The sequence below is a fragment of the Roseibium album genome (genome assembly GCF_965233825.1).
GTDB classification, from domain to species: domain Bacteria; phylum Pseudomonadota; class Alphaproteobacteria; order Rhizobiales; family Stappiaceae; genus Roseibium; species Roseibium album.
Genome location: NZ_OZ247583.1, coordinates 344,895 through 437,500, shown reverse-complemented (window position 1 = coordinate 437,500; position 92,606 = coordinate 344,895). Strand labels below are relative to the sequence as shown.

Annotated in this window: 79 protein-coding genes, 2 tRNA genes and 2 rRNA genes (1 of these 83 only partly in view); 42 read left to right on the top strand and 41 right to left on the bottom strand. The window is 55.7% G+C overall.

Annotation, left to right across the window (positions count from 1 at the left end; translation table 11 throughout):
- Positions 1-181: 181 nt before the first annotated feature.
- The 4 genes from ACO6TI_RS02005 to ACO6TI_RS01990 all read left to right on the top strand — a co-directional run bounded on the left by ACO6TI_RS02005 (position 182) and on the right by ACO6TI_RS01990 (position 4,344).
- Positions 182-257: transfer RNA gene (locus ACO6TI_RS02005), tRNA-Ala, on the top strand.
- Positions 258-815: 558 nt separating this feature from the next.
- Positions 816-3,538: ribosomal RNA gene (locus ACO6TI_RS02000) — 23S ribosomal RNA — on the top strand.
- A 259-nt stretch (positions 3,539-3,797) separates the two neighbouring features.
- Positions 3,798-3,912, top strand: a 5S ribosomal RNA gene (gene rrf / locus ACO6TI_RS01995).
- Positions 3,913-4,267: 355 nt separating this feature from the next.
- Positions 4,268-4,344, top strand: a tRNA-Met gene (locus ACO6TI_RS01990).
- A 359-nt stretch (positions 4,345-4,703) separates the two neighbouring features.
- Here the strand turns inward: ACO6TI_RS01990 and ACO6TI_RS01985 are convergent.
- The gene (locus tag ACO6TI_RS01985; RefSeq protein WP_422384240.1) at positions 4,704-5,894 is read right to left on the bottom strand and encodes a cysteine desulfurase family protein; all 1,191 of its coding nucleotides are present in this window, start codon (positions 5,892-5,894) and stop codon (positions 4,704-4,706) included.
- A gap of 142 nt (positions 5,895-6,036) precedes the next feature.
- On the opposite strand from ACO6TI_RS01985, the gene ACO6TI_RS01980 reads away from it, so the two are divergent.
- From ACO6TI_RS01980 to ACO6TI_RS01955, 6 genes are all read left to right on the top strand, one after another.
- A complete protein-coding gene (locus ACO6TI_RS01980) occupies positions 6,037-6,987 on the top strand; it encodes a DUF4007 family protein (protein ID WP_422384239.1) in 951 nt (316 codons plus the stop codon).
- On the top strand, positions 6,987-10,370 hold the full coding sequence (locus ACO6TI_RS01975; RefSeq protein ID WP_422384238.1) for an ATP-binding protein: 3,384 nt from the start codon (positions 6,987-6,989) through the stop codon (positions 10,368-10,370). The genes ACO6TI_RS01980 and ACO6TI_RS01975 overlap by 1 nt, the downstream gene beginning before the upstream one ends.
- A complete protein-coding gene (locus ACO6TI_RS01970) occupies positions 10,367-11,206 on the top strand; it encodes a phosphoadenosine phosphosulfate reductase family protein (protein WP_422384237.1) in 840 nt (279 codons plus the stop codon). Before ACO6TI_RS01975 ends, ACO6TI_RS01970 begins: the two co-directional genes overlap by 4 nt.
- A gap of 95 nt (positions 11,207-11,301) precedes the next feature.
- A complete protein-coding gene (locus tag ACO6TI_RS01965) occupies positions 11,302-12,930 on the top strand; it encodes a DEAD/DEAH box helicase (protein WP_422384236.1) in 1,629 nt (542 codons plus the stop codon).
- Positions 12,923-14,773 (top strand): ATP-binding protein, encoded by a 1,851-nt coding sequence (locus ACO6TI_RS01960; RefSeq protein ID WP_422384235.1) that lies wholly within the window; start codon positions 12,923-12,925, stop codon positions 14,771-14,773. The genes ACO6TI_RS01965 and ACO6TI_RS01960 overlap by 8 nt, the downstream gene beginning before the upstream one ends.
- 9 nt (positions 14,774-14,782) lie before the next feature.
- The gene (locus tag ACO6TI_RS01955) at positions 14,783-15,697 is read left to right on the top strand and encodes a phospholipase D family protein (protein ID WP_422384234.1); all 915 of its coding nucleotides are present in this window, start codon (positions 14,783-14,785) and stop codon (positions 15,695-15,697) included.
- A 195-nt stretch (positions 15,698-15,892) separates the two neighbouring features.
- Here ACO6TI_RS01955 and ACO6TI_RS01950 read toward each other — a convergent pair.
- A protein-coding gene (locus tag ACO6TI_RS01950; protein ID WP_422383432.1) for an IS3 family transposase occupies positions 15,893-17,019 on the bottom strand; the annotation gives its coding sequence in 2 pieces (ribosomal slippage) (positions 15,893-16,755 and positions 16,755-17,019; 1,128 coding nt in all).
- A 656-nt stretch (positions 17,020-17,675) separates the two neighbouring features.
- Positions 17,676-19,268, bottom strand: a complete 1,593-nt coding sequence (locus tag ACO6TI_RS01945) for an aldehyde dehydrogenase (NADP(+)) (RefSeq protein ID WP_422384233.1) — start codon at positions 19,266-19,268, stop codon at positions 17,676-17,678.
- Positions 19,269-19,400: 132 nt separating this feature from the next.
- Here ACO6TI_RS01945 and ACO6TI_RS01940 point away from each other — a divergent pair, with 132 nt between their 5' ends.
- Positions 19,401-20,285 carry a LysR substrate-binding domain-containing protein gene (locus tag ACO6TI_RS01940; protein ID WP_196999933.1) on the top strand — a complete coding sequence of 295 codons (885 nt, stop codon included), beginning with the start codon at positions 19,401-19,403 and terminating at the stop codon, positions 20,283-20,285.
- A 134-nt stretch (positions 20,286-20,419) separates the two neighbouring features.
- Here the strand turns inward: ACO6TI_RS01940 and ACO6TI_RS01935 are convergent, their stop codons facing one another.
- Entirely contained in the window at positions 20,420-21,169 is a 750-nt protein-coding gene (locus ACO6TI_RS01935) for a sulfite exporter TauE/SafE family protein (protein ID WP_196901239.1), read from the bottom strand.
- 84 nt (positions 21,170-21,253) lie between these two features.
- Between ACO6TI_RS01935 and ACO6TI_RS01930 the strand changes: the two genes are divergently transcribed.
- Complete coding sequence (locus tag ACO6TI_RS01930) at positions 21,254-21,943, top strand: FadR/GntR family transcriptional regulator (RefSeq protein ID WP_422384232.1); 690 nt, start codon at positions 21,254-21,256, stop codon at positions 21,941-21,943.
- 184 nt (positions 21,944-22,127) lie between these two features.
- On the opposite strand, the gene ACO6TI_RS01925 is transcribed toward ACO6TI_RS01930, so the two are convergent.
- From ACO6TI_RS01925 to ACO6TI_RS01875, 11 genes are read right to left on the bottom strand one after another with little or no spacing between them, the layout of a single operon-like run.
- Complete coding sequence (locus tag ACO6TI_RS01925; protein WP_196901237.1) at positions 22,128-22,754, bottom strand: HAD family hydrolase; 627 nt, start codon at positions 22,752-22,754, stop codon at positions 22,128-22,130.
- Positions 22,747-23,763, bottom strand: coding sequence for a LacI family DNA-binding transcriptional regulator (locus ACO6TI_RS01920; RefSeq protein ID WP_196999935.1), 1,017 nt, complete (start codon positions 23,761-23,763; stop codon positions 22,747-22,749). Before ACO6TI_RS01920 ends, ACO6TI_RS01925 begins: the two co-directional genes overlap by 8 nt.
- 21 nt (positions 23,764-23,784) lie before the next feature.
- Entirely contained in the window at positions 23,785-24,948 is a 1,164-nt protein-coding gene (locus ACO6TI_RS01915) for a dihydrodipicolinate synthase family protein (protein ID WP_422384231.1), read from the bottom strand.
- 28 nt (positions 24,949-24,976) lie between these two features.
- Positions 24,977-25,291: a Dabb family protein gene (locus tag ACO6TI_RS01910; protein WP_055114146.1), complete on the bottom strand. Its 315-nt coding sequence runs from the start codon at positions 25,289-25,291 to the stop codon at positions 24,977-24,979.
- Positions 25,288-26,880, bottom strand: coding sequence for a GMC family oxidoreductase (locus ACO6TI_RS01905; RefSeq protein ID WP_422384230.1), 1,593 nt, complete (start codon positions 26,878-26,880; stop codon positions 25,288-25,290). Before ACO6TI_RS01905 ends, ACO6TI_RS01910 begins: the two co-directional genes overlap by 4 nt.
- A 9-nt stretch (positions 26,881-26,889) precedes the next feature.
- Positions 26,890-27,648, bottom strand: coding sequence for a 3-ketoacyl-ACP reductase (locus ACO6TI_RS01900; protein WP_422384229.1), 759 nt, complete (start codon positions 27,646-27,648; stop codon positions 26,890-26,892).
- On the bottom strand, positions 27,645-29,129 hold the full coding sequence (locus tag ACO6TI_RS01895) for a GMC oxidoreductase (protein ID WP_422384228.1): 1,485 nt from the start codon (positions 29,127-29,129) through the stop codon (positions 27,645-27,647). Before ACO6TI_RS01895 ends, ACO6TI_RS01900 begins: the two co-directional genes overlap by 4 nt.
- A gap of 3 nt (positions 29,130-29,132) precedes the next feature.
- Entirely contained in the window at positions 29,133-30,242 is a 1,110-nt protein-coding gene (locus ACO6TI_RS01890) for an ABC transporter ATP-binding protein (protein WP_055114139.1), read from the bottom strand.
- A gap of 4 nt (positions 30,243-30,246) precedes the next feature.
- Positions 30,247-31,119, bottom strand: coding sequence for a carbohydrate ABC transporter permease (locus tag ACO6TI_RS01885; RefSeq protein ID WP_055114138.1), 873 nt, complete (start codon positions 31,117-31,119; stop codon positions 30,247-30,249).
- Entirely contained in the window at positions 31,119-32,024 is a 906-nt protein-coding gene (locus tag ACO6TI_RS01880; protein WP_173937229.1) for a carbohydrate ABC transporter permease, read from the bottom strand. The genes ACO6TI_RS01885 and ACO6TI_RS01880 overlap by 1 nt, the downstream gene beginning before the upstream one ends.
- A gap of 56 nt (positions 32,025-32,080) precedes the next feature.
- Positions 32,081-33,325, bottom strand: coding sequence for an ABC transporter substrate-binding protein (locus ACO6TI_RS01875; protein WP_196916727.1), 1,245 nt, complete (start codon positions 33,323-33,325; stop codon positions 32,081-32,083).
- A 274-nt stretch (positions 33,326-33,599) separates the two neighbouring features.
- Here ACO6TI_RS01875 and ACO6TI_RS01870 point away from each other — a divergent pair, with 274 nt between their 5' ends.
- Positions 33,600-34,649 (top strand): LacI family DNA-binding transcriptional regulator, encoded by a 1,050-nt coding sequence (locus tag ACO6TI_RS01870; protein WP_196916726.1) that lies wholly within the window; start codon positions 33,600-33,602, stop codon positions 34,647-34,649.
- Positions 34,650-34,654: 5 nt separating this feature from the next.
- Here the strand turns inward: ACO6TI_RS01870 and ACO6TI_RS01865 are convergent, their stop codons facing one another.
- The 6 genes from ACO6TI_RS01865 to ACO6TI_RS01840 all read right to left on the bottom strand — a co-directional run bounded on the left by ACO6TI_RS01865 (position 34,655) and on the right by ACO6TI_RS01840 (position 42,631).
- Positions 34,655-36,178 (bottom strand): aldehyde dehydrogenase family protein, encoded by a 1,524-nt coding sequence (locus ACO6TI_RS01865; protein ID WP_422384227.1) that lies wholly within the window; start codon positions 36,176-36,178, stop codon positions 34,655-34,657.
- Between the two features lie 2 nt (positions 36,179-36,180).
- On the bottom strand, positions 36,181-36,948 hold the full coding sequence (locus ACO6TI_RS01860; protein WP_055114131.1) for an enoyl-CoA hydratase/isomerase family protein: 768 nt from the start codon (positions 36,946-36,948) through the stop codon (positions 36,181-36,183).
- A complete protein-coding gene (locus tag ACO6TI_RS01855) occupies positions 36,945-38,519 on the bottom strand; it encodes an acyl CoA:acetate/3-ketoacid CoA transferase (RefSeq protein ID WP_422384226.1) in 1,575 nt (524 codons plus the stop codon). The genes ACO6TI_RS01860 and ACO6TI_RS01855 overlap by 4 nt, the downstream gene beginning before the upstream one ends.
- Positions 38,520-38,522: 3 nt before the next feature.
- On the bottom strand, positions 38,523-39,524 hold the full coding sequence (locus ACO6TI_RS01850) for a Gfo/Idh/MocA family protein (protein WP_422384225.1): 1,002 nt from the start codon (positions 39,522-39,524) through the stop codon (positions 38,523-38,525).
- 368 nt (positions 39,525-39,892) lie between these two features.
- A complete protein-coding gene (locus ACO6TI_RS01845; protein ID WP_422384224.1) occupies positions 39,893-41,227 on the bottom strand; it encodes an MFS transporter in 1,335 nt (444 codons plus the stop codon).
- Positions 41,228-41,368: 141 nt separating this feature from the next.
- Positions 41,369-42,631, bottom strand: a complete 1,263-nt coding sequence (locus tag ACO6TI_RS01840) for a urate hydroxylase PuuD (protein ID WP_409857514.1) — start codon at positions 42,629-42,631, stop codon at positions 41,369-41,371.
- A gap of 104 nt (positions 42,632-42,735) precedes the next feature.
- On the opposite strand from ACO6TI_RS01840, the gene ACO6TI_RS01835 reads away from it, so the two are divergent.
- The gene (locus tag ACO6TI_RS01835; protein ID WP_055114121.1) at positions 42,736-43,653 is read left to right on the top strand and encodes a LysR family transcriptional regulator; all 918 of its coding nucleotides are present in this window, start codon (positions 42,736-42,738) and stop codon (positions 43,651-43,653) included.
- 75 nt (positions 43,654-43,728) lie between these two features.
- On the opposite strand, the gene ACO6TI_RS01830 is transcribed toward ACO6TI_RS01835, so the two are convergent.
- Positions 43,729-44,307, bottom strand: a complete 579-nt coding sequence (locus ACO6TI_RS01830; RefSeq protein ID WP_055114119.1) for a YceI family protein — start codon at positions 44,305-44,307, stop codon at positions 43,729-43,731.
- Positions 44,308-44,456: 149 nt separating this feature from the next.
- Between ACO6TI_RS01830 and ACO6TI_RS01825 the strand changes: the two genes are divergently transcribed.
- Positions 44,457-44,936, top strand: a complete 480-nt coding sequence (locus ACO6TI_RS01825; protein WP_104700792.1) for a MarR family winged helix-turn-helix transcriptional regulator — start codon at positions 44,457-44,459, stop codon at positions 44,934-44,936.
- 60 nt (positions 44,937-44,996) lie between these two features.
- On the opposite strand, the gene uraH is transcribed toward ACO6TI_RS01825, so the two are convergent.
- Positions 44,997-45,350, bottom strand: coding sequence for a hydroxyisourate hydrolase (gene uraH, locus ACO6TI_RS01820; protein WP_422384223.1), 354 nt, complete (start codon positions 45,348-45,350; stop codon positions 44,997-44,999).
- A gap of 191 nt (positions 45,351-45,541) precedes the next feature.
- Here uraH and puuE point away from each other — a divergent pair, with 191 nt between their 5' ends.
- The 3 genes from puuE to ACO6TI_RS01805 all read left to right on the top strand — a co-directional run bounded on the left by puuE (position 45,542) and on the right by ACO6TI_RS01805 (position 48,965).
- Entirely contained in the window at positions 45,542-46,957 is a 1,416-nt protein-coding gene (gene puuE / locus ACO6TI_RS01815) for an allantoinase PuuE (RefSeq protein WP_422384222.1), read from the top strand.
- Positions 46,954-47,451, top strand: a complete 498-nt coding sequence (locus ACO6TI_RS01810; RefSeq protein WP_196878526.1) for an ureidoglycolate lyase — start codon at positions 46,954-46,956, stop codon at positions 47,449-47,451. Before puuE ends, ACO6TI_RS01810 begins: the two co-directional genes overlap by 4 nt.
- Before the next feature lie 77 nt (positions 47,452-47,528).
- Complete coding sequence (locus ACO6TI_RS01805; protein WP_055114107.1) at positions 47,529-48,965, top strand: uracil-xanthine permease family protein; 1,437 nt, start codon at positions 47,529-47,531, stop codon at positions 48,963-48,965.
- Positions 48,966-49,136: 171 nt separating this feature from the next.
- Here the strand turns inward: ACO6TI_RS01805 and ACO6TI_RS01800 are convergent, their stop codons facing one another.
- The 4 genes from ACO6TI_RS01800 to ACO6TI_RS01785 all read right to left on the bottom strand — a co-directional run bounded on the left by ACO6TI_RS01800 (position 49,137) and on the right by ACO6TI_RS01785 (position 53,197).
- On the bottom strand, positions 49,137-50,120 hold the full coding sequence (locus ACO6TI_RS01800; RefSeq protein WP_196901223.1) for a glyceraldehyde 3-phosphate dehydrogenase NAD-binding domain-containing protein: 984 nt from the start codon (positions 50,118-50,120) through the stop codon (positions 49,137-49,139).
- Between the two features lie 127 nt (positions 50,121-50,247).
- Positions 50,248-51,078: a bifunctional allantoicase/(S)-ureidoglycine aminohydrolase gene (locus ACO6TI_RS01795; RefSeq protein WP_055114103.1), complete on the bottom strand. Its 831-nt coding sequence runs from the start codon at positions 51,076-51,078 to the stop codon at positions 50,248-50,250.
- A gap of 143 nt (positions 51,079-51,221) precedes the next feature.
- Positions 51,222-52,160, bottom strand: coding sequence for a LysR substrate-binding domain-containing protein (locus ACO6TI_RS01790; RefSeq protein WP_055114100.1), 939 nt, complete (start codon positions 52,158-52,160; stop codon positions 51,222-51,224).
- A gap of 239 nt (positions 52,161-52,399) precedes the next feature.
- On the bottom strand, positions 52,400-53,197 hold the full coding sequence (locus ACO6TI_RS01785) for a creatininase family protein (protein WP_196896479.1): 798 nt from the start codon (positions 53,195-53,197) through the stop codon (positions 52,400-52,402).
- Between the two features lie 173 nt (positions 53,198-53,370).
- Between ACO6TI_RS01785 and ACO6TI_RS01780 the strand changes: the two genes are divergently transcribed.
- From ACO6TI_RS01780 to ACO6TI_RS01760, 5 genes are all read left to right on the top strand, one after another.
- Positions 53,371-54,339: a putative metalloprotease CJM1_0395 family protein gene (locus ACO6TI_RS01780; RefSeq protein ID WP_422384221.1), complete on the top strand. Its 969-nt coding sequence runs from the start codon at positions 53,371-53,373 to the stop codon at positions 54,337-54,339.
- A gap of 98 nt (positions 54,340-54,437) precedes the next feature.
- Positions 54,438-55,253, top strand: a complete 816-nt coding sequence (locus ACO6TI_RS01775; RefSeq protein ID WP_422384220.1) for an alpha/beta fold hydrolase — start codon at positions 54,438-54,440, stop codon at positions 55,251-55,253.
- 157 nt (positions 55,254-55,410) lie between these two features.
- Positions 55,411-56,553, top strand: coding sequence for an MFS transporter (locus ACO6TI_RS01770; protein WP_055114094.1), 1,143 nt, complete (start codon positions 55,411-55,413; stop codon positions 56,551-56,553).
- 194 nt (positions 56,554-56,747) lie between these two features.
- Positions 56,748-57,287, top strand: coding sequence for a MarR family transcriptional regulator (locus ACO6TI_RS01765; protein ID WP_104700798.1), 540 nt, complete (start codon positions 56,748-56,750; stop codon positions 57,285-57,287).
- 259 nt (positions 57,288-57,546) lie between these two features.
- The gene (locus ACO6TI_RS01760; RefSeq protein WP_158705242.1) at positions 57,547-57,780 is read left to right on the top strand and encodes a hypothetical protein; all 234 of its coding nucleotides are present in this window, start codon (positions 57,547-57,549) and stop codon (positions 57,778-57,780) included.
- 125 nt (positions 57,781-57,905) lie between these two features.
- Here ACO6TI_RS01760 and ACO6TI_RS01755 read toward each other — a convergent pair whose 3' ends face one another.
- Positions 57,906-58,751 (bottom strand): LysR family transcriptional regulator, encoded by an 846-nt coding sequence (locus ACO6TI_RS01755; RefSeq protein ID WP_196878532.1) that lies wholly within the window; start codon positions 58,749-58,751, stop codon positions 57,906-57,908.
- A 95-nt stretch (positions 58,752-58,846) separates the two neighbouring features.
- On the opposite strand from ACO6TI_RS01755, the gene ACO6TI_RS01750 reads away from it, so the two are divergent.
- Both ACO6TI_RS01750 and tmpT read left to right on the top strand, forming a co-directional pair.
- A complete protein-coding gene (locus ACO6TI_RS01750) occupies positions 58,847-59,608 on the top strand; it encodes a sulfite exporter TauE/SafE family protein (RefSeq protein ID WP_422384219.1) in 762 nt (253 codons plus the stop codon).
- A gap of 64 nt (positions 59,609-59,672) precedes the next feature.
- The gene (gene tmpT, locus ACO6TI_RS01745; protein ID WP_422384218.1) at positions 59,673-60,320 is read left to right on the top strand and encodes a thiopurine S-methyltransferase; all 648 of its coding nucleotides are present in this window, start codon (positions 59,673-59,675) and stop codon (positions 60,318-60,320) included.
- A gap of 71 nt (positions 60,321-60,391) precedes the next feature.
- Here the strand turns inward: tmpT and ACO6TI_RS01740 are convergent, their stop codons facing one another.
- Together ACO6TI_RS01740 and ACO6TI_RS01735 are read right to left on the bottom strand one after the other, a co-directional pair.
- A complete protein-coding gene (locus tag ACO6TI_RS01740; protein WP_055114083.1) occupies positions 60,392-61,369 on the bottom strand; it encodes a DUF808 domain-containing protein in 978 nt (325 codons plus the stop codon).
- Between the two features lie 229 nt (positions 61,370-61,598).
- Entirely contained in the window at positions 61,599-62,054 is a 456-nt protein-coding gene (locus ACO6TI_RS01735; protein ID WP_029066635.1) for a methylated-DNA--[protein]-cysteine S-methyltransferase, read from the bottom strand.
- Positions 62,055-62,181: 127 nt separating this feature from the next.
- Between ACO6TI_RS01735 and ACO6TI_RS01730 the strand changes: the two genes are divergently transcribed.
- The 4 genes from ACO6TI_RS01730 (at position 62,182) to ACO6TI_RS01715 (ending at position 65,645) form a co-directional block, all read left to right on the top strand.
- On the top strand, positions 62,182-63,087 hold the full coding sequence (locus tag ACO6TI_RS01730) for a DMT family transporter (protein WP_055114081.1): 906 nt from the start codon (positions 62,182-62,184) through the stop codon (positions 63,085-63,087).
- A gap of 161 nt (positions 63,088-63,248) precedes the next feature.
- Positions 63,249-63,893, top strand: a complete 645-nt coding sequence (locus tag ACO6TI_RS01725; RefSeq protein ID WP_055114078.1) for a L,D-transpeptidase — start codon at positions 63,249-63,251, stop codon at positions 63,891-63,893.
- Between the two features lie 44 nt (positions 63,894-63,937).
- Positions 63,938-64,471 carry an OmpA family protein gene (locus ACO6TI_RS01720; protein WP_208992605.1) on the top strand — a complete coding sequence of 178 codons (534 nt, stop codon included), beginning with the start codon at positions 63,938-63,940 and terminating at the stop codon, positions 64,469-64,471.
- Positions 64,472-64,553: 82 nt separating this feature from the next.
- Positions 64,554-65,645 carry a LacI family DNA-binding transcriptional regulator gene (locus ACO6TI_RS01715; protein ID WP_051645471.1) on the top strand — a complete coding sequence of 364 codons (1,092 nt, stop codon included), beginning with the start codon at positions 64,554-64,556 and terminating at the stop codon, positions 65,643-65,645.
- A gap of 73 nt (positions 65,646-65,718) precedes the next feature.
- Here the strand turns inward: ACO6TI_RS01715 and ACO6TI_RS01710 are convergent, their stop codons facing one another.
- A complete protein-coding gene (locus ACO6TI_RS01710; protein WP_350185870.1) occupies positions 65,719-67,896 on the bottom strand; it encodes a diguanylate cyclase in 2,178 nt (725 codons plus the stop codon).
- A gap of 167 nt (positions 67,897-68,063) precedes the next feature.
- On the bottom strand, positions 68,064-69,233 hold the full coding sequence (locus ACO6TI_RS01705; protein ID WP_196896487.1) for a pyridoxal phosphate-dependent aminotransferase: 1,170 nt from the start codon (positions 69,231-69,233) through the stop codon (positions 68,064-68,066).
- Between the two features lie 235 nt (positions 69,234-69,468).
- Between ACO6TI_RS01705 and ACO6TI_RS01700 the strand changes: the two genes are divergently transcribed.
- The 7 genes from ACO6TI_RS01700 (at position 69,469) to ACO6TI_RS01670 (ending at position 75,273) form a co-directional block, all read left to right on the top strand.
- Positions 69,469-70,533 carry a CobW family GTP-binding protein gene (locus tag ACO6TI_RS01700; RefSeq protein WP_196896488.1) on the top strand — a complete coding sequence of 355 codons (1,065 nt, stop codon included), beginning with the start codon at positions 69,469-69,471 and terminating at the stop codon, positions 70,531-70,533.
- 13 nt (positions 70,534-70,546) lie between these two features.
- Positions 70,547-71,524, top strand: coding sequence for a WD40 repeat domain-containing protein (locus ACO6TI_RS01695; protein WP_422384217.1), 978 nt, complete (start codon positions 70,547-70,549; stop codon positions 71,522-71,524).
- 33 nt (positions 71,525-71,557) lie between these two features.
- Positions 71,558-72,058 (top strand): DUF2937 family protein, encoded by a 501-nt coding sequence (locus ACO6TI_RS01690; protein ID WP_422384216.1) that lies wholly within the window; start codon positions 71,558-71,560, stop codon positions 72,056-72,058.
- A 104-nt stretch (positions 72,059-72,162) separates the two neighbouring features.
- On the top strand, positions 72,163-73,053 hold the full coding sequence (locus ACO6TI_RS01685) for a LysR family transcriptional regulator (protein ID WP_055114068.1): 891 nt from the start codon (positions 72,163-72,165) through the stop codon (positions 73,051-73,053).
- Positions 73,054-73,269: 216 nt separating this feature from the next.
- Entirely contained in the window at positions 73,270-73,812 is a 543-nt protein-coding gene (locus tag ACO6TI_RS01680; RefSeq protein WP_208992940.1) for a TetR/AcrR family transcriptional regulator, read from the top strand.
- Positions 73,813-74,272: 460 nt separating this feature from the next.
- Entirely contained in the window at positions 74,273-74,779 is a 507-nt protein-coding gene (parS, locus tag ACO6TI_RS01675) for a type II toxin-antitoxin system Xre/ParS family antitoxin (RefSeq protein ID WP_055114353.1), read from the top strand.
- Positions 74,776-75,273 (top strand): RES family NAD+ phosphorylase, encoded by a 498-nt coding sequence (locus tag ACO6TI_RS01670; RefSeq protein WP_029066626.1) that lies wholly within the window; start codon positions 74,776-74,778, stop codon positions 75,271-75,273. The genes parS and ACO6TI_RS01670 overlap by 4 nt, the downstream gene beginning before the upstream one ends.
- Positions 75,274-75,498: 225 nt before the next feature.
- On the opposite strand, the gene ACO6TI_RS01665 is transcribed toward ACO6TI_RS01670, so the two are convergent.
- Positions 75,499-76,578, bottom strand: coding sequence for a Glu/Leu/Phe/Val dehydrogenase dimerization domain-containing protein (locus tag ACO6TI_RS01665; protein WP_422384215.1), 1,080 nt, complete (start codon positions 76,576-76,578; stop codon positions 75,499-75,501).
- 323 nt (positions 76,579-76,901) lie between these two features.
- Here ACO6TI_RS01665 and ACO6TI_RS01660 point away from each other — a divergent pair, with 323 nt between their 5' ends.
- Positions 76,902-78,743 (top strand): DUF1007 family protein, encoded by a 1,842-nt coding sequence (locus ACO6TI_RS01660; RefSeq protein WP_422385284.1) that lies wholly within the window; start codon positions 76,902-76,904, stop codon positions 78,741-78,743.
- A gap of 99 nt (positions 78,744-78,842) precedes the next feature.
- Here ACO6TI_RS01660 and ACO6TI_RS01655 read toward each other — a convergent pair whose 3' ends face one another.
- Genes ACO6TI_RS01655 through ACO6TI_RS01645 form a run of 3 tightly spaced genes read right to left on the bottom strand, consistent with a single transcriptional unit; the run spans position 78,843 to position 81,689 of the window.
- Positions 78,843-79,601, bottom strand: a complete 759-nt coding sequence (locus ACO6TI_RS01655; RefSeq protein ID WP_422384214.1) for a gamma-glutamyl-gamma-aminobutyrate hydrolase family protein — start codon at positions 79,599-79,601, stop codon at positions 78,843-78,845.
- Positions 79,602-79,654: 53 nt separating this feature from the next.
- The gene (locus ACO6TI_RS01650; protein WP_104700811.1) at positions 79,655-80,323 is read right to left on the bottom strand and encodes a response regulator; all 669 of its coding nucleotides are present in this window, start codon (positions 80,321-80,323) and stop codon (positions 79,655-79,657) included.
- Between the two features lie 4 nt (positions 80,324-80,327).
- Positions 80,328-81,689 carry a cache domain-containing protein gene (locus ACO6TI_RS01645; protein WP_196999954.1) on the bottom strand — a complete coding sequence of 454 codons (1,362 nt, stop codon included), beginning with the start codon at positions 81,687-81,689 and terminating at the stop codon, positions 80,328-80,330.
- Between the two features lie 187 nt (positions 81,690-81,876).
- On the opposite strand from ACO6TI_RS01645, the gene ACO6TI_RS01640 reads away from it, so the two are divergent.
- From ACO6TI_RS01640 to ACO6TI_RS01620, 5 genes are all read left to right on the top strand, one after another.
- The gene (locus ACO6TI_RS01640) at positions 81,877-82,977 is read left to right on the top strand and encodes a TRAP transporter substrate-binding protein (protein WP_108875831.1); all 1,101 of its coding nucleotides are present in this window, start codon (positions 81,877-81,879) and stop codon (positions 82,975-82,977) included.
- 75 nt (positions 82,978-83,052) lie between these two features.
- Positions 83,053-83,535: a hypothetical protein gene (locus ACO6TI_RS01635; RefSeq protein WP_422384213.1), complete on the top strand. Its 483-nt coding sequence runs from the start codon at positions 83,053-83,055 to the stop codon at positions 83,533-83,535.
- Positions 83,536-83,541: 6 nt separating this feature from the next.
- Entirely contained in the window at positions 83,542-84,090 is a 549-nt protein-coding gene (locus ACO6TI_RS01630) for a TRAP transporter small permease subunit (RefSeq protein WP_422384212.1), read from the top strand.
- Between the two features lie 21 nt (positions 84,091-84,111).
- Complete coding sequence (locus ACO6TI_RS01625; protein ID WP_350185876.1) at positions 84,112-86,778, top strand: TRAP transporter large permease; 2,667 nt, start codon at positions 84,112-84,114, stop codon at positions 86,776-86,778.
- Positions 86,779-86,910: 132 nt separating this feature from the next.
- Positions 86,911-87,309, top strand: a complete 399-nt coding sequence (locus tag ACO6TI_RS01620) for a GFA family protein (RefSeq protein WP_196916699.1) — start codon at positions 86,911-86,913, stop codon at positions 87,307-87,309.
- A gap of 130 nt (positions 87,310-87,439) precedes the next feature.
- Here ACO6TI_RS01620 and ACO6TI_RS01615 read toward each other — a convergent pair whose 3' ends face one another.
- The 5 genes from ACO6TI_RS01615 to ACO6TI_RS01595 all read right to left on the bottom strand — a co-directional run.
- Complete coding sequence (locus ACO6TI_RS01615; RefSeq protein WP_055114349.1) at positions 87,440-88,162, bottom strand: response regulator transcription factor; 723 nt, start codon at positions 88,160-88,162, stop codon at positions 87,440-87,442.
- Positions 88,163-88,181: 19 nt separating this feature from the next.
- Positions 88,182-90,125, bottom strand: a complete 1,944-nt coding sequence (locus ACO6TI_RS01610) for a PAS-domain containing protein (RefSeq protein WP_422384211.1) — start codon at positions 90,123-90,125, stop codon at positions 88,182-88,184.
- Positions 90,126-90,481: 356 nt separating this feature from the next.
- Positions 90,482-91,342 carry a crotonase/enoyl-CoA hydratase family protein gene (locus ACO6TI_RS01605; protein ID WP_209004703.1) on the bottom strand — a complete coding sequence of 287 codons (861 nt, stop codon included), beginning with the start codon at positions 91,340-91,342 and terminating at the stop codon, positions 90,482-90,484.
- Positions 91,339-91,527: an aldehyde dehydrogenase family protein gene (locus ACO6TI_RS01600; protein ID WP_281929380.1), complete on the bottom strand. Its 189-nt coding sequence runs from the start codon at positions 91,525-91,527 to the stop codon at positions 91,339-91,341. Before ACO6TI_RS01600 ends, ACO6TI_RS01605 begins: the two co-directional genes overlap by 4 nt.
- A 259-nt stretch (positions 91,528-91,786) precedes the next feature.
- On the bottom strand, positions 91,787-92,606 hold the 3' portion of the coding sequence (locus ACO6TI_RS01595) for a DMT family transporter (RefSeq protein WP_422384210.1). The gene runs 47 nt beyond the window's last position; only the last 820 of its 867 coding nucleotides appear in the window; its start codon lies beyond the right edge, outside the window; the stop codon is at positions 91,787-91,789.

The window sequence follows — 92,606 nt, the reverse complement described above, 5'->3', positions numbered from 1 at the left end:
AGCCCGCCAGGCGTGGCATACGAGGCGCTTTTGAGTAATCACTTATGAAGGTGACGTTTGAGTTTGTCTGTTTTGCGAGGGACTTGTGGTCCGGAGCGAAGCGCAGGCAAGCGCGACCGCGCGCCGCGACAGCCCGAACGCGTGAGCGTGAGGAACAGCGTTGTCGTGTACGAAACAACATGGGGCCATAGCTCAGTTGGGAGAGCGCGTGCTTTGCAAGCATGAGGTCGTCGGTTCGATCCCGTCTGGCTCCACCATTCACTTCGTTCATGGTGTCGCCAGCCGACATTATGATTTGTTTGTCCTCGATCCTTCGGATCTGCGGGCAAACGGGTAAGGCTCCACCATTATTCTTGCGCTAGCGGCTATCGCCTGCTTGAGCGCGTGTTTGGTTCGCCGGGTTGCTTGCTCAGGGTTTGCCTGGAACGGGAGTTCCGGAGCGCAGCGGAGGCTAGAGCCGCAGGCTCGCTCAGCCGTGATTGCAAGGAAATCAAGCTTGTTTTTGAAGAAGAAACCGTTTTGCGATGATTGTTCTGATCATCGCTTGTTCTTGACATCGTTGAAGAGAAGATTTTTTTGATCTCTGTGTTGGCGCTCAAGTGGCGCGAAGCGCGGTAGCGCGGGAAACCAATGCAGGGCTCCACGATTAAGTGGTTTGTCAGCTTGACCGCATGGCAATCAAAGAAATCTCGTGAAACTGGTCTTAATTAATCAATGATCGGTTTGTTTGAAGCTGGCTTGCGCCTGGGTGTAAAAGGTACCCGGGAGTTTTGCTTGTGGATGGCAGGCCATTGATGAGCATTGATAATGAGAGTGATCAAGTGTCTTAAGGGCATTCGGTGGATGCCTTGGCGACAAGAGGCGATGAAGGACGTGATACGCTGCGATAAGCGTCGGGGAGCTGCGAATAAGCTTTGATCCGGCGATTTCCGAATGGGGAAACCCACTCCGTATGGAGTACCCGCAAGGGAGCAAACCCGGGGAACTGAAACATCTAAGTACCCGGAGGAAAGGACATCAACCGAGACTCCGCTAGTAGTGGCGAGCGAACGCGGACCAGGCCAGTGGCTATAGGATAAGAACCGGAACCGTCTGGAAAGTCGGGCCTTAGTGGGTGACAGCCCCTTACGGGTAGAAATTCTTATAGTCCTTGAGTAGGGCGGGACACGTGAAATCCTGTCTGAACATGGGGGGACCACCCTCCAAGCCTAAGTACTCCTTGTCGACCGATAGCGAACAAGTACCGTGAGGGAAAGGTGAAAAGCACCCCGACGAGGGGAGTGAAACAGATCCTGAAACCGGATGCCTACAAACAGTTGGAGGGCGCAAGCCTGACAGCGTACCTTTTGTATAATGGGTCAGCGACTTAATTTAACGAGCAAGCTTAAGCCGATAGGTGTAGGCGTAGCGAAAGCGAGTCTGAACAGGGCGTTTTAGTTCGTTGGATTAGACCCGAAACCGAGTGATCTAGCCATGGCCAGGTTGAAGGTGCGGTAACACGCACTGGAGGACCGAACCCACGCCTGTTGAAAAAGTCGGGGATGAGCTGTGGCTAGGGGTGAAAGGCCAATCAAACTCGGAAATAGCTGGTTCTCCGCGAAATCTATTTAGGTAGAGCGTCGGATGAATACTCTCGGGGGTAGAGCACTGGATGGGCTATGGGGGCTTACCGCCTTACTGATCCTAACCAAACTCCGAATACCGAGAAGTACTATCCGGCAGACACACAGTGGGTGCTAACGTCCATTGTGGAGAGGGAAACAACCCTGACCGCCAGTTAAGGTCCCTAAGTTATGGCTAAGTGGGAAAGGATGTAGGACTCCCAAAACAACCAGGATGTTGGCTTAGAAGCAGCCATCATTTAAAGAAAGCGTAACAGCTCACTGGTCTAAATAAGGGGTCCCGCGCCGAAAATGTACCGGGGCTCAAGCCATACACCGAAACTGCGGGTGCATCTTATGATGCGCGGTAGCGGAGCGTTCTGTAAGTCTGCGAAGGGATACCTGTGAGGGGTCCTGGAGATATCAGAAGTGCGAATGCTGACATGAGTAACGATAAAGCGGGTGAGAGACCCGCTCGCCGAAAGTCCAAGGGTTCCTGCGCAACGCTAATCGGCGCAGGGTTAGCCGGCCCCTAAGGCGAGGCCGAAAGGCGTAGTCGATGGGAATGCAGTTAATATTCTGCAGCTTGGTGGTAGTGACGGATGCAGTGTGTTGTATCTCCTTATTGGATTGGGGGTGCAGCGAATGTGTTCCAGGAAATAGCTCCACTTTATAAACCGTACCCGAAACCGACACAGGTGGACTGGTAGAGAATACCAAGGCGCTTGAGAGAACTATGCTGAAGGAACTCGGCAAAATGCTCCCGTAAGTTCGCGAGAAGGGAGACCTCGGTCCGGGCAACCGGATTGGGGTGGCACAGACCAGGGGGTGGCGACTGTTTATCAAAAACACAGGGCTCTGCGAAGCCGCAAGGCGACGTATAGGGTCTGACGCCTGCCCGGTGCTGGAAGGTTAAGAGGAGGTGTGCAAGCACCGAATTGAAGCCCCAGTAAACGGCGGCCGTAACTATAACGGTCCTAAGGTAGCGAAATTCCTTGTCGGGTAAGTTCCGACCTGCACGAATGGCGTAACGACTTCCCCGCTGTCTCCAGCATAGACTCAGTGAAATTGAATTCCCCGTGAAGATGCGGGGTTCCTGCGGTCAGACGGAAAGACCCCGTGCACCTTTACTACAGCTTCACACTGGTATTCGTCACGACATGTGTAGGATAGGTGGTAGACGTTGAAGCCTTGGCGCCAGCTGAGGTGGAGTCACCCTTGAAATACCACCCTTGTCGTCATGGATATCTAACCGCGGTACAACAATATCCGGGACCGTGTGTGGCGGGTAGTTTGACTGGGGCGGTCGCCTCCCAAATGGTAACGGAGGCGCGCGAAGGTGGGCTCAGAGCGGTCGGAAATCGCTCGTTGAGTGCAATGGCATAAGCCTGCCTGACTGCGAGACTGACAAGTCGAGCAGAGACGAAAGTCGGCCATAGTGATCCGGTGGTCCCTCGTGGAAGGGCCATCGCTCAACGGATAAAAGGTACGCCGGGGATAACAGGCTGATGATGCCCAAGAGTCCATATCGACGGCATTGTTTGGCACCTCGATGTCGACTCATCACATCCTGGGGCTGGAGCAGGTCCCAAGGGTTTGGCTGTTCGCCAATTAAAGTGGTACGTGAGTTGGGTTCAGAACGTCGCGAGACAGTTCGGTCCCTATCTGCCGTGGGTGTAGGAGAATTGAGAGGATCTGTCCCTAGTACGAGAGGACCGGGATGGACGTACCTCTGGTGGACCTGTTGTGGCGCCAGCCGCATTGCAGGGTAGCTATGTACGGAAGGGATAACCGCTGAAAGCATCTAAGCGGGAAACCCACCTCAAAACCAGTTCTCCCTGAAGAGCCGTGGAAGACCACCACGTCGATAGGAAGCGTGTGGAAGTGTGGCAACGCATGAAGCTTAGCTTTACTAATAGCTCGTTTGGCTTGATCCTCTCATTAGTCAATGCTCATCTTTTAAAAGCGCCAAAGGCGCTTTGAAACGATCATTTTAAGTGCACTACCGCCTAGCGGCTACTTGAGTGCGTTTGAAATGATCAAACCAAGACCAGTTTTACCCCTCGTGGAAACACAGTTCGAAGCGCAAGCTTCGCAAGGCCAAGCGGCCGCCGCCCGGTCAGGGCGCGCTCCCGCAGGCCAGCGCTTGAAAAGCGCGGTGCGGCCGTGAGGGAAAAGCAAACTGCGCTTCGCCGGCCTGGTGGCCTCAGCGGGGAGCCCCCACCCGATCCCATCCCGAACTCGGCCGTGAAACTCCCCAGCGCCAATGGTACTGCATCTTAAGGTGTGGGAGAGTAGGTCGTCGCCAGGCCTGCAAAACGCAGTTTGACATTTTTAGTGCGCTACCGCCTATCGGCTGCTTGAGCGCGCATCTCTTCAACATAGCGCTCACGGCCGCATCGGGCTTCGCCCTGGCCTCCCAAATCCAGGTTTTTTGGGGCGGCCAAAAGTGGCCGGCGCGCACTTGCGCTTGCCTTCGCTGCGCTTCGGAACTCTTGTCCCTTAACAGCGCAGCATCCAAGGCAACAAAATTCCAGGGCATGCCCCAGATGGAGCAGCCCACGCGACGCCCGCAGATCCGAAAGGATCGAGGACGCGCTAAACAAAAATGACCGGGCAAACAAAGCCCTCGCCGGAAACTTCGGTTCCCGAGCACACAAAAATAACGCGGGATGGAGCAGTCCGGTAGCTCGTCAGGCTCATAACCTGAAGGTCGCAGGTTCAAATCCTGCTCCCGCAACCAAATACGCCAAAGGCCGTCCAACAGGGCGGTCTTTGGCGTATCTGGACAGTGGATACAGGCGAGAACCTCTCCGGGCCCCATCAAGGAGGGCAAAGACCGACGCAGAAGGGCAAAAAAACACCAAATCCTGATCCCGCAAACAAATATATCAAGGGCTTAGTCACAAGGCTAAGCCCTTTTTCTTTGCGCTGGCTACAAAATGGCTACACTCACGCCCAACTTTTTTTGATAAAAAACAATTGTTCTCAACAAAAATCATAAAGGCCACTGTAGCCAGGTGTAGCCAGAACCAACTGGTGTGTGGTTCCTGAACTTAAGATCGCTAGCTACAAATTTGCTTGGTTCATCAGAAATGTCAGTCAACCAACGTCGCGAATTGTCTCAAACTGGTCTATGGCATTTGAAATTAGTTCAATCGCAATCTCAACTTCTCCTTCGTTGGAAAACCGTCCAAGGCAAAACCTAACGGACGACGATGCCTCATTTTGTGACAGACCTATACCGCGCAAAACATGTGAAGGCTCAGGTATTCCTGAAGTGCATGCAGATCCTGTCGAAGCTGCTAGTCTAGGCTGGAGAACAGCCAAAATGTCTTCCCCGTTTATACCGGGGAAACAAATATTGGCATTGCCAGAATGACGTATCTGATAATCAGGGCCATTGAGCCTAATTGACGGATAGGCGCTAGTAAGGCCTTCAACAAGCCGGTTCCTCAAATTCGAAATTCTTGTTCGATTGATTTGTTGTAAATCGTCGTCGCCAGCGATCCGCGCGGCATGGCCCATGCCAACACATAGGGCCGTCGAAAGGGTGCCCGGTCTGATACCGTCTTGTTGCCCCCCGCCTTGTATCAGAGGCTTGATAAAGGGCTGTATTTCTCGTGCTATGCGGATAGCGCCAATACCTTGAGGGCCATACATTTTATGCGCCGATAGACTTATGAGATCTGTGTGTTCTGAAAATTTTTGAAGAGAGAAGATGCCGGGTGCTTGTGCCGCATCCCAATGCATCAATACGCCAAAAGAGCGGGCTATATCAGATACTCTATCGATTTCTTGAATTGTACCAATTTCAGAGTTTACTGCGCTGAAAGAACAAATAAGTACATCTTCGTTCAAATTCTGAAATAATTGATCCAATAGAATTCGACCATTATTATCAACAGGCGTAAATACAGTTTCGAATCCTTCGTCTTCGAGGGAGCGGCAGATATTTATGGTAGATTTATGCTCAATTTCTGTCGTTACTATTTTTCGTTTGTTTGACGTATGTCCTCTTGCGAGACCTGCAATTGCGATGTTGTTAGATTCAGTTGCGCCAGAAGTGAAAAATACTTCATCAAGGTCGCAGCCAATCAGCGTTGCAATTGATCCAGCTGCGGTTTCTACAGCCTTGGCAGCGGACCAGCCAATGGCGTGACTTGTTGAATGTGGGTTGCCAAAGTTTTCCTTAAAAAAAGGCAGCATTTCCTCAAAGATCAATGGATCTAATGGAGTGCTTGCATTGTTGTCAAAATAGATTGGTTTGATATTACTCTTATAAGTCAACATGTTATGAGAGACACCTAGTAAGCGTTCATTATTTGGTAGTGCGACATGCCTTCTGGGGGATGCCTCCAGATCCGCGTTGACGATAACATAAATGGTGGCTTAAGATCGACCTGGATGTACCCTCCAGGAAGACAATTTTCTTATGCTCAATCCATTGCAACAGCCTGACTATCACCCTTCCTTCTCAGGTCATGAAACATTTCCGCTCAGATATGGCTGGTTAAAAAAATCTTATGATGAAGTGAAGCGTACACAGTTAAAAATTAAGAATAAATCTATTTTTATTAGCGAAGACTCTATCGCGCGTTTTGGTGTTGGGAAGAATATGGTTACCTCGATGCGTCATTGGTCATCATTTTCGGACGTGATTACTGATCGATCAGATGGGCAGGGTTTTAGTACAACTGAGTTGGGGGACTTGATCTTCTCGGAGGAGGGTTGTGACCCATTTATGGAAACCCCTTCGACTCTTTGGCTCATACATTGGAAACTCGCTGGAAGAGAGGCGAAGACCACTTGGTTTTGGGCGTTTAATATATTTTCAGGGCAGTTTTTCGAACGAGAAACACTCGTAGGTGGTTTAGGCAAGCTTGCCAATCACCAAGGGTGGTCCCGAGTAGCTGCTGCAACATTGAAGCGCGACGTAGAATGCTTTGTAAGAACCTACGTTGCGCGACCTTTAGCTTCTAACGTTGCGCATGATGATGCCCTGGAGTCTCCACTGGCCGAATTAGGGTTGATAAAGGCAGTTGGGAAACGTGATGGGTTTCGGTTTGTTCGCGGACCAAAGCCGACTTTGGGGCAGGGGGTGTTTGCATATGCTCTTCTGGAGTTCTGGGACAAAGTGTCTTCATCGAACTCGTTGTCATTTGAAATGATAGCTCAGGCGCCGGGGTCTCCGGGGCGCGTGTTTTTGCTCGATGAAAATGACGTAGCTGATAGATTGATTGATATTGAAACCGTTACAGGCGGCTTGTTGAAATGGTCGGAAACAGCCGGGTTAAAGCAAGTCCTTCGTCGCCCTGGAGTAGGTTCGGTTGACGCGCTAAAGCTGGTTCAATTTGATTATCGGTCTCAAGTGGAGGCCGCATAATGAGCCTTAAAAACTCCATCAAGGTGGTCCGCCGCTTTCAGCGTTCTATTCGTATTGATGCCGATGTTGGGCAAAGCGATGCGCTCGATGGCTTTATTTGTCCGAAGTCTTCCGCCGATGTGCTTGTCGGCATGGCTCAACATGCGCGTGAAACACTGCATACGGCGTTCACCTGGACAGGGCCTTATGGGAGCGGGAAATCAAGTCTCGTCATCGCTCTTAGCGCGTTGTTGGGGAGAGATGAGACACTTCACAGAAAAGCTGTGCGCGCATTGGGTGCGCATGTAAAGAAAGAAATACTTCGAGCATTCCCAAGGGAGGAAACTGGCTGTGTAACTGTTCCCGTTGTTGGGCGTCGAGACGATCCGGTTGCAGTCATTGGAGAAGCGCTTACTTCTTCAGGATTGATTTCTGGTAGTCATGACGGAGCTTGGACGGAAGCCACTTTACTTGCGGAGCTGAAAGGTGCCTATCAAGACAATCGTATTGTCATTTTCATTGACGAAATGGGGAAATTTTTAGAAGGAGCTGCCTTACGCGGCTCCGATATTTACCTGTTTCAACAACTTGCTGAGCTTGCTTCCCGAAGCGATGGTCGTCTGGTTGTAGTTGGTATTCTGCACCAGGCATTTGACGAGTATGCTCATCGCTTAAGTCGGGAAATGCGCGACGAGTGGTCCAAAATTCAGGGCCGCTATATCGACTTGCCAGTTAATGTCGCAGGTGAGGAGCAGATTGAGCTCCTTTCACGGGCGATAGAAAGTGATCATAACCCGAAAAGCCCAGGAAAACTCGCAACTATTGTTGCGAATGAAATTCGAAAGAACCGCCCGGCGGTATCGTCAGAGCTGGATCAAAACATAGAGCTATGTTGGCCGCTACATCCCGTTGTTGCAAGTATGCTCGGCCCAATTTCACGAAGGCGTTTTGGGCAAAACCAGAGAAGCGTTTTTGGTTTTCTAAACTCTGCTGAACCGTTCGGATTCCAAGAGTTTCTTTCGTCCATCAACTCGGAAGAGTTGTTTGGAGCTGATCGGCTTTGGGACTACTTGAAGGCCAATTTGGAGCCGTCCATCCTAGCCTCTCCTGACGGTCATAGGTGGGCAATAGCGATGGAAGCTATTGAACGCTGCGAAGTCATTGGGGGTGAGCAAATCCACCAACAGCTTCTAAAAACAATAGCACTCATCGACCTGTTCAAGGATCGGTCAGGACTTGTGCCAAGCAAATCCGTTTTGGAGGCGGCCTATCCTGAATACAGCGCTAACCAAATTGAAAGAGCACTTGGGCAACTTAGTCATTGGTCTTTCATTGTTTATCGAAAATTTTCAAGCTCGTACGCGGTTTTCGCCGGCAGCGATTTTGACATCGAAACAGCGGTAAAAAACGCGCTCGAAGATATTCGGGAGATTGATTTTTCCCATTTGCAGCAACTCGCTGGCATTCAACCAATTTTGGCGAAACGTCACTATCATGAAACGGGCACGTTGCGTTGGTTTGATGTTTCGTTCGCTTCCGTCAGTGAGACACCTAATGTCGCAATTGAGTACGCACCAAAGCGTGGCGCAATTGGTTTGTTTCTCCTTGCAATCCCCACCAATGGAGAAACCGAAGAGGTTGCTGGACAGGTTTGCAGAGAAGCAGCGCGAAATGCTGAGACGAGCGATATTGTAGTAGGGCTTTCTCACCGAGGCTGGGTGATAACGGATTTAGCGCGAGAAGTTCTTGCGCTTGAACAGGTGCGAGACGATAGTCCAGAGCTTGCCGGTGATGCCGTTGCTCGAAGGGAAATTCAGGGGCGTATTGCCTCCCTTCAGGGCCAACTCGAGATGGAGCTGCAAGGTGCGCTGGACAATGCAATTTGGTACGTCAAGCACCGCTCTCCCAAGAGGCAGGTGCATTCCCAGCTTAATATTCTTGCTTCAGAACTTGCATCAAAACGGTTTCCCGATGCTCCGATCATTCACAACGAGTTGCTAAACCGAACTAAACCATCCAGTAATGCCATTGCGGCTCAGAATGCATTGCTACGTTTGATGGTAATAAACGAAGGCTCGCCACGCCTTGGTATAGAAGGATACCCAGCAGAAGGTGGATTATTTGCATCCCTGTTGGAGGCATCAAATCTGTATGCTGAAGGACCAAATGGATGGTTTTTCCGACAAGCCGACGAGCTTGATGACGATACAAACAATTTAGGCCCTCTCTGGCACGCAGCAAAGAAGAGCCTTGAAGAAAATCGTGATCGAGCAATGAACCTTTCCGAAATTTATGACATTTGGCGCTCTGAGCCATTTGGTGTGAAAGATGGCCTGCTTCCGGTACTTGCCGTAGCCTTCATATTGTCGTGCCGCAATTCGGTGGCGTTTTATCGCTTGGGGATATTCCAGGCTCGTTTCAGAGATCTTGACACTGAATACCTCGCTCGAGACCCATCGGAAGTTCAATTGCGATGGATGGATCTGACAGAATTCTCACGACGCTTGCTTTCCGGCATGGCAGATGTTGTTCGTGAATTGGATGAAGCTAACCAGCTGACAGATCTGACGCCGATTGACGTTGCAAGAGGCCTTATTTCTATTCACGATGGACTAAAGCCCTGGGTAAAGAGAACAAACAGACTTTCTGCAAATGCCACGCACATTCGCGGGCTATTCAAACACGCAAATGATCCAAACAAGCTGCTGTTTAACGATATCCCATCATCGTTGCGACGACAGGATGGCAGCGTAGATGAAGAATCATTTGAGGCATTAATCGGTGAAATTCGCGGTGGGTTGAAGGAGCTGATTGAGGCGTACCCGGCAATGCTCCGGCGCGTGATGGATTCCCTACTTTCCGAGCTTCTCGTGCCAAATGCATCTCCTCAAGCACTTGCCGAACTTCGATCTCGGGCTGAAAACATTAAGCAACTTTCCGGCGACTTCCAGCTTGATGCATTTATTGGGCGAATTTCAACCTTCCAAGGTTTGCAAAGTGACGTGGAAGGGTTGTTGAGCCTAGCCGCAAACAAGCCTCTTAGAGATTGGGTTGATCCTGATCTTGATCGAGCCTCCGTAGAGCTTGCTGATCTTGCTCAGCGGTTCCTGCGCGCCGAAACATTCGCGCGAGTTAAAGGCAGGGCTGATAAACGTCACGCGATGGCCGTCGTCGTGGGAATTAATGGGCATCCCACACCACTAGTTAGTGAGTTTCATATTTCAGACGAACACAAAAACGCCGTTGATAAGCTGGTCGTTGATATTCAGAAGACGCTTTCGTCGGCCAAAGGCCTGAAACGAGAAGTTCTCTTGGCTGCACTGGCAGAAACAAGTGCGGCACTCATGACACAAGAAGATAAAACGAAGCGCAACAAGCGCAAAGCCGGAAGAGGCACCTCGTGACGCAGAATTTGACTAAACATGTGTTGGGGCTTTCTGGTGGGAAAGATAGCGCCGCATTGGCGGTTTATATGCGGCAGCACCATCCCGAAATTGAAATCGACTATTTTTTTACGGATACAGGCAAAGAACTCCCGGAGGTCTATGAATTTTTGAATCGCTTAGAGGGATTTCTGGGGAAGCCCATAATCTCTCTGAACCCTGATAGGGATTTTGATTTTTGGCTGAAGCAATACAAAAGCTTTCTTCCTTCAGCTCAAACACGTTGGTGCACCCGCCAACTGAAGCTGCGGCCATTTGAACACTGGATTCAAAAGTTTTTGGACGAAGGAATGGAGGCTATTAGCTATGTCGCGATACGAGCTGATGAACAGTATCGTGAAGGCTATTCCTCAAATAAGGACAAATTGAAGATTAGTCTTCCGTTTATGGAAGCAGGCATCGATAAAATCGGGGTGATGGAACTGTTAGACAGTTCCGGGCTGGGACTGCCGAAATACTATAACTGGCGTTCGCGCAGTGGGTGCACATTCTGTTTCTTCCAACAGAAAATCGAATGGGTTCGCTTGATGGAGCACCATCCGCAGGCGTTTGAAGAAGCAAAAGCTTATGAGAAAACCGCAGTCGAATCCGGTTCACCTTTCACATGGAGTCAAGGGGAGAGCCTCGAGGATTTGGCGAAGCCTGAGAGAATTGCCCAAATCAAGGCAAATCATGAAGCTCGTGTTGCGCGCCAAAAAGCCAATGCTCAATCAAATCCGCTGCGCCCAGATGATGAGCCAATCGATATAGATACACTATATGGTCAATCAAAAATTTGTTTAACCTGCCATAAATAGCTCTCAAAACGGCTACGCCTAGCTCAACGCACTCCCCATATTGCAACTAACCATTGAATCTGCCTAGACTTCGTTCCCGTGTAGAATCGCCACGCATGGAAAATGAGTTGGGACCAGGGCAAAATCTAGCCGAGTTAGTAACTCGCATAAATCGCGACGATCTTTCAAAAATCATCGGCGAGGACGTAATTGACACCCTTGAGGTGGTGGCGGAGAAGGAAAATCACTTAGCCGTCATACGCGATCTGACGATTGCGTCTCTTAGAAATACGCCTGAAGAACTGTTTACGCGTGCAGATGTTCGCAAATTGATCTACGAGGCGATGTCGCACGAAAAACTTCGCGAATTAGCCAACAGACTGGAAATTGCCCCCAATACGGTTCAGTCTATCGATCCGACACGGAATAGAAGCATATGGAAAGGCTACCTAGGCTTTTTTGGTCTTGATGCCCGAGAAATTGCCCCCTTCCAATCGGAGTTACCCGTACAAGAAGTTGGCGTCCAGTTTGGTCTGTTTCCTCATCAAAGGAATGCGGCACAACGTGTGTGGCGAAAACTAGATGGCGATCATAGCCGGGTCGTGCTTCACATGCCGACAGGAGCGGGAAAAACGCGAACGGCAATCCACGTTCTATGCAGGTTTTTGACGTCTCGGGAGCCCGGAGTTGTTATTTGGCTTGCGGCGACTAGAGAGCTGTTGGACCAGGCTGCCGATGCATTTACCGTTGCATGGCCTGTTTTGGGAAATCGTGAAGTCTCGTTGGTACGCCTTTGGGGTGACTACAATGGTGACTTCAAAGAACTGAGTGATGGCATTGTCATTGCTGGTCTGCAAAAATTTAATGCCTTCGCCGATAAAAACGCCTTGGATCTTTTGCGACTTGGTTCGAGAACGAAGCTTGTAATTGTTGATGAAGCCCATCAGGCAATTGCGCCGACTTACGCCAGTCTCATCAACAAGCTTGTTGAAACGGGCTCTTTTCATAGCCTTTTAGGGTTGACGGCCACTCCGGGCAGAACGTGGTCGGACATTGCTCAGGATGAAAAGCTGTCGGATTTTTTCGACGGCAACAAGGTGATGCTTGAGGTCGATGGGTGGGACAATCCTGTCGAATACCTAATGGCTGAGGGTTATCTCGCTAAACCGCATTTTACAACGATTACCTACTCGCCTTCGCACGAATTATCTGAGTGCTTAAGTCGGGTGCCAATGGACGCCGAAGAACTCGATGACAGTGCATTAGACCGTCTTGGTGAAGAAGTTCCAAGAAATAAGGCGATAATTGAAGAGGTACAGCGGCTTATTGAAAACGGACATTTTCGAATAATTCTTTTCGCCGCGTCGGTGAGGCATGCCCAAATAATTTCGGCTGCATTATTTGCTCTAGGTATTGATGCGCCTGTCGTCACGGGCACTACGAATATTGGTTATAGACGCAGAATCATCAATAGTTTCAAATCAAATGCGAAGCCTCCAATTGTGCTATGCAACTATGGGGTACTTACAACTGGGTTTGATGCGCCTAACACCAGCGCTGCAATTATCGCTCGGCCGACCAAATCTCTTGTCCTGTATAGCCAAATGGTTGGAAGGGCAACGAGAGGAATAAAGGCCAAAGGCAATGAAACATGCGAAATAAGTACGGTTGTAGACGTTAATTTGCCAGGCTTTGGCGACATGGCCGAAGCGTTTACAAATTGGGAGGATGTTTGGGATGGCTGATGTTGCACCGGTAACGGAAAATGCTCAAGCCGATAGCGATCCGCACGTCATTCCGGCAAAGCTGGCCATTACTGCCATGCGGGACTCTGGTTATAAAAATACCGCATATGCTTTAGCTGAATTGATCGACAATGCCCAGCAAGCCAACGCTACTGCCATCGAAGTCTTGTGCTTGGAGAAACGTGAGCGTGTAAGAGAGCGTGAGCGGTCAAGAATTCATGAAATTGCTGTTTTAGACAACGGCGATGGGATGGATGCTCAGACTTTAAGAATGGCGTTGCAGTTTGGCAATGGAACTAGGCTAAATGACCGGACCGGCATTGGGCGCTTCGGCATGGGGTTGCCAAACGCTTCCATCTCTCAAGCCTGTCGCTTGGATGTTTGGAGTTGGCAAAACGGTCCCGACAATGCGCTTCACACATACATTGATGTGCGTGAGATCGAAGCTGCTAACATGCAATTAGTGCCGGAGCCAACACATAATCCTGTGCCAGATGAATGGCGAGAAATCGCAGAGCAAGTCGGGGCTTCAGGTACGCTCGTTGTTTGGTCCGCAGTTGAGATTGGGCGTCTTACTTGGAAAACGGCCAAGTCAACCTTGGAAAATACTGAGCAACTTGTAGGGCGAATTTATCGTCGGTTTATCGGAGAAGGCAAACTTTCGATCAGACTGTACGCTGCCGAAGGGAATAACACCCTCTATGACAAAAAAGCGGACTTGGTAGACCCTCTTTATTTGCTTCCTTCCGTCACAGTCCCCGAGCCTTTTACAAACAAACCCATGTTTGAAGTTGTCTTTCCAGATGAGCATGAAATTGAATATCAAGGAGAGGTGCACAAGGTCAAAACCTTGTATTCTGTGGCAAAAAAAGAAACCTACAATGCAGCGGGAATTGCTGATCGCGGTAAGACCAAATATGGCGTGCATGCTCGAAAGAATATCGGAATTTCGGTGGTACGCGCTGGCCGTGAACTTATGCTCGATCAGGGCTGGTGCATAGGTTACGACCCTCGTGAACGTTGGTGGGGCGCTGAAGTGGAATTTCCACCTGCGCTTGATGAACTATTTGGAGTTACCAACAACAAGCAGGCAGCTACACACTTTTCCGAGCTAGCCACTTTGGAATGGCAAGACCTCGCACACGAGGGTGAAGAGCTAACAGATGTAATTCGCCGATTAAAGGAAGATGGAGACCCACGAGGCTGGCTTCTTCGATTAGCGGAAGACATCAAAAAAAATCTTAAGCAGCTTCGTGAAGTTTTGAAGAGTCAAGGGAAGGACCGGAGATCCACCAAGAAAGATCGGCACGATAAGCCCGACGATCTAACTGAGGCAGTGAACAAAAGCTGGAAGGATAGGTCAGAGGAGAAACCGATTGACGGGGAAGAGCAAAGCGTTACCCCGGAACAAGAAAAAGAAATTGCTTCAGATCTAGTCGAGAACAAAAACTACTCCGACCAAGAAGCCGAAGATATTGTTAAGCTTATTAAGGAATCTGACCTCAAGATGGTCTTTCTTGAAGCAGATTTCCCTGACCCATATCAGCTGTTTAATGTGGAAGCTAAAGGTAGCGTCACTGAGGTAACGTTTAACTGCAAACATCCAGCGTTTGACGACATATTTGGTACAATAAATGCGGTTGATGAGGATATTGCAGATCTTTCGCAGGAAGAGCTGATAGAGCGGCTTACACGGGCAGTTAACGCATCAAAAATCGTCTTCGCAGCTTGGGCACGTTATGAGCGGGAAGCGAGTGTAGATCGAGCAAAGGCACTTCAGAAAGTGCGCCTTGAATGGGGCCAAATAGCTTCGGCTTTTCTCGCTCCTGAACCTGATTTGTGAGCCTCATAAATGATCCTTCACGGTGAAAGGGTGAAAGAACTAGTTGCGACGGCCCAAAATGAGGTGCTGCTTTGCGCGCCATTTATCAAAGCGCAGGCACTTCAAGTTGTCTTGTCTGCAATCCAATCATCTGTACATGTTCGAGTGGTGACCCGCTGGCGACCTGAGGAGGTGGCAGCGGGAGTTTCCGACCTGGAAGTATTCGAAATAATTGGCGATAGAGCGCATGCAAAGCTTGAGCTACTTGATGATTTACATGCAAAAATTATTCTTGCAGACGAACGCTGCCTGATCGGATCAGCAAATATTACGGCGGCGGCTCTGGGGTGGAGCAAAAAACCAAATGTCGAGTTTCTAACTGAGCTCGGGATTCGCAATAACGACGTTCAGTCGTTGCTTGAACGTCTAAATTCAGCACAGCCTGCGACCTTTCGGCTGAAGTCTGAGATCGCAGAATTAGCCAAGGCTCTTGCAATCCCGAAAGTGCTTGATGAAGGCAAGATATCTGAAGAAGAACTTGAAGCAGCGGCTAACCCATGGCTTCCAAAATGTGCCGCTCCCGAACACCTTTTTGAAGTCTATACAAATGAAAATGCAAATATAGTTGTTGCGGGAACACGTGAGAATGCACTGGAAGATCTGCGTGACATAAGCCCCCCTCCAAATTTGTCTGAGGAAGACTTTAGGACTTTCGTGGCGACATCTATCGCTGAGTTTCCCGCTGTTGTTCGGTTTTTGGAGCGAGTATCAAGCAAACTAACTGATCATGATGCAATCGAAGTTATGCGGGAAATCCGGCCTACTTGGGAGGAGAGGGATCTCAGCAAACAGTGGGAAATTGTGCGTGATTGGATACGCATTTTTTTTGCAGACAAATTTGAAGTCGCGCCTGAAAGTTTCGTGGTGCGAATGAAAAAGAAATAGGAATTTCAAAGCCGTTCATTGATCAATCAGGGAAAGGCACAGGTCGCAAACGTCTAACGACTCCACCAGTTACGCTCTCGTTTAGCGTAACCGCTTTTGTCTAGAACCTTATTCAATCTCTCCGTTGTATTTTTGATTGTATTTTGTGCGCTTGTATCTTGTGATCAGCCCCACTTGAGTGGTCCGTTTTGATTGTTATTGCAAGACTGGGCTTTGGTCCATCCGGACGATGGTTTCTGGTGCCGGTGGTCGGTAGCCCAAGGCGCTATGTGGACGCTTGGTATTGTAATGTTTCCTCCATTGTTCAATCAGGATTTGTGCTTCCTTCAAGCTGTAGAAGATTTCACCATTGAGTAGCTCATCTCGGAGGCGGGCGTTGAAGCTCTCGCAGTATCCGTTTTCCCATGGCGAACCTGGTTCGATGTATGCGGTCTTTGCACCCACAGCGTTGATCCAGTCCCTGACTGCCTGAGCAATGAACTCCGGCCCATTGTCTGATCTGATGTAGGCTGGAACACCTCGAAGGATGAAGAGATCCGTCAGCACGTCAATCACCTCGGTAGAATTCAGCTTTCGCTTCACCCGGATTGCGAGGCACTCTCGGGTAGACTCGTCCAGGATGTTCAGCGTCCGGAATGTCTTTCCATCATTGGTTCGGCAATGCACGAAGTCATAGCTCCAGACATGGTCAGGATACTCTGGTCGCAACCGGACACATGATCCGTCGTTCAGCCAGAGCCGCCCTCTCTTCGGTTGTTTCATTGGCACTTTCAGCCCCTCTCGTCGCCACAGCCGCTCGACGCGCTTGTCATTCACATGCCAACCAGCATCTCTGAGCAGAGCTGCAATGCGCCTGTAACCGTAACGGCCATACTCACGGGCGAGTGCGATCATATCCGCCACAAGACATTCTTCGTCAGCACGCCCTGCTGGACGTTTCCTCTGCGTGGACCGGTGCTGACCCAGAACACGACAGGTTCGGCGCTCTGACACGCCGAGATGCTGACGAATGTGATTGATGCAGGCGCGACGACGGGCGGGGCTCAAAAGTTTCCCTTTGCGGCCTCTGACAAGATCAACTTGTCCAGGGTCAGATCGGATACCGCCTTGCGCAGCCGCTCGTTCTCTTTCTGAAGGCGTTTGAGTTCTTTCAGTTGGTCGGTTCCCATCCCACCATACTGATTTCGCCACCGGTAATACGTCTGCTCGGTGATACGAACCTGCCGGATAGCATCAATACGCGGCATTCCTTGGCCGACAAGGACTTCAACCTGTCGCAACTTCGAGACAATTTCTTCTGGCTTGTGGCGTTTCGTAGCCATTTTGATCCTCCGTTTTCCTAAACATAACGGCGGACCACTTCAAAGGGGGAGGATCACAGGCGCTTTTGCGTTCTTTTCTTTGAATGGTTGCCAATATTTTACCCTTACATTTTTTGCCTAACCTGAAGTCCAAAACTAGCTCTGGCTACAAATTGGCTACAGTTGGCTACAAACATCTCCAATAAGCTACAATCATTCCCAATAGGAAAGTTGCATGTAATGCATTGAATATACTATAATAATGATATGGGGGCTTTTGAAAATTATTGAAGTGCTTCGGGCCCCATCAAGGAGGGCAAAGACCGACGCAGAAGGGCAAAAAAACACCAAATCCTGATCCCGCAAACAAATAAAGCCTGCCGAGAAATCGGACGGGCTTTTTTGTTGCACCCGACAAGGACCCGGACCTTGCAAAACGCGACCAAAAGGCCAGGTTCACGACAAGCGCCTAGACCCAAAGCGCAACGCGAAAGCAAAATCCCGATCCCGCAAACAAACAAAGCCCGCCGAGAAATCGGACGGGCTTTTTTTTGGATCCGACAAAACAAATCCACCCGAGCAGTGACCAGACCCGACGCAGCAGACTAAAAGTCGCAAAGCTAACCACACTCAAATGGGTGGATCTTGCAGTGTCGGGCCGGAAGACCGGTGTCAAATCAGATTGGATCTGACGACCAGTTTCCGTCGACAAGCCTGCGGACACCCAGGGGATTGGCGTTTTTGAGTTCTTCAGGCAGCAATGCATCCGGAGTGTTCTGGTAACAAAGCGGGCGAACGAACCGATCGATGGCGCGCTCGCCGACTGATGTCGACTGCACATTTGTGCTGGAAGGATATGGGCCTCCATGCGACATGCCGGCGCAAACTTCAACACCTGTGCCATAACCGTTGAAGATTAAACGTCCGACCTTTTTCTGCATAACTGCTGCGATTGCAATACTCATTTCACTGTCGGATTCTTCGGCAAATATCGAACCGGTCAGATGACCATGGAAACTGCCGGCAACCTGCAGCATCTCGCTGTCAGTGTCGCAGAGGATCATCAGTGTCGACGGCCCGAAGATTTCTTCCTGCAGATGCGGGTCGCCCAGATATTCCTTTGCAGAGACGGCCATCAGCACAGGTGCAGCATCATTCCCGGATGCATCCATACCTGTAGACAGAACGGACACGCTCTGCTCACTCTCACGGTGGGAATTTCCTTTTCGAAAACTCGCGCATATCGCGGAAGTCAACATCGTTTGCGGAATTTGCTGCGAAACCAGCTCTGAAGCGTTTTTGATGAATGTTTCCGTTGCCGCATTTTTTCGCGCGACAAGGATACCCGGATTTGTGCAAAATTGACCGGCGCCGAGGGTCATCGCACCTACGAACGCCTGGACAATCGATTCGCCATTTGACGCGAGTGCCTCCTCCAATAGGAACACCGGATTGGTAGAACCAAGTTCTCCGAAAAACGGGATCGGGTCGGGGCGCCCTGTTGCAACATCAAACAGTGCTCGGCCACCGGACACGGAGCCTGTAAAGCCTCCGGCCTTGATGCCCGGATGCTGCACGAGCGCTGTGCCTACAGTCCGTCCCGGACCGTGTAACATTGCAAAGGTTCCCGACGGAACACCCGTTTGCCTGATGGCGGCAAGAATGCAGCCTGCGACCAGTTCGGAAGTTCCCGGATGAGCGGAATGCGCCTTGACGATAACCGGACAACCCGCGGCAAGAGCGGAGGCCGTGTCACCACCCGCAGTCGAAAAAGCCAGCGGGAAGTTACTCGCTGCGAATACAACGACCGGACCGAGCGGCACCTGCGTCAGGCGAATGTCCGGTTTCGGCAAGGGCTGGCGTGCAGGATCGGCAGTATCGATCACAACTCGTTTCCAGTCGCCACGTTTCAACAGATTGGCAAACATCCGCAGCTGTCCGGTCGTGCGGCCAAGTTCTCCACGGAGCCGCGCTTCCGGTAAGCCGGTCTCCAGAATACCGCGTTCGACAATAGGGTCGCTGGCATGTTCCATGGCTGTGGCGATTGCCTCAAGAAAGGTGGCGCGTTTGGCGGCAGGCAGTACCGAATAGGACCGGAAAGCCTCCGTGGCCGCGCTCACTGCCAGATCAATGTCCTCTGGAGAGGCATTGGCAAACTCCGTCGGCAGTTGCGTGTTGTCGGCGGGGTTGACTGCCGTGAAAGCTTCATGCGGCAAGGAAGAAGCGAGCCAACTTCCATTGATCAATAGATTTCCAGTCAGACTTGTCATGTTCAATCTCGGTCATGTTTAGAGTTTGGCTCATGAAGCCTAGGCCACGGGACATTGCCTGACAAAAGACGATTTTTGAGATACAGATGAGGATATACTCATCTAACCAGAACCAATTCCATTCACAGCGCCATGGCCTATCCTTCACTCAACAGCTTGCGTACGTTTGAAACGGCAGCGCGTTTACTGAGCTTCAACAAGGCCGCAGACGAGCTGTGCATCAGTCCTTCTGCCGTCAGTCATCAGATCCGCCAGCTTGAGAACACGCTCGGCGTCAAACTGTTTGCGCGGGTCGAGCGCGGTGTCACGTTGACGTCGAGAGGTGAGTTCTACTTCATGAATGTTCAGCAAGGCGTCCGGATTCTGCTTCGTGCGACGGATCTGCTGATGGATCCAAAGCGAAGCCGAACGATCAAGATGTCAGTCGTGCCGTTTTTTGCCACTCGCTGGCTGATGCCGCGGCTTGAGCGATTTCAGTCTCTCTTCGCCGACTGGGAACTGGCGATTCAAACCAGTACCCAGAAATCCGACTTTGAAGCGGAAGATCTGGATTTTGTCATCCGCAGGGGCAAGGGCAGTTGGCCGAACCTGGTGTCGCGTTTGCTCATGAACGAAAATCTGACGCCGTTCTGTGCGCCGCTTCTGGCCGGTTCAATTTTAGACCTGAATGACCTCAAGACTGCGCCACTTCTCTATAACTCGCAGGTTCCGACAGAATGGAGCGAGTTTTTTGCAAGTGTTGACGAGCCGTTCGATGCTCCGGCCGCACGCCTTGAATTTCAGAATACGTCTCAAATTCTCGATGCCTGCATAGCAGGTGCAGGCATTGCCCTGATGGATCCCGCTTTGATCGCAGCGGAGTTGCCCGACGGGCGCATCACCCCGGCTCTCGACATAACCGTTGCCAGTTACCGCCAGTACTATCTGGTGTTTCCGGAAAATCACGCCGACCGTCAAGCCGTCGATATTTTTTTGAAATGGGTCGACGCAGAGCTTCTCGCACAGGCCACTCAATAACGTCACTGCCGTGAGGATATGCCATACCCTGGTGATGAATTCCAAATTCCGCCTCCGGCAGGCCCAAACTTTCAGCTGCGCAAGACTGTTTCGATGTTCAAGGGCAAGCGCACTGACCGGAACGGCGATCTGCTTTAGCGCAGGAAGAATGCCAGGGTCATGATCGTTCCGACTGTGGTCACAAAGTGATGGAGAAGATCGGTTCTGACGATTTTGAGACTGACCCGAGCACCCGCATAGCCGCCGAGAGTTGCGCTCGCAGCCATGATCAAAGCCTGTTCCCAGGCAATCAAACCTGCGGTGATGAATGTGAGGGCGGACACAAGTGACAGTATGACGGACAGGAGGTTTTTCAAGCCGTTCATTCCGTGCAGGTTTTCGTAACCCAGCAGGCCAAAGGTTGCGAGCAGCATGATCCCGAGGCCGCCGTTAAAATATCCGCCATAGATCGATACACAGATGATTGCGAAGATCGAAAAAAATGTTCCCGGATTTCCCATACCACGTATGCGCATCCAACGGAGCAACGCGGGTCCGACTGCAAAGAGTACCGTCGCGATCATCAGGAACCAGGGTACGATCCACAAAAAGGCCTCCCCTGGCGTGACAACCAGCAAAAGCGCTCCAAGGACACTTCCCACTGATGCGACGCCGATGATTACCGTCAGCTTCAGACTGCCTTCAGGGTGCATGTCTCTTCTGAATGCCCATGCACTGCCGAGATACCCCGGCAAGGCACTCAATGTAGCTGTCGCGTTGGCGCTGATCGGCGGAATGCCCGCGTAAAGAAGCGCGGGCAGGCTCAGGAATGTTCCGCCACCTGCGACGGCGTTCAAGAGGCCGGCCGCAAAACCGGCTGTAAACAGGAATGCAATTTCAAACACGTTCAGTCCCCATTCTGCATGAAGCGGAACTTGTCTTGCACATTGACAAAATGGTCTACAAATTGGTTTGAAAAGGAGAGGCCGATGTCCAGAAAATCAAGCGAATCCGTTTTGACCGAACTTCGGCAACTTCTTGCCGACCTCGCTCCCGATGCAGGTGACAGGTTGCCTGCCGAGCGGGTCTTGTCGATGCGCCTCGGCTGCAGCCGTGAAACGCTTCGAAAAGGGCTCTCCGACCTGGAGAAAGAAGGGGAAATCTGGCGCAATGTCGGGCAAGGTACCTTTCGCGGCGCGCGGCCTCGACATCTGCCTGTCCGGGATACATTGCTGCTGGAAGGCGCAACACCACCTGATCTGATGCGTGCCCGAATTCTGCTTGAGCCGCAAGTTGCTGCCGAGGCCGCCCGCCGCGCGGATGCGGCGGATGTTGCCATATTACGCAAACTGGTTGCGGAAGGACGCAAGGCCGCGGACAGAACCGCATGCGAACAAATAGATGATGCGTTTCATCGCACGGTGGCACTGGTGTCGCGAAACCCTATCCTGATCGGATTTCTGACTTATCTTTCCGGCGCGCGCCGCCGGGCTGCCTGGCAAAAGGAATGGGATCGCACTTATCGTCGTCTGGGCGCTGATGAATTCCGAACTGCCCATGGCGACCAGCACGAAAACATCGTGAACTTTGTTGCATCCGCTGACGCAATCTCAGCTTCCAGTGCCATGGCTGATCACCTGGAGACGGTTGAAGCCGCCATGTCTCCAGGCAGATCGTAAGTGTTTCTTTTCAATAGTATTTCGCCCCTGGTGCGATTGGTCGACCGACGAACGACGTGAGATCCATCTTCCGCAAATTGAGTAGCTCTCCAGCCAACGTGAGCGCTTCTCTCCCGGTCATGTCGAATAGTAAACGCGTGTTGACCGGGCAAAAGGCATAATAAGCGACGCGATGTTGCGCCTTTCAGATGAGACCGTTCACGTCAATAACTGACATGCCCGCATTGCCTGCTGCCTGCAGGCCTTGAGGACTGTCTTCAAAGACCAGGCAGAACCGGGATGTCACACCCAGACGTTCAGCTGCCTCCAGAAAAAGGTCCGGTGCGGGTTTGGCGTTGTTGACATCATCGATCGTCACGACGGTATCGAACAGCTGGAGCAAACCAGCAGCATCCAGTGATGCGCGGACGATTTCTCTCGGGCCACCCGAGGCGACCGCCATCGGTTTCAGGCCGTGGAACCTGCGAGCGACCGAAGCTACCTCCTGTATTTCCCGGACGGACGGCATGTCCTGGAGCAGAGCAGTCCGCAGGTCCTGGACCGTTCGCTCGCGGTCGAGTTTTACGTTGTGCTCCTGCTCGTAGGCGTCCATCAACACGTGTTCGGACATACCGGCGCGCAGGTGATACCAGGCGAGCTCCATGTCCAGCCCGGCATTCCGGAAGGCTTTCCGCCAGCCCTTGCCATAGAGATCAGGAGTCTTGACCAGCGTTCCGTCGCAATCGAAAATCAGGGCCCTGGCGCTGTGAAGGAGTGCCTCAAATTTTCCCGTATCGGGTGATGACAACGCGCCCTCAGGACAATCACTCATGATCAGGCCCGACACTCGACTGACGTTCGATCAGATTGACATCGTAGTGCTTGACGTCCGGCGGGCGTATATCGTCCACGATCCAGGTGAGCATGGCCTGTGCAGCACTTTGCCCGAAGAGTTCCGTGTCACACCTTATGGAACTGAGCCGCGGATAAACGAGTGAACTTTCTTCGATATCGTCAAAGCCGACGAGCCGAAAGTCCTCGCCAACCTTCACACCCGCCTCGGCAAAGCCGGAAAGCATGCCGAGTGCAACGAGATCACTGAAGCAGATCGAAGCTTCGATTTCCGGATGTTCAGAAGCTATTGTAAGCGCCATTTCCCGGCCGAATGCCCGGGAAGGCCGGCCATGGAATGTTGTGGTGGAATATCCAAGGGCGGTCATGACCGTACGATAGCCAGACATTCTTTCATTTGTGATCGGCCGGTCTTTCAAACCGCCGACAAAGGCAATTTTCCGGCAACCCAGGTCGATCAGGTGGTGTGTCGCCATCTCGCCGCCTGCAGCATAGTTGTGCGTGGCGAAGGGGAACAGACCCGTTCGATTGTCGACCTGACGGAGCACCTGCATTGTCGGTATGCCGGCGTGCTCTATCCGGTCAAAGGCATTGTCGCCGCCGCCATAGGCAGGTGAAATGACAAAGGCCGATACACCGTGCTCGATCATCGTTCCGATGACTTGTGCCTGATTGCCGGGGTCTTCGTCTGTGTTGGCAATGACTGTCGAATACCCCTTTCGGGCAAATTCCATCTGCGCGCTTGCAGCAAATTCGGTGAAGAAAGGGTTGCGCAAATCGTTGATGATGAGGCCGATCAGTCCGGAGGCGGCACCGCGCAAACCGGCTGCGGAGCGGTTATAGACGTAGCCGAGGTCACTGATGGCCCTGTTTACATCTTCGCGCGTCGACTGCCTGACCGACGGAGAGTTCTGCAGGACAAGCGAGACGGTCGATTTCGATACACCTGCCTTGTCCGCAACATCCAGTATCGTCGGTCTCTTTTTCATTCGCGCCCACCCCGGCCGTGCTCAATCAATGCCGTGCAGCTTCAAAAGCAGTTTCATCCGCTCAACGGCTTTGTCCGGCTTTGACAACAAACGTGCGCGGTCCGCAAGCCTGAAGACTTCCGCATAGTGCGTGATTTCCCGGGAAGACTGAAATCCGCCCGGCATGATGAAGTGGCTTTGCGCGTCATTCAGCCAGGCGAGAAACGCTATCCCGGCCTTGTAGAACTGGGTCGGGGCCTTGAAGATTTCCCGGCTCAACGGAACCGTCGGGCCGAGCAGCGCATGATAGGTTTCACGGTCGTCCTGCGCCAGGGCTTCAAGGGCCTGGCTGGCGGCAGGCGCGATGGCGGCAAAGGCGCCAAGCAAGGCATGGGAGTAGCGTTTGCCGTCGCCTTCGATCAATTCCGCATAGTTGAAATCGTCGCCGGTATAAAGGTGGACGCCTTCCGGTAGACGCCTGCGCAGATTTTCCTCATAGGATTTTTCAAGCAGCGAGATCTTGATGCCGTCGACCTTGTCCCGATGGGCCCCGATGATCGAAAGCACCGTTTCCATGGCGGTGCCGACATCTGCAGATCCCCAATAACCCTTCAGCTTCGGGTCGAACATGTCTCCGAGCCAGTGGAGGATCACGGGCGCTGAAACCTGTTCGAGCAGCCGACCATAGACAACCGCGTAGTCCTCGGCATTTGCACCGATTGCCGGAAACGCCTGAGAGGCCATCAGGATCACCTGTCCGCCCGCCGCCTCGATCGCTTCCATCTGTTCTGAGTAAGCGGAAATGATGTCGTCTGTTGTCTTGTAAGCGTCCCTCGGGTTTTGATCCGTCCCCGCGCCGCACGCAACACGTGGTTTCAGCGGATGCGCCCGGGCGTCGCGCATGGTGCGTTCGATCAATTCCTTCGCCGTCGGCCAGTCGACCCCCATGCCACGTTGCGCGGTGTCCATCGCTTCGGCAAGGCCGAGGCCCTGGTCCCAGAGCCAGTGGCGAAACCGCAAGGAATTATCCCAGTCGACAGCCGGAGGTCCGAGCCAGGGATCCCGCTCTTTCAGGGGTGAAGAGACAACATGCGCTGCTGCAAAGGCGGTTCGGGTCAGAGGTACGCGCGGGGCCCGGGGGATGAGGGCATCCCCGGCGAGGCGGTATTCCTCAAGCCTGTTGTCGCGCGTGGGAAGGGTCAGCATCGGCTACTCCAAGAACATTTGCTGCCAGTCAGGCGGGGACAGGAATATCGAGTACAAGAATGCCATCAATGCCACCAACCGCATTGGCAACAAGCTTGGCACCAAGTGCCTTGTGATCTGGATGTGTCTGGTAGCGTTCAAGAGCGTCCCAGTTTTCGAAATCGACGACAAAGCCGTGCATGTAGCCGCGTTCGATCTTTTCGGGGCTCTCGCTGCGACCGGACACGATGTCGAGGATGCCGGGGACCTGATCCCGGATCCTTCGCAGTTCCTGGAAAAGATCTTCGATGGTTTCTTCGGAAACACCTGTCTGAAATTTGACGAGAACGATATGTCTGATCATTGAAGTTCACCGTGGTCTTGCCGGATCATGTCAGCTCCCTTTTCACCGATCATGATGGCTGCTGCATTGGTATTGGAGGAAACGACTGTCGGCATTACCGATGCGTCGATGACGCGGAGACGGTCGAGGCCTTTGAAACGAAGTCGCGGATCGAGCACCGCCTTGTCATCGGGGCCCATGCGACATGTGCCGGCAGGGTGATGCGAGGTCTTGGAATGCTCGCAGATGAAGTTGAAATAGTCCTCGTCGGTCTTCACGCCCGGACCTGGCAACCGCTCTGCCTTGATGAAGTGCTCGAGTGGTCCCTGTGCGAGGATTTCCTGTGTCAGCTTCAGGCCTCTGATCGACATCTCCCGATCGCGGGGATCCTGCAGGTAGTTCGGATCGATCAACGGGGCATCATTCGGATTGGCACTTTGAAGGCGAACGCTGCCGCGGGAGCGTGGCCTGAGGTAGCACGAATTGAGTGTGACACCGCCGTCCGGCATCGATGCCACGCCAGATTCAATACCTGTACCAAGGCCAAGATGGAACTGAAGATCCGGTGAGCGTGCTTCCGGGTCGGCGTACCAGAAGCCGCCGGTTTCAAACAGGCTGGAGGAGACCGGCCCGCGTCTCGTGAAGAGATATTGCAGCCCCGCCAATGCCGACCAGTGCAGCTTGGCGTATCGATCATATGTGTGCGGACCGCTGACTTCGCAAATACAGTAGAGATCGAGGTGATCCTGAAGATTGGCGCCGACTTCCGGCTGGTCGTACACCAGCTCGATACCGAGATCTTTCAGGTGGTCGGCGGGTCCGATACCGGACAGCTGCAACAATCTTGGCGAGCCGATGGACCCCGACGACAGAATGACTTCGGCGGAAGCGGTCAAGCGTGAACCATCAATCAATTCGACACCGGTCGCAGTTCCGTTTTCCACCACGATGCGGCGCACGGGTGCGCCGGTTTTCACGTGGAGGTTTTTCCGGTGCCGGTTGGGCGCCAGATAGGCCATGGCGGCAGAAGACCGGCGGGCGTTCTTTTGCGTCAGCTGGTAATAGGCAACGCCATCCTGTTTTTCTCCGGTCACATCCTCGTTTCTCGGAATGCCAAGTTCGGCCGCCGCCTTGAAATAGGCGTCGCAGATCGGGAGGGGCGCGCAAGGTTTGGAAACGCCCAGTGGCCCGCCCTGCCCGTGGTACCGGTTGTTGTATGTGTCGTTGTCCTCCGCCTTCCGGTAATAAGGCAGGACATCCTCGTAGCCCCAGCCGTCGCACCCCATCTGACGCCACTCGTCGTAGTCGAGCGCATTGCCGCGCGTATAGATCTGGGCGTTGATGGCGGAACCGCCGCCAATCACCCTTGCCTGGGTATAGTTGAAGACGCGATCCCGCATGTGTTTCTGCGGAACGGTTTGCCAACCCCAGGAGCCGATGCCCTTGGTCATTTTCGCGAAGCCGGCAGGGACATGATAAAATGGATGCCGGTCGTGCCCGCCCGCCTCCAGAAGCAAAACGCTGACATCAGGATTTTCGGTCAATCTGGCCGCGAGCACCGAGCCCGCGCTGCCACCGCCGATAATTATGAAATCGTAGCCTTTTTCCATTTCGGTCTCTCAAAGGCGTGGAATGGAAAGGCCGCCATCGACATTGATGACGGAACCGGTGGCGAAGGCCATCCGGCCTTCTGCGATCGGCACAACAGCCGAAGCAATGTCTGACGGCTGTCCCCAGCGCGCTGACGGTACAAGGCCATCTTCGATCTGCGGCGTGTATTTGTCCTTCACGGCGCTCGTCATGGCGGTTTCGATAATGCCGGGGCGGATTTCAAAGACGCCGATGCCATGCGGCGCCAAACGGGCCGCAAAGAGTTTTGCCATCATCGAGGCCCCGGCCTTCGACAGGCAGTATTCCGCACGTTCGATCGAAACCATGCCCGCACTGACAGAGGTGACGAAGGTCATCGAGCGATAACTGTCACAGGATTGTTTCAGCATGCGCCGGGCGACATTCTGGGCGAGAAAAAACGCGCCGCGGAGATTGACGCCCAAGGTGAAATCAAAATTGTCGGGTTCAAGATCAAGCATGTCACCGCGTGCCTTCGCAGGTACACCGGCGTTCGAGACAAACGTTGTTATGGGCCCCAACCGGTTTTCGACCTGTTCGACAACCGCCGCGTGGCCGTCAATATTCAACAGGTCATGTGAGAAGAACGATGCATCAGGTCCAAGGCGCTCCAGAGCATCGGCAACTTCCGGGTCGCCGGAGCCGCATTGCGCGAGCAGGGCGATCTTGTAGCCTTCACCGGCAAGTGCTTCGGAAATACCGAATCCGATGCCTCGCTGGCCGCCGGTTACGAGTGCCACCTTGTTCATGCCGCAAGTTCCCGTCTGATCGTTTCCGCTGTTCTCAGGGACAGCGCGGCCACGGTAAGTGCCGGGTTGACCGCGGCGGATGTCGGCAATGCAGCCGCGTCCGTGACAAACAGATTTGGGTGATCCCAGGATCGGCAATCGGGATCGAGAACGCTGTTTTGCGGATCGGCGCCCATGCGAACGGTGCCGCATTGATGAGAAGGAACGCGGCCGTCGAACAGACGGGAAAGCACAATTGGAAATCCGGCCTTTCTCAAAGTCGCCTTCATCTTCCCGACGAGCTTCTCGTGCGCCTCCATGTTGGAGCGGCGCCAGATCAGTTGGATCTTGCCGTTTTTCAGAACGACACGACTTTCGGGATCGGGCAGGTCTTCCGATATCAGATAAAGATCAAGCGCATGACCGGAAATCCATCTGGCCGCAAAGTTTGGAAGTTGGGGCACCTGGATCTTCAGAATGTCCGGTGTCACACGCCCCAGCAGCTGGACGTTGCCGAGCGGTTTGCCTGCATCATTGTCTGCAAGATACCAGTCGTTGAGGCCGAATGTCTTCTGATAAACCGAGTCGTTTTTGTAACGGGGGTCGATTGCGATCATCGCCGTCGCGTTGTGGTTCATGAAACACCGGCCAACATAGTCGGAGCTGTTGGCGATTCCGGATCGAAGCAAAAGAGCTGCGGATTGAACCGCGCCGGCGCAAACGGCAACAATCGACGAAGACAGGTTCGTTTCGACGCCTTCCTTCACATAGGTAACGGTGTCGACCTTTCCGGTTGACGGGTCCACCTTCAGTCCGGTGACCTCCGCACCGGTAATCAGATTGACATTTTCGTGGGCGAGTGCAGCCTCCAGCCCGCAGGTCTCCGCATCCATTTTCCCGCATCTTAGATCGGGATAGCCGTCCCAGCCGGTTTTTCCGGCCGAAAGCCATCTGTCGATATCGACGCCAAGAGGAAGACAGAAGGGATTTACGCCTGCCTGTTCAAGTCTCATGCGCGCAACCCGGATTGCCGGCTCGTCCGGTACCGGAGGAAACTGATAAGGTCCTGCGTGCGCCGGCTCGGTCGGGTCGGATGTCGCATCCCCCCTGACCCGGTAAAGCCTTTCGGCTGCGTCATACCAGGGAGCCAGTACGTCGTAGGACAATGGCCAGGCGGGCGAAACACCTTCAAAATGTTCCAGTTCCGCAAAGTCTTCCGCGCGGTAGCGGATCAAAACGGCGCCATAGAGCTTCGAATTGCCACCGACATTGTAATAATTGCCCGGCTCGAAGGATTTGCCGTTTTCATCGAGCCAGGTTTCGGCAGACCGGAAGGCGCTGTTGGTATAGATGCGCCAGGGGTCGCGCGCCGGCGCATCGTCCGGGATCCGGTGACCCCGTTCAAGGATCGTGATTTGTGCTCCGGACGGTGCAAGACCGGCGGCGAGTGTCGCGCCGCCCATCCCGCTTCCGACGATGACGATGTCCGGCGCAGACGTCATGCTTCAGGCGATCCTGTTTTCGCTTTGCGGGTCGAAGGCGACAGCCTTTTCCATGTTGAAAGCGAAGGGGAACGTCTCACCGGCATTGACCGCGACATCTGCGCGGAACCGGCCGGTGACATCCTTGCCGCCGATCTGGCTGACGACAAACGTATCGGATCCCGCCGGTTCAGTGATCTCGACCGGTGCCTCGACAATGTGAACCGACTGCGAATTCCGGTCGGCACCATCCCTGTCGGTGATCGCTTCCGGCCTGATTCCAAGAATGATGTCCCGACCGATACTGGAGCCCAGGGTATCGGTGGCAAACGGTATGGCTGCTGTCGAGCCGTTGATGAGGGTGACTTCGGCGGCAGGCTGCCCGTTTTCCGAAACGACCTTTGCCGGAAACAGGTTCATGGACGGAGACCCCATGAAACCGGCTACGAACATGTTCGCGGGGTTGTCATAGATCTCTTTCGGCGTTCCAAGCTGCTGTACGTAGCCGCCGAACATCACCGCAATGCGCGTCGACAAGGTCAGCGCCTCGATCTGATCGTGGGTGACGTAGACGATGGTTGTGCCGAGTTTGCGGTGCAGTTTCTTGATTTCAGTGCGCATGTCGACACGCAGCTTGGCATCCAGGTTCGAGAGCGGCTCATCGAACAGGAACACGTCCGGTTCGCGTACGAGTGCACGGCCCATGGCAACACGCTGCCGCTGGCCGCCTGACAGCTGTCCGGGCTTCCGGTCAAGCAAATGGCTGATCTGAAGCAAATCCGAGACCTGGGCAATGCGCTTTGCCCGCTCCGACTTTTCGATGCCGTGCATTTCCATGCCGAAGGAGATGTTGCCGCTCACCGTCATGTTCGGATAGAGCGCGTAGGACTGGAACACCATGGCAATGTTGCGGTCTGCCGGCTTGACGCCGTTCATGCTTTTGCTGCGAATGGCGATTTCGCCGGACGTGATGTCTTCCAGGCCTGCAATCATGTTGAGCAGGGTGGACTTGCCGCACCCCGACGGTCCGACGAGAACGAGAAACTCACCTTCTTCGATAGAGATGTCGGTTTCATGCAGAACCTGCACTGTTCCGTAGGACTTGGTCGCCTGTTTGATGTCGAGAAAGCCCATTGTCTTATCCTTTAACTGAGCCGGCCATCAGGCCACGGACGAAGTATCGGCCCGCAACGATGTAGACGAGTAGAGTTGGCAGGGCGGCCATGATGGCACCGGCGAAATGGACGTTGTACTCCTTCACGCCGGTGGACGATTGCACCAGGTTGTTCAACGCAACGGTCATTGGTTGACTGTCGAAGTCCGAGAAGGATGCACCGAACAGGAAGTCGTTCCAGATGTTGGTGAATTGCCAGATGATGCAGACAACGGCGATCGGACCGGATGACGGCAACAGAATGCGCCAGAAGATGCGGAAGAATCCGGCCCCGTCGATCTGTGCGGCCCGGACCAGTTCGGTCGGGAAGGCTGCGTAATAGTTTCGGAAGTACAGCGTCGAGAAGCCGATGCCGTAAACGAAGTGCACGAAGATCAGACCTGGCACCGATCCGGCAAGTCCCATCAGACCCAACATCCGGGCCATCGGGATCAGCACCATCTGGAACGGGATGAAACAGCCGAACAGAAGCAGGCCAAAGAGTATGGTCGCACCGGGGAAGGTCCACTTGGTCAGGACATAGCCGTTAAGCGCGCCGACAATTGTCGACAGGGCAACGGCGGGAACGACCATGATGATCGAATTGAGGAAGTAGGGGCGAAGCCCCGTCGCCTCGACGCCGACCTGGGCACTTGACCAGGCGCTCAGCCAGGGCGCGACGGTCCAATCCTGCGGCAGGGCCATCATGCCACCGGCCGTGATTTCGGACAGCGGCTTCAAAGAGTTGACCAGCATCACGTAGAGCGGCAGCAGGTAGTAAATGCAGAAGAAGACCAGCAGCGTATAGAGGACAACACGGCCGAGGCTGAAAGAGCTTTTTGCGGGGGCAGCAGCCATCACTTCTTCTCCCTCAGTTCGGACCAGAGATAGGGGACGATGATGGCGGCAATCGTCATCAGCATGATCACTGCGGACGCTGCGCCGATACCCATCTGGTTCCGGGTGAATGTGTAGGAATACATGAATGTTGCCGGCAATTCGGTCGCGGTTCCGGGGCCACCGCCGGTCAGGGCGATAACAAGGTCGTAGGATTTGATCGCCATGTGGGCGAGCACCACGAAGGCCGACATGAAGGCCGGGCGCAATTGCGGGATAACGATCCGGCGGTAGAGCGCCAACGTGGAGGCTCCATCTATCTGGGCCGCTTTCAGCATCTCGTTGTCAATGCCGCGCAGGCCTGCGAGGAACATCGCCATGACGAAGCCGGACGTCTGCCAGACCGCTGCGATGACGATCGTGTAGATCGCCATCTGGCTGTCCTTGATCCAGTTGAATTCGAATGTCGTCCAACCCCAACCGCGCACCACGGCCTCGATACCGATGCCCGGATCAAGGAACCATTTCCAGGCAACACCGGTGACGATGAAGCTCAGGGCCATCGGGTAGAGATAGATGGTCCGGATAAATCCTTCTGCGCGGATGCGCTGATCGAGCAGGATCGCGAGCAGCAATCCAAGGGCGCAACAGATGGTGATGTAAAGAACGCCGAAAATAACGAGGTTCGAGACTGCCGTGTCCCACGCCCGGATCCGGAACAGGTTCTCGTAATTCTGCCAGCCGATCCATTCGAAGGAAGGCAGAATCCGGCTGTTGGTAAAGGACAGATACAGCGTGAACAGGATGAACCCGTAAACGAAGATCGCGACAATCGCGACCGTCGGGCTCAGCACTATTTTGGGTAAAGCGTCGCGCAGTCTGTCAACAACGGAACCGCGCGGGTTCGCCGTTTCAGAAATAGACATCTCAAGCCCCCGGTAAGGGGAAAGCGGTGAACAGTCACCGCTTTCCGTAGGGTATTTTACTTGTTGATTTGAACGGCGGTTACGAGTTCGTCGACAGCAGTCGCGCTGTCATACTCGCCGTTGAAATGCGCCGTGATGACATCATACATGGCGTTCTTGATGGCGGCAGGGTTTGCATGGCCGTGCGCCATGGAACCATAGAGGTTACCGCTGTCAGCAGCTGCCTTCAGATCCGCCATGCCCTTCTTCCCGCAGGCATCGAAGGCTTCATTGGAAACGTCCGTGCGTGCCGGGACCGAGCCTTTGACCACGTTGAACGCGGACTGGAAACTCGGAGACAGGATTGCTGTTGCAAGAGCTGCCTGTTCCTTGCCAACTTCCTTGCCCTGGGCAAACATTGCGAACTGGTCGGCGTTGAAGGTGACCTGGTCCTGAGTGCCGGGGAAGCGGAAGCAAAGGAAATCCGCATCGGGTTTCTTGCCGGCGTTCAGGAATTCACCCTTGGCCCAGTCGCCCATCATCTGGAAAGCCGCATCGCCATTGATCACCATCGCGGTGGCAAGGTTCCAGTCGCGGCCGGAGAAGTTGTCATCGACATATGAGCGGATAACGCCCATCCGGTCGAAAGTTTCCTTCATCGTATCGGAACCAAGTGTTTCTTCATCAAGGTCGATGAAGGCTTTCTTGTAGAATTCCGGTCCGCCGGTCGACATGGCGACTGCATCAAATACGGTTGCGTCCTGCCATGGCTGGCCACCATGTGCAATCGCGGTCTTGCCCGAGGCTTTCACTTTCTCAAGCGCTGCCACGAACTCGTCCCAGTTTGTCGGAACCGCGATGCCGAGTTCGTCCAGAACCGCCTTGTTCGCCCAAACCCAGTTGGTGGAGTGGACATTCACCGGTGCGGATACCCACTTGCCGTCATGCTTGGCAAACTGCTGGAGCGCCTCGGGAACAACCTCGTCCCAGCCTTCCAGGCCAGCCTGGATGTTCAGATCGGCAAGTGCGCCTTCCTTGGCCCAGTCGAGAATATCGAAACCGAGCATCTGTACGGCGGTCGGCGGGTTGCCGGACGTTACGCGGGCACGCAGCACGGTCATGGCCTGAGAGCCGCCGCCACCTGCAACCGGCATGTCCTGCCAGCCGATACCCTGACCTTCAAGGTCTTCTTTCAAAACGTTCAGAGCAGCAGCTTCGCCGCCGGATGTCCACCAGTGCAGAACTTCAACATCTTCTGCCTTAACGCTGGTGCTCGCTGCCATCAGTGCAGCAGCTGCCGTCATCATCGTCAACTTACGCATGGATTTCCTCCCTTAACGTGCTCGTCGTCGTCATGGGCGCCGGTTGCCGGTCGCCCGGTAGTCACGCAACGTCTATTGTAACGTTGCAAACCGTGGTGATGTCAACAATTTAATTTTCTCTCGTTTGGAAAATCTTTTCCGTTATTTAACATCAGCTTATCTTCAAGTTCGAGATATTGCATTGCAGCATCTTAATTTGTTGCAACGTTTTAAATTCCCTGATTAGACTTGTGCGGACATTCGAGCTGCAAACCGTGGGGTAGAGAGAGCGGGCATGTCGCGTAAAACCTTGGAAACCAAGGCAGAAAGTGCCGAAGAAACAGCATCGCGCCCGACGCTGCGCACGGTCGCGGCGGAGGCTGGCGTTGCGGTGACGACGGTTTCCCGCGCCCTCGCGGATGACCCGAGGATCGCCGAATCCACCAGGAAACGCATTTCCGAAATCGCCGACAGACTGGGCTACGTTCCCAATCGCGCGGCGCAGAGATTGCGCACCGGCAGAACCAAGGTCATCAGCCTTATGATCAATCCCAGGCACGAGTTCCTGAGTTTTACCTCCGAGTTTCTCGGGGGCATGTATGAAGGGCTTTCCGGAACGGGTTATGCCATTAACATCACTGCCGACAGTTTGGGCGAAGACCGGCTGGACGCCATTCGCAATATCCGCCGCCATTCGCTGGCCGACGCGATCGTGTTCACCCGGACCGAGTGCTTTGATGACCGGGCCCGTTACCTTCTTGAGCACGATTTTCCGTTTGTCACTCACGGGCGCACCGACTTCATGACACCGCACCCGTTTGTCGATTTCGACAACGAGGCGTTCGTCCGTCTGGCAATCGAGCGGCTCGTTGAAAAAGGACGGCAGCACGTGTGTATCGTCATGCCGAACGAAAAATACACCTTCGGCCAACATCTGCGCTTTGGCGCACGGCAGGCGGCGATGACCCATGGTGTTCGGTTGACGGTGCCCGGTGCCGTCGACCTCGACAGCGAACCGGACGAGATTGCCGCCATGTTGCGTGGCCTTCATGGCGGACCGGATGCACCAGACAGCTACATCTGTGTCGGTGAGGTCAGCGCGTTGATCACGCTGGCCTGTCTCAACGACATGGGTCTGACCCAGGGGCAGGAAGTGGACGTTCTTGCAAAGCGTGCGTCGCCGATTTCCAATCACTTTCGACCGCGTATCGAGACGATCGACGAGGACCTGCGAGCGACCGGCCGCGCAATGGCGAAGGTTCTTCTCGGTAGAATGTCCGGGGAGCCGGTGGAGGATCTGCAGATCCTGTTGAAGCCCGAGGGACCGTTCTCGGTTTCCAGCTAGGACCATCATCCCGACACCCAGGGCTCGCGGTTCTTGCCGATCCGCATGGTTACCGTTTTCGCCTCGAGAAATTCATCAAGTCCGTATTTGCCGAGTTCACGCCCCTGGCCGCTTTGCTTGACGCCGCCGAACGGCAGTTCCGCAAATCCGTCCATCCAGGTATTGGTCCAGATCGTCCCCGCGTGCGCACGCCGGGCAAATTCCAGGCAGGTGTGGACGTTTTCGCTCCAGACCCCCGCGGACAGTCCATAGTCGGCATCGTTTACCAGAGCGATGGCCTCATCAAGCGTTTTGAATGTCAGCACCGAGAGGACCGGTCCGAAGACTTCCTCTCGGGCGATGGGCATGTCGCCGGTGACATTCGTCACCACAGTCGGCTCGTAGAACTGGCCGCGCAATCCGGGAACTTCCAGCACCTTGCCGCCAAGCGGTACCGAAGCGCCGGTTGCTCTGGCTTCCTGAACATAGGTATCGATTTTGTTATTGTGTTCAGGTGTGATGATCGCGCCGACCTTGGTCGATGGGTCCAAAGGGTCGCCAAAAGGAACAAGACGGGACAGGGCAACCGTACGTGCGACAAATTCTTCCGCTATATCCTCGTGCACAATGATCCGGGATCCCGAATTGCAGCATTCGCCTGCATTGAAATAGACACCGAAAACAACAGCATCCGCCGCGGCGTCGAGTTCCGCGTCCGGAAAGATCACCTGCGGGTTCTTGCCACCGAGTTCCAGCGAAACCTTCTTCAGCGTACCTGCGGCTGTTTCGACGATCGCCTTGCCGACAGCCGTCGAACCGGTGAACGTCACCATGTCGACCCGCTTGTCTGTGGTCAGTGCTGCTCCAACCGGATCGCCAAAGCCGAGCACGATGTTGGCGACGCCGGCCGGGATGCCTGCCTCCAGAAGCAGTTCGCCCAGGATGACGGTTGTCGCTGGTGTCATCTCCGAGGGTTTGATGACGGCTGTGCACCCCGCTGCGAGCGCAAAAGGAAGCTTCTGCGATACGATCAGGAAAGGAAAATTCCAAGGTGTGATGATCGAGACGACCCCTACAGGTTCCTTCAGAACAAGCCCGAGGAAGTCGTTGCCCAGAGAATTGTGGCTCTCGCCATGAAGCGTGCGTGCGAGAGACGCCGCGTATCGCCAGATATCGGCAGCACCCTCGATCTCGGCCATTGCCTGGCTGATCGGTTTGCCGGATTCAATCGTCTCGTGGAAGGCGATGCGTTCCCGGTCCCGGTCGATCAGTTCTGCAACCTTCAGCAGGAGTGTTGCCCTGTCCTTGCCTGTCGTGGCAGTCCAGCGTCCTTCGTCAAAGGCGCGCCTTGCGGCAGAAATGGCAGCATCAACATCCAGGAGGTTGCCCCGGCAGGCGACCGTGACCACCGCATCATGTGACGGTGAGACCCGCTCGAACGTGGCACCGTCAGTGCTTGAGCGCCAGTCACCGTCGATCAGGTGCCGGGCAACAAAAGGGTCTGCCGGTATCCGGGCGTTGCTAATGGAGACGACATTCAGATCACTCATGATTATTTTCCAGGAAAATTCGGTTTGCGCTTTTCGCGAAAGGCGGTGACACCTTCGGTGCGGTCGGCGGTTTGTCCAATCATGCCTGCGCCGAGGGCTTCGATCATGGCGTTGCGATCTTCCCCGGCTGCGGCATGGACCATGTATTTGGCAACCTCGACCGAACAGGAGGATCTGCCGGCCAGGCCTTGTGCCAATTCCATTGCCCTTGTTCTCGGATCGTCCGATATCTCGGCCACAAACCCGCAAGCGTGGGCGCGTTCGGCCGAAATACGGCGGCCGAACAGGGCCATTTCCTTCACGACCGGTTCGCCGAGCAAGCGGATCAGGCGCTGCGTGCCCGACCACCCCGGCACGATTCCGACCGCGGCTTCGGGCAGGGCAAGCGTGGCATGCGGTGCCATGATCCGGATGTCTGCCGTTGCCGCGAACTCAAGCCCACCACCGAAGGCGTGACCTGCGAGGGCAGCGACTGTCGGCTTGCCAAGGCGTGCAAGGCGATCGAAAATGCGATGACCTTCGCGAACCCAATGGCGAGCAAATTCCCACGGTTCCAGTTCTCCCCAGGCGACAATGTCGGCGCCGGCGCAAAATGCCTTGCTGTCCTCCGCGCTGATCACGACGGCACGGATGCCGGGATCTCTTTCGATTTCCGCGCAATGTGGCTCGACCGCACCCAGCATTTCAGCTGTAAAGGCATTGAGCTTTGCCGGATTGTCGAGACGAAGCTCGGCAACGTCACCGTGGCGTATCAGGTGAAGCGCGCTCACAGGTGAAGCTCCATCGCTTTGGTCCGCAACAGGGCCTTCGGCATTTCCCTGAGGTCGTTTGCGAGTTTCACGCGGCCGCTGGATGCGTCAACAATATCCCTTTGCGGCTCGATGCCGGGCATGATTTCGGTTGCCAGCAGGCCTGCGTCGGTCAACTGAATGACGCAGCGCTCGGTGACGTAGAGAACCTCCTGACCGGTTTCGCGGGCGCGGTTGCCGGAAAACGTGACATGCTCGACCCTGTCCACCATCTTGGTGAACTTGCCCGGAGCGTTCACGGTCAGGGCTTCGTCGGTAAGTGACAGATCGGCTCCCGCCTCGAACAGGCCGGAAAACACGATTTTCCTGGCATTCGCGGTAATGTCGACAAAGCCGCCGCACCCGGCTGTCAGATAGGGTTTCTTGCCGAGTTTAGAGACGTTGACATTGCCCTGAAGATCAATTTCCAGAAAGGACAGGAAAGAAACGTCGAAGCCGCCTCCCTGGAAATAGGTAAACTGCTGGGGTGAAGGCATATAGGCGTCGGCGTTGGAGGCGCAGCCGAAGGCAAATCCTGTCAGCGGCATCCCGCCGGTCGCGCCCTGTTCGATCGCCCAGGTGACGGCCTGCTCCTGACCGGCCTCGAGGAGCACTCGCGGAACCATCGCCGAAATGCCGAAGCCGAGATTGGCCGTTTGACCTCTGCTCAACTCCATCGCCGCGCGCCGCGCGACTACTTTTTCGATGCCATGTTCGGCAAGAGAGAAGCTTGACCAGGGGCGCATGATCTCGCCGGAGATTGCCGGATCATAGTCTGTTTCCGTCGTCTGGCGCTGGTCAGCGTCGACGACGACAAGGTCAACCAGATGCCCGGGAACGCGAACGTCATGGGGGCGTAGCGAACCGGCTGCCGTGACCCGCTTGACCTGGGCAATGACCAGGCCGCCATGGTTGCGGACTGCAATAGCCTGCTCCAGGCCGCCAAGATAGGCACCCTCGTGCTCATAGGTCAGGTTGCCGCGCTCGTCGGCGGTTGTGGCGCGAATGATGGCCACGTCCGGTATGATGTTCGGAAAATGCAGCCAGGTCTCTCCACCGAGTTCCATTCTCGACACTATGGGCTGTTTGGTCGCCGCATCGTTCATGGCGCAACCTTCACGGACCGGGTCGACAAATGTCTCCAGGCCGACTTTGGTCATGACACCCGGCCGCCTTGCGGCGACATCCCGGTGCATGTCGAACAGAATTCCGGAGGGAACGTTGTAGGCAGCGACCCGGTTCTCGACGAGCATGCGCCAGATCTCAGGCATTGGAAGGGAAGACGGACCCGAGGGATAGGACCCTGCGATGATCGTTGACAGAAGGCCGTCCCTGGCAATGTGATCGATACCCTTGATGCCATACATGTCGCCGGCAGCAATCGGGTGCAGCGTCGTCAAATTCCGCGGGTGCCCCTCTTTGTCGAACCTTGCTCCGAGGGCTTCAAGGACCTTGTCGGGGCAACCGAGGCCGGAGGACGAGGAAACGGTGACAACGGCTCCGTCCGCAATTCGTGCGACAGCGTCTGCTGCCGTAACGATCTTGGAAGACATGGATCAAAAGCCTCCGTAGTCGACGCGGACGGTCGAACCGGATTGTGCCGCTTCGCGAACAGCATGAGCTACAGCCAGTGACTTGATGCCGTCGATGCCGTCGGCGGAGGGGCTTCCGGTTCCGCGAACTGCTCCGCAAAAGAGGCCGAGCGCGCGGTGATAAAGATTGTGTGTCTCGAACGAGATCTGCGTTTCGCCATTGGTATCAACGAGCCTGATCTCACCGACCGGTTCCTGGGTCATGACGTTGCGCGCGAAGATGGAACCGTCCGTTCCATGGAATTCGATTCCCGTCCCGGCAAAGGCATGCGTGAAGCTTTCGTGTGTCTGAATCATTGCGCCGGAAGGCATGGACCAGACCGACATGACACTATCCTCGACGCCTTCACCCATACCTGATGTTCCCGCTTTCGCGACGACATCGACGGGGTCTTCGGCCAGATGAAAGCGGATCGTGTCTGCGTCATGAACTGTAATGTCAGGAATGACACCACCACCTGCGGACGCGTCGTTGATCCGCCATCCGCGCAGATGTTCCGGCAGGTGGACGGCATGAAAAACGCGCGCGCTCAGAACCTTGCCGATGCGGCCGGAGGAAATCAGGTCGCGGACCGCGAGATGCGAACCGGCGTTGCGCAGATGATGGTTGGTGGCAAAAGTGACGGCGTTGTTGCGAGCGGCCTCTACCATCTCGACTGCGTCGGAGAGTGTCATGGCCAAAGGCTTTTCACACAGAACATGCTTGCCCGCGGCAATGGCGGCCAGGGCCTGAGAGTGGTGCTTCTCGTTGGTCGTGGAGATATAGACCGCATCGACTGTTTCGTCTGCCAGTTGCGCTTCCAGATCGGTAAAGCTTTCCGGGATTGCATTGTCCCTGGCAAAGACAGCGCCGCGCTCCGCATCGGAGCTCAGGACCGATTGAATTTCGGCTCCTTCCTGCGCGCGGATCGCATCAATCACATAACCAGACGCAATTCGGCTTGCACCGATCAGGGCCCAACGCATTCAAACCTCCCTATAAGCTCGTTTTGGAACGTTCCAATTTGGATGCATAAAACTTGGAACGTTCCAAAAAGTCAATATGTGAAGTCGGATATTTTGTCCGGTTGTCCGAATTCATGTTTGCCGAACCAAGTTCATGCAGAGGAACGAAACCCGGAATTGCCGCGACGATCGACGCTGGTATTTGTTGAAATCATCGATTTCAAAAAAAGATCCAGGCTTGCAATGGCGGCAATTCAAACTCCGGTCAGGGCGTCAAGCACACGAGATACGGTGGCGACCCCCGATCCGGTGGCCCTACCGTCCGTGCTCGATCAGATGGGCGCGAACCGCATCATTTATCCACCTTTGCAGGGAGTTCAGCAGTTTCATCAGAAACGGTCGTCCGGCCAACTCTCATGCAGATTGTCAATCACGTATGTATGCGCATGCCGCTTGCCGGAAGCGTTTTTAAGGTGCGGGTGATCAGCCGGGAGTTCAGGATGTTCATGAATGATAACCTTGGCGTCCGACGAGGGCCAAAGTCTTGCAGCAGCAACGGCACCGATGATTGCCAGGACGGCGAGTGTCAAAATGGTCGTTGGCAAGCCTGCCCCGCTGCCGAGCCAGCCGGCAAGCGGATAGGTGACCAGCCAGCAGCCATGTGACAGGGCGAATTGTGCTGCAAAAACCATCGGCCTGTCTTCCGCATGCGCAGAATTGCGCAAGAGGCGCCCGGATGGAACCAGCACCGCGGAATTGGCAAGTCCCATCAGGAACCATGTCGCAAGGAGATAGGGCCACAAGGCCGGTTCTGGAAGTTCCACCAACAGGACGGCAAACCCGAACAACAGCAACGGCAGGGCAAGCGCACCCGACAGCATGATGTTCCTGTCTTTCAAGGAGGCAAGCAACCGTGGCAGGGCAATGGCCATTACCATGGATCCTCCACCATAGGCGGCCATTGTCAGGGCAAGGTCCGTGTCGGTTCCGCCGAGCAGCGTCTTGACGATGACGACAGAATTCACGATCACGATGGCGCCGGCGGCAGAGACGGTCAGGTTGAGCGCCAGTAGTCCCTGAAGTCTGGGGGTTCGCAGATAGATCCGCATTCCCTGCGAGATACGCTGCCACGGTGAAACGCGCCTGGTGGTCATGATTGCCGGAAGTGTTACGGTCAAAACGAGTGCGGCGGATACCAGGAAGCCGACCACCGTACCGCCAAAAAGCCAGTGAAATCCGACAAGACCGATCAGGGCGGCAGCTACCATCGGGCTCAGCAGGTTTTCGAGATCGTAGGCCATCCGCGAAAGAGACAGCGCATTGGTATAGTCATCCTCGTCAGGCAGGATGTCCGGTATGGTCGCCTGAAAAGTTGGCGTAAAGGCCGCGGAGGCCGATTGCAGAAGCGCGATCAGGACATAGATCTGCCAGACTGAATCGACAAAAGGCAAGGCGATCGCAACGCTGGCCCGGACAAGATCGAGCACAACAAGAAAAGGTCTGCGTGGAAAATGTGCGGCAAAACCGGCCGCTACCGGCGACAGGGTGACGTAGACGATCATCTTGATGGCAAGCGCTGTACCAAGAACCGCTCCGGCATCGGCGCCCGCCAGATCAAAAGCAAGAAGGGCAAGTGCCACCGTCATCAACCCGGTTCCAAAGAGGGCGATGACCTGGGCTGCAAAAAGATGCCGGTAGGTTCGATTGGCAAGAACGGTGAACATGTATCAGGTGCGGCTTCCGGCTGGTGCTGATCCTTGCTTGACTGATAGCACTTGCACGGTCCGACATCCATGATGGTTCAAACAGGCAAGGTCCAGACCACCGGAATTAATGCGGATGCGAGCGGGTCTCGCCGTAGTGGCCTACCTTGCTGCTATGCCGAACGGCATTTTTTCGCGCGCGTTCCGGTACCATTCGATGATCTTGCGCCGTTCTTCTGGCTCCATGTAGGAAACGTTTGCCGGTGGCATGGCGTTGGTAACACCGGCCTGCAGATAGATTTCCCGGGCAGCACGGACGACATCGGCTTCCGTTTCCAGAACCACGCCCTTCGGTGCCCAGTAAATACCCTCATAAAACGGTTCGCGGGAATGACACATGGAGCAGCGTCCGGGAACGATGGCCATCACGTCCTCAAAACCCTTCGCACTGGCAAATGCCTGTTCCGTGGGGTTGAGCGTGCGGGAATCGGAAACCTCAAGACTGTCGGCACTCCACATCGGCGCCATGCTCAGGTGAATGATCGCAACGAAGAGGATTGCCGTCACCAGCCATGTCCACATGGGCGCGCTGCCTCCCGCGTGCTTGGTGTTGAAATAGTGCCGGATCGATACTCCCATCAGGAATACCAGTGCAGCGATCACCCAGTTGTATTCGGAGGCGAAGGCAAGCGGGTAGTGATTGGAGAGCATGAGGAAGACGACAGGCAGCGTCAGATAATTGTTATGCATCGACCGCAGCTTGGCGATCTTGCCGTATTTGGCGTCCGGGGTGCGTCCGGCCTTCAGGTCGGCCACGACGATCTTCTGGTTGGGAATGATGATCAGGAACACATTCGCGGTCATGATGGTCGCCGTGAAGGCTCCCAGATGCAGCATCGTTGCGCGGCCCGTGAATACCTGATCATAGCCCCAACCCATCGCGACAAGCATGATGAACAGCAGGACCATCAGCAATGTCGGGCTGTCTCCGAGTTTCGACTTGCACAGAAAATCGTAGATCAACCATCCGATCGTGAGCGATGCAGCCGAAATCACGATGCCCTGCCACAAGGCCAGATCCGCCTTCGCCGGATCAATCAGATAAAGTTCGCCGCCGACCCAATAGACGATCATCATGAGCGCCGCGCCGGAGAGCCATGTGGCATAGCTCTCCCATTTGAACCATGTCAGATGTTCCGGCATGTTTTCTGGTGCCACCAGATATTTCTGGATGTGATAGAAACCGCCGCCGTGGACCTGCCATTCTTCTCCGAAAGCCCCGGGCGGCAGGTGCGGCGACTTGCGCAATCCCAGATCCAGAGCGATGAAATAGAAGGACGAACCGATCCAGGCGATGGCAGTTACGACATGCAGCCACCTGACGGCGAATGCCAGCCACTCCCAGATAATGGCAATATCCAACATGGTGTCCCTCCGGTCCCCTTTAACGGCAAGCTAATCTAACTTGAAATTTTCTGGTATCTCGACATAATTCCGAGCAGTTTCAAAAAAAACGGAAAAATAAGGCGTTGGCCTATCTGGAGAATATACGGACGTTCCTGCGCGTTTATGAATTGGGGAACATGTCCGCCGCAGCCCGCGATCTCCGGATTTCATCGGCTGTTGCATCTGCGCGGATCTCCCAGCTGGAAGAGCATCTGAACGTGCGCCTGTTCCAGCGGACGACGCGTGCGCTCAGCCCGACCGAACACGGGACGCTGTTTTACCGCGGTGCGACCAAGATCGTGGAGGCCGTCGAGGAAGCCGAAGCTGAAATCAGCAACGTCACGCAGTCGCCACGGGGCACCTTGTTCATCGCAGCCCCGATCGGCATGGGTCAGCGACTGATCGCACCTGCAATCCCGGTGTTCAAGGACGCCAATCAGCTGATCGATATCCGCTTGCGGCTGTCCGACCGGAAGGTCGATCTGACGGGGGAAGGTCTCGACGCAGCATTTTTCCTGGGATTGCCGGAAGACTCAACGCTCAAGATCCGAAAAATAGCCGATTGCGAACGGGTGCTGTGTGCCTCACCAGGCTACCTGGCGCGAAAAGGCGCCCCGGCGCTACATGAAGATCTGTCATCCGGCAAGCATGAGTGTCTCAACATGCGCTATCCTGGAGCACCGGAGTTTCAGTGGCCGCTCCAGACGAGAAGCGGTATCAGGAAAGTAGCGGTGACGGGACCCTTTGAATCCGATCACGGGGACGTTTTGACAGGCTGGGCGCTCGACGGTCACGGCATTATTTTGAAGCCGGTCTTCGAGGTTGCAGATTATCTCGCTTCAGGACGGCTTGTCCCGGTTCTGGAGCAGGAGCCGCCGGTTCCCGTGCAAATGGCCTGTCTTTACACCCACCGGAAACGTCAGGATCCGAAAGTAAGGCTGTTCCTAGACTTCATGATCGGGCATATCCAGCGTGCGCTGGCAGACATGCCGGAGCGATGAGGTGGCATTCCGTATCTGAAAGCCGCCCAAGGGCGACTTCCAGCAGGTCGTGGTTCGGTTTGTAAACCGCGAAGACTACTCAGCCTTCATTTCGGTGACTATTTGAATGGTTATCGGACCTGTCGAGAAAGGCCCGACGCCAAATTCCGTATGATCAATCGTGGTCGACGCTTCAAAGGCAATCCATTCACCCTTGTAATAGTCGAGGCTGCTGCCGACGGGATGCGGTCCGATATGGGTCAGTTTGGTGTCCAGCGTGACGGGCTTGGTCGTGCCGTGCAGTGTCAAATCTCCGGTCACCTTGGCTGTGTCTTCGCCGGTTTTCTCAACGGCGGTGCTGACAAAGGTGATCTCCGGATAGGTTTCGACTTCCAGGAAATCCGCGCTTGACAGATGATCGTCGAGAGGCTTGAAGCCGGTTGCCAGGCTGTCGGTCTTGATCGTCACGCTGAGGGAGGCATCTTCCGCATTCTCAGGGTCGATATCCAGTGTTCCCGCTACTTCTGTGAATTCCCCACTCTGTGTGGAAACACCTGCATGCGACCAGCTGAACTGCACCTCGGTATGTCCCTGGTCGGTCTTGTAGGTCGTGGCCATCGCGGCAGGAACTGTCAACAGGAATGCGGCAATGCCTGTTTGGGCAAGTCTGATCATTTGAAAATCCCTCCTTTTCACAGTCAAGCAGAATTGCCTGAGCCTGGTGATATCTTGATTTTCAAGAATACCAAAATAGATGCTATGACATCTATCAGAATGACAGTCTTGAAAAAACCGTTGCAATCCCTGCTCACTGAAACTTGAAGATGATGAAGCCAAGCGACCGAGAAACCGATATCTGGATCATGTTGAACCGGGTGCACCGGCAAGCGCACCGCAATATGGAAGCCGAGTTGCGTCAGAAAGGGTTCCCGTCGCTCCGTGTCTACGACTTGCTCTGGGGCGTTGAAATGTCGGGTAAAGAGGGCGTGAGGGCTTATGAACTGACAAGCTGGCTGCTTTTCGAGCAATCCAACCTGTCGCGCCTGCTGGCCCGGCAGATCTCAAAGGGACTGATCCGCGAAACGGTCATGTCGGAAGATCGTCGTGGCAAGGTTCTGCATATCACGCCTGAAGGTGCCGCGTTGCGAAAGGACATGTGGGAAGTCTACGGCTCGGGCATTCATCAACATATGAAAGATCTGGCGTCGGCAAGCGGACTGGCGGAATTCTTCAAGCAGTTGTGTGACGTTGGCGGCGGACCAATCGGTCCGCCGGACCGTCGGCAAATGTCAAAAGAGATGTAGCGACAGGGCTATCGCGACGCAGTTGTCCATTGTCGGCGATGTTTCCATCGGAAAGTGGTGTTAGCTGCCCCGATAAGTCGAATAGCTGTACGGTGATACCAGGAGAGGCACATGATAGTGCGTGTCATCGGACATGCCGAAGCGCAGTGGAACGGTGTCCAGGAAGCGCGGGCCGACCGCTGTTGCATCGAGCGAGTCAAAATACTCGCCGACGTGAAAAACGAGCTCGTAAATTCCTTTCCTGAAATCGGATTCCGGCAGAATGGGGGCATCTGTCCGGCCATCACTGTTGGTCGTCAGGCTTGCGATGTGACATCTTGCGTCTCCGTTGATTTCGTAGAGATCGATCTTGATGCCTGCACAGGGCGTGCCCCGCACGGTGTCCAGCACGTGGGTCGTCAAAAATCCCGCCATGTGGGTCTCCTTGAAATTTGAAACGGATGCACAGTCTCGGGAGTTGAATGTTTGTCTTCAGATCTGTCCCGGGATGATTGCAGAAGATACCGCCGAGCATAGAGTGCGTTCCCCTGAAGCTCTTTCTAAAAAAGCCTGAAAGTCATCATCACTGTTTTGTCGTAAAAGAAAAAGAAAGCTGGAGGTCTGTCTTGAATCGGTATGTGCGCGATTTGCGGGGTTACGGTGCGTTTCCACCCGATCCAAAGTGGCCTGGAAATGCCAGGGTCGCCGTTCAGTTCGTTCTGAATTACGAGGAAGGCGGCGAAAACAATATCCTGCATGGTGACAGTGCATCCGAAGCCTTTCTGTCCGACATACCGGGCGTCGCCCAATGGCCCGGGCAGCGTCACTGGAACATGGAATCCATTTATGAGTACGGTTCTCGCGCCGGTTTCTGGAGACTCCACCGGCTGTTCACACGTGCCGGTATTCCGCTGACGATTTACGGTGTTGCCTCCGCGCTGGCGCGAAGCCCGGAACAGGTCGAAGCGATGAAGGATGCCGGTTGGGAGATCGCCAGCCATGGCCTCAAATGGGTCGAGCACAAGGACATGCACGACGACGAGGAGCGCGCTGTCATCGCGGAGGCTATCCGGCTGCATACTGAAGTCGTCGGAGAACGCCCTCGCGGCTGGTATACGGGCCGCTGCTCGGAAAATACCGTCCGTCTTGTCGCCGAAGAGGGGGGATTCGATTACATCTCGGATACCTATGACGACGATCTGCCCTACTGGCTGGATGTCGAAGGCCGTGATCAGCTGATCATACCCTACACGCTCGAAGCCAATGACATGCGATTTGCCGTATCGCCCGGCTGGAGCGACGGAGATGACTTCTTCAACTACCTGAAGAATGCCTTCGACGTGCTTTATGCCGAGGGTGAAAGCGATACACCAAAGATGATGTCTGTCGGACTGCATTGCCGTCTGGTGGGGCGCCCAGGCAAGATTGCGGCAATACGGAAGTTCATCGAATACATCCAGTCCCACGATCGTGTCTGGTGCCCGCGCCGGATCGACATCGCTCAACATTGGTCGGCGCACCATCCACCACAAGTTTCCCTGTCGCCAAGCCGCATGACGAAGGACGAATTTGTCGAACGCTTCGGCGGGATATTCGAGCATTCGCCCTGGATTGCCGAACGCGCATTTCAGCTTGAACTCGGACCGGCGCACGATTGCGCTGCAGGTGTTCACAATATCCTTTGCAGAATGTTCCGCTCAGCAAACGGGGAAGAACGCCTCGGTGTCCTGAAGGCGCATCCGGACCTGGCCGGCAAGCTGGCCCAGGCCGGCCGTCTGACTGCGGAAAGCACATCGGAACAGGCGAGCGCCGGACTTGATCTTCTGACCGATGACGAGCGGGAGACTTTCAAAGATCTCAATACCGCCTATGTCGCAAAACACGGGTTTCCCTTTATCATCGCCGTACGCGACAACGACAAGTCATCCATACTGGCTGCCTTTCACCGGCGAATCGACAATGATGGGCCGACTGAGTTCAAGGAGGCCTGCAACCAGGTGGAACGCATCGCCCGACATCGACTGCAGGACCTTTTGCCGTGAAACCGACTTCAATTGCGGCAACACCTCTGACAGCGGCAGACTTTGCACCCTACGGTGACCTGATCGAAGTGAGGGGCAGTCCTGACAAGATCATCAATCAGGGCATGTGCGGACGTCACAACGACCTCGCAAGGCTGGATTTCGAAGCAGGACGGGCGGGGATCAGCCTTTTCGATGCCAAAGCACGCTCATTGCCTCACATGGTCGACATGGTCGAGCGGCATCCGATGGGGAGTCAGGCATTTGTTCCCGTCGACGGCGTGCCGATGCTGGTTGTCGTTGCAGATGATCTGAACGGTGAACCCGTCAGCCTGAAGGCCTTTGTCAGCAAGCCCGGCCAATCAATCAATCTGCATAGGGGCGTGTGGCATGGTGTGCTGGCTCCACTGGAAAGGGACGGCCGCTTTGTGGTCGTCGATTGGATCGGGAACGGAACCAACCTGGAGGAACATTGGTTTCCCGTTCCCTGGACTGTGGAGATGCTTGACGGTTGAAGTGCATCTTCACGAATGGATGATTTCTGCCCGCCCAATGAGGTGGAAACATCCTTTTGACCTTCAGAGGAGAAGTTATGGACAGCTCGACAATCGGGACGGCAGAGCAACTGCGAGATCCCAACTATACTCCGCCATTGGCGAAGGCAATTCCGCTTGGAATCCAGCATGTGCTGGCAATGTTTGTGTCAAACGTTACACCTGCCATCATTGTTGCCGGTGCAGCCGGGTTTGGCTTCGGCTCCAACTCGCCGGACTTTCCCGAGTTGCTGTACCTCATACAAATGTCGATGGTGTTCGCCGGTATCGCGACATTGCTGCAGACAATGACACTCGGCCCGGTAGGGTCTGGTCTTCCGATCGTTCAGGGAACGTCGTTTGCCTTTCTGCCGATCATGATCCCGATCGTCGCGGGCAAGGGTGTCGAGGGACTTGCCGCCCTTTTCGGTGGCGTGATCATCGGCGGTATCTTCCACGCTGTCCTGGGTCTTTTCATCGGACGCATCCGATTTGCCCTGCCGCCGCTCGTTACGGGGCTCGTGGTCACCATGATCGGCCTCGCGCTTGTCAAGGTCGGTATCCAGTACGCGGCCGGCGGTGTGCCTGCGATCGGCAAACCGGAATACGGTTCGCTGCTGAACTGGGCCGCGGCTCTGGTCGTCATCGTCGTCACGCTGGGATTGAAGTTCTTCGCAAGGGGCATGCTGTCCGTTGCAGCGGTTCTTCTAGGATTGATCGCGGGCTACATTTTCGCGCTGCTGACGGGAATGCTCACCTTTGATGTGATTGCCGGATCATGGTCGAAAGCTGCCGCCTTTGCGTTGCCTCAGCCGTTCAAATACGGTTTTGAGTTTTCGCTGGCCGCAGTCATCGGTTTCTGTCTGATGGCATTCGTGTCAGCGGTGGAAACCGTGGGCGACGTTTCCGGTGTCACAAAAGGTGGTGCGGGTCGTGAGGCAACCGACAAGGAAATTTCTGGTGCGACCTATGCGGACGGTGTCGGATCAGCGATTGCCGGTTTTTTCGGCGGCTTACCGAACACCTCGTTCAGTCAGAATGTCGGGCTTATCGCAATGACCGGCGTCATGAGCAGGCATGTCGTCACGTTCGGTGCGATCTTTCTCATCGTCTGCGGATTGATTCCGAAAGTGGGCAGCGTCATTCGCACAGTGCCGATCGAGGTGCTCGGCGGAGGGGTCATCGTCATGTTCGGCATGGTCGTTGCCGCTGGCGTCTCGATGCTGTCGGACGTCAACTGGAACCGGCGCAACATGGTCATTTTTGCGATCTCGCTGTCGATCGGTCTCGGGCTTCAGCTGGAACCCGGCGCGTTGCAGCATGTTCCCGACACCGCGCGCATTCTGCTGACCAGCGGACTGCTGCCGGCGGCGCTTCTGGCGATTGTCCTGAACCTCATCCTTCCGGAAGAGCTTTCAGATGAATCGACCGAAGAGGTCTCAGGTGGCATGACAGGTCACGGTCAGGGCTCCCTGCCGAAAAGTGAAAAAACCTGACCAGCCGCACATAAGGGAAACACGGAAGGGCCGCTGACGCGGCCCTTCTTTTTTGTCTAGCCGTTTCGACAAGGCGCGCTATGAAAACCATTCCAACTTTTGTCTGAGAGTTCGGCGCTTCATGGAAACACGATCATCGGTCAACGAGTTGCATGAGCAGATCGAGGTCCGCTATCTCGCCGCCATCAGCCGGGCCATGTCGATCATGCGTCTCGAGAAACCCCATTCATTGTCGTACCAGCCGAAAATGCGGGCCTGACGGTCGCCCGTGGTAAGGGTCTCGGGGAGGGCGATCACGAGCGATTCCGGTCTCGCGCGCATATCGGTCGACACAACATGGTCGCCGGTAAAGCCGATGACCGAACTGTTTGAGAAAATATCCTGAAGCAGATCATTGACCGATCCCGCAACAGGGCGCTTCCAGGTCACGGTCAGATCAACCGCCGATACGCTGATCGTGGGAACCCGGACAGCAGCACCTGTGATTCTGCCTTCGATCTGCGGCAGGACCTTTCCGACAAGTTTGGTTGCGCTGGTCGTGGTGGGCACCATGGAGACCCCACCGGCACGGCTGCGTTCCAGAGGACCGCGCGGGGCGTCCACCATGGGCTGGCTGCCGGTATAACAGTGGATCGTTGTCATGTGCCCTGACTGAATTCCGATTGCGTCATCCAACCCTCGCAAGAGAGGGGCAAGTGCATTGGTGGTGCATGAGCCGTTGGAGATGAGGCGATGACTGCCAAGTTCCTCCTCGTTGGCGCCGAGCACAAGTGTGCGGTCGGCGGCGGGAGACGGGCCGGAAATCAGAACATTTCGTGCTCCCGCCAAAAGTCCGCGCCCCGCGATCTCCTCCGTATTCGCCTTGCCGGTGCATTCCAGCACGACGTCGACGTCGGACAAGTCCAGAACGGAGAGATCCGGTTCACCCGAGAACAGGATTTCCTGGCCGTCGATTGTCAGGCTCCGGGCACCAGCCTCGACGTGTCCGGGATAGGGGCCGAAAACACTGTCATATTTGAAAAGATAGGTGCAAGTCTCGAGCGGCGCGATATCGTTGATCCGCACGATCGCGATTTCCTCCTTTTCGGGGAGGGCCAAGATCTGCCGCAATACGGTCCGGCCTATCCGGCCGAACCCGTTGATGACAATCCGCATTCCGATGATCCGTGTCTTTAGAATTCGACGATCATGGCGCCCTGGAATACAGGCGCCCGGAGAATGCGTATCACTCTTTAAAGCATTGATCTCATTTATATTGTCCCTAGGGACAATCGGAATTTCTTCAGCGGCCAGCCGGCCGCAGCGGCATGTGGCGGTTGACGTCCTTGTAGAGAAGATAGCGGAATGGCCCGGGGCCTCCCGCATAGCATGCCTGCGGACAGAAGGCGCGCAGCCACATGTAGTCACCCGCCTCGACTTCGACCCAATCCTGATTGAGCCGGTAAACGGCCTTGCCCTGGAGGACATAAAGACCGTGCTCCATGACGTGCGTTTCGGCAAACGGGATTACGGCACCGGGTTGAAACGTGACGATGGTGACATGCATGTCGTGCCGCAGATCGGCCGGGTCCACAAATCGGGAGGTTGCCCATTTGCCGTCCGTGCCGGGCATTGCACTCGGGGTGACATCGCTTTCATGTGTCACGAAGAAACTTGGCCGGTCGAGCCCCTTGACCGGTTCATATGCCTTGCGGATCCAGTGAAATCGAACGTGTTCCGGACTGTCATTCCTGAAACGCCAATCGGTTTCCGGTGGCAGATAAACGTAACTTCCGGCTCTCAGCGCGTGTTCTGTGCCATTTGCTGTCAGTGTCGCTTCGCCCTCAACGACAAACAACACAGCTTCAGCCGTGGGGTCCGTTTCCGGACGATCCGACCCTCCCTCCGGTGCCACCTCCATGATGTATTGCGAGAAGGTTTCCGCAAAGCCGGACAAAGGCCGGGACAGGACCCACAGCCGCGTGCCGGACCAGAACGGAAGGAAGCTGGTCACGATATCGCGCATCGTTCCGCGGGGGATGACAGCGTATGCGTCGGTGAACACGGCTCGATCGGTCAGAAGCGTTTCCTGGCCAGGATGACCGCCTTTCGGAGCGAAGTAGGTTTCAGACACAGCTTTGCTTTCTCGACAGTTTACAGGGCTTGAAAGACTATGACGATCTGAAGCGTCGACGACCAGATTGCTTGTGAGAAGATATCTTTATTGAAAATCAAGAAAATGAGCGCGGTGCATGTTTCCTTACAAAAACCGGTCTGTCAGCCGGTTTTCTTGATCATGGCAGATTGAACGGTTGCCATTTCCGCGCTGAGAAAATCACAGAAATCCTTGGCGACGATCGAAATCGGCCGGTGGGTCGGCGTCAGAATGGAAAGGCCGTTCTGGATTCGTGGACGGAACGGACGAAAAACAATCATTGGCGGTCCCATGCCGAGCCGTCCGTCCTCCTGCGCCTTGTAGGCCGTGAGCATGTCGCAGATAAGGGCGCACAGGCCCGACTCGACAAATCTCAATCCGGGCAAGGCGGTCTGCAGTTCAAATCGCTGGTTGAAGCGCACACCCGCATCCCGGAAACGCGCCAGGATCTGCTTGTGACTGCGATGTTCGGAATGCATGAGTGCAAGCGGGTGGCCATCGAGATGTTCCGGTGTGATGACTTCCCTTGCGGCGAGTGGATCCGTTGCCGGGACAGCGCACATGCATTCCAGATCGAAGTCGATCTGGTCGAAGGAATTCCGCGCACGGGGTGTTTCCGTGAAACCTATGTCAAATTGCTGAGCAGCAATAAGCTCTTCAATTTCCTGGGATGTCCGGCTTGCCAGTGCAATCTTCACGCTCGGTTTGTCGGCAACGAATTTGGAAAGGCTGTTTGGAAGGAAATCGGCAATCGCCTCCGGAATCCCTGCAATGCGAAGCTGTCCGTGTTCGCGGTTGGCAAGACCGCGCAGAGTGCGTTTGGAGATTTCGAGCCGCTGCAGAATCGCTTCGGCTTCTTCGAGAAAGAACTCCGCTTCCGGGGTCGGAACGAGACGCCCTTGCTCGCGCATGAACAGCTTGAGTTCAAGCTCCGTTTCAAGACCGGCGATTGTCGAACTGACGGCAGGCTGTGTCCGGCCAAGCGTGCGGGCTGCTTCCGAAATGGAACCGCTCCGCATGACCTCACGAAAGGTCGCCAATTGCCGAATTGACAGGTTCATTGAAACTCGAGAACTGCCCCCTGGTAAATATCTTCGAACAATGTGTCGCCTAAGGGAAGCAAGGTCAACTGCCGCAAAAAAAACCTGTGCAATTTCACGGATTTAGCCGGGGACTATTTTTCCGCTACTGCGAGTTGACCCATGTATTCCGGTCGTCGCAACTTACAATTGCTTGTGTGGTTTAAGATGAATTCAGCCGGAAACAAGGTGATCCCGAAAGGCGCTACCGCATTTTGAGTTCAAGGTCTCCAGAGCCGATTGAGGTCAAATGTCTCAACGTCCCTGAGCAGATCGATGAATCCCTTTGCCGCGTGGTCGAGCGACAGACGGCCCTTTTCAGCGGTGGCGATTTCAGCATTGCCGAGAGCGCCAAGCGGATTGAGATCCTGTGCCTTCCAACCGTATTGCGCCTTGCCATGGCCACGCAGATGCTTGAATTCCTTCTGGTAGTCTTGCTGTTGCGACTTGAAGTCCTGTGCGCGCTCCATTTGCACGAGGTCAGGCCGAAGATGCAGCATCAATGAGGTCTCGATGTCACCGCCATGGATGCCGAAGGATAACTCTTCCTTGGAAAAGAGACCTTCCGGCTGGCCAAAGCGCAGCCAATTGGTGGCGGTCACGAACATGTCGTGCTTCACCCGCAGTTCACGCGCAACGATATCAAGAATCGGGACGTTGCCGCCGTGCGCGTTGATAAGGACCATCTTCCTGATGCCAGCCCGGGCGACGCATTCGCCAATTTCGATCCAGCAACGGGTCACCGTATCCCACGACAATGTCAGGGTTCCCGGAGAAGAGATGTGCTCGTCGGATTTGCCGACCTGTTGTGTTGGCAGAAAGGTGGCAGGGAGATCGTCCGGAAGCAGTTCAAGCACGCGCTGGACCTGACCGTCGGCAATGGCGGTATCCGTGACAATCGGCAAATGGGGACCATGCTGCTCGATGGCGGCGACCGGAAGCACGGCAATCCAATTGCCCCGGGACGGGTCCTTGAAGTCCTCCGTGGTCATTTCGTGCCAAAAGTGTCTGGGCAGCATTGTTTCTGTCCTGTCGTGGTCCTGATCCCCGCGTCTGCTTGGCACAGCCTGTCCAGACAGGCAAGTGGCAGCAGGTTTCCGCTGGTGTTCGGTTAACTGATCACAAACAAATGATCGATCTGACTTAACCCCTGTTTAGAATTTGCTGACTTCTACCGGCGACAATCGGATGCATGATCGGCGCCCTGTTGTCCAATACGCCGGCGAACCTTTTGAGGAGTAGTGGTGTCGCGGGTGAACCTGAAACCGGGGCAGAGGCAAACGCTTCTGGCCGGGATCGGGAAACTGCGCGCAACAGCCTGGCAAGTGCATCCGTGCAATCCGCCAGGAGAAACAATGGCCCTGTTCTGACATCCCAAGCGGTGTTGGCGCTCCAAGATGCTCAGGAAACGGAAACCAGGAACCAGGGAAACACGAGTTCCGGAGCAACTGGTGGCGAAGCGGAAGACAGCGGGGAGCAAGGCCAGGCCCCGGTTGCCGGGCCAAATGGTAGTGCCGCGGCACAGGTCGCGAACGGCGGGTCGCCGGCCCAAGGCGGAACCGGGGAAAAAGAAGATCCTGATGGCGACGGCCTGAACGAGGCAGAGGAAAAACAGGTCCAGGAACTGGAAAAGCGTGACCGTGAGGTTCGGGCGCACGAGCAGGCACACGCACGTGTCGGAGGGGCTTATGCGGGCGCGCCCAGCTATACCTTCCAGCAAGGACCGGATGGGAAGCGCTACGCGATCGGCGGCGAGGTTCAGATCGACACGAGCAAGGAAAAAACGCCGCAGGAAACCATCCGCAAGATGCAGATCGTCATTCGGGCTGCACTGGCTCCGGCAGAACCCTCGTCACAGGATCTGAAGGTTGCCCAGTTGGCCCGCTCTCAATTGTCCGAGGCCCAGGCGGAGTCGCGCCAGCAGAAGGCGGAGGAACTGGAGGGCGACGACAAGGGCGAAACGGAAGCGGCAAGCAGTGCATCCGAGGCGTCTGACAGCGGATCTGCGGATTCCGGTGGTGCCGGCAATGCGGATTCCGACAAGTCCGATGACAAGAAATCCGACTTTGCAGCCCGAAACGCCGAGGCTGCGTCGGCTTATCAGTCCGCCATTCAAAAGGCGAGTGAAGCCGAGGCGCTGCTTGCTTCCATAGTAGCGTAATGCAATCTTTAGATTGATAGAAACAAGTCGCAACACCCAATCAGATCATCAAGATGAACATGCAGCGAAAGTCGATCCGGATACTCGATGGACCCGTATTGAGCTATCTTGAAGGCGGTACCGGCAGACCACTTCTCATGCTTCACGGGTGGTCGCAATCGGCCACCGGGTTTTCTGGTCAATTTGAAAAACTTTGCGAGACTCGACATGTTATTGCTCTTGACTGGCGTGGACATGGAGAGTCGGAGAAACCTGAAACAGGTTACAGAATTTGCCGCTTTGCAAAGGATCTCGTCGAGTTTCTGGACGCGTTGTCACTGACGGATTTCGACGTCCTTTGCCATTCTCTAGGCGCTTCCGTTTTTTGGGCTTATCTGTCAATGTTCGGCAAAGAAAGGCCTCCCCAGAAAGTCATCTTCATCGATGAGCCTGCCGCTCTTCTTGCAAGGCCGGATTGGAACGAACAGGTTCAGCGGGAGGCCGGCGCAATAATCGCCTCTCTCGAGATCCTGGCAAACTTCACCAATTCCATAAGAAATGCCGATACGGTCGCTGCACACGCCGAAATCCTGCGACCGATGTTTACAAACTCATTTCCAGAAGAAAAGTTGTTTGCCGTCGCCAAGGAAAATCTCAAATTCCCACGCAGCCATGCTGCTGTTCTGCTCGCGGATAACTGTCTTCAGGATTGGCGAAGTGTAGTCGGAGAAATAGACAAAGAAGTTCTTGTCGTTGCAGCTGAAGCAAGTCCTCATCCACTGGATTCACAAATATGGATTGCAAACCAGATCAAAGGGGCTGAGCTGGAGATCTTTGCCGAAACTGAAGGCGGAAGCCATTTCATGTTTCTGGAAAATCCAGATCGGTTCAATTTCGTTCTAAACGGGTTCCTGAATAGACCTGGTAGAGGATGACCTTTAACTCGATATTGCACGGGTCCCTGGCTGTTCATAAAAACATAACCTGATACAACGCAGAACTGCGGTGTTGAATCGTTACGTTGAACAAGATACAGCCGCCGTCGTAACCTCATTTCGCAGATCTTCAGGGTCTCAGGCCTCAGGTCAATTCATGCCAGCTATCGCAGCACGCCGCGTCGTTTCGGCCGTCTTTTTCATGTGTGGGACGTTCATCGGTTTGTGGGCTTCCCGCATACCGGACATCAAGACTGCAACCGGCCTGAGCGAAGGTGGTTTCGGTATATTGCTCCTGGTGATGGCGGTTGGAGCTCTGCTGGCATTTCCTCTCGCAGGCGCCCTGATGGATCGCAAAGGCTCCGCTTCCGTCACGAAAATGACTGCAATCGCGACGGTTGTCGCCTTTGCGCTCATCGGTCTTGCCCCTTCCACACCGATTTTGACAGTCACCTTGTTTATGGGAGGATTTGCATTCGGAGCGCTGGATGTTTCGATGAACGGATGGGGCGCTGAAGTTGAAAAAAGGCTCGAACGCCCCATCATGTCGTCCTTTCACGGACTTTTCAGTCTCGGGGCGGGTGTGGCGGCGGCGGCCGGCGGCGTCGCGATCAAACTGGGCCTGAGCGTCACCCAGCACTTTTGTCTGTGGAGTGCGCTGGCAATTCCAATTCTCGTCTGGACGCTGAGGCAGCCTTGGTCGCACACCGGAACGGGCGTGCGCAATGAAGGGAAATCTCCGCTTTTTGCCATTCCCAAAGGGGCTTTGTTTCTGGCCGGGCTGATTGCACTTGTGGCAGCCCTCGGAGAAGGTGCCATGACCGACTGGGCTGCGCTCTATCAGATCTACGATCTCGGTTACTCGGAAGCGATCGCGCCGACTGCATTCACAGTCTTTTCGGTTGCCATGGTGATCATGAGGCTTGCCGGGGACCGGGTCATTGCTCTCTATGGCCCGGTCGCCGTCGCGCGCGCCAGCGGACTGGTCGCCAGCCTGGGCTGCTTGCTTCTGGTTTCCGGTTTGAACATCTGGACCGTTTGGGCAGGCAGCTTCGTTATGGGTCTCGGCTATGCGGTTCTCTTTCCACTGGCCATGTCGCGCGCTGCAAGCGATCCGCATATGTCGACGGGCCAGGCCCTTGCTGCGGTCGCAACGCTCGGCTATGGCGCCTTCCTGTTCGGTCCGCCGTTGCTCGGGTTCATCGGAGATCTTTTTTCTCTCAGAATGTCTTTTGGAACCGTTGCCTTTCTGACGCTCGCAATTCCACTGCTGGCCGGATCTTTGAAAGTAAAGTCCTGATGTTTTCGCGCGAACCTGTCTGATCATTTCCCGAACCGGGGTCTGGTTTAGCTGGCGAACAATGTCAAAACGCCGATAAACAGAAAAAAACCGCACCAAAGCGACATGTGTCATTTGACGGTTAAATACTCAGGCTACCTTTGCACAGCGACAGACATGACGATTCGGGCTGAACTTGGAACAGGTAGCGGGCAATGGCTTTCAATTACAAAAAGAGCATAACTTTTCGGCTTGTTCAGGCAGCAAAGGCGCAGCGGGCCCGGTCGGGGTCGCATCTCATGCGGATTGGATTGCATCCTGGGCAGGAACTGGTGCTGAAGGTGCTGGCTGATTCAGATGGCCGAACAATGAGCCAGCTGGCATTGGCGCTCGGAGTTCAGCCGCCAACCGTTACAAAAATGGTCACACGTCTTTCAAGCCAGGGTTATGTGCTCAGAAAAGTTTCTGACACGGATGGCCGTCTGGCAAGGGTTTTTCTGACCGATGAAGGACGCGAGCTGGTGGTCTTCGTCGACAAGGCCTGGAAGCGGCTTGAACGGGAAGCCATGTCGGGGCTTGATGACAAGGACCGAAAGAAATTGCGCAAACTGCTTCGACAGGTGGAGAAGAACCTGTCCTTGTCGGTTGACGACGATCCAGAACATGAAAGTGATCTTGAGCCGGATAACGAAGAGCCTGCGGTTGCCGAAAAGAAAAGTGCTTCCGGAAAAGACAAGGAACGTTCCGCGGCCTAACGGTTTGCGAAGACCCCGCGCACTGGCTCAATTGCCATGGAGTTTCTGGCGCGGTTTTCTGAATTTCCACTTCTTCTGAGGTGTCTTGCGACCGTATCCGAAAATCGCGATTGTTCGGGTTTGCGATACCCGGGTCGTCGTGATGACGTCGGTACGACCGGTCGTTCTTGCTGAGAAGATTACAAAAAGCTCATTTGTAATTACCTGATCCTGAACCCATTTTTGTTCGTAAGCAGAGGTGTTCTGGAAGGAGATCGGAATGTCAATAACCTCTCAGACGATCAATGAGGAACGGGGCGCCAGAAAGGCTGCAGAATTGCGCCGGCGTTTTCGGTCTGCATCGAAAGGTGCTGCCGGTGCTTACGGTTTTGGACCTGTCAAACTGAAGGCCGCTCACTCCGGTTTAGGCTCACGCCGGGAGTATTTCGGCGCGTTCCTGATCTGGGTCACAATGGCAGCGGTCATTGCATTGTTTGGATTGGTGCTGTTTTAGGGATCGGGCAACAAGCGCCCGACCGGACACCGTTGCCGAAAACTGTCACATCATTCATCAATGAATGGCAGCAGGTCTTGCCCGGGCATACCGGCACACATGTGTTTGGTGTCAAGATCCGTGCACTAGCCGGAGGCAAGGCCGTCTTTCAATGCCGCCGCAATTGCAATTGTGATTTCCGGAGGTGATGCCGGTCCAACAAGCAGGGACCGTGACATCGCGGGCAGCGCCGGCAAGTTTCTTCTTGCCGGCGAGACACGCATTCCCGACTGGATTGCGCGTGCAGGCAATATTCCGATCGCCAGACCGGCTCGTATCGCGCAGCGCAGGTTTGAAAAACTCTCGCTCTTGAAAGTCACGTTGAAAGCCCTTTGTTCCTGCGACAACAGGTTGACAGGCAATTTGCTCCACCAGCACCCCCGGTCGAGCACGGCGAGAGGGACAGGCGTGTCCGGATCACACTCGAACGTTTCGCTTTCGGCCCAATGGGACAACTCTGTCTCCAGCAGTTTTCCCTGTCCCGGCTCCGAACTGGCAACAACCGCGATGTCCAGTCTGCCGTCGGCTATGGCCGCCGGAAATCCAGAGGAGCAGCCTGATTTCACGAAGATATCCAGATGCGGGTAGTCCTTTCCGAATTTGATCAGTACTTTCTCGAAAACCGTGCCGTCGTAGTGGTCGGGAATGCCGACCCTTATTTTTCCGCGCAGCGGTTGTTCGAAGAGCGATTGAGCGTGATAGAGATCGCCCATGATCCTTTGCGCTAGCGGTAACAGCTTCTCTCCATCAGGCGTAAGTCTCATACCCTTCGCGTGACGTTCGAAAAGACTTGCGTCGAGCGTGGCTTCCAGCTTGCGCAATTGTACGCTCAGGGCCGACTGAGTCCTGTTCAAACTTTCAGCGGCAAGAGTGAGATGCCCATGTTCGGCTATGGCCACAAAGGCACGCAACAGATCGCTGGACAGTTTCATCCGTTCGCTTTTTTTCATCAACTCTATAAACTTTATTCATTTTTTTTATGATGATAGCCAATCTAGTCTCGCCGTCAATCTCTGGAGGTTGAGACATGGATTTCCCGGCCATCATGCTGCTTTTGTCGGTGGGTTTTATCGGCGGTGTCTGGAATGCGATCGCAGGTGGCGCAACCCTGTTCACTTTTCCCGCACTCATGGCGGCCGGATTGCCGCCTGTCGTTGCCAATGCGACGAACTTCTTGGGCTTGCTTCCCTCCAATGCAGCAGCCCTTGCCGCCTACAGGGAAGAACTCAGGAAAGCGGGTCCGGCGTTGATCAAGCTGAGTCTGATTTCCGGGGCTGGAGCGGCGACGGGATCGGCACTTCTCCTGGTCTCAAATCCAGAGACATTTCTGATTCTCGTGCCATTTCTCCTGGCAGCCGCAACACTGCTTTTTGCATTTGGAGATCAGATGCGCAGTGCATTCCTGCATTTTGCAGGACCGTCACACACGTCTTCGCTGGTCTTCACCGTGCTGTTTATGGCATCCATTTACGGCGGATATTTCGGTGCAGGACTGGGGATCATTCTGTTGGCAATTGCTCAGGTCATCGGTCATTCCGACTTTCACGAAGCCAACAGCATCAAGAACCTGCTTGCCACGAATTTCACGATCATCAGCATAGTGCTTTTCGGTGTCGGAGGACTGATCGACTGGCCAGCCGCGTTTTCCATGATGAGCGGGAGCGTTTTCGGGGGGTACCTGGGAGGCCGATGGGCAAGGCTGGTCAATCAGAGGGTGCTGCGAACGATTGTCATAGGTTTCGGCACCATTTTGTCTGTTATCTACTTCTGGCGCACATTCATTCCGTAGCACATACAAATCGGCATCAAACTCCTGCCTCCGGGAATACATCCAGCAGAAAGGTCAAGACGTCATGGACAAGAGATTTTGGCAAACCCGCTGGCAGGAAGGAAAGATTGCCTTCCACGAAGGTGTACCAAACAGGCATCTCGTCCGACATTTCATGGCTTTGTCTTTATCGGCCGGGTCGCGTGTGTTCGTACCCTTTTGCGGAAAGACCGCAGACTTGGACTGGCTGCTTTCACAAGGGTACGGGGTCAGTGGGATCGAGTTGAATCAAGATGCCGTCGGCGAGGTTTTCGAACGTCTGGCGTTGACGCCGGATGTCGCCCGGTTTCGCGGTCTGACACGATTTTCAGGCAAGGGAATTGTCATATGGGTCGGCGATTTTTTTGAGTTGAGCGCCCTGGATCTCGGCTCAGTCGATGCTGTTTACGATCGCGCGGCCCTGGTCGCGCTGCCGGCGCAGATGAGGACCAAATACGTTCGGCATCTTCAATCGCTCTGCCCATCCGTGCCGCAGTTGCTGGTCAGCTACGACTATGATCAGGGCAAGATGGAAGGGCCGCCATTTTCACTGCCGGAAGACCATGTTCGCAGCCTGTACAAAGACATTTATGAAATTGAAAATCTTGCGAGTGTGGACATTTACGGACCACTCGCCGAGCGGTGTTCGGGCAGGGAGGAATCCTGGATTTTGCGATCCATCGGCCAGTCTTGACCGGAAATATGCCTAAAACTCCAATGTTCTGGAAGAAAACAGAGCCCTTGCCCGGAGGGCTCCGCCGACAATCATTGTCCGCCGACCTCTCCTGTGTCTTTCCGGAATGAGTTCCAGACCGGCAGGATCAGCTTGGTGACAATGGGGATCAGGATCAGCCCGAGGATCAATCCGAAAATGCCGTCCAATGTTGCGGTCATGGCCCAGGCGACAAAGCCTTCCAGCTGCCCGATGCCATGGGCAACACCGTGAGCCACATCATGAATGGTTCCGTACAACCATTTGACGCCGAGTTCCTTCAAACCATGAATGACAATGGATCCACCGACCCAGAGCATGGCGGCAGTGCCGACAGCCATCAGAATCTTCAAGAAACCCGGCATTGCCTTGACGATGCCTCTTCCGAGGGCGCGTACAATCGACAATCGCCCCTTGTTGGACATCATCAGTCCGACATCATCGGCCTTGACGATGAGCGCGACCGAACCATAGACCATAACGGTGATGCCGATTGCGACGACGGCAAGTGTCGCTGCTTCCATCCAGATGTTGCTTTCGGGGATCTCAGAAAGCGCAATCGTCATGATTTCCGCAGACAGGATAAAATCGGTCTTGATGGCCCCTGAGACTTTCTGTTCCTCCAGGTGGACTGCATCAACAGCCTCTTCCAGAGGCAAATCGGCGTGGCTTTCCTTGTGTGCGAAGAGATGGTGGATCTTTTCCGCGCCTTCGAAACACAGGTAAGCCCCGCCGAGCATAAGCAAGGGAGTGATCGTCCAGGGCGCAAACTCGTTGAGAGCCAGACCGACCGGCAACAGGAAGATCAGTTTGTTCTTGAGCGATCCGGTTGCAATTCGCATGACAATCGGGAGTTCGCGGGCCGGTTTGAAGCCGGTCACGTATTTCGGCGTGACCGCAGCATCGTCAATGACCGCACCTGCGGCCTTGGACCCAGCCTTGGCGGCCTGACCTATGACGTCATCAACAGATGCAGCTGCAACTTTTGCAATGGCTGCAACGTCATCTAGTAGGGCAAGTAGTCCGCTCATGGCCGCTCCTGAAAATCTCGTGTTCGCGGGTCGGGAACATAGGGTGTCTTCACGACAGCTCAAATGTACCAGGGTCGTTCCTGTTCAATCACCTAAGCAAAGCAGTGCCGCCAGTGTTTCAGTCAAGGGTTGCCTGCTCAATACGGTTCCGTATGTCATCCACAGGCAGCCCTCAAGATCAAATGCTGTTTGTTTTGCCAGAAGCATGGGCGGATGCAATTGGTTTGCTTCAAACCAGAAAAGGATACCCGCCCTCATGTTTCAGGAGTGCGATCTTGGTTTCCGTACCGCCAGAACCGGAAAAGCCGCCCAGGCCATTGGCCGAAAGAATACGGTGGCAGGGAATGATGATCGGGATCGGATTGGCACCACAGGCCTGACCGACGGGCTGGCCATATGTGTCCAGTTCCCTGGCGACATCACCGTAAGTCCGTGTCTCACCAAAGGGGATCGCCAGCATTGCACGAAAGACCGCCTGATGAAGGTCACCGCCTTTCGGCGACAGGGGCAGGTCAAACTTCTCGAGCTTGCCGTTCATATAGGCTTGCAGCTGCGCGGCTGCTTCCTTGAGGACGGGCGTTTCTTCTTTGCGACCGGAACCGTTCCATAGTAGTTGAGTGATCGCGCCATCCGTTTCATGAATGGACAAGCGTCCCAGCCATGTATCGATTTCTGTAACAGGCATGCCGGCTCCCGCTTTGCTCACGATGTGTCTAGTAGGTTGCGGAACCGATCTCAACCGGACTTTTTCGTCGAAGACGTCCGAACACCCGGCGTTTTCGTCGACGGATGACAGGTAAAAGGCCAATTTGATGGTGCAAGACAGCCAGGATGCGCAAGCTGGTGGTTCGCTCACTGAGGCTGCCCCCCTTGCCGGTATCGGCCTCATCGTACTTGCTTGTCTGAGTTTTTCATTCCTCGATGCGACAGCAAAGTATCTCATCGAATCCGTGCCAACGCTGCAGATTGTCTGGCTGCGATTCGTCAGTCACGTCATCCTGTCGTTTCTCCTGTTTCGTGTCTGGAAAAATCCGGCGCTGTTCAAGACCAAAAGGCCCATGCTGCATATTGTGCGGGCCTTCTGCCTGCTGGGCATAACAATCTTCAATTTTCTCGCGGTTCGCTACCTGCAACTGGCGGAAACGACGGCGATCATGTTTGCCGCGCCTTTCGTCATCACCGCGCTTGCCGGCCCGATGCTGGGAGAATGGGCGGGGCCAAGGCGCTGGATCGCGATTGTCATCGGTTTCCTGGGTATTCTTGTCGTCACTCAACCGGGTCTGGGCAACATGCATTGGGCCGCAGTCTATTCGGTCGCGTCGATGGTTTTTTACGCGATTTACGCGATACTCACCAGACAGTTGACAGGCACTGACAGTTCGGCAGGCATGCTGATCATTTCGGGAATTGTCGCGGCCATTGCCATGGCGCCCGCAGGTCTGACCGTCTGGGTGACGCCGCCGGACCTCTGGAGCTGGGTCCTGCTGTTTGCGACAGGTGTGTTCGGCGGCGGCGGGCATTATCTGTTCATCATGGCACACAGGATCGCACCGGCCCCGGTGCTCGCGCCGTTCATCTACACACAGATCGTCTGGATGATTGCGCTCGGATTTCTGGTATTCGGCGATGTGCCGACGGTCACGACCATCATTGGTGCGGCTATTGTTGTCGGGTCGGGTCTCTACATTCTCTACCGGGAACGTATGCGGAAAATCTGAGCAAGACGTCTTCATTTCCGGCAGAAATGTCTCGAAGATCAGGTTTCTTGCCAAGACAATCGTTTCTTGGCGGTTGACGGGTCGCTCGAGATTCCGTCTTAATGTCGGCTGGCGTGGACCCCGGGTGACATATGGTCACCGACCTGTTTAGGAGGAATGGGATGGAAATTGATCGCCGAACATTATTAGGAGGAGCCGCAGCTTTTGCGGGGACTCTTGCACTGCCACATGCAGCGAAAGCCAATGCTGCTGCGAATGCCTATTTCAACGGCTACCAGCAGGACAATGGATATCAGTACCGGCGTACAAACCTGAACCGCATCGATCCCGTCTGGCGCCGCCAGATGGTCAAGTATTTCAGCCCGGAACCTCCGGGGACTGTCGTGGTCGATACCAAGAACCACTTTCTTTACTGGATCTGGGAAAACAACACGGCGCTGAGATATGGCGTGGGTGTCGGCCGGGAAGGCTTCAAATGGTACGGACGTGCCCGGATCGACCGCAAGGCACTGTGGCCGCGGTGGGTTCCACCGCCCGAGATGTTGAAGCGTCAACCCGAATTGCCGCGCAAGGTCGACGGCGGCGCCGCCAACAATCCGCTCGGTCCAAGGGCTCTGTATCTCTACCGGGACGGCAGGGATCTCGGCTACCGTCTGCACGGGACGCTGGAACCCTGGAGCATCGGGCATGACGTCTCCAGCGGGTGCGTCCGCATGCTGCCGGAAGATGTCATCGACCTGTACCAACGGTGCCCGAAAGGAACAGCGGTTCTTGTTCTTGAGCATCTTGGGGCAAGTGCCGGCTGACGCCGGCACTTTCGGAGAAAAACAAAAATTCTTGGGGGGCATTCTTGGGTAATTGGATTGGCCGATGGGGCCAGAGTGCATTGATCGTCGTCTTGTGCGGATTCGGGCTGGCTGCCTGTAATTCCGCCGGCGGCCTGTCGTCGCCGGATGTTACAAACGCACCGGCAGCCGGGTTCGGCCAGATTTCGAACGGCTCCGAAGAAGAATTCATCATCAATGTCGGACGACGGGTTTACTTCGACAGGGGTTCCGCGGTCGTGACCGAAGAAGCCAAGATGACAATCAAGAGCCAGGCAGACTGGCTCAAACGCAACAAGAAGTGGCTGGTTAAGGTCCAGGGCCACGCAGATGACCCGGGCAGTGAAGCGGCACAGAAAACGCTTTCCGCGAAGAGGGCCGATGCAGTGATGGCCGAACTCGTCAGCCTTGGGGTCAGCCCAAAGCGGGTGTGGTCCAAAGGCTATGGAGTCGAACGCCCGGTCACGGATTGCGCCTCGATCGAATGCCAGTCTCAGAACCGCCGCGTGGTTGTCAATCTGAGAACAGAATACGACGAATCCGCTCCACAAGGTCGGTAGTCGGCAATTTTGTCTGTTTACCGCGGCAGCCGGGGGCTATAACGGTCGTTCCTGTCGCTGCCGCGGGAATTGAGACCACTGAATGTCAGAAGACAAAGACTCCACGTCACCTTCATCAGATTTGCCACCCAAGCCGGGCAAGCGCCTCACGCTCGGTCATATCGCCGACCAGCTCGGGATTTCGACGGCCACGGTTTCGCTCGCGTTGCGCGACAGCCCCCTGGTCGCGGAGGAGACACGCGAGAAGGTCAAGCAGACGGCGCAGGAGATCGGCTATATCTACAACCGCTCCGCCGCCTCGCTGCGTACCTCGCGCAGTCAGATCGTCGGTGTTGCTGTTCACGACATCCTCAATCCATATTTTGCCGAAGTCTTTTCAGCGCTTGAAGACGTTCTGGAAGAACAGGGACAGATGATTTTCATCTGTAATCACCGCGATGACGTGAAGAGGCAGCGCGGATTCGTCAACACGCTTTTGCAGCACAGAGCCGACGGACTGATCCTGTGTCCTTCAGTCGGCACGACCGCGGAAGAGATCAACCGGCTCGTTGATCAGGGTATCCCTGTAACGCTGGTCGCGCGCGAAGTGCCCGGTGTCTGGGCACCGTGCGTGCGGGGCGACGATGTTGCCGGCACCTATCTGGCGACCAAACACCTTCTGGCTCAGGGCCACACGAAGATTGCAATGGCCGGTGGGCGCCGGGAAAGTTCGACCGGTCGACACAGGAACGAGGGCTGGCGAAACGCTCTTGAGGAGGCGGGAATCGACTACCGGTCGCAGCTCGATCTGCCTGAACTCATGACACAGGCGGACGGACGTGCGGCTGTACCCGCGATCATGGAAGCAGATGAACGGCCAACGGCGATCGTCGGTTTCAACGACCTGGTCGCGTTCGGAATGATGACGACACTGCGGCGTGCCGGCATCGAGCCGGGTCCGGACATGGCCATTACGGGCTATGACGACATTGACGGGGCCGATGCGAGAACACCTGCATTGACGACCATCGCCAACCAGCCGGACAAGATCGGCCGGTTGGCTGCATTGACCCTGCTGCGCCAGATAGCGGGCGACAGGGTTCCAAACAAGCCGATCGTGATCGAGCCGGAATTGCGCGTCCGTGAAAGTTCACCGCCCCCGGGCGTTCGTCTCGCGCCGAGGCTTGCAGACTAGGTTCGGATCCTGAGACCCGATCGCGTTCCGTCCAGGCGATGTGAAACAACTCGCCGAACTGTCAACATGTTGGCTAAACGGGAATATTTGCCAGTTTTTTCATTTCAAGATCTCGAGAATAGGCGACGCACCTGTTTCGCCCGGAAGCCTTGGCTTCATAGAGCGCCGTGTCGGCCCTTTGCATGAGCGTCGAAAATGCCACGTCTTCCTTTGCGGATTGAGCCAGACCCATGCTGCAGGTGATCGTTTGCGCGATGCGGTCCATCCGGCAATCCGACACGATTTTCTCTCGCAGCCTTTCACAGGCCGCGACGGCATCGCTGATGTCTGTGTCGACAAGAATGACGCAGAATTCCTCGCCTCCTACCCGTCCAAACAAATCAGCTGCTCGCAACTGGTCGCCGATGATGCGGCTAAAGGCCTCCAGAACTTCGTCGCCTGCGGCATGACCGTAAACGTCATTGATATTCTTGAACCGGTCGATGTCCATCATGACCGCAGTGAACGGTTTTTCCGTTCTGCGGAAGCGCTGAAGTTCCAAATGAGCTCGCTCGAGAAAGGCACGTCGGTTGTAAATCTGTGTCAGGTCGTCGATGCTCGCGATCCGTTCCATGCGGATTTTTGCGTCCATCAATGCCTGGTGGTCGCGCTGGCGCGCTATTTCGTGGCCGATCCAGTCCGCAAACTGTCGAATGATCTGAATGTCCGACGGCGTAAACTGTCGCTTGCGAAGTTCGTGGGCGGTGAAACTGATCGTTCCATGGACAAGGCCGTCTACCAAAAGGGGTGCCCCAATATAGGTTTCGAAACCAAACAGTTTGTAACAGGAGTGACTTGCGAATTCGGACTCTGCTGCATGGGCAGTTGAAACCGGTTCATTGGCCTCAAGCGTCAATGCGCAATAGGTGTCCCGGAGTTTGAACGTCCGTGCCGGTTCGACAATGCTGCCCGGACTTTGCGCCTGTGTGACGGTATAGTGATCTCCGACGACCTGGCTGATGATGCCAAAAGGCAGATCAAAGTGATCGCAGCCAAGCTGCAGGATCTCGGCAATCTTGTCCTCATGGCCGAGCGCACGCGTCGACGTGATTGCATAGAGATCCGCGAGGGTTCGTTCGGTTTTCTTGCGGTTCGTGATGTCGGAAATGAGAACCACGAGACCATCGACCTGGCCTGAACCGTTCAGCCTGGGATTGCAGTCCATCTGGCATTCGCGAAAAACGCCATCGGGGAAAAGCATTCCAAGTTCCAATGAGCATTTTCGGCCACTCAGCCCTTCCTTGAACAAGCCGCTGACAGCGTCTCTCTGCTTGCAGGCGAGTTTTTCGCGCAGTCTTGTCCCAAGAAGTTCCTCACTCGTGCCATTGAACCATTTACATCCGGTTTTGTTGAGAAAGAGACACTTGCCCTCCAGGTCAACTTCCCCGACACATGCGGAAATGCTGTCCGCCATGAGATACAGGTTCTGATAGGCTTTTTCAGCGAGCGCCTTGGCTTCCTTGAGTTCCGTGATGTCGGCCCGAATGCCGGCAATTCCACCCGCGCGGGTCCGGGTCTCGGAAATGCGAAGCCAGCGACCGTCGTCCAGTTGCTGCTCGACGACGGACCCGTCGGCCTTCTGATGGCGTTGAAGCCGCTCTGCCAACCATATCTCTTCATCCTGTCCACCGGTGTCATACTGACCATTGCTCAGGCCGTAGCGCAAAATGTCCTGAAAACTGTTTCCGGGGAACATGGCGGGTGCCGAGGTGGCATAAATCTCGCGGTAGTTTTCATTGCAGATGACCAACCGGTCGTCCTGATCGTAGATCGCAAAGCCCTCGAGGATGGCGTCCAGCGCGTCTTCGAGGGTCATTGCGACGTCGCTCAGCCTGGACTCCATTTTCTTGCGTTCGCTGACATCGTGCGCAATGAAGAGAAGCCCGGACAATTGCCCGGTCGTATCGAACAATGGAGCGCTGACGACTTCCAGCTCCGTTCTGCTTCCATCGCCGAGCACGGCTTCAATCAGACACTGTTTTCGATGACTTTCGTCCGACGGCCGTTGATAGAGTTCGGCCATGCGCTCGAATTGTGCGCTGTCGGCGAAAAAGCGCCTTGTCGTGCTGCCTACAATCTTTGATGCCTCGACGCGCAACAGACTTGCCATTGCCCTGTTTGCGAAGACGATGGTCCTTTCGGTGTTGGTGACCAGTACGCTTTGCTTCAGATCACCAAATGATCTTTCCAAATCGAGGCAAATACTCTCCACGAAATGTCTCCCTGCCAGCTCGCCGCCCGACCCAACCGCATAGTTAATGAAGACATGGAATGATTAAAAAACGGTCACGCAGGGTAAGATTGACAATGCGATAACAACGGAGAGCATCCTGGCTCACAGTTTCGAGTCAGGAGTTTCAGTATTTCCGGGCACAACTCCTAATCCATCAGGAAATTGTTTATCCGCTCAAGTGCCTTTTTGATGTTTTTTGTGGAATTCGCGTAAGAAAGGCGGATGTATCCTTCGCCCAGTATTCCGAAGTCGGGGCCGCCAATCGTTGCGACACCTGTTTCTTCCAGCAATGCCGAGGCAAGAGCCTTCGCCTGCCAGCCGGTGTCCTTGATATTGGGAAAGGCGTAAAAAGCACCCAGAGGCGTTCTGCAGCTAATTCCCGGGAGCGCATTCAAGCCCTCGACGATCGTTTTTCGGCGAGAATCGAATTCGCTCACCATTTGCCCGACTTCCGTCTGAGGGCCGGTGAGCGCGGCCAGGCCGGCAAACTGCGCCGGGGCATTGACGCAGGACCATGCATTGACGGCAAGTTTTCGCGCCTTGTCGATCAGGCATTCGGGCCATAATGCGAACCCCATGCGCCAACCCGTCATCGCGTAGGTCTTCGACCACCCGTCAAGCAGGATCAATCGGTCCCTGAGTGATTCAAACTGCAGCAGCGAAACGTGTTCCATGCCGTCATAGGTCATCTGGGAGTAGATCTCGTCGGACATGACAGCAACATCAGGATGGCTATCGAGGCCATGAACTAGCGCCTCTATCTCTGAACGCGGCGTGACGCCACCGGTGGGGTTCGCAGGAGAGTTCAGAATTAGAAGTCTGGTCTTGTCGTTGATAAGCGACAGAGTTTCTGAGGCCGAAAACGCGAAATCGTTTTCCTCCCGGATCGGAACGGGGACAGGCCTGGCGCCCGTGAATTCGATCATCGACCGGTAGATCGGGAAACCCGGATCCGGATACAGGATTTCAGTACCAGGCTCACCGAACATCAGGATTGCCATGAACATGGTAACCTTGCCGCCAGGCACGATCAGGACATTTCCGGGATCGGTCTCGACATCATGGCGTTTCAAAAGGTCGGCGGAAACAGCTTCCCGCAGCGGGGCTATGCCCGTCGCGGGGGTGTAGCCATGATGTCCGTCCCTGAGTGCCTTGACCGCGGCTTCGACAATATGATCCGGTGTCCTGAAGTCCGGCTGGCCAATGCCGAGATTGATGATGTCCCGTCCCTGTCCTGCAAGTTCGGTGGCACGAGCCAGCACGGCGAAGGCGTTTTCTTCACCGATCCGGTCGAATCCGCTGATCGTTTTCAACATCGGCTTTTCTCTCTTACTGAGTGATGAATTCGTTACATCGTAGCGCCCGGATTCGTGAACTGGAAAGTCCGGTTGTCATTGCATCGGTTCGCCGGTGTTCAAATTATTGAGCCTGTCGGCACAGGAAAATTTGCCGCCTCTCTCCCAAACGGTCGATGTTGTGCTTATATTCGCGGCCAAGCGGCCTGCTATCCGGCAGGCGATCAACCTATCAGCAAAGCCAGAAAGTTTCGCAATGTCTGCGACCCAAGACGCCCAGGCACAGATTCCAGTCACGGTCCTGACCGGATATCTCGGCGCGGGAAAAACCACGTTGCTCAACCGGATTCTTACCGAGAACCACGGGCAACGATATGCCGTTATCGTCAATGAATTCGGCGAAGTCGGTATCGACAACGACCTGCTCGTTGAATCCGATGAAGAAATCTTCGAGATGAACAACGGTTGCATCTGCTGCACGGTTCGTGGCGATCTTATCCGCACCGTGCAGAACCTGATGAAGCGGAAGAATGCCTTTGACGCCATCATTGTGGAAACGACCGGGGTTGCAGATCCGGCTCCGGTTGCCCAGACGTTCTTCATGGATGACGATGTACGCGCTTCTGCGAGGCTCGATGCGGTGGTCGCAGTTGTCGATTCGCGGCATGTTCTTCAAAGGCTGGAAGACACGGAAGAAGCTGAAGACCAGGTGGCTTTTGCCGACGTGATCCTGATCAACAAGACCGATCTCGTCTCGCCGGAAGAGTTGTCCGAGGTAGAGGCGCGCATCCGGTCGATCAATCCCTATGCCGTCCTGCACCACAGCGAACGCTGCGGGATCGAGATTGCAAAGGTTCTCGATCGTGGAGCTTTCGACCTCGACCGGATCCTGTCGCTTGATCCGCACTTTCTGGAACACGGGCATCATGCGCATGAATGCGCCCCGGACTGCAATCACGATCATGACCAGGATCATCATCATGATCACGAACATGGTCACGGTCATCATCACCACGAGGAAAACCCGCATTCGGTCAAGAGCATTTCCCTGACTGCGGGCGATCTGAATCCCGAAATGTTCTTTCAGTGGATCAACCAGGTAACGCAGGTGCAAGGCCCCAATATCCTGCGTCTGAAGGGAATTCTCGCCTTCAAGGATGACCCGCAGCGCTACGTCATTCAGGGTGTTCACATGATCGTCGAGGGAGACCACCAGCGCGACTGGAAGGCCGAGGAGCCGAGACAGAGCCGCCTGGTGTTCATCGGCAGAGACTTGAACTGGGATGTTCTCAAGCAGAGCTTCCAGGCCTGCGCAGCGTAACAAGGACGATAGAGTGCCGACAGTTGCTCCCGTGGATGTAGACGGATTCGTCGTCCGTGCCGGATTTTTGAAGAGTAGCGCCTACTTTGCTTCCGGGGAGGGAGACATTCTGCTCTCGGGCAAAGGCGAAACGAGGATAAGGGTGCACAGGTCGGGCCTCCTGGCTGCCGAACCGCTCGTGGACGGGTCCGGCCTGATCACGTCCGGTGACGACGGCTGTATTTACCGCTGCGCGGACGACGGTTCCAGTGAACTGGTGGCAGAACGCCCGCGCAAATGGATCGACCTGATTGCGGCCGGCCCTTCCGGAGCCGTTGCCTTTGCAAGTGGCCGGGTCGCGTGGGTGCACCTTGAAGATGGGCGTGAAAAGGAATTTCAGCACGATCGCGCTGTTGGAGGACTTGCTTTCGCGCCGAAAGGGACACGCCTTGCTGTCTCCCGCTACGACGGAGCATCGCTCTGGTGGGCCGGCACGGACGGGGCGCCTGTCGAGTTCACCTGGAAAGGTGCCCATCTCGGGATCAGTTTTTCGCCGGACGGCAAGTATCTCGTCACGGCCATGCAGGAAAACGCGCTCCATGGCTGGAGGCTTGCGGACCGGCAGGACATGCGCATGTCCGGATATCCTGCCAAGGTGAAGTCATTCAGCTGGTCCTTCAAAGGCCGCTATCTGGCGACATCAGGCGCGAACGCTGCGATTCTGTGGCCTTATCACGGGAAAACGGGTCCGATGGGCCAATCTCCGCTGCAACTCGGCACGCGCTCGGATGTGCTGGCTTCCTCCGTTGCGTGTCATCCGAAGGAAGATGTTGTTGCAGTCGGTTATCAGGACGGCACCATCTTGATGTGCCGTTTCGAGGACAACGCGGAAGTGCTGCTTCGCCGCCCCGGCAAAGGGCCTGTCTCGACCATGGATTGGGACAGGGAAGGTGTCAGGCTTGCCTTCGGAACCGAGGCCGGAGAAGCGGGTATCGTCAGTTTGCAGGACTGACGACAGGCGGGCAGGATCGGCTTGGAGGTGTCCATGGTCAGGATCATAGTGATGGTCTTCATGCTGGTGGGGGGAACGGCAACGTCTCAATTGCCGGAATTTTCCCAGCAGTACCGTCAGCGACTTGGCGGTACGATCGACGCGCTTGAACAAATTCTTGCCGATTTCAGGCGTGATGCGGCGGCGTACGGCTTGTCCGTTCCCAAGGCAATAGCGCGGCAGAAAGCCTCCGACGACCCGTTCATCAGAGCCCGCGGTGACAGCATGCAAACCGCCGACGTGCGCCTTTCGCGTCTGAGGCAACAGCAGGAACGGCTGGAAACAGCGGGGCCGCTCGAGCGGCTTGTCGTTTTTGCGCAAGGCTTTGACCGCCAGCTTGCGCAAGCGACGGCAGAGGACTACGAACCCGCGGTTCCAGTCACTTTCGCGGGCCTTTTCAGTGCCGGTATCGGCGCCCTGGCCGGTTACCTAGTCGTGAGCTTTTTCATCGGGTTGATACGTCTCGGCCGACGCCGAAAACCGGCGCGCGGCTGAGTTTGTCAACCGCAGTGCTGTCGACGTTTTTCGAGCTCTTTGACCTATAGACTCCAAATCAGGTAATGAGGCCGTAGCCAGGGCCGGAGCGGGAAGGAAACCGGATGGACGCTATCACGCGAATGCGCTGTTTCATTCAGGTCGTCGATTCCAGCGGATTTTCCGCTGCGGCGCGTGAAATGGGCCGTTCAAAGGCGCTGGTTTCAAAATATGTCGGCGAGCTTGAGGACGAGCTCGGTGTGCGTTTGTTGAACCGTACCACCCGACAGGTCTCGCTGACGGAGGTTGGCGAGGCCTACTACAAGGAAGCAGCCGAGATCCTTCAGAGGATAGACGATCTGCAGGCTTCCGTTCAATCGTCTCACCAGGAAGTCCGGGGCCGTCTGCGGGTGTCGGCGCCGCGATCCATGGAGATGCTGGACCGGGCCATGATGGAATTCGTTGTCCGTTACCCCGAAATCTATCTCGATCTCAGGCTGGAAGACCGTTTTGTTGACCTGGTCGAAGAGGGTTTCGACATAGCAGTGCGTGTTACGCAGCTGGAAGATTCCAGCCTGATCGCGCGCAAGGTCGCTCCCATTCGCACCGTGGTTTGCGCAAGTCCCCAGGCGATCGAGAAGTACGGCACTCCGAATGTTCCGTCCGATCTGGCATCTCGTCCCTGCATTATCGACACCAACTACCGCTTCAAGCAGAATTGGGCTTTCGAGGTCGATGGGGAACGGCAATCGGTTGCGGTCAAGGGTCCCGTGGAAGTAAACAGCGGGTCAGCGGCGCGTGAAGCAGCTCTCTGTCATCTGGGCTTCCTGCGAGCACCGCTGTTTTTTATCTACGAAGACATCGAAAAAGGTGATCTGAAGATAATCCTTGAGTCCTACGAAGAACCTACGCCGGGCATCTATGCGGTTTATCCGCACCGTCGGCACCTGAGCGCAAAGGTTCGCGCATTCGTGGATTTCCTTGTCGAGTGGTCTTCCAAAAATCCCGGATGCTAGAATCCATCATTGAGGAGGGCGTTTGAGCGACCCAACTCAGCGACGTATTCCGCAAGTGAATTCAAGGAATTGACTCGTGTTGCATACGACAGCACAATTCCTGTCTATTGCCAACGTGCTACTGTTCACATTGCTGGCCTTTGCCGCTTCGGGAAATGCTATCAAGTGTTCATGATAGTTTGTTTTTAAAATATAATGTATACATGCAAGTGTGTGATGATGAACGACGCTCAAAAACAAATAGCTGCAGGATTGGAGCAGGTTTTCTGGAGCCGGGGTTTCGCTGATCCCAGCGTCCCGGATCTGCGCGCCGGCGTTGGCGTGAGCATGCGGACACTCTACCGCCACTTTCCCTCCCGTGAAGCCATGATCCTCGGTGCGCTCGAATACAGGCACCAGAGATACCTTAAATATGTTCGGGAAGGGGTGTCGGAGCCGGGACTTGAAGCCGCAGTACAATTGTTTGACAAGCTGGGTGGCTGGATGCGTGTGACCCAGGGAAAAGAATGCTTCTTCCGGCAAGCTTTGGCGGCGAACCCCGACAGTACCGACATCAAGGACACGGTCAACCGTCACAAAGGCGAGCTCCTGGAATTCATGGGCATCCTGAGTGGCCATGACCAATTTGCGTCAACCCTTTACCTGCTCCATGAAGGGGTCACGGCCTGTTATGCGGAGATGGGTGAAAAAGCGGTTGAAGACGCCAAGCGGCAAGCGCGCCTGATGTTCAGGGAAGCGTCCGAAAAGCAGTTTTCCTGAAGTATCATGGCGTCCAGTCCGATCCACCGATCTGAACGGTTTGTGGCGACGGTTGCAATCCATGGCGCCGGCGAATACCTGACCTGTTTCTCGTTGTTGACACTGCGGATTTGACACTGCGGTGTTGTCGGCCTTTCGGCCTTCAGGCTCGGCGAACGACTGAAACGGACCCTGATCCCCGGACAGGCATCAGGTAAATTCATCAAGTCCGTGCCTTGAACACCGTCAATTTGTGCCGATCCGCCAACTGCAAAAATTTCGGTTGAAGTTTGCAAGATGGATGTTCGACCGATGTGCCAGCCTTTTTTTGATGGCCGAAGCCTCTTGCAAGGCTGTGTCGTGGGTTTCTGCTATCCGGGCCATCCCCGCGCACTTTCAAGATCGCAAAGAGCCTCGGCCCTTGAAATTTGGAGCGTCACGTGACATATTTAAGGCGACATGTGACGAAAGGACTGCTTTCATGACGGCGATAACCGAGACACTGGAGCCGTTCGTCCTTGCCGGTACAGCCGCGCAGGAGAACGAAGCCATCCGGGCATACCGTTTGTTGGGTGGCCGCAAAATCATGAAGCGGACCGTCCGCGATTCTCTTGATGCCCATGATGTGATCGTCAAGGGCATACCTGCGAAATCTCTGCTCTACCTCGTGGAGGGCGTTCGCGTGCTGTCGACAGGTGACGTGCTCAACAAGGCAATCGGCATCAGTATCCGTACGCTGCAGCGCCGGAAGACCGATGCGCGGCAGAAGGTTTTGTCGACCGAGCAGAGCAGCCGGGCCTGGCGTTTTGCCGAGATCATCGGTCAGGCGACTGACATCATGGGAAGCCAGGAGGCGGCCGAAGCCTGGATCCTGGAGCCCGCAATCGGGCTCAACAACAGAAAACCGATTGATCTTCTTGCGTCGGCCGCAGGCGCCGAGGCTGTCGAAAACTACCTGACGCGCCTGGAGTTCGGGGTTTATACGTGACGCCACTTCCTGCGCCTCTGGAATCGGGGGAACTTCGATTCTGGAGGCTCGATCAACAACGGCATTCGGGAAACTGGAATACCGGTGAGGGCTCCTATCGTGTTGGTGGCCGCTGGAACTCCAGGGGAATCCGGGCGGTCTACACCTCGGTGGATCCTTCGACTGCGATCATGGAGGTTGCGGTCCACAAGGGGTTCAAGGCACTTGATACTGCGCCTCATGTTCTGACGTCGGGGCGCGTGCTCGACCTGACCACCGTGCATGTGGTTTATCCGGAAGATGTTCCCAATCCCAATTGGCTGGTACCGGGAAACCATGGTCCGGGCCAGAAAGCCTATGGTGACCAGCTCTTGAGGGATCATTTGTTTTCGCTGGTTCCTTCAACGGTTTCACGGCACAGCTGGAACCTGATTTTCGACGCGGATCGTGTCGATGGCCACTACGATGATGTGCAACAGGAACGTTTCGCACTCGACCCGCGACTGCATTCATGAACGTGCGGTCGACGGCACGAAAGCGCCACCCCGTTCTCTGCCGCTCGCTGCATGATCTATTGCCGTCAGAAAGAACTTGCCGACAGTTCGAATGGTCACCGGCCAGCCAATGAAGGCTTCCAACGCCTGTTTGGGCCACGTTTCCCACAATGGTCGAAGATGGCGGGAAACACCGTCTGATACCAAATTCAATTTGCGAGCCAGGCCCAGGCCAGCGCTGCCTTGTTAATTCCGACGCGGGTTCGCGCTTGCCAGTTTCTCTTCGGCTATCTTGTCGGCTATCTTTTCAGGGGTTGTCTCTTCCCTTTTGGCGCGCTCGAATATGAGGGCCAGTGTTTCGCCAATAGCCCGGGTCTTTTCGCGAACGTGTTCATCTTTTCCGCCGGGTTCGGCCAGCGCGATCGATATGACGCCACCGGCATTGATCGCATAGTCCGGGGCATAGAGAATACCGCGTTCTTTCAAGGCGTTGCCGTCTGCCGGCGTCTGCAGCTGGTTGTTGGCGGCTCCTGCGACGATCCGTGCCTGGATCTGCGGGATCGTGCGAGCATTCAGTCCCGCGCCCAGGGCGCATGGAACAAAAATATCTGCAGCTGCCCGATGAGCTTCGGACGGATCCACCGCGTTTGCGCCGAATTCTTCGACTGCCCTGGCAACGGCTGGTGCATGAATGTCCGACACAATCAGTTTGGCGCCGGCTGCGTGCAGCTGGCGTGCGACATCATAACCGACATGGCCCAGACCCTGAACGGAAACCGTTTTGCCGTCGAGATCCCTGTTGCCGAAAACATGATGCGCCGAGGCCTTGATCCCTTCGAAAACGCCCAGTGCCGTGTAAGGCGACGGGTCGCCGAGGCCGGTAGCGCTGGTTCCGCGTACGTGGTCGGTGTGCAGCGCGACTGCTTCCATGTCTTCCGGTGAAACGCCGACATCCTCAGCGGTGATATAGGTGCCGGAAAGGCGCTCGACGTGGCGGCCGAAGGCTTCCATCATTTCAGCCGACTTTTCCTTGCGCGGGCACGCCATGATGACGGCCTTGCCGCCGCCGAGGTCAAGCCCGGCCAATGCATTCTTGTAGGTCATGCCGCGGGACAGACGCAGTGCGTCGGTGAGGGCATCGGCCGGATTTTCATAAGGCCAGACCCGGCACCCGCCAAGCGCGGGTCCCAATGTCGTGTCATGAACGGCGATTATCGCGCTCAGCCCGCTGTCCTTGTCCTTCGCAAATACTATGTTCTCGTGTTCACCCATCTCCGGGTGGTCGAAAACGGCGCTGTGGTGAACAGAAGTGTGCAAGGCGTTCATATCTGGCTCTGTCAGGTTATGGTTGTTATAAATAATTTAGTTGCTATCGGAGGAATATTGTCTCTTTTCTCCCTCAATTTGCTGTCAAATGAGAATGTATGTTCCAAGATGTCGAGCATTCTGTTTAAAACATCCCGATGCTGTTTTGCGTCGCGATACAACATCCAGCCATCATGCTGCCGTCTTCTCTGGTCAGAGAAGGCGCACCGTGCCATGTAAATTTATTACATCCGTTGAAGCAGGTGATTCCGGTGCATAGTTATCCCGCCTCCATGCAAAAGGCTGTTTTTCCGGTTTTTAGCCATCTCGTGGCCGCACTGGTGATGTTGCTGCTGGCCGTCGGTCCTGTGCTGGCGCATCCGCATGTCTTTGTTGAAGCGCGGTCAAAGCTGATGTTCGATGATCAGGGGCAGGCGGTCGCAATAAAGCATGTCTTCCGCTTTGACGATGCCTTCACTGCTTTTGCGATCCAGGGATTCGATACTAACCAGGATGGCGTCTATTCGCGGGAAGAACTTGCCGAGCTTGCCAAGGTCAATATCGAGAGCATGGCCGATTTCGGTTTTTTCACCTTTGGTGACAACACGCGCGTAGAGCTCGATTTCTCCGAACCCAACGATTACTGGCTTGAAGTGGCGAGGATCCCGATCGAAGACTATTGGGTGATGAAGCCCGAGGATTTCAAGGCTATCCAGGAAGACGTCGATCAGAATGGCGGGACCGCGCTTGAAGAGGTCGATCTGCTGGAACTGCATTTCGTATTGCCGCTCAAGGAAACCACCGACGCTGCGGCTCCCATCACGATCGATGTTTATGATCCCACCTATTACGTCGACTTCAGATTTGGCCAAGAAGCCGACGCGGTCGGCACGATCAATGCCCCGGGCACCTGTCAGGTCACACGCAAGGAGCCTCCACCGCTTGACGATGCGACGGCATATGCCCTTTCACAAATCGGAGCGGATCAAAGGGATCTGCCGCCCGAGTTGCAGTCTGCCGCCGCGTCACAGGTCAACCAGATGATCATCAACTGCGCGAATGCAGGCGCCGTTCCTGTCGTATCCGGAAACTCCGGGATCTCCGAGGGAGCGAACGAAGCCGCCGGTGCGGTGGCAACTGCGGAACAAGGTTCAACTTCAGGATCCGAACTCTCCACTGCGAATGCGACCCGCGCGGAGGATGTCGTGAGCTCGACGCAGGTTGCCGTCATAGACGGCACGGAAACTCCGGCAATAGAGACCGGAATACTCGACCAGGTGTTCGGCACGATCGCGGTCAAGCAGAAAGAATTCTACCAGAAGCTGGTGGCCAGCTTGAGGGCCTTTCGCAGCAACCCCAATGCCGGTTGGCTGTTGATCGGGCTGTCGTTTGCCTATGGCGTATTCCATGCCGCGGGGCCCGGGCACGGCAAGGCGATCATCACGTCTTATGTCGTTGCCAACAACGAGACCCTGAAAAAGGGAATAGTATTGTCCTTTGCGTCAGCTTTCGCACAAGCTGTCACGGCGATTGTTCTGGTTGGCGGGTTGGCCGTCGTCTTCAATCTCACCAGCATCGCGATCCAGGATACGGCTCGGTGGTTCGAAATCGGATCCTACGTGCTGATCTCAGCGCTGGGGGGCTGGTTGCTCTGGCAAAAGGCCCTCCGACCGTTGCTCGTGGGTGCCGCGGACCGACTTGCCGGCAATCGCCTGGCGTTGGCCGGGGCAGAGGCACAAGGCCATTCGCACGACCATGACCACCATCACCACGGCCATCACCATCATGAATTCGGCGCGGATGGTGTTTGCTCGACATGCGGTCACGCACATGCGCCGACACCGGACATGATCCAGGGTGACATCACGCTGGCCCGCGCAGCATCGATCATTCTCGCGGTGGGATTGCGACCGTGCACGGGCGCGCTGGTGGTTCTCGTTTTCGCACTGTCTCAGGGCATGATTGCGGCAGGGATTGCTTCCACGCTGGCAATGGCCGTCGGAACCGGGATTACCGTTTCGCTGCTTGCCGGACTGGCCGTTGGTGCGAAAGACCTGGCGGTCAAGCTGTTCGGCGAAGGCAGCCCGATGTCGATCAGGATCCACCGGACGATCGAAATCCTGGGCGCAGCCATCGTCTTCCTGCTTGGTGTTACCCTTCTGATCGCGACGCTGGGCTGGGGCTAGGACCAAACAGAAACTGCGAGCTATCCCGGACTTGCTCCGGGACCCGCCAGTTGATGACGTGAGATCCCGGACCGGGGCCGGGGCGTCCAACCAAACAGATTAATGACCGAGGCGCTTTTGCCGGTAGGCACGCACTGCGTTGCCGAAAGCGGCGAAAAGTTTTTTCGACGGTCCATCGGTCATTACCCAATATTCGGGATGCCACTGGGTCGCCAGCACGTAGCCCGGGCTGTCCTGAACCGACATTGCCTCGACGGTGCCGTCTGCCGCCTGGGCCTCGATGATCAAACCGTTGCCGAGGTCTCCGACAGCCTGGCGGTGCAGGGAATTGACTTCAAAGGGCTCCGCACCGATGACCGCTTCCAGGCATCCGCCGGAGGAGACTTCCACCGGGTGCGCAATACGGAACCGCTCGTCCTGCCTTTCTGAGGCCGGTGCCCGGTGATCCTTTCGCCCGCTCAGGGTCTGGATCTCGGTCAGGAGCGTGCCGCCAAGCGCCACATTGAGCTCCTGCATCCCGCGGCAAATGGCAAAGACCGGAATCCCGCGCTCTATCGCGCGTTTCAGAAGAGGCAAGGTCGTTGCGTCACGGTCTGGGTCATAGGGCCCGTTTTCTTCCGTCGGCGCCTGGCCGTAGAGCTGGGGGTTCACATTCGACCGCGAACCGGTGGCCACCACACCGTCGACCTGATCGAGTGCCGCGTCGAGATCGAGTTCAGCCCCCAGAGCGGGCAGGATCATCGGTATGGCGTCCGAGCCTTTCAAAATGGCCTGCAGATAGGTGGAGTTCACGGCGTGCCAGTTGAACCCGTCTATGGATTTTACATCGGCAGTCACCAGCACGAGCGGCTTTGTCATTGTCTGTCCTGTTATCAGGGTGATGTTCTGATGCAGATGTAGCCGAAATCTGTCTAGTCCAGCAATCCAAGTTCCTGTGCAACCCTGTAGAGCTGTGCGGCATTCCTGCTGCCGACTTTTTCCCTCAGGTTGAGGCGATGGGATTCGACCGTTCGCACACTGATGCCGAGTGCCGCTGCAACTTCCTTGTTCGGCTGGCCCTTCGCGATGGCGGTCAGGACCTGACGCTCCCGCTCGGTCAAGCCGTACGGGTCCTCGACCGGCGCAGATGCGCTTGCGCCGACCAGGGTTGGCCCGATGGCAGATGAGAAAAAATAACCGCCTGACGCAACACTGGTAATTGCGGTAATCATCTCCTGCGCCGAAATGTCCTTGAGGATGTAACCGCGGGCTCCGGCCTGGACGACGCCGCGGACATATTCCGGGTTGTCGTAGACCGACAGGATGAGCACGGCGACGTCGGGCTGGGTCTTGCGAATTTCCATGGCGGCTTCCAGACCATTCATGATGGGCATGGAAACGTCCATCAGAAGCACGTCCGGCTTGAGGTTGCGCGTCATCCGAACCGCCTCGCGCCCGTTGGTCGCCTCGCCGACCACCTCAAGTTCCGAAACTTTTTGCAGACGTGCCCTTATGCCGTCTCGGACCAGTTCGTGGTCGTCCGCAAGCAGGACCCGGATGGGTCCTCGGGAGGTTTCAGAGTGTGGAGAAGTCGAGGTCATACCGCTACGCCGCCTCCGCTGCTGCGTTGTCGAGCGGCATCTGGACCTTGATCCTTGTGCCGCCGGAAGACCGCCGGCTGAGGATAAGCTTGCCGCCGTAAGTCTCGATCCGTTCGCGCATGTTCCGGAAACCCAGTCCTCCTGCCTTGGGCAAGGGACGGGGCAGGCCAACGCCATTGTCCTCCACGCTCAGCGTGAGGCTTTGCATGCCGACTTTCAGATTGATATTGACCTTGTTTGCCTGGGAATGCCGGGCGACATTGGTCATGCATTCCTGCACCACCCGGTAAAGCGCCGTCTTGGCACCGTCGGACAGCCGGCTGTGACACTGCTCCGCATCCACATTCACCGTTATGCCGGACTGGCTCTGAATCTCCTTGCCCAGGCTGCCGAGCGCCGCGGCAAGCCCCATGTCATCCAGCACGCTGGGTCTCAGGTCCCTGGAGATCCTGCGCACTTCGGCAATGGTACCGTCCAGCGTCTTCAGGCATTTTGCAGCCTGGACCTGAAGATCGGGATCGCGTGTCGCCTCGCTGTGGATCATCTCGACACCGTAGCGAACAGAGACCAGAAGCTGCGAAATACTGTCGTGAAGCTCGGTGGAAACCCGTTTGCGTTCCTGTTCCTGGACCTGGAAAATCCGGTTGGTAAGTTCCTTCAGCTTGCTGTCGGCGAAGCGTTGTTCGGAAAAGCGCACACCGGCAATCAGGCCACCGGCAATAATGATGCCGACGAGGGTGATCAGGAAGGTCACGAGCAGGGTCTGCCGGATGCTGTGCGCAAAATCCGACCGGATCGCGGCAACCTCTCGCGCAATGTCGTCCGTGTAAAGCCCGGTGCCGAGCATCCAGTCCCACTTGTTCAACAGGATGGCGTAGCCCAGTTTTTCCTCAATGGATCCTGTCGAGGGCTTGTGCCAGACGTATTGATGAAAGCCACCACCGCTTTTCGCCGCGGTAATCAGGTTCCGGATCACGTAATCGCCGTTGTCGTCCTGAAGGTCCCACCAGTTGCCGCCGACCAGGTGAGGGAGTTTGGGATGCACGACGTTGGTGCCGTCGAGCGTATAGACGAAGAAATAGCCGTCGTAGTCGAATGTCAGGTTCTCAAGTATTTCCCTGACTTCTTCCTGTGCCGCTTCGCGTCCACCGGGCTCTTCCGCGTAGATCTGCTCAATAGAAGTCAGTGCCAGACTGACATAGTTTCTGATTTCCTGCCGCTTGGCTGCAAGGATACGCTGCTCCACGGACTGTGTTTCGGCATTGATGAGCTTGCGGGACTGGTAATAGGTCGCCCCGCCTATCAGGAAGGACACAGCGACCAGAGGCAGGATGGTAATGAATAGCAATTTGGTTTTAAAGGTCACGAAAACTGCCCTCTTGACGTGCATGTGTCCGGAAGCCGACGAACTATTGCGGAAATCTCGGTAGTACTACTGAGAATATGCGCAGAACCACGAATAGCATTCCCGCCTTTCCGTCAACTAGACATACGGCGAGATCGGTGCAAGTGTGTATTCCGGTCCGATTATTGGTCCGATTGGGAGGAAACTAATGGATCGTCGTTCGTTTATCAAAAAGGCTGGTATTGGTGCTGGCGGGATTGCAGCTGGCTCCGCACTTGCTGCACCGGCAATCGCACAGGGCACCAAGGACATGGTCATCGTGTCCACATGGCCGCGTGACTTCCCGGGTCTGGGTATTCCTGCACAGCGCCTCGCAGCCCGTATTGCCGAGCTGACAGAAGGCCGCATCAACGTTCAGTATTTTGCTGCCGGCGAGCGCGTCGGCGCATTCGACTCCTTCGACGAAGTCGCTTCCGGCAATGCACAGGCATACATTGCAGCCGACTACTACTGGAAAGGCAAGCACCCGGGTTGGGCCGCCTTTACCGCTGTTCCGTTCGGTCTGACCGTTACTGAAATGGACGCCTGGATCAAGTATGGCGGCGGCCAGGAACTCTGGGACGAGCTGGCAGGTGAATTCGGCCTGAAGAACATGGCCATGGGTAACACCGGCGTTCAGATGGGCGGCTGGTTCAACAAGGAAATCGAAACTGCCGACGACCTCAAGGGTCTGAAGATGCGTATTCCGGGTCAGGGCGGTGACGTCATGGCGAAACTCGGTGCGTCTCCGGTATCCCTGCCGGGCGGCCAGATCTATGAGAACCTTGTCTCCGGCGCTATCGATGCAACCGAGTGGGTCGGACCGTTCAACGACTACTTCATGAAGTTCTATGAAGCAGCCAAGTACTACTACTTCCCGGGTATGCATGAGCCGGGCGCAATGCTCGCGCTTGGCACCAACAAGACCTGGTGGGACAGCCTCGACAAGGTCGATCAGGCGATCATCACTGCGGCTTGTGCGGAAGAAAACGCCAACACAATGGCGGAAACAAACGCCAACAACGGTGTCTATCTCAACCGTCTGATCAACGAGCATGGTGTTGAGCTTCGTGAGTTCAACGACGAGATCTACGACGCCTTTGGTGAAGCGGCTGCAGAAGTTCTGGAAGAAGCGATGGATCATTCCCCGCTTGCCAAGAAGATCTTCGAAAGCTTCGTCAATGCTCGCCAGGAGATCGGCAGCTGGATGGCGATATCGGATGTCGCATATTCCAACAAGCGTAACCGCGTTCTGGGAATTCCTTCCTAAGCGGAGCTTGGTGACAAAGGGACGGGAGCAATCCTGTCCCTCTTTCATTTACAAGACTAAAAAGGCATAGCCACGATGACGGCCTTGGACACGGTTCAAGACGGCTCGCCTGCCATGAAACCCGGTGATACGATCAATCCCGACGGTGCCCGCATCTTCCGCCTCTTTGGCTGGATCATTCTGGCGGTCATGGCAGCGTTTCTGCTTAACAACTACCTGACATATTGGCAGAACCTGCCAGGTATCAATCCGATTTTCGGTGGGCCGGCAAACGGATCCCTGCCGATACTCTGGTCCTGGCTCCAGCTGGCGATTTACGCCGCTTTCGTGTTGTGGGCGATTGCCTATGTGATGCGAAATCAAAACACGCTGCGCCAAGACAGCGAGCGCATCAACAATCTGAATACCTTTCTCATTCGGGCAGCCTTCTTTTCGGTCCTGATCGTCGGCCTTGTGGACAGTGCAATCTCCTTCATGCGTATTGAGGAATTGCTGCCCAGCCTTGTCGGCCAGGAACTCGCAGACGATCTCGGCAGGTCCAGGTTCCGCGGCGCCTAAGTGCACATGCCGCTGATCGGTCTTTCGGTGGTCCTTGCAGCAGTCACCCGGGGTGTGTTGGGCTTTCCATGGCTGGCCCTTCTGGTTGTCGTTGCCGAACTGCTGATTGTGATCGGGCGCTTCGTCTTTTCCTACGAACAGGCGTTCCTGGCCGACCTCGTGCGCTTCTGGTACGCGGCGCTGTTCCTGTTCGCCAGTGCCTACACGTTGCGCGAAGAAGGGCACGTGCGTGTCGATGTCTTCTACGCAGGCATGGCCACCAAAACGAAGGGTTACGTGAACGCGGTCGGTTCCATGATCCTCGGCATGAGCCTTTGTGCCGTTATTCTGATTATCGGCATGGGGGGCAAGCAGAACATCATCAACAGCCCGATCCTGTCGTATGAAGTGACGCAGGCCGGTTTCGGCCTATACGTGAAATACCTCATGGCCGGTTTCCTGGGTGTGTTCGCGGTTACCATGATGATCCAGTTCGTGGCCTATTTCCTGGACGCGATTGCAGATATTCGCGGTGAACCCGGCGGCCGGGACCACGAAAACCATCCAGTCAATTAACGCCCGGCGAGATCTTCTGAAATGGAACTCTTTTTCCTTCTTCTACTTGTTCTCCTGATGGCGTTCGCGCTCGGGTCAGGATTTCCGGTCGCCTTTGCGCTGCCGGGGTCAGCCATCCTGACCATCGGCATCGCGGCCGGTTCAGGATATCTATTTTCCGGAGACATGGACGCCTTCTTTGCCCACGGTGGGCCGGGGCAATGGCTCAGCGCAGGCGTCACCAATTTCCGGGGAATTTACTGGGAGGCCGAACGTGACACGCTGATTGCCATTCCGCTGTTCGTCTTCATGGGGATCATGTTGCAGCGTTCCAAGATCGCTGAGGATCTCCTGGTCACGATGGCCAGACTGTTCGGTCCGGTACCAGGCGGTCTCGGCATTTCCGTGGTGTTCGTCGGAGCGCTGCTCGCCGCAACGACCGGTATTGTGGGCGCCACCGTCGTGGCGATGGGGCTTATCTCCCTGCCGGCCATGTTGCGCAACAACTATTCTGTTCCCCTGGCAACCGGAACCATCGCGGCATCGGGAACGCTGGGACAGATCATTCCGCCTTCCATCGTCCTCATCATTCTTGCCGACCAGCTGGCCAGTGCAGTTGATCAGGCTGGTTCACTTCGGACGACGCTCTACAAGGCCAGCACCGGCGAACTTTCCATGCCGTCGGACTTTTCCGTCGTGTCGACAAGTGCCGGCGAAATGTTTCTCGGTGCATTCCTTCCGGGTCTTGTCCTGGTCGGCCTCTACATGCTGTTCATTCTCGGCTTTGCGCTGATGAACCCGAAAGCCGCCCCAGCGGTGCATCAAGAGGGTACCTTTACCCGCAAGTTCGCGGTCAAGGTGGTCATCACCCTCGTCCCGCCGCTGGCGCTGATCTTCCTCGTCCTGGGGTCGATCATTGCCGGTATCGCGACGGTCAACCAGGCCGGTGCGATCGGGGCAGTTGGTGCCATGATCATGGCCGGTTACCGTCTGCGCGAAGGAGAACGCGGCGCCTATTCACCCGCGATCCTGTCGATCGTTGCTCTGCTCGGCCTCGCCATGGTCATCAGTTTCATCGGCGCGGTGAATATCAAGCTGATCGAAACAAGCCAGGATGTTCTGGGTCTTGTTCTTGCACTCATTGCGGTTTCTCTGCTTCTCATCGCGATTTTCTGGTCCGGCTGGCGGACGTTGAAGCTGGAAGACACCCTGCGTGGGGTGATGATCGAGACAGCCAAGACGACGTCGCTTGTTTTCATCATTCTTCTCGGCGCAGCAATGCTGACATCGGCGTTCCGCGCCTTCGGTGGCGAGGAACTGGTCAAGGACTTCCTGCAAGGTTTGCCGGGTGGCTTCTGGGCGCAGTTCCTGATCGTCATGCTGGTGATCTTCATCCTCGGCTTCTTTCTCGACTTCATCGAGATTGCCGTGGTCGTAGTACCGATCGTGGCGCCGATCCTGCTGTCCGACCCGTCCGCAAACGTGACTGCCGTCTGGCTCGGCGTAATGATCGGCCTCAACATACAGACGTCATTCCTGACGCCTCCATTCGGCTTTGCGTTGTTTTATCTTCGCGGTGTTGCGCCGGCGGTGGTCAAGACCATTGACATGTACAAGGGGGTTATTGCCTTCATCGCCCTGCAGTTGGTGGCGCTCGGCATCGTCGGTTTCTATCCGCAGCTGGTGAACTATCTGCCAAACCGGTCGACGCTTCTGTCCGAAACCGCGCCGCCACCGAAGAACCCGCGACTGCAATATTGCATGGAAACGCTCGTCTACGAAGACTTCCAGCAAAACGGCAGCAGCATTCTGGCAGCTATCGACAAGGCCGCAGGCATCGATATCAGCTATCTTCCCGAGGACCTGCAGGACGATCTTGCCGAAGGATTTGAAAAGGCACGCGAAGCGCTTCCGATGATGCAAGCGATCCGCGAGGCTGAAATTCAGGTCGCGGCAGCTGCAGGGGACTTCAAGCCGGTTCACGTGGACGTGCGTGCACTGGAACGGGATGCCCGCCGGATCGATCAGCGGATCGAGGAACTTCAGGTGATCGTGGACCGCTCCGGCGAGGGGGCCGTCTATACTGCGGAACAAGGCGCACGTGCGCAGGCCCGTATCGAAGGTCTGAAAGTGGAACACGATGCGATCCTGGCCAACATTCCCGAAAACTGGGATGAGGTCTACGGCGCGTTCGCAAAGATACAGAAGACGGAAACCACTGCGCGCCAGACCTACCGAAGGACTACGGACCAGGCCTATGAACCGGTTCTGGAACTGAAGGCAATCCTGGCTGATGCCCCGAAGGTTGCAGAATTCGGACCTCAACTTGAAGCGCTGAAAGAACAGGTTGCACAGCTCGAACCGGAAGCAGCCGTCGAGGCAATTGCCGCAATGCGGTCAACGGTCGGCGAAGCTGAAGGGACGAGCGATATCCGCAAGGGCCTGACGGAGGCACGGAAGATCATGCGCAGCCGTCAACCGAATGCGGAAGAAGCGATTGTCGAAATCGACAATTCGATCGCAGCGCTGCAGACCGATCTCGCCTGGCGCCAGAAGGCTGCGGATCAACTGCTGCCGGTTCTTGAAGAGTATGACGCTGCGATCGTCAACAATGTCGGTCTCCGGCAGCAAAGCAGGCTGCCGAACGACATGGCGCTCGACGTTGCTGCGTGCCTGTCCGATCACAGGGATATTTCGCTGAGCTTCTAAAGCGGAACAGATTGCGTAGACTGAAGGCGGGAGGAGTGATCCTCTCGCCTTTTTTGATTCCGGCATCCACTCGCAATACGCTGATCACTTGTGACTCATTCGACAAACGGGTGAACTGACAGGGGGATGAAGATGAACCGGACCGGAAACTGTCTGTGCGGACAGGTAACGTTCACCGCCGAAGCATTGCCGCGCCTGCAGGCCTGCCATTGCTCGATGTGCCGGAAATGGGTAGGCGGGCCGTTCATGGCCGTGCCATGCACGAACTCCAAATTCGAGGGGCCGGTTCAGCGTTATGCATCATCGGAAGGATTTGAACGCGGGTTTTGCTCGGTCTGTGGCTCAAGTATCTTCTTTCACCCGATCGACAGCGACCTTCACGGCATTCCGATCGGTCTGTTTGACGACCCGTCGGGGTTGCCGTTCAAGGCCGAATTCTTCATCGACCAAAAACCCGATTGCTACACGTTTGCAGATGAGACGAGGAAGATGACCGGTGAAGAGTTCGACCAGAAGTTCCGAAACGGTTGATTGGACCAACCGTTGAACAAGATCGGATGTGCGATCGTGCCAGCCTGTTCGGGTCCCAAGATCTGACGTTGTTCCGGATGATGAAGTCCGGGGCAAGTTCAGAAACTGGAAAGTGCACCGGGTCGAAGTCTCAACTCCATTTCACGTCGCAGGTCAGCATATAGCCTGACCCGTAGATCGTGCGGATATGGGCGGGCCCGTCCTTGCGGTTGAGCTTCTTGCGGATGCGCGAAATCCGGACGTCAATTGAGCGGTCCAGGCTTTCGTCGCGGCCACCGTGTTCCAGTAGATAATCCCGCGTCAGCACCCGCTTCGGAGCTCTGAGGAGCGCTTCAAGCAACGTCGCTTCGCCCGTGGACAGAAAGGTCTCCTCCCCTTCTGGGGAGGCAAGACTGTGGGATGCAGGCCGGTAGATCCAACCTTCGAACCGGGCTGTTTCGATCATGTTCTGCGAGGGAACCTGATCTAGCGAACGGCGCAGGATCGAGCGTATCCGGGCAACAACTTCACGCGGATCGAAAGGTTTGACCACATAGTCATCCGCACCCAGCTCAAGCCCCATGACCCGGTCCGTTGAATGACCGCGTGCCGACAAAACGATGATCGGAACGGAGGACTTCCTGCGGATTTCATTGATCAGGGCCATGCCCTCCATGTCCGGAAGGCCGAGGTCGACGATGCATGCGTCGGGTGTTCGACTTCCAAGCGCGGCCAGCATGGAAGCCGCAGTCGAAAATACTTCGCCGGTCATGTCGAACTGCGACATGGCATCCTGCAACAACTGACCGATTTCAGGCTCGTCATCAACGATAAAGACGGTCAGTTTCGCTGGCTGTGCGGGGCGTGTCTGCAAGGCAATCCTCACGTGTCGTTCAAATGGCGCGGGAGAGAATTTTCTGGAGCGTGTCGGCCAGTTGATCATCTGCAAAGGGTTTCGCCAAGACCGGAAATTCACATTCCCGGTCCTGACCGGAGAGACCGGACCAGTCGGCATAGCCGGACATGAGTGCAATGCCGAGATCCTGCCGCTGCCGGCGGATTTCCCGTGCCAGGGCCAGTCCGTTTGTCTGGCCCGGCATGATGATGTCGCTGAGAACGCCCTTGAGCTCCGGCAATTCGAGCGCGAGACTTCTGGCGTCTTCTGCACTTTCGGCCCTCAGCACGGCATAACCAAGATTTTGCAGTTGGTCGGTCACGGCGTTGGCCACATCGGGATCGTCCTCGACAAGCAGCAAGAGTTCACCCTTGCCACGTTGCAGGTCGCTTTCGCCGGCTGTTACCGCTTCACGCGTCCGAGCCAGTGCGATCCGGTGGTATGGGAGGTAGAGCGTAAGGCAGGTTCCTATGCCCAACTTGCTGTCGACCGTAATGGCTCCTCCGGACTGATGAATGAATCCGTAGACCATGGACAGCCCGAGGCCGCTTCCGGTGCCAAAGGTTTTTGTCGTGAAAAATGGTTCGAAAATCTTGAGCCGGGTTTCCTCATCCATGCCGGCACCGGTATCGGCAACGGTGATCTGTGCATACCGGCCAACAGGAACACCAAGGTCATCCGCTGCCCTTTTTTCCAGATTGATTTCGCTCAGGACAAATTTCAATGTCCCGCCCTCCGGCATGGCATCGCGCGCGTTGAAGGCGAGATTGATCAGGGCGGTTTCCATTTGTGTCGGGTCGATCCGCGCGCCGATGCTGCGGTCCGGCATCTCGGCCTCCAGAACAATGGCCGACGGCAGAGATCCCTCCAGGAGGCTGCCGGCATTGGATACAAGTTGCGCAAGCGGCACCGTTTGCGGGTCGATCGCCTTGCCGCGGCTGAAGGCCAGAAGACGCTGGATCAGGTCTGATCCGCGTTTTGTCGCCTCCAGCATCGGCGTCAGCTTTTTGTCCAGCTCCGCCTTGTCGAGCGGGGGTTCGAGCCGGCTGACACTCAGCAGATTACCCATCAGGATCGCCAGCAGATTGTTGAAATCGTGGGCAAGGCCGCCGGTCAGTTTGCCGACGGCGTCCATCCGTTGGGACTGTACCAGGGTCGCTTCGGCCTGCTTCTGGTCCGTCGCGTCCAGCGACAGAACAAATATGCCGAGCGTGCGGCCGTCGGCCGTCATGTCAGGGATCAGCGTGGAGCGCATGTAGGCTTTCGTTCCATCGGGTCGTTTGCGCTCGTATTCATAGCTGACCGCATTGCCCTTGAAGGCATGGTCGATATGCGGCTCCAGTTCGGCAAAGAGATCGGCGCCGACCACATCCGCTGCCGCCCGTCCGGCAATGGAGGCAACCGACTGACCGAACCAGTCGGCATAGCGCCTGTTGGCAAAGCGGAAAATCGGGCCGGGTGACACATAGGCAATCAGCGCTGGAATATTGTCGGTGACCAGGCGCAGCCAGTCTTCGGATTGCTGCAGGGCGCGGGTACGTTCTTCCACCGTGCGCTCCAGCTTTTCCTGGCGGCGGCGCTCCTCGGTGACGTCGGAATAGATGGTGACAAATCCGCCTTGCGGAAGCGGTGTGCCTGACACGGCGATAATCTGGCCGTTGGGCCGGACTCGCTCGAAATAATGTGGTTCGAACAGTTTGGCGCGCTCGATCCGCCGGCCAATCTTGCCTTCAATGTCGCCAGGCCCGTATTCGCCGCGTTCTGCGTTCACCCGTATGAAGGCTTCCAGATGAGAGCCGCGCCGGATGATTTCCGGCGGCATGTCGAGCATGTCCGACAGGCCCCGGTTCCACGCGACCAGCCTGAGGTCGCTGTCGAACACGGTAAAACCCTGATTGATATGGTCCAGCGCTGCCTGCATCAGATCAAGCTGCGCCTTCAATTGCCGTGACTCCTCCATGACCGCGAGATTAGATCAAAATGCGGGCAGACTGAACCGGTGATGCATAGTCCGAAGGGAGAAGGGGCATTGAACTCTGAAAAGGGGACCTACTGAGCCTGAAGCGGCTTTGCGCACTTAAGTCCGTCAAATTGCCGATGCGTCGCCAGATTTCAAAACCGGGTCGTTGTCGCAAGGCTTGCGAGCGACCCAGGTGCGGTTGAAGACGTTGGTCACACCAAATACCGTGTGCAACCGCAATGGAGACAGACCATTTTTCAGATCCTTGCTCCCGTGCCTTTGGTTTCCATCACGTCACGGCGGTTGTCTCTGATACTGGTTCACGCGGCCAAACCGCATCAACCGTTTTCGTCAAATGGACTGTTTGTCGTCCAGTTGAAAGTACCGTCGTCCCGTTCCTTTACCGCCTGTTTCCAGCCAACTTCTTCAACTCGGGCCTTGAAGTTCAAGCCTTCCGGCGAATGACGTGTGATGCCGTCGAAGACGGTCGCGAGGCGTTGTGTCTGGTTGATTTTCTCTTCCACGGCTGAATTTATCACCATCTTCTGCATGGCCAATTGATTGATCGGCACCGTTGCCACGCGTGCGGCCAACGCCTCGACCTGGTCGTCCAGTTGATCGTCGGGCACCGATTTCAGCACCAGTCCCATCTCCGCAGCCTCGACGCCTGTGATCCTGTCTCCGGTAAACATCATCCGCTTGGCCTTTTCCGGTCCCAGACGATGCACCCACATGGCGGTCGTGGGGCACCCCCAGACACGGGTCGGCATATAGCCGATCAGCGCGGTGTCTCCCATGATGGTGAGGTCCGCACAAAGCGCAATATCCGAGCCGCCCGCCACGGCAAAGCCATGCACTTTGCAGATTACGGGTTTCATCGCCCGGAAGAGCGACATGAAGCTTTGCGTGTTGGACCACATGAACTGGAAATCCTGCATCGGGTCCCAGGGCATGTTCTGCACCGCTTTGTTGGGGCCGTTGCCTTCTGCATAATGTGCCAGATCGTAGCCTGAGCAAAACGCCTTGCCCGCACCAGACAGAACCATCACGTGCACGCTCGGGTCTGAATCGGCCCGCGCCACTGTAGCGGCCAACTCGCGTGGCAAGTCGTCGTCGATGGCATTCATGACCTCTGGCCGGTTCAGCGTGATCCGCCCGATGCGACCGTCTTTTTCGAATAGAACTTTGGCCAATTTCACCCCCAATCGCTTACGGCTTTCACCTCCAGGTATTCTTCCAACTCCGAGATGCCACCGTCGCAGCCATTGCCGGATTGTTTCATACCGCCGAAGGGTGATCCAGCTCCGCCGAACTTACCATTCATTTCGGCCATTCCTTGACCAAAGTGCCGGGCAACCCTGCAAACGCGAGGCTTGTCGCTGATCTGAATGTAGTTTGCACGCTTAAATCCGGCCGCCCGCCTGATCCACCAGCAACAGGCGTCGTCTGTTTATGTGTTCCGCTCTTGACCGGTTTCTTGATCTGTTGCCTGAGAGCATAGCGTGACCAGCCACGGTTGCCGGGGCCTCATTCAATTTGAGGGCTTTTACGTTGTCAGAATGTCTTCTGACGGAAGCTGCGGATTTGGACGGGCCGGGAACCGAGCATCAAGAGATGCAAGCCGCCGTTCGCCCGGTGGTCCTTTACCGCCTCACGACCAGAACCAGTCCTCCTGCCACGATCAGCGCCGCGCCGGCGATTGTTGCCGGGCTCGGTAATTCGGCAAATGCGAGGTACCCGACGAGGGCGGTGCCGACGAGTTCGACATAGACAAGCGGGGCCAGTGTCGAAGCATCGGACCAGCGGAAGGCGAAGATCGTCAGCAGGTGGCAGAAGCTTGAAAAGAAGCCGAGTGCCAGGAAGAACAGAAGCGTGCCGGAGGTCGGCAAGGCAGCGGTGGCGACAGCCTGTGGACTGAGCAGCACCGTGCCGACAATGCATTGAAAGACGAGCGTCCGGACAGGGTCGCTGTGCTGTGACGCACGGCGGGTGGCGATCAGGTAGAGCGCGAACAGGAACCCAGCGGCGAAAGCAAGCAGTATGCCGCGTTCCATGCCACCGGCCGGTTGCAGGATGATCAGCGCTCCGGCCATTCCAAGGGCGAGGCTTGCGGTCTTTCTGAGTGTCAAGCGTTCCCGGAAAAGGAGTACAGACAGGATAACGGCGATGATCGGTCCGACGAAATAAGCGCTAAGTGCCAGTGCCAGCGGGATTTCCGAAATGGCGAGGAAGTAGGACGTCATAGCGGCGACGAGAAATAGCGTGCGCATGAAATGAGCACCCAGGTGCTCGCGCGGGAACATGCGCCATCCGTAGAGCCAGATTGCCAGCGGCAAGACAAGACAGCTGGCAACGGCATAGCGCGCCCAGCTTATGAAAAACGGCGAATAGGTCTCGCTCAGGTATTTGGCAGTGCCGTCCACCAGCGGAATAAGCAGCATGGCAAGCGCCATAAACGCAATG

Coding starts and splice junctions, on each gene's coding strand:
- ACO6TI_RS01830 (WP_055114119.1), bottom strand. CDS start 44,307: ATGATCAGACTTGCCCAAACAGGCATTGCCGCATTCCTGTTGACAGTT.
- ACO6TI_RS01725 (WP_055114078.1), top strand. CDS start 63,249: ATGGAAATTGATCGCCGAACATTATTAGGAGGAGCCGCAGCTTTTGCG.
- ACO6TI_RS01790 (WP_055114100.1), bottom strand. CDS start 52,160: ATGAACCTGTCAATTCGGCAATTGGCGACCTTTCGTGAGGTCATGCGG.
- ACO6TI_RS01905 (WP_422384230.1), bottom strand. CDS start 26,880: ATGGAAAAAGGCTACGATTTCATAATTATCGGCGGTGGCAGCGCGGGC.
- ACO6TI_RS01840 (WP_409857514.1), bottom strand. CDS start 42,631: ATGTTGGATATTGCCATTATCTGGGAGTGGCTGGCATTCGCCGTCAGG.
- ACO6TI_RS01650 (WP_104700811.1), bottom strand. CDS start 80,323: ATGACCTCGACTTCTCCACACTCTGAAACCTCCCGAGGACCCATCCGG.
- ACO6TI_RS01985 (WP_422384240.1), bottom strand. CDS start 5,894: ATGTTGACTTATAAGAGTAATATCAAACCAATCTATTTTGACAACAAT.
- ACO6TI_RS01770 (WP_055114094.1), top strand. CDS start 55,411: ATGCCAGCTATCGCAGCACGCCGCGTCGTTTCGGCCGTCTTTTTCATG.
- ACO6TI_RS01760 (WP_158705242.1), top strand. CDS start 57,547: ATGTCAATAACCTCTCAGACGATCAATGAGGAACGGGGCGCCAGAAAG.
- uraH (WP_422384223.1), bottom strand. CDS start 45,350: ATGGCGGGATTTTTGACGACCCACGTGCTGGACACCGTGCGGGGCACG.
- ACO6TI_RS01940 (WP_196999933.1), top strand. CDS start 19,401: ATGGCCTATCCTTCACTCAACAGCTTGCGTACGTTTGAAACGGCAGCG.
- ACO6TI_RS01690 (WP_422384216.1), top strand. CDS start 71,558: ATGGTCAGGATCATAGTGATGGTCTTCATGCTGGTGGGGGGAACGGCA.
- ACO6TI_RS01845 (WP_422384224.1), bottom strand. CDS start 41,227: ATGTTCACCGTTCTTGCCAATCGAACCTACCGGCATCTTTTTGCAGCC.
- ACO6TI_RS01960 (WP_422384235.1), top strand. CDS start 12,923: ATGGCTGATGTTGCACCGGTAACGGAAAATGCTCAAGCCGATAGCGAT.
- ACO6TI_RS01660 (WP_422385284.1), top strand. CDS start 76,902: ATGTTGCTGCTGGCCGTCGGTCCTGTGCTGGCGCATCCGCATGTCTTT.
- ACO6TI_RS01730 (WP_055114081.1), top strand. CDS start 62,182: ATGGTGCAAGACAGCCAGGATGCGCAAGCTGGTGGTTCGCTCACTGAG.
- ACO6TI_RS01980 (WP_422384239.1), top strand. CDS start 6,037: ATGCTCAATCCATTGCAACAGCCTGACTATCACCCTTCCTTCTCAGGT.
- ACO6TI_RS01900 (WP_422384229.1), bottom strand. CDS start 27,648: ATGAACAAGGTGGCACTCGTAACCGGCGGCCAGCGAGGCATCGGATTC.
- ACO6TI_RS01930 (WP_422384232.1), top strand. CDS start 21,254: ATGTCCAGAAAATCAAGCGAATCCGTTTTGACCGAACTTCGGCAACTT.
- ACO6TI_RS01685 (WP_055114068.1), top strand. CDS start 72,163: ATGGACGCTATCACGCGAATGCGCTGTTTCATTCAGGTCGTCGATTCC.
- ACO6TI_RS01870 (WP_196916726.1), top strand. CDS start 33,600: ATGTCGCGTAAAACCTTGGAAACCAAGGCAGAAAGTGCCGAAGAAACA.
- ACO6TI_RS01850 (WP_422384225.1), bottom strand. CDS start 39,524: ATGCGTTGGGCCCTGATCGGTGCAAGCCGAATTGCGTCTGGTTATGTG.
- ACO6TI_RS01755 (WP_196878532.1), bottom strand. CDS start 58,751: ATGAAACTGTCCAGCGATCTGTTGCGTGCCTTTGTGGCCATAGCCGAA.
- ACO6TI_RS01975 (WP_422384238.1), top strand. CDS start 6,987: ATGAGCCTTAAAAACTCCATCAAGGTGGTCCGCCGCTTTCAGCGTTCT.
- ACO6TI_RS01785 (WP_196896479.1), bottom strand. CDS start 53,197: ATGCTGCCCAGACACTTTTGGCACGAAATGACCACGGAGGACTTCAAG.
- ACO6TI_RS01965 (WP_422384236.1), top strand. CDS start 11,302: ATGGAAAATGAGTTGGGACCAGGGCAAAATCTAGCCGAGTTAGTAACT.
- ACO6TI_RS01945 (WP_422384233.1), bottom strand. CDS start 19,268: ATGACAAGTCTGACTGGAAATCTATTGATCAATGGAAGTTGGCTCGCT.
- ACO6TI_RS01780 (WP_422384221.1), top strand. CDS start 53,371: ATGATCGGCGCCCTGTTGTCCAATACGCCGGCGAACCTTTTGAGGAGT.
- ACO6TI_RS01855 (WP_422384226.1), bottom strand. CDS start 38,519: ATGTCTTCCAAGATCGTTACGGCAGCAGACGCTGTCGCACGAATTGCG.
- ACO6TI_RS01955 (WP_422384234.1), top strand. CDS start 14,783: ATGATCCTTCACGGTGAAAGGGTGAAAGAACTAGTTGCGACGGCCCAA.
- ACO6TI_RS01700 (WP_196896488.1), top strand. CDS start 69,469: ATGTCTGCGACCCAAGACGCCCAGGCACAGATTCCAGTCACGGTCCTG.
- ACO6TI_RS01910 (WP_055114146.1), bottom strand. CDS start 25,291: ATGATCAGACATATCGTTCTCGTCAAATTTCAGACAGGTGTTTCCGAA.
- ACO6TI_RS01920 (WP_196999935.1), bottom strand. CDS start 23,763: ATGAAAAAGAGACCGACGATACTGGATGTTGCGGACAAGGCAGGTGTA.
- ACO6TI_RS01890 (WP_055114139.1), bottom strand. CDS start 30,242: ATGGGCTTTCTCGACATCAAACAGGCGACCAAGTCCTACGGAACAGTG.
- ACO6TI_RS01825 (WP_104700792.1), top strand. CDS start 44,457: ATGATGAAGCCAAGCGACCGAGAAACCGATATCTGGATCATGTTGAAC.
- parS (WP_055114353.1), top strand. CDS start 74,273: ATGACGGCGATAACCGAGACACTGGAGCCGTTCGTCCTTGCCGGTACA.
- ACO6TI_RS01630 (WP_422384212.1), top strand. CDS start 83,542: ATGCCGCTGATCGGTCTTTCGGTGGTCCTTGCAGCAGTCACCCGGGGT.
- tmpT (WP_422384218.1), top strand. CDS start 59,673: ATGGACAAGAGATTTTGGCAAACCCGCTGGCAGGAAGGAAAGATTGCC.
- ACO6TI_RS01865 (WP_422384227.1), bottom strand. CDS start 36,178: ATGAGTGATCTGAATGTCGTCTCCATTAGCAACGCCCGGATACCGGCA.
- ACO6TI_RS01640 (WP_108875831.1), top strand. CDS start 81,877: ATGGATCGTCGTTCGTTTATCAAAAAGGCTGGTATTGGTGCTGGCGGG.
- ACO6TI_RS01915 (WP_422384231.1), bottom strand. CDS start 24,948: ATGCTGACCCTTCCCACGCGCGACAACAGGCTTGAGGAATACCGCCTC.
- ACO6TI_RS01875 (WP_196916727.1), bottom strand. CDS start 33,325: ATGCGTAAGTTGACGATGATGACGGCAGCTGCTGCACTGATGGCAGCG.
- ACO6TI_RS01765 (WP_104700798.1), top strand. CDS start 56,748: ATGGCTTTCAATTACAAAAAGAGCATAACTTTTCGGCTTGTTCAGGCA.
- ACO6TI_RS01880 (WP_173937229.1), bottom strand. CDS start 32,024: ATGTCTATTTCTGAAACGGCGAACCCGCGCGGTTCCGTTGTTGACAGA.
- ACO6TI_RS01635 (WP_422384213.1), top strand. CDS start 83,053: ATGACGGCCTTGGACACGGTTCAAGACGGCTCGCCTGCCATGAAACCC.
- ACO6TI_RS01925 (WP_196901237.1), bottom strand. CDS start 22,754: ATGAGTGATTGTCCTGAGGGCGCGTTGTCATCACCCGATACGGGAAAA.
- ACO6TI_RS01885 (WP_055114138.1), bottom strand. CDS start 31,119: ATGGCTGCTGCCCCCGCAAAAAGCTCTTTCAGCCTCGGCCGTGTTGTC.
- ACO6TI_RS01655 (WP_422384214.1), bottom strand. CDS start 79,601: ATGACAAAGCCGCTCGTGCTGGTGACTGCCGATGTAAAATCCATAGAC.
- ACO6TI_RS01735 (WP_029066635.1), bottom strand. CDS start 62,054: ATGCCTGTTACAGAAATCGATACATGGCTGGGACGCTTGTCCATTCAT.
- ACO6TI_RS01620 (WP_196916699.1), top strand. CDS start 86,911: ATGAACCGGACCGGAAACTGTCTGTGCGGACAGGTAACGTTCACCGCC.
- ACO6TI_RS01805 (WP_055114107.1), top strand. CDS start 47,529: ATGGACAGCTCGACAATCGGGACGGCAGAGCAACTGCGAGATCCCAAC.
- ACO6TI_RS01750 (WP_422384219.1), top strand. CDS start 58,847: ATGGATTTCCCGGCCATCATGCTGCTTTTGTCGGTGGGTTTTATCGGC.
- ACO6TI_RS01715 (WP_051645471.1), top strand. CDS start 64,554: ATGTCAGAAGACAAAGACTCCACGTCACCTTCATCAGATTTGCCACCC.
- ACO6TI_RS01740 (WP_055114083.1), bottom strand. CDS start 61,369: ATGAGCGGACTACTTGCCCTACTAGATGACGTTGCAGCCATTGCAAAA.
- ACO6TI_RS01895 (WP_422384228.1), bottom strand. CDS start 29,129: ATGACGTCTGCGCCGGACATCGTCATCGTCGGAAGCGGGATGGGCGGC.
- ACO6TI_RS01665 (WP_422384215.1), bottom strand. CDS start 76,578: ATGAACGCCTTGCACACTTCTGTTCACCACAGCGCCGTTTTCGACCAC.
- ACO6TI_RS01625 (WP_350185876.1), top strand. CDS start 84,112: ATGGAACTCTTTTTCCTTCTTCTACTTGTTCTCCTGATGGCGTTCGCG.
- ACO6TI_RS01680 (WP_208992940.1), top strand. CDS start 73,270: ATGATGAACGACGCTCAAAAACAAATAGCTGCAGGATTGGAGCAGGTT.
- ACO6TI_RS01705 (WP_196896487.1), bottom strand. CDS start 69,233: ATGTTGAAAACGATCAGCGGATTCGACCGGATCGGTGAAGAAAACGCC.
- ACO6TI_RS01800 (WP_196901223.1), bottom strand. CDS start 50,120: ATGCGGATTGTCATCAACGGGTTCGGCCGGATAGGCCGGACCGTATTG.